At 69.1% G+C, this 113,968-nt stretch carries 100 protein-coding genes, 3 tRNA genes and 10 pseudogenes; 65 read left to right on the forward strand and 48 right to left on the reverse strand.

The window, feature by feature from the left end; all coding sequences use genetic code 11:
• A pseudogene (locus B118_RS32850) lies at positions 1-2,653 on the reverse strand (hypothetical protein); the annotation flags it as partial.
• 1,932 nt (positions 2,654-4,585) lie between these two features.
• Here B118_RS32850 and B118_RS32855 point away from each other — a divergent pair.
• Positions 4,586-5,341 carry a hypothetical protein gene (locus B118_RS32855; protein WP_238323915.1) on the forward strand — a complete coding sequence of 252 codons (756 nt, stop codon included), beginning with the start codon at positions 4,586-4,588 and terminating at the stop codon, positions 5,339-5,341.
• A gap of 125 nt (positions 5,342-5,466) precedes the next feature.
• On the opposite strand, the pseudogene B118_RS0113415 reads toward B118_RS32855, so the two are convergent.
• Positions 5,467-6,381: pseudogene (locus tag B118_RS0113415) on the reverse strand (hypothetical protein).
• Positions 6,378-6,794, reverse strand: coding sequence for a YbaB/EbfC family nucleoid-associated protein (locus B118_RS0113420; protein WP_018222144.1), 417 nt, complete (start codon positions 6,792-6,794; stop codon positions 6,378-6,380). Before B118_RS0113420 ends, B118_RS0113415 begins: the two are co-directional and overlap by 4 nt.
• A 258-nt stretch (positions 6,795-7,052) precedes the next feature.
• Between B118_RS0113420 and B118_RS0113425 the strand changes: the two genes are divergently transcribed.
• The 11 genes from B118_RS0113425 to B118_RS0113475 all read left to right on the forward strand — a co-directional run bounded on the left by B118_RS0113425 (position 7,053) and on the right by B118_RS0113475 (position 25,746).
• Positions 7,053-7,373, forward strand: a complete 321-nt coding sequence (locus B118_RS0113425; protein WP_012184806.1) for a WXG100 family type VII secretion target — start codon at positions 7,053-7,055, stop codon at positions 7,371-7,373.
• A gap of 113 nt (positions 7,374-7,486) precedes the next feature.
• Complete coding sequence (locus tag B118_RS0113430) at positions 7,487-7,789, forward strand: WXG100 family type VII secretion target (RefSeq protein ID WP_012184807.1); 303 nt, start codon at positions 7,487-7,489, stop codon at positions 7,787-7,789.
• A 141-nt stretch (positions 7,790-7,930) separates the two neighbouring features.
• Positions 7,931-8,749: a hypothetical protein gene (locus B118_RS0113435; protein WP_018812069.1), complete on the forward strand. Its 819-nt coding sequence runs from the start codon at positions 7,931-7,933 to the stop codon at positions 8,747-8,749.
• Positions 8,750-8,816: 67 nt separating this feature from the next.
• Positions 8,817-12,224 (forward strand): hypothetical protein, encoded by a 3,408-nt coding sequence (locus B118_RS32860; protein ID WP_238323916.1) that lies wholly within the window; start codon positions 8,817-8,819, stop codon positions 12,222-12,224.
• Entirely contained in the window at positions 12,217-12,585 is a 369-nt protein-coding gene (locus B118_RS0113445) for a hypothetical protein (protein WP_018812070.1), read from the forward strand. Before B118_RS32860 ends, B118_RS0113445 begins: the two co-directional genes overlap by 8 nt.
• Positions 12,549-16,544 carry a type VII secretion protein EccC gene (locus tag B118_RS0113450; RefSeq protein WP_028192891.1) on the forward strand — a complete coding sequence of 1,332 codons (3,996 nt, stop codon included), beginning with the start codon at positions 12,549-12,551 and terminating at the stop codon, positions 16,542-16,544. Before B118_RS0113445 ends, B118_RS0113450 begins: the two co-directional genes overlap by 37 nt.
• 28 nt (positions 16,545-16,572) lie before the next feature.
• A complete protein-coding gene (gene eccD / locus B118_RS0113455; RefSeq protein ID WP_028192892.1) occupies positions 16,573-17,979 on the forward strand; it encodes a type VII secretion integral membrane protein EccD in 1,407 nt (468 codons plus the stop codon).
• Positions 17,980-17,985: 6 nt separating this feature from the next.
• Positions 17,986-19,350 carry a type VII secretion protein EccB gene (eccB, locus tag B118_RS0113460; protein WP_028192893.1) on the forward strand — a complete coding sequence of 455 codons (1,365 nt, stop codon included), beginning with the start codon at positions 17,986-17,988 and terminating at the stop codon, positions 19,348-19,350.
• Positions 19,351-19,359: 9 nt separating this feature from the next.
• Positions 19,360-22,116 (forward strand): hypothetical protein, encoded by a 2,757-nt coding sequence (locus B118_RS0113465; protein ID WP_028192894.1) that lies wholly within the window; start codon positions 19,360-19,362, stop codon positions 22,114-22,116.
• Entirely contained in the window at positions 22,113-25,430 is a 3,318-nt protein-coding gene (locus B118_RS0113470) for a right-handed parallel beta-helix repeat-containing protein (RefSeq protein WP_028192895.1), read from the forward strand. The genes B118_RS0113465 and B118_RS0113470 overlap by 4 nt, the downstream gene beginning before the upstream one ends.
• 16 nt (positions 25,431-25,446) lie before the next feature.
• On the forward strand, positions 25,447-25,746 hold the full coding sequence (locus B118_RS0113475; protein WP_018222134.1) for a YbaB/EbfC family nucleoid-associated protein: 300 nt from the start codon (positions 25,447-25,449) through the stop codon (positions 25,744-25,746).
• Here B118_RS0113475 and B118_RS0113480 read toward each other — a convergent pair.
• The 11 genes from B118_RS0113480 to B118_RS0113530 all read right to left on the reverse strand — a co-directional run bounded on the left by B118_RS0113480 (position 25,733) and on the right by B118_RS0113530 (position 37,472).
• Positions 25,733-29,188: an ATP-binding protein gene (locus B118_RS0113480; protein ID WP_028192896.1), complete on the reverse strand. Its 3,456-nt coding sequence runs from the start codon at positions 29,186-29,188 to the stop codon at positions 25,733-25,735. The two genes, B118_RS0113475 and B118_RS0113480, sit on opposite strands and share 14 nt — an antisense overlap.
• 122 nt (positions 29,189-29,310) lie before the next feature.
• Entirely contained in the window at positions 29,311-30,936 is a 1,626-nt protein-coding gene (gene ptsP / locus B118_RS0113485; protein ID WP_018812076.1) for a phosphoenolpyruvate--protein phosphotransferase, read from the reverse strand.
• Positions 30,929-31,219, reverse strand: a complete 291-nt coding sequence (locus B118_RS0113490; protein WP_018732039.1) for an HPr family phosphocarrier protein — start codon at positions 31,217-31,219, stop codon at positions 30,929-30,931. Before B118_RS0113490 ends, ptsP begins: the two co-directional genes overlap by 8 nt.
• Positions 31,220-31,254: 35 nt before the next feature.
• Positions 31,255-32,295 (reverse strand): zinc-dependent dehydrogenase, encoded by a 1,041-nt coding sequence (locus B118_RS0113495; RefSeq protein ID WP_018812077.1) that lies wholly within the window; start codon positions 32,293-32,295, stop codon positions 31,255-31,257.
• Positions 32,296-32,322: 27 nt separating this feature from the next.
• Positions 32,323-32,763 (reverse strand): PTS mannitol transporter subunit IIA, encoded by a 441-nt coding sequence (locus B118_RS0113500; protein ID WP_018222129.1) that lies wholly within the window; start codon positions 32,761-32,763, stop codon positions 32,323-32,325.
• Positions 32,756-33,064, reverse strand: a complete 309-nt coding sequence (locus B118_RS0113505) for a PTS sugar transporter subunit IIBC family protein (RefSeq protein WP_018222128.1) — start codon at positions 33,062-33,064, stop codon at positions 32,756-32,758. The genes B118_RS0113500 and B118_RS0113505 overlap by 8 nt, the downstream gene beginning before the upstream one ends.
• Before the next feature lie 5 nt (positions 33,065-33,069).
• Entirely contained in the window at positions 33,070-34,287 is a 1,218-nt protein-coding gene (mtlA, locus tag B118_RS0113510; RefSeq protein ID WP_018812078.1) for a mannitol-specific PTS transporter subunit IIC, read from the reverse strand.
• Positions 34,288-34,335: 48 nt separating this feature from the next.
• Complete coding sequence (locus B118_RS0113515) at positions 34,336-35,346, reverse strand: 1-phosphofructokinase family hexose kinase (RefSeq protein WP_018222126.1); 1,011 nt, start codon at positions 35,344-35,346, stop codon at positions 34,336-34,338.
• A complete protein-coding gene (locus B118_RS0113520; RefSeq protein ID WP_018222125.1) occupies positions 35,343-36,104 on the reverse strand; it encodes a DeoR/GlpR family DNA-binding transcription regulator in 762 nt (253 codons plus the stop codon). The genes B118_RS0113515 and B118_RS0113520 overlap by 4 nt, the downstream gene beginning before the upstream one ends.
• 245 nt (positions 36,105-36,349) lie before the next feature.
• Complete coding sequence (locus tag B118_RS0113525) at positions 36,350-36,973, reverse strand: helix-turn-helix transcriptional regulator (protein WP_018222124.1); 624 nt, start codon at positions 36,971-36,973, stop codon at positions 36,350-36,352.
• A 121-nt stretch (positions 36,974-37,094) separates the two neighbouring features.
• Positions 37,095-37,472, reverse strand: a complete 378-nt coding sequence (locus B118_RS0113530; protein ID WP_018812079.1) for a hypothetical protein — start codon at positions 37,470-37,472, stop codon at positions 37,095-37,097.
• A gap of 290 nt (positions 37,473-37,762) precedes the next feature.
• Between B118_RS0113530 and B118_RS0113535 the strand changes: the two genes are divergently transcribed.
• On the forward strand, positions 37,763-40,108 hold the full coding sequence (locus B118_RS0113535; RefSeq protein ID WP_018812080.1) for an ATP-binding protein: 2,346 nt from the start codon (positions 37,763-37,765) through the stop codon (positions 40,106-40,108).
• Positions 40,109-40,352: 244 nt separating this feature from the next.
• On the opposite strand, the gene B118_RS0113540 is transcribed toward B118_RS0113535, so the two are convergent.
• A complete protein-coding gene (locus B118_RS0113540; protein ID WP_018812081.1) occupies positions 40,353-40,943 on the reverse strand; it encodes a superantigen-like protein SSL4 in 591 nt (196 codons plus the stop codon).
• 37 nt (positions 40,944-40,980) lie between these two features.
• Here B118_RS0113540 and B118_RS0113545 point away from each other — a divergent pair, with 37 nt between their 5' ends.
• The 4 genes from B118_RS0113545 (at position 40,981) to B118_RS0113560 (ending at position 44,588) form a co-directional block, all read left to right on the forward strand.
• Complete coding sequence (locus B118_RS0113545) at positions 40,981-41,670, forward strand: response regulator transcription factor (RefSeq protein ID WP_018222120.1); 690 nt, start codon at positions 40,981-40,983, stop codon at positions 41,668-41,670.
• A 30-nt stretch (positions 41,671-41,700) separates the two neighbouring features.
• Complete coding sequence (locus B118_RS0113550) at positions 41,701-43,026, forward strand: sensor histidine kinase (protein ID WP_018812082.1); 1,326 nt, start codon at positions 41,701-41,703, stop codon at positions 43,024-43,026.
• Positions 43,027-43,191: 165 nt separating this feature from the next.
• On the forward strand, positions 43,192-43,992 hold the full coding sequence (locus B118_RS0113555) for a lytic polysaccharide monooxygenase (protein ID WP_018812083.1): 801 nt from the start codon (positions 43,192-43,194) through the stop codon (positions 43,990-43,992).
• A 56-nt stretch (positions 43,993-44,048) separates the two neighbouring features.
• The gene (locus B118_RS0113560) at positions 44,049-44,588 is read left to right on the forward strand and encodes a DUF305 domain-containing protein (protein WP_018222117.1); all 540 of its coding nucleotides are present in this window, start codon (positions 44,049-44,051) and stop codon (positions 44,586-44,588) included.
• A 49-nt stretch (positions 44,589-44,637) separates the two neighbouring features.
• Here the strand turns inward: B118_RS0113560 and B118_RS31720 are convergent.
• From B118_RS31720 to B118_RS0113580, 5 genes and pseudogenes are all read right to left on the reverse strand, one after another.
• A pseudogene (locus B118_RS31720) lies at positions 44,638-44,739 on the reverse strand (CPBP family intramembrane glutamate endopeptidase); the annotation flags it as partial.
• Between the two features lie 268 nt (positions 44,740-45,007).
• On the reverse strand, positions 45,008-45,814 hold the full coding sequence (locus B118_RS0113565; RefSeq protein WP_027648423.1) for an inositol monophosphatase family protein: 807 nt from the start codon (positions 45,812-45,814) through the stop codon (positions 45,008-45,010).
• 256 nt (positions 45,815-46,070) lie between these two features.
• Positions 46,071-47,288, reverse strand: a complete 1,218-nt coding sequence (locus tag B118_RS0113570) for an MFS transporter (protein ID WP_027648424.1) — start codon at positions 47,286-47,288, stop codon at positions 46,071-46,073.
• 136 nt (positions 47,289-47,424) lie between these two features.
• Positions 47,425-47,727 (reverse strand): ArsR/SmtB family transcription factor, encoded by a 303-nt coding sequence (locus B118_RS0113575; protein ID WP_018222114.1) that lies wholly within the window; start codon positions 47,725-47,727, stop codon positions 47,425-47,427.
• 413 nt (positions 47,728-48,140) lie between these two features.
• Positions 48,141-48,971, reverse strand: coding sequence for an alpha/beta fold hydrolase (locus B118_RS0113580; protein ID WP_028192897.1), 831 nt, complete (start codon positions 48,969-48,971; stop codon positions 48,141-48,143).
• A 683-nt stretch (positions 48,972-49,654) separates the two neighbouring features.
• Here B118_RS0113580 and B118_RS30410 point away from each other — a divergent pair.
• Positions 49,655-49,813, forward strand: a pseudogene (locus tag B118_RS30410) (NUDIX hydrolase); the annotation flags it as partial.
• On the opposite strand, the pseudogene B118_RS31725 reads toward B118_RS30410, so the two are convergent.
• A pseudogene (locus B118_RS31725) lies at positions 49,807-49,938 on the reverse strand (XRE family transcriptional regulator); the annotation flags it as partial. The pseudogenes B118_RS30410 and B118_RS31725 overlap by 7 nt on opposite strands.
• Before the next feature lie 577 nt (positions 49,939-50,515).
• The gene (locus B118_RS32865) at positions 50,516-51,115 is read right to left on the reverse strand and encodes a hypothetical protein (protein ID WP_238323918.1); all 600 of its coding nucleotides are present in this window, start codon (positions 51,113-51,115) and stop codon (positions 50,516-50,518) included.
• Between the two features lie 216 nt (positions 51,116-51,331).
• On the opposite strand from B118_RS32865, the gene B118_RS0113590 reads away from it, so the two are divergent.
• On the forward strand, positions 51,332-51,538 hold the full coding sequence (locus tag B118_RS0113590) for a hypothetical protein (protein ID WP_018812089.1): 207 nt from the start codon (positions 51,332-51,334) through the stop codon (positions 51,536-51,538).
• A 59-nt stretch (positions 51,539-51,597) separates the two neighbouring features.
• On the opposite strand, the gene B118_RS0113595 is transcribed toward B118_RS0113590, so the two are convergent.
• Complete coding sequence (locus tag B118_RS0113595; RefSeq protein WP_018222111.1) at positions 51,598-52,074, reverse strand: peroxiredoxin family protein; 477 nt, start codon at positions 52,072-52,074, stop codon at positions 51,598-51,600.
• A 114-nt stretch (positions 52,075-52,188) separates the two neighbouring features.
• Between B118_RS0113595 and B118_RS0113600 the strand changes: the two genes are divergently transcribed.
• Positions 52,189-52,827 carry a TetR/AcrR family transcriptional regulator gene (locus B118_RS0113600; protein ID WP_028192898.1) on the forward strand — a complete coding sequence of 213 codons (639 nt, stop codon included), beginning with the start codon at positions 52,189-52,191 and terminating at the stop codon, positions 52,825-52,827.
• Between the two features lie 81 nt (positions 52,828-52,908).
• Here the strand turns inward: B118_RS0113600 and B118_RS0113605 are convergent, their stop codons facing one another.
• Positions 52,909-53,931, reverse strand: coding sequence for a phosphatidylinositol-specific phospholipase C domain-containing protein (locus B118_RS0113605; protein ID WP_050592807.1), 1,023 nt, complete (start codon positions 53,929-53,931; stop codon positions 52,909-52,911).
• Positions 53,932-54,155: 224 nt separating this feature from the next.
• Positions 54,156-54,923 carry a TetR/AcrR family transcriptional regulator C-terminal domain-containing protein gene (locus tag B118_RS0113610; RefSeq protein ID WP_028192900.1) on the reverse strand — a complete coding sequence of 256 codons (768 nt, stop codon included), beginning with the start codon at positions 54,921-54,923 and terminating at the stop codon, positions 54,156-54,158.
• Positions 54,924-55,079: 156 nt separating this feature from the next.
• Here B118_RS0113610 and B118_RS0113615 point away from each other — a divergent pair, with 156 nt between their 5' ends.
• From B118_RS0113615 to B118_RS0113630, 4 genes are all read left to right on the forward strand, one after another.
• The gene (locus tag B118_RS0113615; protein WP_028192901.1) at positions 55,080-56,078 is read left to right on the forward strand and encodes a daunorubicin resistance protein DrrA family ABC transporter ATP-binding protein; all 999 of its coding nucleotides are present in this window, start codon (positions 55,080-55,082) and stop codon (positions 56,076-56,078) included.
• The gene (locus B118_RS0113620; RefSeq protein WP_027646293.1) at positions 56,075-56,890 is read left to right on the forward strand and encodes an ABC transporter permease; all 816 of its coding nucleotides are present in this window, start codon (positions 56,075-56,077) and stop codon (positions 56,888-56,890) included. Before B118_RS0113615 ends, B118_RS0113620 begins: the two co-directional genes overlap by 4 nt.
• A gap of 378 nt (positions 56,891-57,268) precedes the next feature.
• Positions 57,269-57,565 carry a DUF1540 domain-containing protein gene (locus B118_RS0113625; RefSeq protein ID WP_018222105.1) on the forward strand — a complete coding sequence of 99 codons (297 nt, stop codon included), beginning with the start codon at positions 57,269-57,271 and terminating at the stop codon, positions 57,563-57,565.
• 318 nt (positions 57,566-57,883) lie between these two features.
• Positions 57,884-58,726 (forward strand): DUF2470 domain-containing protein, encoded by an 843-nt coding sequence (locus B118_RS0113630; RefSeq protein WP_018222104.1) that lies wholly within the window; start codon positions 57,884-57,886, stop codon positions 58,724-58,726.
• Positions 58,727-58,797: 71 nt separating this feature from the next.
• Here the strand turns inward: B118_RS0113630 and B118_RS0113635 are convergent, their stop codons facing one another.
• Positions 58,798-59,508, reverse strand: a complete 711-nt coding sequence (locus B118_RS0113635) for a DUF2470 domain-containing protein (protein WP_028192902.1) — start codon at positions 59,506-59,508, stop codon at positions 58,798-58,800.
• Positions 59,509-59,556: 48 nt separating this feature from the next.
• Here B118_RS0113635 and rpsD point away from each other — a divergent pair, with 48 nt between their 5' ends.
• Positions 59,557-60,165, forward strand: coding sequence for a 30S ribosomal protein S4 (gene rpsD, locus B118_RS0113640; protein WP_018222102.1), 609 nt, complete (start codon positions 59,557-59,559; stop codon positions 60,163-60,165).
• Between the two features lie 300 nt (positions 60,166-60,465).
• Here rpsD and B118_RS0113645 read toward each other — a convergent pair whose 3' ends face one another.
• Entirely contained in the window at positions 60,466-61,257 is a 792-nt protein-coding gene (locus B118_RS0113645) for a class I SAM-dependent methyltransferase (RefSeq protein ID WP_018812096.1), read from the reverse strand.
• A gap of 326 nt (positions 61,258-61,583) precedes the next feature.
• A pseudogene (locus B118_RS33655) lies at positions 61,584-61,861 on the reverse strand (hypothetical protein).
• 1 nt (position 61,862) lies between these two features.
• Between B118_RS33655 and B118_RS0113650 the strand changes: the two are divergent.
• The 4 genes and pseudogenes from B118_RS0113650 to B118_RS0113660 all read left to right on the forward strand — a co-directional run bounded on the left by B118_RS0113650 (position 61,863) and on the right by B118_RS0113660 (position 65,955).
• Positions 61,863-62,171, forward strand: coding sequence for a hypothetical protein (locus B118_RS0113650; RefSeq protein ID WP_027646295.1), 309 nt, complete (start codon positions 61,863-61,865; stop codon positions 62,169-62,171).
• A 359-nt stretch (positions 62,172-62,530) separates the two neighbouring features.
• Positions 62,531-62,790 (forward strand): annotated as a pseudogene (locus B118_RS32870) (DUF2975 domain-containing protein); the annotation flags it as partial.
• Positions 62,791-63,007: 217 nt separating this feature from the next.
• A complete protein-coding gene (gadC, locus tag B118_RS0113655) occupies positions 63,008-64,585 on the forward strand; it encodes a glutamine/gamma-aminobutyrate antiporter GadC (protein WP_337588121.1) in 1,578 nt (525 codons plus the stop codon).
• 314 nt (positions 64,586-64,899) lie between these two features.
• A complete protein-coding gene (locus B118_RS0113660) occupies positions 64,900-65,955 on the forward strand; it encodes a S1 family peptidase (protein WP_028192904.1) in 1,056 nt (351 codons plus the stop codon).
• A 45-nt stretch (positions 65,956-66,000) separates the two neighbouring features.
• Here the strand turns inward: B118_RS0113660 and B118_RS0113665 are convergent, their stop codons facing one another.
• The gene (locus B118_RS0113665; protein ID WP_028192905.1) at positions 66,001-66,696 is read right to left on the reverse strand and encodes a pentapeptide repeat-containing protein; all 696 of its coding nucleotides are present in this window, start codon (positions 66,694-66,696) and stop codon (positions 66,001-66,003) included.
• 102 nt (positions 66,697-66,798) lie between these two features.
• Here B118_RS0113665 and B118_RS30430 point away from each other — a divergent pair, with 102 nt between their 5' ends.
• Entirely contained in the window at positions 66,799-66,996 is a 198-nt protein-coding gene (locus B118_RS30430) for a hypothetical protein (RefSeq protein WP_028192906.1), read from the forward strand.
• A gap of 173 nt (positions 66,997-67,169) precedes the next feature.
• Here the strand turns inward: B118_RS30430 and B118_RS28290 are convergent.
• Positions 67,170-67,952, reverse strand: a pseudogene (locus tag B118_RS28290) (MBL fold metallo-hydrolase); the annotation flags it as partial.
• An 80-nt stretch (positions 67,953-68,032) separates the two neighbouring features.
• On the opposite strand from B118_RS28290, the gene B118_RS0113680 reads away from it, so the two are divergent.
• Both B118_RS0113680 and B118_RS0113685 read left to right on the forward strand, forming a co-directional pair.
• Positions 68,033-68,641: an ABATE domain-containing protein gene (locus B118_RS0113680; RefSeq protein ID WP_018221822.1), complete on the forward strand. Its 609-nt coding sequence runs from the start codon at positions 68,033-68,035 to the stop codon at positions 68,639-68,641.
• Positions 68,642-68,826: 185 nt separating this feature from the next.
• A complete protein-coding gene (locus B118_RS0113685) occupies positions 68,827-69,366 on the forward strand; it encodes an alpha/beta fold hydrolase (RefSeq protein ID WP_027648621.1) in 540 nt (179 codons plus the stop codon).
• 109 nt (positions 69,367-69,475) lie between these two features.
• Here the strand turns inward: B118_RS0113685 and B118_RS0113690 are convergent, their stop codons facing one another.
• The 3 genes and pseudogenes from B118_RS0113690 to B118_RS0113700 form a co-directional block, all read right to left on the reverse strand.
• Positions 69,476-69,865 (reverse strand): hypothetical protein, encoded by a 390-nt coding sequence (locus tag B118_RS0113690; RefSeq protein WP_018221820.1) that lies wholly within the window; start codon positions 69,863-69,865, stop codon positions 69,476-69,478.
• Positions 69,866-70,118: 253 nt separating this feature from the next.
• On the reverse strand, positions 70,119-70,982 hold the full coding sequence (locus tag B118_RS0113695; protein WP_027648619.1) for an alpha/beta fold hydrolase: 864 nt from the start codon (positions 70,980-70,982) through the stop codon (positions 70,119-70,121).
• A 232-nt stretch (positions 70,983-71,214) separates the two neighbouring features.
• Positions 71,215-71,550: pseudogene (locus tag B118_RS0113700) on the reverse strand (transposase); the annotation flags it as partial.
• A 313-nt stretch (positions 71,551-71,863) separates the two neighbouring features.
• On the opposite strand from B118_RS0113700, the gene B118_RS31730 reads away from it, so the two are divergent.
• Complete coding sequence (locus tag B118_RS31730; protein ID WP_155246561.1) at positions 71,864-72,274, forward strand: hypothetical protein; 411 nt, start codon at positions 71,864-71,866, stop codon at positions 72,272-72,274.
• 93 nt (positions 72,275-72,367) lie between these two features.
• Here the strand turns inward: B118_RS31730 and B118_RS0113705 are convergent, their stop codons facing one another.
• Positions 72,368-72,835 (reverse strand): hypothetical protein, encoded by a 468-nt coding sequence (locus B118_RS0113705; protein WP_018812757.1) that lies wholly within the window; start codon positions 72,833-72,835, stop codon positions 72,368-72,370.
• A gap of 500 nt (positions 72,836-73,335) precedes the next feature.
• Between B118_RS0113705 and B118_RS0113720 the strand changes: the two genes are divergently transcribed.
• The gene (locus B118_RS0113720; protein ID WP_018221815.1) at positions 73,336-73,746 is read left to right on the forward strand and encodes a VOC family protein; all 411 of its coding nucleotides are present in this window, start codon (positions 73,336-73,338) and stop codon (positions 73,744-73,746) included.
• Positions 73,747-73,850: 104 nt separating this feature from the next.
• Here B118_RS0113720 and B118_RS0113725 read toward each other — a convergent pair whose 3' ends face one another.
• Positions 73,851-74,807 carry a DUF4034 domain-containing protein gene (locus B118_RS0113725; RefSeq protein ID WP_018221814.1) on the reverse strand — a complete coding sequence of 319 codons (957 nt, stop codon included), beginning with the start codon at positions 74,805-74,807 and terminating at the stop codon, positions 73,851-73,853.
• A gap of 207 nt (positions 74,808-75,014) precedes the next feature.
• On the opposite strand from B118_RS0113725, the gene B118_RS0113730 reads away from it, so the two are divergent.
• Both B118_RS0113730 and B118_RS0113735 read left to right on the forward strand, forming a co-directional pair.
• A complete protein-coding gene (locus B118_RS0113730; RefSeq protein ID WP_026270971.1) occupies positions 75,015-75,494 on the forward strand; it encodes a GNAT family N-acetyltransferase in 480 nt (159 codons plus the stop codon).
• Positions 75,495-75,602: 108 nt separating this feature from the next.
• On the forward strand, positions 75,603-76,493 hold the full coding sequence (locus tag B118_RS0113735) for an LLM class flavin-dependent oxidoreductase (protein ID WP_018221812.1): 891 nt from the start codon (positions 75,603-75,605) through the stop codon (positions 76,491-76,493).
• A gap of 21 nt (positions 76,494-76,514) precedes the next feature.
• On the opposite strand, the gene B118_RS0113740 is transcribed toward B118_RS0113735, so the two are convergent.
• Positions 76,515-77,066 (reverse strand): phosphoribosyltransferase family protein, encoded by a 552-nt coding sequence (locus B118_RS0113740; protein ID WP_018812762.1) that lies wholly within the window; start codon positions 77,064-77,066, stop codon positions 76,515-76,517.
• Positions 77,067-77,241: 175 nt separating this feature from the next.
• Here B118_RS0113740 and B118_RS0113745 point away from each other — a divergent pair, with 175 nt between their 5' ends.
• The 4 genes from B118_RS0113745 to B118_RS0113760 all read left to right on the forward strand — a co-directional run bounded on the left by B118_RS0113745 (position 77,242) and on the right by B118_RS0113760 (position 81,517).
• Positions 77,242-77,898 (forward strand): septal ring lytic transglycosylase RlpA family protein, encoded by a 657-nt coding sequence (locus tag B118_RS0113745; protein WP_026185543.1) that lies wholly within the window; start codon positions 77,242-77,244, stop codon positions 77,896-77,898.
• A gap of 100 nt (positions 77,899-77,998) precedes the next feature.
• Complete coding sequence (locus tag B118_RS0113750; protein ID WP_018221808.1) at positions 77,999-79,126, forward strand: PP2C family protein-serine/threonine phosphatase; 1,128 nt, start codon at positions 77,999-78,001, stop codon at positions 79,124-79,126.
• An 82-nt stretch (positions 79,127-79,208) separates the two neighbouring features.
• The gene (locus tag B118_RS0113755; protein WP_018221807.1) at positions 79,209-81,062 is read left to right on the forward strand and encodes an acyl-CoA dehydrogenase; all 1,854 of its coding nucleotides are present in this window, start codon (positions 79,209-79,211) and stop codon (positions 81,060-81,062) included.
• Between the two features lie 185 nt (positions 81,063-81,247).
• Positions 81,248-81,517, forward strand: a complete 270-nt coding sequence (locus B118_RS0113760) for a DUF6458 family protein (RefSeq protein WP_018217865.1) — start codon at positions 81,248-81,250, stop codon at positions 81,515-81,517.
• Between the two features lie 118 nt (positions 81,518-81,635).
• Here the strand turns inward: B118_RS0113760 and B118_RS0113765 are convergent, their stop codons facing one another.
• Positions 81,636-82,172 carry a SixA phosphatase family protein gene (locus B118_RS0113765; RefSeq protein ID WP_018812764.1) on the reverse strand — a complete coding sequence of 179 codons (537 nt, stop codon included), beginning with the start codon at positions 82,170-82,172 and terminating at the stop codon, positions 81,636-81,638.
• A gap of 42 nt (positions 82,173-82,214) precedes the next feature.
• The gene (trhA, locus tag B118_RS0113770; RefSeq protein ID WP_026270973.1) at positions 82,215-82,892 is read right to left on the reverse strand and encodes a PAQR family membrane homeostasis protein TrhA; all 678 of its coding nucleotides are present in this window, start codon (positions 82,890-82,892) and stop codon (positions 82,215-82,217) included.
• 127 nt (positions 82,893-83,019) lie between these two features.
• Between trhA and B118_RS0113775 the strand changes: the two genes are divergently transcribed.
• From B118_RS0113775 to B118_RS0113785, 3 genes are read left to right on the forward strand one after another with little or no spacing between them, the layout of a single operon-like run.
• Positions 83,020-83,778 carry a 5-oxoprolinase subunit B family protein gene (locus tag B118_RS0113775; protein WP_026270974.1) on the forward strand — a complete coding sequence of 253 codons (759 nt, stop codon included), beginning with the start codon at positions 83,020-83,022 and terminating at the stop codon, positions 83,776-83,778.
• Positions 83,775-84,695, forward strand: a complete 921-nt coding sequence (locus tag B118_RS0113780; RefSeq protein ID WP_018812767.1) for a 5-oxoprolinase subunit C family protein — start codon at positions 83,775-83,777, stop codon at positions 84,693-84,695. Before B118_RS0113775 ends, B118_RS0113780 begins: the two co-directional genes overlap by 4 nt.
• Positions 84,670-85,437 carry a LamB/YcsF family protein gene (locus tag B118_RS0113785; protein WP_018812768.1) on the forward strand — a complete coding sequence of 256 codons (768 nt, stop codon included), beginning with the start codon at positions 84,670-84,672 and terminating at the stop codon, positions 85,435-85,437. The genes B118_RS0113780 and B118_RS0113785 overlap by 26 nt, the downstream gene beginning before the upstream one ends.
• 25 nt (positions 85,438-85,462) lie before the next feature.
• Here the strand turns inward: B118_RS0113785 and B118_RS0113790 are convergent, their stop codons facing one another.
• Together B118_RS0113790 and B118_RS32875 are read right to left on the reverse strand one after the other, a co-directional pair.
• Complete coding sequence (locus B118_RS0113790; RefSeq protein WP_018221801.1) at positions 85,463-87,325, reverse strand: NHL domain-containing thioredoxin family protein; 1,863 nt, start codon at positions 87,323-87,325, stop codon at positions 85,463-85,465.
• Positions 87,326-87,638: 313 nt separating this feature from the next.
• Positions 87,639-87,965, reverse strand: coding sequence for a hypothetical protein (locus tag B118_RS32875; protein ID WP_043541350.1), 327 nt, complete (start codon positions 87,963-87,965; stop codon positions 87,639-87,641).
• Between the two features lie 684 nt (positions 87,966-88,649).
• Here B118_RS32875 and B118_RS0113800 point away from each other — a divergent pair.
• Both B118_RS0113800 and B118_RS0113805 read left to right on the forward strand, forming a co-directional pair.
• Positions 88,650-89,447 carry a helix-turn-helix domain-containing protein gene (locus tag B118_RS0113800; RefSeq protein ID WP_028192909.1) on the forward strand — a complete coding sequence of 266 codons (798 nt, stop codon included), beginning with the start codon at positions 88,650-88,652 and terminating at the stop codon, positions 89,445-89,447.
• Entirely contained in the window at positions 89,434-89,625 is a 192-nt protein-coding gene (locus B118_RS0113805; protein ID WP_018735064.1) for a DUF397 domain-containing protein, read from the forward strand. The genes B118_RS0113800 and B118_RS0113805 overlap by 14 nt, the downstream gene beginning before the upstream one ends.
• A gap of 109 nt (positions 89,626-89,734) precedes the next feature.
• Here B118_RS0113805 and B118_RS0113810 read toward each other — a convergent pair whose 3' ends face one another.
• Positions 89,735-90,496 carry a prepilin peptidase gene (locus B118_RS0113810; RefSeq protein WP_028192910.1) on the reverse strand — a complete coding sequence of 254 codons (762 nt, stop codon included), beginning with the start codon at positions 90,494-90,496 and terminating at the stop codon, positions 89,735-89,737.
• 369 nt (positions 90,497-90,865) lie between these two features.
• Between B118_RS0113810 and B118_RS0113815 the strand changes: the two genes are divergently transcribed.
• From B118_RS0113815 to B118_RS0113870, 12 genes are read left to right on the forward strand one after another with little or no spacing between them, the layout of a single operon-like run.
• The gene (locus tag B118_RS0113815) at positions 90,866-91,408 is read left to right on the forward strand and encodes a hypothetical protein (RefSeq protein WP_018222016.1); all 543 of its coding nucleotides are present in this window, start codon (positions 90,866-90,868) and stop codon (positions 91,406-91,408) included.
• Positions 91,402-92,475, forward strand: coding sequence for a hypothetical protein (locus tag B118_RS0113820; protein WP_028192911.1), 1,074 nt, complete (start codon positions 91,402-91,404; stop codon positions 92,473-92,475). Before B118_RS0113815 ends, B118_RS0113820 begins: the two co-directional genes overlap by 7 nt.
• Entirely contained in the window at positions 92,472-93,131 is a 660-nt protein-coding gene (locus B118_RS0113825) for an SAF domain-containing protein (protein WP_018812101.1), read from the forward strand. The genes B118_RS0113820 and B118_RS0113825 overlap by 4 nt, the downstream gene beginning before the upstream one ends.
• 2 nt (positions 93,132-93,133) lie before the next feature.
• Positions 93,134-93,961 carry a CpaE/TadZ family protein gene (locus tag B118_RS0113830; protein WP_028192912.1) on the forward strand — a complete coding sequence of 276 codons (828 nt, stop codon included), beginning with the start codon at positions 93,134-93,136 and terminating at the stop codon, positions 93,959-93,961.
• On the forward strand, positions 93,951-95,477 hold the full coding sequence (locus tag B118_RS0113835) for a TadA family conjugal transfer-associated ATPase (protein ID WP_028192913.1): 1,527 nt from the start codon (positions 93,951-93,953) through the stop codon (positions 95,475-95,477). The genes B118_RS0113830 and B118_RS0113835 overlap by 11 nt, the downstream gene beginning before the upstream one ends.
• Positions 95,474-96,376, forward strand: a complete 903-nt coding sequence (locus tag B118_RS0113840) for a type II secretion system F family protein (protein WP_018812102.1) — start codon at positions 95,474-95,476, stop codon at positions 96,374-96,376. Before B118_RS0113835 ends, B118_RS0113840 begins: the two co-directional genes overlap by 4 nt.
• The gene (locus tag B118_RS0113845) at positions 96,373-97,242 is read left to right on the forward strand and encodes a type II secretion system F family protein (protein ID WP_028192914.1); all 870 of its coding nucleotides are present in this window, start codon (positions 96,373-96,375) and stop codon (positions 97,240-97,242) included. The genes B118_RS0113840 and B118_RS0113845 overlap by 4 nt, the downstream gene beginning before the upstream one ends.
• Before the next feature lie 24 nt (positions 97,243-97,266).
• Positions 97,267-97,461 (forward strand): hypothetical protein, encoded by a 195-nt coding sequence (locus B118_RS0113850; protein WP_018222023.1) that lies wholly within the window; start codon positions 97,267-97,269, stop codon positions 97,459-97,461.
• 4 nt (positions 97,462-97,465) lie between these two features.
• Positions 97,466-97,885 (forward strand): TadE family protein, encoded by a 420-nt coding sequence (locus tag B118_RS0113855; protein ID WP_018222024.1) that lies wholly within the window; start codon positions 97,466-97,468, stop codon positions 97,883-97,885.
• On the forward strand, positions 97,870-98,373 hold the full coding sequence (locus B118_RS0113860) for a TadE/TadG family type IV pilus assembly protein (protein WP_043541343.1): 504 nt from the start codon (positions 97,870-97,872) through the stop codon (positions 98,371-98,373). The genes B118_RS0113855 and B118_RS0113860 overlap by 16 nt, the downstream gene beginning before the upstream one ends.
• The gene (locus B118_RS0113865; RefSeq protein WP_033773705.1) at positions 98,370-98,849 is read left to right on the forward strand and encodes a pilus assembly protein TadG-related protein; all 480 of its coding nucleotides are present in this window, start codon (positions 98,370-98,372) and stop codon (positions 98,847-98,849) included. Before B118_RS0113860 ends, B118_RS0113865 begins: the two co-directional genes overlap by 4 nt.
• Before the next feature lie 14 nt (positions 98,850-98,863).
• Complete coding sequence (locus B118_RS0113870; protein ID WP_026270829.1) at positions 98,864-100,012, forward strand: LysM peptidoglycan-binding domain-containing protein; 1,149 nt, start codon at positions 98,864-98,866, stop codon at positions 100,010-100,012.
• A gap of 8 nt (positions 100,013-100,020) precedes the next feature.
• Here B118_RS0113870 and bluB read toward each other — a convergent pair whose 3' ends face one another.
• Positions 100,021-100,650 (reverse strand): 5,6-dimethylbenzimidazole synthase, encoded by a 630-nt coding sequence (gene bluB, locus B118_RS0113875; protein ID WP_018222028.1) that lies wholly within the window; start codon positions 100,648-100,650, stop codon positions 100,021-100,023.
• Between the two features lie 126 nt (positions 100,651-100,776).
• On the opposite strand from bluB, the gene B118_RS0113880 reads away from it, so the two are divergent.
• Positions 100,777-101,538, forward strand: coding sequence for a crotonase/enoyl-CoA hydratase family protein (locus tag B118_RS0113880; RefSeq protein ID WP_018222029.1), 762 nt, complete (start codon positions 100,777-100,779; stop codon positions 101,536-101,538).
• A gap of 5 nt (positions 101,539-101,543) precedes the next feature.
• Here B118_RS0113880 and B118_RS0113885 read toward each other — a convergent pair whose 3' ends face one another.
• Genes B118_RS0113885 through B118_RS0113895 form a run of 3 tightly spaced genes read right to left on the reverse strand, consistent with a single transcriptional unit; the run spans position 101,544 to position 105,330 of the window.
• Positions 101,544-102,962 carry an MmgE/PrpD family protein gene (locus B118_RS0113885; protein ID WP_018812106.1) on the reverse strand — a complete coding sequence of 473 codons (1,419 nt, stop codon included), beginning with the start codon at positions 102,960-102,962 and terminating at the stop codon, positions 101,544-101,546.
• A gap of 28 nt (positions 102,963-102,990) precedes the next feature.
• Positions 102,991-104,388, reverse strand: coding sequence for a dihydrolipoyl dehydrogenase family protein (locus tag B118_RS0113890; RefSeq protein WP_018812107.1), 1,398 nt, complete (start codon positions 104,386-104,388; stop codon positions 102,991-102,993).
• Positions 104,389-104,397: 9 nt separating this feature from the next.
• Positions 104,398-105,330 (reverse strand): phytoene/squalene synthase family protein, encoded by a 933-nt coding sequence (locus tag B118_RS0113895; protein ID WP_018812108.1) that lies wholly within the window; start codon positions 105,328-105,330, stop codon positions 104,398-104,400.
• 64 nt (positions 105,331-105,394) lie between these two features.
• Here B118_RS0113895 and B118_RS0113900 point away from each other — a divergent pair, with 64 nt between their 5' ends.
• The 7 genes from B118_RS0113900 to B118_RS0113930 all read left to right on the forward strand — a co-directional run bounded on the left by B118_RS0113900 (position 105,395) and on the right by B118_RS0113930 (position 110,153).
• Positions 105,395-106,546 carry a polyprenyl synthetase family protein gene (locus tag B118_RS0113900; RefSeq protein WP_026185585.1) on the forward strand — a complete coding sequence of 384 codons (1,152 nt, stop codon included), beginning with the start codon at positions 105,395-105,397 and terminating at the stop codon, positions 106,544-106,546.
• Positions 106,547-106,575: 29 nt separating this feature from the next.
• Entirely contained in the window at positions 106,576-108,054 is a 1,479-nt protein-coding gene (crtI, locus tag B118_RS0113905) for a phytoene desaturase family protein (protein WP_018812109.1), read from the forward strand.
• Positions 108,051-108,650: an isopentenyl-diphosphate Delta-isomerase gene (idi, locus tag B118_RS0113910; RefSeq protein WP_018812110.1), complete on the forward strand. Its 600-nt coding sequence runs from the start codon at positions 108,051-108,053 to the stop codon at positions 108,648-108,650. Before crtI ends, idi begins: the two co-directional genes overlap by 4 nt.
• Positions 108,640-109,584: a MerR family transcriptional regulator gene (locus tag B118_RS0113915; protein WP_018812111.1), complete on the forward strand. Its 945-nt coding sequence runs from the start codon at positions 108,640-108,642 to the stop codon at positions 109,582-109,584. Before idi ends, B118_RS0113915 begins: the two co-directional genes overlap by 11 nt.
• A gap of 220 nt (positions 109,585-109,804) precedes the next feature.
• A tRNA-Glu gene (locus B118_RS0113920) sits at positions 109,805-109,877 on the forward strand.
• Between the two features lie 26 nt (positions 109,878-109,903).
• Positions 109,904-109,977, forward strand: a tRNA-Asp gene (locus B118_RS0113925).
• Between the two features lie 102 nt (positions 109,978-110,079).
• Positions 110,080-110,153: transfer RNA gene (locus B118_RS0113930), tRNA-Phe, on the forward strand.
• Positions 110,154-110,353: 200 nt separating this feature from the next.
• Here the strand turns inward: B118_RS0113930 and B118_RS30450 are convergent.
• The 3 genes and pseudogenes from B118_RS30450 to B118_RS0113945 all read right to left on the reverse strand — a co-directional run bounded on the left by B118_RS30450 (position 110,354) and on the right by B118_RS0113945 (position 113,850).
• Positions 110,354-111,145, reverse strand: coding sequence for a hypothetical protein (locus B118_RS30450; RefSeq protein ID WP_238323919.1), 792 nt, complete (start codon positions 111,143-111,145; stop codon positions 110,354-110,356).
• Positions 111,146-111,801: 656 nt separating this feature from the next.
• A pseudogene (locus tag B118_RS28300) lies at positions 111,802-112,521 on the reverse strand (right-handed parallel beta-helix repeat-containing protein); the annotation flags it as partial.
• Between the two features lie 12 nt (positions 112,522-112,533).
• Complete coding sequence (locus tag B118_RS0113945; protein ID WP_018812113.1) at positions 112,534-113,850, reverse strand: ISL3 family transposase; 1,317 nt, start codon at positions 113,848-113,850, stop codon at positions 112,534-112,536.
• Positions 113,851-113,968: the final 118 nt, after the last annotated feature.

A 113,968-nucleotide genomic window follows, 5' to 3' on the forward strand; every position in this document is an offset into this window, starting at 1 on the left:
CGGGCTCGGGCTGCACCTCCGCCTTGGCATCAGCCTCGGGCCCAGGCTCCGCCTTTGACTCGGGCCCAGGCTCCGCCTTCGACTCAGGCTCGGGCCCGGGCTCGGGCTCCGCCTTTGACTCGGACCTGGACTCAGGCGCGGGCTCCGCCTTCGACTCAGGCTCGGGCCCGGGCTCGGGCTGCACCTCCGCCTTGGCATCAGCCTCGGGCCCAGGCTCCGCCTTTGACTCGGGCCCAGGCTGAGCCTCCGCCTTCGACTCGGGCCCAGGCTCCGCCTTCGACTCGGGCTCGGGCTGCACCTCCGCCTTTGACTCGGACCTGGACTCAGGCGCGGGCTCCGCCTTCGACTCGGGCCCGGGCTCGAGCTCCGCTTTGGCATCACGCTTTACCCTGCCATGATCATCCTCTGCTCTGGATCCGGCGTGGAGACTATCTTCCACCCTCGGATCAGGGTTGGAGTCAACCTTGAAATCGGCTTGGGGATCACTTTCTACCTTGAACTCTATTCGGAGGTCAGCCTGAGGGTTGGGGTAAACGAGTGGGAAAGCTTGTGCTGTGGCCGCTTCGGCTGGCCGAGCTGAGTGATGTGTTGTGGCTTTGTGTGGGATGGGTGTGGGCTGGGGGGCGGTGTCTTCGCTCCGGGTACCGTGTTTTTGCGAAGTCCCGTCGGGGTTGATCAGGCTACTGGTTTGACCCACGCCGCCGTTGTCCGTTGCGCTGGCACGCGCCGACTTACCACCCGGGCGCCGGTCATCCTGCACGAGGAAACCAGGCTCGGATGCGAAATTTTCCACGGGTGACGGCAAAGTATCGACGACGACGTGGGCCAGACCCTCCGTAGCCGCCACCGGGACTCGGGAGGACTCCCCACCGTCTCGGCTATCCACCGCAGCGGCTACCTGATCAGCCGGATCATCAGCACCCGTATAGCCCGGCTCCTCACCCGATGTCCTCGAGCCAGGCTGGGGCACTCGCCGCTCTTCCCAGTCACGGGAAACCGCGCTCGGGGCGAACAGGCCGGGAGGGTCGAGGTCCTGCTCGGTTTCTTCGGGAATTGTGGGAAGGCTCGGAGGCTGCGCGGCGCGGGCGATGTTCGATGGGGGGGCTGACTTGGGGCCGAGGCGTATGCCGTCGGGGGTGGATTGGGTGCTACGCCGGACAGTAACGATGCCGTCGTTGGAACGGTTGGATTGGCCAGTGGTCGAACCGGCCGCGGTGCCTGCACCGGGGTCGGTGGTGGGTTCTGGGTTGGCGTTGATGCCGAACAGGGGTGGTGTGCCGGTGGCGACGTCGTTGACGGCGTCCCAACCCTCGTCGTCCAGAGAATGAGGGGTGTAAAGCTGCCAAGATTCGCTATCGGTGGTGCGTAGTCCTCCTTCGACTCCGGTCGCTCCAATATTGATGACCGTTTTGGGGGCCAGAACGTCACCGTCATGGGCGTGGGCGAGCTGATGCGCGAAACCACCGGTGAGAGCACCGGTCTCGCAAGAGACCAGGACGATGGGTGCGCCGGGCCGGCCAATGACTTGGGCGAGGCCGTCCGGGCCCAGCGCGACGGTGGTGGTGGAGCCGTCCGGGTTGCGGACCGGGGCGTGCACGACGTCACCGACGCCGTGCACGATGACCGCGGTCGCGGGGTCTCCCTTGACATCCTGCGCGGCGGCATATGTATCCGGCGGCAGGAGAGTTCGGGTGCTGACCCTGTTCCAGTCACCGTCGTCAAGCAACGCGATACCAGGCCGGTCACCCGTCAACGGCCGGATGACCAGCGGCTTGCCAGACGCACGCAGAACCCCGTCCGCACCCCTGACAACCGTGGCGAGGGGCACGACCGACGAACTGTCGTGCCGGTGATCATCCGACGAGGTCGCCAGCGCAGTGGTGTCTGTCTGCGCCGCGACACTCGTGATGGCGGGAACATCGACAACGGTCGGAATCTGCGCGACAGGGACGCCATCCGCTTTCGGGTTTGGTTCAGTGCCGAGGCGTATGCCGCCGGTGGCGGGTTGGGTGTTCCGCAGGACGCTGACGATGTCGTCAATAGAACGGCCGCCTTGGAACAGTTGGTCCATGTCGGGAGCGATGACGGGTTGGAAGCCGTTGTCGAGCAGTAGTTTGGGGAGGATAACGTGGACGTTGAGGCGACGATTACCATCTTCGAAGGGGTGGGTGATATGCAGTTTACGAATGGTGCGGGCGATCGCGGCGAGGGTCTCGTCGGGGGTCGTCGCGTTCTGTCGTTCGTGACGGTATTGGTCGAAAATGGTGTTGACTAGGGCGGGTGCGTCGGTGCGGGAGTAGTTGGTAGTGATAGTACGGGGCATGGTGGTGGCGCTGATGCCACCGCGTCCCATGATGGTGCTGGTGAAGGTGACTGGTTTGGGGCCGCCACGTTGCCGGAGAGCTTCGTGGAAGTCTTTGATGAGAGGGCGTTCGCCGATACGTTCGGCGAGGACGTCGGAGCTGATATCCGGGTTACGAACAGGGAACGATGTGGGTTTAATGACTCCTTGTCGTGTGGTGCCGCCAGTCCAGTCGAACTGCCTATTGAGATGCCGAGTGACTGTTTCGTGTATTTGTTTGTAGGTATCAGCGTTAAGGGTATTGCTATTGATGCCAGGATTATTGAGGAACTGTTCGTAGGCTTCGGTCATACCTCTCTGAAAGCCCGGCGATTGATCGTTATCATAGTAGGAGCCGGGATCATCCGGGTACGCGGCCTGCGCTGCGGCATGGTGCCTTGGATCGAGATATAGCCGCCACCACTGATCACGAGGTACAACATCGGCAAGTAGGGCAGACGCTGACCCGGAAACCGCCCCCTGACTGCCCGTGCCGCCCAGCGCAAGACCATCGTAGCTTTCGGTCGTGGACTGACCCTGATCCGACTCATTGGCTGGCACCGGCGCGGATGGCGATGTCGGTGCCGCAGCCTCTGGGTTGGAGGTCGAAGCGGCAGCCGGTTCAGTGCGCAGCACAGCATCGGGAGCACCCTGCGGGGTGGGGATCGTGGGTCCGGCTTGCGGGGTGACCGGCGAGGGCTTCGTGTCATCGGCTGTCGGACCGATCGAAGCGGCTGTGGTCCTCGGGCCGTCTTCGGCGCCAGGATCGGTTGACGAACCCGATGGTATGTCGACGATATCGGTATGTCCGCGGCTGGTAGCTGATGCGACCTCAACGGTCGGTGACACAGTCACTACCGAATCGTGCTGACCGCTGGCCCTCCGTGGACCATCCGCCTGGGAACGTGAATCGCGATCCCCTGCGCCCTCAGTACGTGTCGTGGTGTCGCGCGTGGAGTCGCTACGAGGCGGGCCATCACTCGACAGTGGTGACTGCACGGTCCCGCTGGTGGGGGAGGGTTGGGTAGTGGTAGTCGTCATGGGTACGTGGTGCGGGTTGCTCGTCACCAGGTTCTGCTGCGTGTCAAGGGCCTGGCCCGCGACCCCACTCTCCGACGCCAACGCCTGCTCGACAGCAGGGCCAGGCACAGTCGAACCCTGCTCGATCGTGGCCGGTGCGGGAGCGAGCGGATTGGTGATTTGTGGGGGCGGAGACGCGGATGAGAGCGGCGTATTGTTTTCCTGGGCATTCGGTATTGACCCGCTGGATGTTTGTTGACCGGGCGACTGTGTGGTAAGCGGCTGAGGAGCCGGCGACTGGCCCGTTGGCGCCGGAACCACCGGGGACTCGGCGCCGGGGCCTCCGGTGCGAGGCACCTCGACGGCTGGAACCGCCGTCACTGGCGTCACAACCGTGGGCGCCTGTCCAGCCGGGTCTGCCGCAGGCGAAGCAGCAGCATCCGCTGCCCGGGTTGACGTGGGTGCCGTCGTTTCGAAGACGGCCGGGGCTGTTGGGTCGGTGGGGGTAGATGCCGCGGGGCTCGTGGATTCGAAGCCGGGTAGGCCACCGGCATTCGCGGGCAAGGTAGCGCTGGTGCCAGCAGGCGCCGCGATGGGTGCGACGTCCTCCGCCGGCGATGTGGCTGGAGGGGGCGCGGCGGGAGTCGCGGCAGGATGCGCGGCGACCGAGCCGGCTGAGCCTGTGGTTTGTGCGGGCCCCTGACCGCTTGCGGGTCCGAGCTGGTTTACGCCTGCGATACCGGGTCGGAGTGCGCCGGCCGATGCCGAGGCAGTGCCAGGAGCAGGCGCGACTGAACGGTTGGGAGCTGGGGCGTCGACGGTGCTGAGATCGGGTCGATTGGCGAATGCCGGAGCGGTGGCTGGGGTCAGGGCGCCATCGCGTTCGGCGTCCGAAGGTTGGGTGGTGTGACTACCGTTTGTGACGGGGTTGCCAGGAACCGGGGGGTTGCCAGGAACCGGGGAGCTGCCGACGGAGGGTGGTGCGCCCGTCGCGGCGTTGGAAGGGCCGGTGGCTTCGTTGTAGGGAGGGGGATCTCCCTGCGTCTCGCTGTGCCGTGGGGGACTACCGGCAGCCTGGTCGTACGTGGGAGGCCTGTCGCCAATGTCGTGGTACGCGGGTGGTGGAGGGCCCGCAACCGAAGTCGCGGGCGGACCACCCTTGTTTGAGCCCTTTTTGGAGTCGGGCGGTGGGCGGTTGGGCAGGTTGTTCGGGTCAACGTTGAATTGATTGCCGAAGTCGTGTGCGTATTGGTGTGCGAGGCCGCCGATGATCGACGAGGTCATCGTGGCAAATGGGTTGAAGCCGCCCCCGACCATCATGTTGAACAGGCCCTCGAAGAGGGTTTCCGCAAGCGCGGACAACGTCTCGCGGGTGTAGGTGTTCTTGTTGATCTTCGGGTAGAGCTTTCCGCCGATCGCATGCATGCCGGAGACGCCCATGCCGATGAAGAGTCCGCCCGCGAAAGCAAGGGCAAGGTCCTGGTAGTCGAAACCTTTACGGTTGCCCTCGGCCATTTGCGTGAGCTGGGCAGCCATGCCCTGCCAGAGCTCCTCGAGCCCTTCCTCGATACCTTCCCAGACCAGCCTCAGCAGCTGGTTCCGCAGCCGCATACGAAGAAAATCGATCAGGGTCTTTACGATCTCCTGCCCAATTTTTATCAGTGCGGGCACGGCCGCCGCGCCGAAACCAGAGGCGATGGCGAAGGCGATCTCAACCACCTGGGTGAACGCGGCGATGACGATATTGTATTGAGTGGATTCCGAATCCAGGGCAAACTCGTAAGCCGCGTTCCCGAGGGCCCACGAGATATTCCCGGCGGTCGGGACGTCGTTCGCGATGCCGCCCCGGAACTGGTTGAACGCGTCCGCGGCGGGTCCGTCCAGATATGCGGAGAGCCCGTTGCCCAGGTTGGACGTCGCCGCGGTCCCGTTCAGCAGGTTGTTGGTGAAGGCGTAGAGCTCATCCCCCATGGCACGTAGTGCCGTGGGATTAGCCTCGGGGAATTCGCCGCCGGTGGTGTAGAGGATGGCGTCATAGGCCCACTGCCACTCAGGGTCATTCGGAATATGAAAGTCAGGCATGACCAGCAGCCCGCGCTAACGATTCAACGATCCAGTGAGTACCCATTGTCCGGGTAGCTGAGAACCAACGGCTGGTAGTCGGGCTCCGTCGGATCGGCATCCGGGTCTTCCACAACGACAAAGAAACGCCCGCCCCCCGAATCCAGCACCTGTCCGTCTCCGTCAGTAATCAAGGCATCATCCACCGGCATGATCGAGTCGTAAAGGTTGACATCAACCCGCACATCGCCGTCCGGAAAGGGGCGAAACGCCACTAGCCGGGAGCCCTCCGGCAACGGCTCACCATCAACCAGGACCGACAGGCTGTCCGGCACCACCAGGTACGGCGAACTCGCCAGGGATACCGACGTATCCGGATTCGTGGCGCGGACAAAGACCGGTTGCAGCGGCGGTTCCGTGATCTCCTCCCCCGGACCNGGCACCCCCTCATCCGGACGCGTCGCACGAACAACCGACGGAAACAACGGCTTCGCGAACCCCTCCCCCGAACCCGCCACCCCCTCNTCCGNANNCGNCGCNCGAACAACCGACGGAAACAACGGCTTCGCGAACCCCTCCCCCGAACCCGCCACCCCCTCCTCCGCATACGCCAGGGAAAGGTGTGAATCGAAATCTTGCCTCATCGAATGGCTGGCTTCCTGCGCCTCGTCATCAACCACACCGTAGAGCCGCCCGTTTTCCCGCAACCCCTCCCCGGCGAACGCCAAACGACCCTTTACCCCGCCAATCACACCCTCGATGTTGTCCATGCCACCCAGAAACGCCTGGGAGAACTGGACGCCCATCTCGTCGTTGCCCCAACTGTTGGCGTATCGACTGCGCATCGCGTCGAGATCGTTTAGGTAATTCTGATACAACGCGGCGTGCTCGGCGTACCCGTCGCCGACCAGTACGACGCCTTCGGGGTCGACCCAGAGCCGGCCGGCGGGACTGTTCATTGGCGCTGCCGTCCCATGCCGAGGATCTCTCGAACGCTGGTCGTCATTCGCGGCTCGGGCGGTAGAAAGGCATCCGTGCCGGCGGTGCCACGCACCAGCGAGCGGGCGTCAACGCCGTCGGGCAGCATCGGCGCGAGCACCGCCTCAGCCTGCAGCATGACGCTCTCCTTGGCCTCAGCGTAGGTAGCCATGATCACTTCGGTGAGGTCAGCTGGGGTCAGCCGTTTGTACGCCGACGTCAGGAACCGGATATCAGTAACGACGCCGCTCTGGCCGACGGTGACGCTGACCTCACGTCGGGGTGAGGTAGCGGTGGCCGTGAGCTCACGCATCCTGTGCTGTAGTTCGGTAAGACTGTTGCGCTGCCGTTGGTACTCCTCGAAGAGGCCCTCGATCCGCTCGCTGATGTTCATCTCCGGCGCCTCCCTCCACATCACCACTCAGTACAGATCGTGGATCGCCGCCAGTGGAAGCCCGCACATGCCACTTGGTACGGACGTGCAACAGGTCTTCCCGATATACCCTGGATGGTCGTCCTCACATCCGGATCTGTGCGAAGCCGTGCAAGCATTCGAAGACATTCGGACATGCGTGTTGCCCGGGCGTGTCCTACGGCGGGTTCGGCCGCTAAGACTCATCCGTGCCAACGACTCGACGTGAGGAGTACGGCTGTGACGATGCCGAGAGTCAGTACGACCGAAGAGGGCATGCGACGTGCTGCCCAAGAATTCTCCGACAAGGCTACCGAGTTCACTGGTTCGCTGCAGGCCGTTAATGGACAGATGGCCATCCTGCAGGGATCCTGGACCGGGCAGGCCTCAGCCGGGTTCAACCAGGCGATGGACAGCTGGGAGGCCGCGTTTCAGCGGGTCATCAACGAACTGATCAAGATGCTCGACGTGATGGGCACAACCACCACGGGTTACCTCCAGGCGGAGGACACCGCGAGCAGCACGGCCAGCTCGTTCGGCGCGGCGCTTCCAGGCGTGTGAGCTCTTTGCCGCTGGTTGCGTCGAGCCCGTAGCCCCCAGGTCGTCCACGAACCGCCGGCATGGAGGTCGTAGCTACTCGCCTGCGTGGCGGCCATTTCTTAGGAAGGTCCACAATGTCCAACTATACGTTTGACTTCCGGCAGGCTGATGCCGTGCTGCACGACATGAACCAGATCAACGTGCGGATTCGGTCGGCGCTGGAGCAGATGGAGCAGACCGTGGAGGCCAGCCTCGCCCAGTGGACTGGTGCCGCTCAGGCCCAGTACCACGTGTCCAAGGCGGTCTGGAATCAGTCGGCCGGTCAGATGACCGCGTATCTGGAGCAGGCCCGCCGTACGCTGCTGCAGATCTCGGACAACTACGGCACGACCGAGCAACGTCATGCGCAGATCTGGAATGACGTCCGCGGAGGCTGACCCTCGTCCGCCGGCTGCCGCGTCTCTGTGCCGCGGTAGCCGGCTCCTGGTCGACCAGCAGCCCAGTGCGCTCGCCTGCCTCACGCGCCGCGCCTAGCCCACTCGGAGCGCGGGCGCGGCACCACGACACGACCGAACGGAATGGATCCGATGGGCATCGACTGGAGCTACCCGAACACGCAGGCGGTTGACGCGACCGGCGTGCTGGACGAATACGATGAGGAGAACAGCCACCCCCCTGGCTGGACCAGATCGGTAATTGAAAAGATCAAAACCGACATCAACACTTATACGCCGGTGGGTCGATTCGGGGGAAGAAACGGTTTCGACCGCGACGACTACACCGACGAGGAGTTGGCTGCCTGGGACTGGTACCAGGCAGAAGTGGTCGACAACTGGGACGAGGTGGCCGAGGAGCACAATTCCACTGTCACCGACACCGACAACGTCAGTCCAGATGAGTACGACCCGGATCATCAGTACGTCGAGCAGCCTCCGCCGGGATTCACACCACCGGAGACCGGTGAGTGGGCTGGTGGCGACAACCCGAACCAACAACTCAGCGTAAGCACCGAGGCGCTGGAATTCTTCGCGGACCAGATTGACCAGATCGCCGGAGACGGCACCGGAATCCTGTTCGACGCACGCACACTGCTCGGCGAGGTGCAGATGCGTCCCGGCGGATTCGCCAAGGCCGAGCTGATGCGGCAACTGATCGATGGCAGCAGCTCGGAGAGTCCGGGTCTACGCGGCGACACCATGAATCTGATGCTCTCTGTGCACCAGGCATTGTACGAGGTCAAAGCGGGCCTACGCCTGATGGTGCGGGGATACGACACCAGCGAGGAGTTCAACGAAATGACCGCCGACGAACTCGGGGAGGCGATGGGTGGCGCCTGGAGCAAGATCGGTGTCGTCGGCGACCACGGCCAGGACAGCGGTACCACCTCCGGCAGTTGATCGACGGGAGTAGGCCCGGTTCCGGTCGTCACGGCGTTCGTAGCACGTTCGGTAGAGAGGTCAGGGCATGCCGGAAGAGAAAGACGAGTGGTCGCATGTCGCCGAGGAGGAGGCGACGTTCGTCCCGCCCACCATCAACACGAGTGACCTCTACGACTACCGCACGTGGGCTCAGGAGGAGCGCGGGTGGCGCAAGCTACTCGCCGCGGTCAACGGTGGGGCGGCTATCGCCACAGCTGATGGAGAAGCGTTGGCCGCGCGCCTGGTCAGTCCTCAGTCGGTGATGGATGCCGGCGTAGCCTTCCAGCATGCCTACGACACCCTGAACTGGCTGGAACAGTTCGTGCGGAACCAGTCTCAGGCCATCGCCGGAGAGGATCGGGCGTGGCAGGGCGAGGCGGCCGATGCCTTCCTGGCAAAGATGAACTATTTTGCCGACTACATCGGCGCGCAGGCGGAGCGAATCGTCGGCGGCGACGGCACCGGTGGTGTCAACTCCGTCCCTAACCAGCTCTACAAGAGCGCGAACTACTTCGCCTGGGCACAGAGCACCATGAAGTACCTCGACCGATCCTGGGCGACAATCGCTGCGCAGAACGGTGTCGGCAGCAATGACCACGACATGGTGGCCATCAGCGGCACCAAGTTCGAGCAGCCGATGACCGAGCAGATGCTTCAGGTTGTTGACACGCTCGCGACCCAGTACGACTTCACCTACAGCTCGGTCATCCCGCCCGATGGCGACGGAGAACCGAAGCCCAACACGCCGGACGTGCCGCCCCCGCCGGAGATGCCGCCCCCGCCGGAGATGCCGCCGCCGCCGGAGATGCCGCCGCCGCCGGAGGTGCCGCCGCCGGGCGAAATCCCGCCACCCGAGCTGACCCCGCCGGGCGAAATCCCGTCACCCGAGGTGCCGCCGCCAGGCGAGATCCCGCCACCCGAGCTGACCCCGCCGGGCGAAATCCCGCCGCCCGGTGTGACGCCGCCAGGCGAAATCCCGCCACCCGAGCTGACGCCGCCAGGGGACGGCCCCTCCCTCTTCAACGGCGGTCCAGGCCTGGAGGACCCGACTCTTGGTGGCCTGCCCGGCCTGGACAGCCCGAGCGGTGGGGGCGCCGGTGACCAGGTGGTGCCGCCCATCGTCCCGCCTCTTCCCGGGCCAGGTAACGGCAGTGGAGGGCCCGGGGACACCGGCTCATCGAATCCGCAGGCACCGAGCGTGCCGGGCATCGACGCTGGCGAGGGTCTCGGCGTGCCACCCCCGCCGGGGACATTCGCCCCGGCCCCTGTCCCGGGCCCCGGCGGTGGCGGTGGCAGTGGCAGTGGCAGTGGCAGTGGCAGTGGCAGTGGCACGCCCAGCATCCCGCCACCGCCGAGCGCCGGTGATCTGGTCGACGGCGACCAAGACGATTGGACCGGTGGGGGTGCCGGAGATGTACCCCTGCCAAACCCACCAGGTGACACGACGATGCCCGGCGCCGACAGCGACGTCCCGCTACCGACCGCGCCACCATTGGGCGCCGACAGCGACGTCCCCCTTCCGACCGCGCCACCACTCGGCGCCGGCGGGACGGGCGACGCCCCCACCGCGCCGATGATGCCGGGCACGCCGATGATGCCGGGAGCGGGTGGGGTTCCAGGGGCCGGCGGTGCCGGTGGACCGGAGAAGCCCGACGCCAACGGACTGATCCAAGGCCCACCCGACGACTGGCAACCACCAGCCTTCACCGGCGTGGACCTACCAGGCTCACCCGACGGCACCTCACCAGGTGGCGCCGGCCTGAACGACACAACACCAGGCACCGGCCCAGACGACACGACACCGCCCGCAACCCCCGACGCCACCACACCCACCGTGCCCGGCACACCGATGATGCCCGGCATGCCAGGACCAGGCAGCACACCAGGCTCCGCCGGCGGCCCCGGCGGACCGGAGAGACCCGACGCCAACGGACTGATCCAAGGCCCACCCGACGACTGGCAACCACCAGCCTTCACCGGCGTGGACCTACCAGGCTCACCCGACGGCACCTCACCAGGTGGCGCCGGCCTGAACGACACAACACCAGGCACCGGCCCAGACGACACGACACCGCCCGCAACCCCCGACGCCACCACACCCACCGTGCCCGGCACACCGATGATGCCCGGCATGCCAGGACCAGGCGGCACACCAGGCTCCGCCGGCGGCCCCGGCGGACCGGAGAAGCCCGACGCCAACGGACTGATCGAAGGCGGTACGGACGCGTGGGAGCCCTCCGGCGTCGGCGATATCGGCGCGCTGGGAGCTCCGCACGGCACGGCAGCGGGTGGCGCGGGGCTCCACATCCCGCAGCAGAACGGAGGCTCTACCAACCCACTGTGGGACGTGGCGCCCGCCGGCGGAACGGCCACCAACACGCCGATTCTGCCGGGCATGCCCGGCAGCGTGGCCTCCCCCGGTGACACCAACACCCCTGATCATCCGGGTGCATCCATGCTGGTCGCGGCAGACGACATCAACTGGCAACCATCGACACCCGACGGTACGGGGCCGGATGCGCCGGACGGCGCGTCCGCCGGTGGCGTCGGCCTGACCCCAGCCGCTCCCCCGATCACCGAGGTGGCCGTGCCGCCGGTGAGCCAGGGTTCCCCCGAGCCACCGATACCGGTCCCCGGCGTGCTGCCGAGCCCGGGGCGAGCCCCGGCCGACGATGCCTCGAGGTATCCGGGGACCTCGCGGGCCACGCCGGTCGACGCGGCGCTGACGCCCCCGGAGGAAGGGCCAGAGTCCCCGGAACCCGTCGCGCCGCCAACGGCCGTGAACCTGCCGACGGGCTTCCCCGCGGCCGGCGTGCCGTTCCTCGAGGCCCCGGCCGCGGACGCCCTGGACAGGCCGGGGTCGCAGCAGGACATCTCGCTGGTGGCCGGCGTTCCGGACTCGCCCCACCAGCACCGCAGGGCTGCGGCACCCCCGGCGGACGCCGAACCCGACGGCGGTTCAGCTACCGCTGACGGAAGTACCGCCCCCACCGCGGCGGCTGCCGATGACGCGCCCCCGGGTCTCGTACCCGAGGCCACCGCCGATCGGGAACCGAGCACGCCGGTGGCAGTGGTCGGTGCGTCCGTCGGCACCGGGACCGCGGCGAACCGCCACGCCCGTCGGGTTGAGGCCGCCGGGCCGGATGTCGGGGCGTCGGGGACGGTGGCTGGCCCCCGGCCGTATCCCGGTGTACACCCCGCACGCCGGTCCGCGCCCACCGATGAACGGGAACCGATCGACCGACCCGACGCCGCCGATCTTCTGCGCGACGAGCACGACAGTTGGGGCGAGGACACGCCCGATACGCAGCTGCCACCCGGCGACGACTACGTACCCGTGATCCGGCCGGACAGCGGCGACGCGGACACGTCCGAGTGGGACGACCTCGACGACTCCGCGTGGCTGACCGAGGCGTACGCCGACGAGCAGGACGAGAGACTGACAGATGCCTGACATCGTGCCCGAAGAGGGCTCCTCCCGCCCGGTGTGGCGGCGGGCCGCCGCCACACCGACTGCTGCGGCCACGCCAACCGCCGGGTCGGACAGGCCGCTGCGGTGCGGCGGTCCGGAGCTCGACGTCCACGAGCGGTTCTACCTGATGCGGGAGAAACGGCGGTCGCAGTTGGCGGAGCAGGCGCGACTGCGGGAGGAGGAGGCCGAGGGGCGCGACGCCGCCGCCAAGGAGCGGGTCCCGGACGACGAGGACGAGGACCGGGCGGCCGAACGGTTCCGCAACGACCGGTACGCGGTCAAGCTCCTGCACCAGGACAACTCGGCGTGGGTCGGCGGTACGGACCCGGGGGCACTCGGGTGAGCACCGTCACCGTCAAACGCCCGCCGCGGGCCACCGGCCCCGAGGCACCGGACGGCCAGATCGAGCTCCAGGAGCCGCCGCTGATGGCCGAGGAGGCGCCGCTCGACTTCCGGTCATTCGCGATGATCGTTCCGATGGGCCTCGGCATGGGCGCCATGATGGCGATGTTCGGCCTCTTCAACAGGTCGCCCATCATGTATGTGATGGGCGGTGCGATGGCCTCGGGCATGCTGCTCATGGGCATCATGCAGATCGGCAGGGCCGCCTCCGACCGCAAACGCAAGATGCGCGGCGAGCGCCGCGACTTCCTGCGCTACATAGCCCAGTTACGCAGGCAGGCACGTACCGCGGCGGACCAGCAGCGACAGTTCGTGCTGTGGAACAACCCGCAGCCGGGCTGGCTGTGGTCGATCGCGATGAGCAGCCGCCTGTGGGAGCGGCGGCCCAGCCACGACGACTTCGGGCGGGTCCGGATCGGGCTCGGACGGCAGAACGCGATGCTGCAGCTCGCACCACCGTCGACCAAGCCGATCGAGGACCTGGAACCACTGGCCTCCATCTCACTACGGCGCTTCTCCGAGGCGTACCGCAGTGTGTCCGGCATTCCGATCTCGGTCGGTCTTCGTAGCTTCACCAGCGTCGAGTTCGAGGGCGCCGCCGACCCGGCCATCGATGTGGCCCGAGCCATCGTCGCCCAGCTGGTGACCTTCCACGCCCCGGACGAACTACGGATCGCGGTGCTCGCCACCGAGGTGCATCGTGGCGCCTGGGACTGGGCCAAGTGGCTGCCGCACAACGCGCACCCGACCGCTTTCGACGATGTGGGCCCGGTGCGTCTGTTCGCCGACACCCACGCCGACCTGATGGACCTGCTCGGTCCGGAGATCAGCGACCGGGGCGACCACGATCGCGAAGCCCGGCCGTCCTCCACCGAGCCGTTCGTGGTGGTCATCGCGCACCTGGTCGACCTGCCCGACAGCTCCCGGCTGCTCGGCGCCGGCATTCGCAACGTGGTGCTGCTCGACCTCACCGGCGACATGCCCGGCGGTCCCAAGGTCCTGCGCCTGACCATCGAGAACGACGTCATCACCTACCCGGCCGGGGAGACGGTCGGTTCCGCGACCCGCGACGGCCTCGACGCGACCCAGTGCGAGGCGCTGGCCCGGATCATCGCGCCGAAACGGACCAGCGGCACGTTCGACATCGTCGAGGAGCCCCTCGAGACGAGCTTCGAGCTGACCGCGCTGCTGGGCATCCGCGACGTCCACACCTTCGACGTGTCGACGCTGTGGCGTTCGCGGCAGCCGCAACGCAACCGCCTCACGGTGCCCATCGGCGTCACCGAGGAGGGTGAGGTCATCGAACTCGACCTCAAGGAGTCGGCCCAGGGTGGGATGGGCCCACACGGCCTACTGATCGGCGCCACCGGCTCGGGCAAGAGTGAGTTGCTGCGTACGCTCGTCTGCGCGCTCGCCGCGACGCACAGCTCGGAGATCCTCAACCTGGTGCTCGTCGACTTCAAGGGTGGGGCGACGTTCCTCGGCATGGACCGGCTGCCGCACACCTCCGCGGTGATCACCAACCTCGCCGACGAACTGCCGTTGGTCGACCGGATGCAGGACGCGTTGAACGGTGAGATGACCCGACGCCAGGAGATGCTGCGTGCCAGCGGGTACGCGTCGCTGTTCGACTACGAGAAGGCTAGGGCGGGTGGTGCCCCGTTGGTGCCGTTCCCGGTGCTGCTGATCGTCGTGGACGAGTTCAGCGAGCTGCTGTCGAGCAAGAGTGAGTTCATGGACCTCTTCGTGTCCATCGGTCGCCTGGGCCGCAGCCTCGGCGTGCATCTTCTGCTCGCCTCCCAGCGGCTGGACGAGGGACGGATCAATCGGGTCGAGGGACATCTGTCGTACCGGATCGCGCTGCGCACCTTCTCGTCGATGGAGTCGCGTTCGGTCATCGGTGTCGGCAGGGCGTACGAGCTGCCGCCAGAGCCGGGTAACGGCTACCTCAAGTTGGACACCACAAACCTGGTGCGGTTCAAGTCGGCGTACGTGTCCGGTCCGTACACCGGACCGAGCACGGCTGCCGAGGTGGAGGAGGGCGGGGAGGAGACCGCGCTCGATGTCGTCCCGTTCACCGCTGGCCAGGTCGCCGCCCGGCACGATCCTGGTCGGCTCCGCCCCGCCGAAGCGATCATCGAGGCCGAGGAGCAGGACGAGCGGGAGTCGCCCACTGGTCCAAGTCTGCTCGAGGTTCTGTTGGATCGCCTGGCCGGGTCCGGCCCACCGGCCCGTCAGGTGTGGCTGCCGCCGCTGTCGAACGCGCCCAGCTTGGACGCTCTGCTGCCGAGCGTGGTGCCGGATCCGGTACGCGGTATGACCGTCGGCGACGTCACCGCCCAGGGTCGGCTACGGGTTCCGGTTGGCATCGTGGACCGGCCGCAGGATCAATTGCGTGAACTGCTGATCGCGGACCTGGGTGGCGCCGACGGTCACGTGGGTATCGCCGGTGCTCCGCAGAGCGGCAAGTCAACACTGCTCCGCAGTCTGATCCTGGGGCTGGCCCTCACCAACACCCCCGGCGAGGTGCAGTTCTACGGCCTCGACTTCGGCGGCGGCGGGTTGTCCTCGATCGCTGGGCTCCCACATGTCGGATCGATCGCGACCCGAATGGAGCGCGACCGGGTGGTCCGCACGATCCAGGAGATCGGGCAGGTCATGGAGCGGCGCGAGGCCGAGTTCGCCGCCCGCGGCCTGGATTCGATGCAGGCGTATCTGGCGGTACGGGCGCGCGGCGACATCGACGACCCGTTCGGTCACGTGTTCCTGGTCATCGATGGTTGGTACACGATGAAGCAGGACTTCACCGATCTGGACACCAGGTTCCAGGAACTCGTCTCGCGGGGGTTGTCCTTCGGCATCCACGTGATAGTCACCGCGACCCGCTGGTCAGAGATGCGGACCTGGCTGCGTGACCTGCTCGGCACCCGGCTGGAGCTGCGCCTCGGCGACGCGATGGAATCCGAGGTCGGGTCCCGTAAAGCCGCGACCGTGCCGAACCAGCCCGGCCGTGGCCTCACCTCGGAGGGCCTGCACTTCCTCGGCGCGTTGCCCCGGGTGGACGGCAGCTCGGACGTCACCGACCTGGCCGAGGCGACCAAGGGTGTCACCGAGGAGATCCGCACGTTCTGGTCCGGGTCGCCGGCGCCCAGTGTCCGGATGCTGCCCACCCAGCTACCGGTGGAGCAGTTGCCCGAGCCCGAGCCCGAATTCAGGGTCTGCCTCGGTCAGGACGAGCAGCGCCTCGCCCCGGTCTGGCACGACTTCATGACGACGCCGCACCTGCTGGTCTTCGGCGACAACGAGACGGGCAAGTCGAACGTGCTGCGGCTGGTGCTGCGCGCGATTCAGCGGCGCTTCCGGCCGGATCAGGCAAAGGTGGTGCTCGGCGACTCACGGCGAGACCTGGACACCGCGATCACCCCCGACTACCAGGTCGGCTTCGGCTTCACCGGCGACAAGCTACACGAACTGGCCGGCCAGGCGTCGGTGTCGATGAACCGCCGGGTTCCCGGATCGGACATCTCGTCCGAACGGATGCGTCGGCGCGACTGGTGGGAGGGCCCGGAGCTGTTCGTGGTCGTGGACGACTACGACCTGATGACGAGGGGGACCGGCGTCGGCTCCTCGTTGGACCCGCTGTTGCCGTTGCTCGCCCAGGGCCCGTACATCGGGCTCCATCTCATCGTCGCCCGCAGCACCTCAGGCGCGATGCGGGCGATGATGGACCCGGTCATCCGGCGGCTGTGGGAGCTGGGCACACCAGCGACGCTGCTGTCGTACCCGAAGGAAGAGGGAAAGTTCCTCGGCGAGGCCAAGCCACGCCGGTTGCCCGCGGGGCGAGCGCAGCTCGTCACTCGTCGTGGTGTGACGTTGATGCAGACCGGACACGTGGCATGAGGTCCTGCCTCGGGAAAGGGGACCGTGGGTGAGCACCGTACTGGATGGACGGCTGTGCCGAGTCACAGTGGCCGGCCCGGATCGCCGGGTCGACTTGGCGGTGCCGGTGACGACTCCGGTGGCGACGCTGCTGCCGGTGTTGTTGGGGCACACCTCGGAGGGACACCGCCTCGAGGGCGACACACCCGAGGCCGCGTGGGTCCTGCAGCGTCTCGGCCAGGAGCCCTTCGAGCTGTCCGGCACTCCGGAGAGTCTCGACTGGCTGGAAGGCGAGGAGCTGTATCTGCGCCGGGCGGAGGACCCGCTGCCCGAGCTGGACTTCGACGACGTCGCGGAGGGCATCGCGACCGTCGTCAACCGACGTGTGGACCGGTGGCAGCCGGAGTACCGGCGGGTGCTGTTCCTCCTCCTGTCGGTCGTCGCAATGGGTGCGATCGCCGTGCTCCTGGCCGATTGGCGTCCGGTGCCACACCAGGTGGTGGCCGCCGGAACGGTTGGCGTGGCCTTCCTCGCCGCCGCGCTCCTCTTCGCGCACCGGCACAGCGACGGCGCCATCTCGCTTCTCTTCGGCGTTGGTGCGGCGGCGTTCGCGGCGCTGGCCACGTCCAGCGCGGTCGACGGGGATCCGCAGGGGATAGCGATCCACGGGTCGTCGGTGCTGGCAGCGGCGGTCGGCGCGGTCGGCGTCTCCGCGGTGCTGGTCGTGGCCCAACGCACGGTCAGTCCGTACCTGCCGGTCACTCCGATGCTGGTGGTCGGCGTGGCCGGTCTGATGGCGCTCGGGGTGCTGCTGCTTCAGTCCGGGTCCGGGATGTCGGTGCAGCGGACGGCGGCCGCGGCCGCCGCTGTGGTGTTCGCCGCTGTCGTGGTCGCGCCACGGGTGACGGTGAAGTTCGCCCGGCTGCGGGGCCCGCAGCTACCGAAGACCGGCGCCGACATGTCGTACGACATCGAGCCGGTGCCGTCCGAGACGGTCGGCGAGCGGACCGACGACGCCGACACCTACCTGAGCGTGCTGATGCTGGCATCGGCGCTGGTGCTGCCGTTTCTGTTCCATCTCACGCTCCAGGCACCGGGCTGGGCGGGCTGGACCTATGTGTTCGTGATCGCCAGTGCAATCTTTCTGCGCGCACGTACCTTTCTCGGTCTGTGGCAACGGGTTCCGCTCACTGCCGCCGGTACCGTCGGCTACCTCATGGTCATCATGCACCTCTCCCAGACGCTGTCCGTCGGCTGGCGGTGGGCTCTGCTGGGCGGTCTGGTGCTGGTGGTGATCCCACTGGTGCTGGCGGCCCTGCGTCCCTGGCCCCGCCGAATGTTGCCATTCTGGGAGTACACGGCGACGTTCTTCGACGTGGTGACCGGGGTGGCCGTCCTGCCGGTTCTCGCTCAGATCCTCGGGCTGTACGCGTGGGCCCGCGGGCTCTTCGGGTAGGCCGGTATGCAGACCCAACGCGACCACGTCCACGCCCACACCTTCATGATGGGCCGGCTGAGCTCCGCCCTGGTGTTGGGTGATCCGGCCGGGGCCGAGATTCCCGGCCGCCGCGCGCAGACCGGCCTGCTGATCGGGATCATCCTGGCGCTGCTGGTGTCCGGCGGCTTCGCCGTGTACGGGTGGATAGTCCCCGGAGGTAGCACCGCCTATCGGCAGCCCGGTGCGATCCTGGTGGAGAAGGAGACCGGCGACCGCTACGTCTACCTCAACGGGCTGCTGCACCCCACCCCGGACCTGACCTCGGCGATGCTGATCCAGGGCCCCTCCGCCGAGGTCACGTTGATCTCGAAGAACTCCCTCCGGGATGTGGCACGCGGTGCCCCGCTCGGGTTGGCCGGCGCGCCCCGGCAGCTACCGTCGACCGACGGATTCGTGCGGGGGCCGTGGCTCGCCTGCCTGCCCGGCTCGGTCGCCCCCGGTCGATCCGGGTCCGGGCTGGGCATCAACCTCGATCCCGAGGTAGCCGCCGACCCGTTGCCGGCGGACCGGTTCGTCGTCGTACGTGACCAGCGTGACGTGGCCTATCTGCTCGCCAACGGGGTGAAGTACCGAGTCGACGACGAGGCGGTGCTGGTGGTGTTGGGTGCCGCCACCGTCAGCCCGGCCCCGGCCCCGCAGCTGTGGCTGGATTGGCTGGACGACGGCCCCGCCCTGGCGCCCGCCCGGATCGAGGGCGCCGGTGCTCCCGGGCCGCAGGTGGGTGGGCGTGCCCACCCCGTCGGGACGCTCTTTCGGCAACGGGTGGAGTCCGGCTCCGAGCAGTTCTTCGTGCTGCGCCGGGATGGGCTCGCACCGATGAGCCGGACGGAGTTCCTGCTGGCCGACGCCGAGGACGAGGACGCCGCGGTCGAGCTGAACCCGGCGGCGATCGTCGACGCTCGGCGCTCCGCCGACCGCTCGCTGCTGGACCGGTTGCCCGACCTCACGCCGCTGCGGCTGCTGGACACCGCCGGACGTGCCGTGTGTGCACGGCAACGCCCGGTCTCGGCCGAGGAGTATGCCAGCGAGGTGGTGCTGGTACCGCGACCGGCAGCCGCCGTGAGCGCGGACGGCAAGCCGCTCGTGCTGACCCGTCCCGGGGCCGGGATGCACGTGGTGGCCGCCCCCGTGCCGGCGGCGACCGGCACCGCACGCACCTTCGTCATCTCCGACGATGGCATCGCCTACCGTCTCGCGGACCAGGCCACGAGGTCCGCGTTGAAGCTGGGCGCGGTCGCACCCATCCCGTTTCCGAAGGACCTGTTGGCGGCGATGCCGCAGGGACCCGTGCTGAGTCGTGAGGCTGTCACAAGCCTGCCGAGGGGGTAGATCGCCACAATGGCATCCGTGATCCGAGACCTGCTGTCCGGCAGGAAGGACGGCCCTGGTGACATCGTGCAGCACACCGTGGGTAACGCGTTGGTCCTGCACGCCGCGGAGACGATCAGCGCCGAAGCACAGTCGCTGGCCCTGTCGGTCGTCAAGGACGCCGACAACGACGTGGTCGTCCTCGATCTCAGCGACGGCGTACCGATCAGCTCCTGGGAGTCCATGGCCGGTGTACTGCCGCGTCGTCGACGCGGTATCCGGCTCATGGCGTGCGGTCCGCACGCGAACTCAGCGGCGATGGCCGGGCAGTGGCTGTCGGAGCGGTTACATCGCACGGTCATCGCCCCCGACGGTGACCTGGTCCGCGGCTCGGCCGGTGGCTTGTTCGTGCACTCGATACCGGGCAGCGGCTGGGTCCGGTTCCGGCCCGGCAGGCCGCCGACCTGGGATGCCAAGCGCTACCCGACTCCGCTGTGGGATCGGGCCGTCACCGACAACCGGGCGTCCAGCTCGACCGGGGAGATCGAGCCACTGCCCGGTGGGGTGTGGATCCGCGACGTGCGCGAGCCGGACGTCGTCGCGGAGCACCGCCGACGGCTCACAGCGGACGTGCCGTGCCACCCCGAGACGATGACCGTGTTGCTGGGTTGCCCCGGCACGGCCCCCCTCTGCCTCGATGACGTGGTCCGCTTCTGGCGGAACCTGGACGAGGACAGCCGAGCCCGCACCCGCTTCGTCCAGTACGGTGACCTGCGCCTACCGAAGGGTGAGACCTTCGGTCAGGCCCTCGCCGACCTGCTCGGAACCACGATCGTCTGCTACACCGGGGTTCCGGTCGGGGCACCGCGACGATTCGAGGTCCGTACCGTACGTTCCGACGGCGCGCTCGGTTGGCCGCCGTTCGCGCTGGAGCTGCGATACGCGCCCCGCGCGCACCCCAACTCGAAGGCACACCGGCCCGTCGTGCTGAGTCACCGCCCGCCCCTGGCTGAGGCCGAGGAGGTCGCGCCGCGGGTCTACTGGTACGCCCCGGACGCAGTGATCGAGGTGATCCAGTCCGGGCTGTGGGTCCGCAGCGCCGAGGAGCCGGTGAACGCGGAACGGGTCCGCGGTATGCCACTCGACCCCGAGGGCAGTGTGCTCGTCTACGACGACACCATCGGCGAGTCGGCTGAGCGCATGTGGGCACTCGCCGAGGATCTCGCGGCCCGGATCGACCCGAGTGTGGGTGCGGACAGCTCACTCTTCTCGGCATCCGCACTGGTCCCGGGCCAGTCCGCGGCGGGGCTCGCCCAGGCGTCCCTCGGGGAGGAGGATTCGCCGCGTCCGACGGCTACCGGGCAGCTGTCCACGTCACCGCCGCCGGCCACGGAGGACCTGCCCGCCCCCACCGCGGACACGATCGTGATCAGGCCCGTGGTCGAGCCGGTCGCGGAGGCCGTTCCCCCGGTGGCCACCGCGACGGCCGCGGCGTTGGTGCGTCCAGACGTCACGCCGGAGACGCACCCGGCCGGGGAACCGGCGTCACCGCCGGCCGAGACGCCCGCACCGCAACCGGCCGACAGACCAACACCACAGCCAGCCAAGGCACCCACACCACAGCGGGCTGCGGAACCGGCACCACAACCGGCTGATGAACCGGCGCCGCGGCAGGCTGACCCACCCGCGCCACGGCCAGCCGGGAGCCCGACACCGCCACCGGTCCTGGGCGGAGCGACGCCGGTCGCGGAGTCCTTCGTCAAGCCGGTCGCGGAGTCCTTCGTCAAGACCGTGCAGGACCCGATCGCCACCGTCGAACCGGTCGAGACCACCGTTGCCGAGCCGACGCGGCGGCACGCGGTCGCCGGCGACGAAGCGCCGGTCCAGGAGCAGCGACGGATCCCGCCGCCAACAGCGTCCGTACCGGTGACCGACACGAACGCGCCGGAGGTGCGAGTGCAGCCGGTGCCCCCGGCGTCGGCGTCGGCGCTGCTGCCGGGCCGCCCACTCGCAGAGGAGCGGGCCTGGCTGCGGCGCACGCTGAGCCGGGAGTTCGACAACATGGCCAGTTCGGTCGCCCGGATCATCTCCGAGCACCCTGGACTGCAGGCGTCCGGCGCGGTCGGTCGAGACGACGTCCTCGCCGACTCGGTCGCGGTCCGTCTCTACCTGTCACGGCGGGGCACGGGAGTCGACGTCGGGTTGCGATCTGGCAGCAACGGCCCGCACGTGCCGTTCGCCCGGTGCGCGGTCTCGGGCCTGTCCCGGCTACCGTCGTACCGCGGCGCCACGATCTACCGCACCTCGCCCACCGAGCAGGAATGGCAGCACTACCGCACCCGTAGACTGGTCACGAACTGGGCGTTCGTCAACACGCTGACCGGACCGTGCGAGAGTCAGGACGGCGACACCGACGTCCTGGTGTGGTCGATGACCGCGCGCCGGACGGCGCTGCTGGAATCCGACGGAGCCGAGCGGGTCGAGGACCGGGCGCTCTTCCTTCCCGGCACCCACTTCAAGATCTTGGAACTACAGGAGCCGTCGGACGGCGGCCGTGGCGCGATCCTCATGCGGGAGATCGGCGCGAAGGAAATCGACGGGGACGGCCGGGTGGATCCCGACCGGGCGCCCCTCGACGACCTGGCCATCGTGTCGCTACGTCGTAGCCTCGAACGCTGGTCGACCGCTGAACCCACCCGACGGGTCGGTGCGGGCTCGACGGGTCGGTTCGGCCTCCTACCGGGGCTGGACCGCCGCGCGGTCGGCGAGAAGGTGAGCGAACGGTGAGCCGGCAGGTCCTGGTGGTGGGCGGCGGCAAGCCCGGCGCCCACCCGACGATCGGGGCGGCGCTGGCGCGTGCGGAGGCCGGCGCGACCATCGCCGTTCACCCCGGCCGATACGCGGAGAAGCTCGTCGTCGGTACCCACGTCACGATCAGTGCCGCCGGAGACGGACCGGTCGAGGTGCACGTCGAGGAGGGCAGTGTCCTCGTCGTGCACGGCGGGGGCGTCCAGTTCCACGGCATCAACCTGTCCAGCGGGGATTCGACGCTCGCCGCGGTCGACGTGTACTCCGGCGAGGTCGCGCTCGACCGCTGCCGGATCACCGGTGGGTCCTGGACGACCCTGCTGGCCCGGTTGCAGGGCTCGTTGGCCCTGCGGGGATGTGAGGTGCGCAGTTTGGCTGGTGCCGGTGTGGTGGTCACCTCGCCGCGGCCGAGCACGGTCGAGGACACGCTGATCGCCGACGTGGCGACCTCAGGTGTCGTGGTCGCCGACGAGGGCGTGCTGACACTGCGCAGGTGTGTGATCGAGGGCGCCGGCGCCAACGGCATCTGTGTCAACGGTTCGGCCCGGCTGACCGTCGAGCAGGGCGAGGTCCTTCGGGCCGGCAAGCCGGCAGTCGTGGTGGAGCAACACGGCTGGGCACGGATGCGGCAGCTCACCGTCCGGGACAGCGGTAACGTCGACCTCTTCCTGCGCGGCGACATCGACGTGGTGGTGAGCGACTCCCGGTTTGGTGGCGCCGCGCTGCAGGCCGCGCACGTCGCCGATGGTGCCGCGCCCCGGTTCGAGCGCTGCACCTTCGAAGCGGTCGGGCAGACCGCCACGCACGTGACCGGCAAGGCCCGACCCACCTTCATCGACTGCGCCGTCGTGGGCGCGCCGGTGGGTGTCACCGTGAACGGCGCGAGCGCTCCCCGCTTCGAGGGTCTCACGGTGCGGGACACCACGGAGTCCCTCGCGGTTGTCGGTGGCTCCGGTTCGGTAGTCGTCCAGCGGCTACGGGCCTCGATCGACACCGGTTCGGGGATGGTGGTCACGGACGGTGCGACCCTGGACGGCACCGACTTCGCGATCGACGTGGGCCCGGCGGTCGCTCTCGAACTGCGCGGCGCCGCCCGCGCCACCGTTCGGGAGGCCCGGTTCACCGGCGCGGTGGCCCTCAGCGGCGGCTCCAGCCTGGAACTGCAGTCCGCCCTGCTCCGCGGAGCCGGGGTCATGGCCGGCGACGGCGACCTCCGCCTCCAGGACACCGAAATCCAGGACGCGACGGGCGACGGTGTGGAGGTCGGCACCGACGGTGTGGTCACCGCGACGCAGATCCGGGTGCGTCGGGCACGCCGCAACGGCATCGCACTGGCCCGCGGCGCTCGCGGCGGGTTCACCGACTGCGAGGTACTCGACAGCGGCGCGAACGGCTTCGACGTGGATACGCCGGATCCGGTGACGATCGCCCGGTGCACCGTGCGGGACAGCGGTGGCGTCGACGTGCGGGCGGCCACCGATGCGCAGCTCACCGTCGAGGAGCTGAGCACCGATCTTCCGCAGCGGACCACGTCCGGGTCCGCGATCCCGGCCGGCCCCGCCGCGACCGGTACCGCGACTGTCGAGGACGAGCCGGAGCAGCCTTCGGCCGAGCCGGCTGACGAGTTGAGCGGCCCGTTGCGCGAGCTCAACGGGCTGATCGGCCTACGCGGTGTCAAGCAGGAGGTCACCGCGCTAATCAATTTGATCAAGATGTCACAGATTCGGCAGGAGATGGGGCTACCGATGCCCCCGATGAGCCGGCATCTGGTCTTCGCGGGTCCACCCGGCACCGGTAAGACCACGGTTGCCCGCCTCTACGGCGCGGTCCTCGCTGAGCTGGGCATCCTGTCCGAGGGACATATGGTCGAGGCGGCCCGCGCTGATCTCGTCGGGCAGTACATCGGCTCCACCGCGATCAAGACCACCGAGCTGGTGACCAAGGCGCTGGGTGGGGTGCTGTTCATCGACGAGGCGTACACGCTGTCAGCCGGTTCCGGTGGGTCGGGTCCCGACTTCGGTCAGGAGGCGATCGACGCGCTGATGAAGATGATGGAGGACCACCGCGACGAGTTGGTGGTGATCGTGGCCGGCTACTCGGAGCTGATGGAGAAGTTCCTCGAATCGAACCCGGGTCTGGCGTCCCGGTTCACCAAGTCGATCGAGTTCCCGAACTACACCGTGGAGGAGCTCGTCACCATCACCTCCAACCTGTGCGGCAAGCACTACTACGAGCTGACGGACGACGCGGTGGACGGGTTGACCACCTACTTCACCCGGGTTCCGAAGACCGCGACGTTCGGCAACGGCCGAGTGGCCCGCAAGCTCTTCGAAGCGATGATCAACAATCAGGCGTCCCGCCTGGCCACCACGCCGCCGGCGAAGGACAGCGAGCTCAACCGGCTCACCGCGGAGGACCTAGCTCCCGAGTTCGCGCTGCTGGAGGAGCTGCCGGTGGAACAGACCGAGCAGCCCGACCCCAGCCTGAACCCAGCCGGGGCAATCAATGCCACGCGTAGCTGGCGCCGGGTCTGTGAACTGGTCGGGGCGACATCCGTGCGGGACGCCATCGGCGCGACCCTGCTCCAGGTGTGCGAGTTGCGCAGCCGGCGGCGTGCGTACGGTAGACACGCGAACGTCATCCTCAGCGGCCCGGCCGGCAGCGGTCGCGGTGAGTTCGCCCGGCACTACGCCGCCGGTCTGTCCGAGCTGGGTCTGGTGCCGGTCGGCCACCTGATCCGCGTCACCACCGGCAAGGAGCTGGCGCCACGATGGCCCGGGCAGGCCCGGAGCCTGGTCCAGGCGGCACTGCGGGACGCCGAAGGCGGCGTGCTGATGATCGACTATTCCGATGATGCCCTTGGTTCCGGCCCCGACATCATGGAGCAGTTGGTGGACCTGACTCGCCCGAAACTAGGTGATCCGGTGATCCTCCTCCTCGGTGCGGCACCGGAGCTACGGGAACTACGGGCCGCCGTCCCGGTGCTCGCCGAGGCTTTCGGACAGGAATGGACCATGCCCGACTACTCGATCCCGGAACTGGCCGACATCATCGTCCGGCACCTGGTCCGCCGTGGCCACGAGGTGCCCGACGACGTACGGGAAGCCCTTGTCGACCTGGCCGCCGGGCTACCCGAGGGCACCGTCCGCGCGGCGCACCTGCTCTCGATGCGGCTGACCGGGATGGCCGCGTCGCGGACCCTGACCCTCGCCGACCTGAACGGCCTCGCCGCCCGCACCACCGCAGGCAGGGTGAGCGCACAGCAGCACGACGGCCTGGCCGCTGTCGGTTGAACGGAGGAGAGATCTCATGCAGCCGGAAATCCACCAGTTTCTGGACCAGGCCCAGGCGTTCGAGCAGCAGATGCGCGACGCCCAGACCGACCTCGAAAAGGCGGTCGTGACCGGGCGCTCCCAGGACAGGACGGTGACGGTGCTGGCCGGCGGGCTCGGCAAGGTCTTTGCCGTCCGAGTCAACCCGAGCGTCTTCGACCATCGTGACGTGCAGGCCCTGCAGAACGCGATCACGGAGGCGATAGGGGCGGCGGCCGACAAGGCCAGCAAGCTCGCTGAGCAGAAGATGGGGCCGATCGAGGTCACCCTGCACTGAGGACAGCGACGGACCGCCGACCCAAGGACACCGCTTCGCGGGACCGATCCACCCCGAACTCAGCGAGCCGGCGGCGGATCCGGCGCAGATCCCATCGGGCGCCGAGCGCCGAATACAACGATACCGCCTCGCCGCACACCCGGATCGCCTCGTGCGGGCGACGATCGGCGGCGAGCAGCACCGCCGCGTCCTCGAGTGCCGCCGCCAGTTCCGGCGCCCGACCCACCCTGCGATAGCGTGCCGCCGCAGCCAGGGCTGGTTGCGGATCCCCCGTGATCAGCGCCCGACAGCGCTCGGCCGCGGCAGCTGCCCGAGCGGGCCGGACCTCCTTGTCCGCCTCACCCGCGCAGATCTCCACCGCCCATTCGACGACGTCGGTGCGGCGCTGGTCGAGCGCGAGCCGCACCACGCCCGGAAGCCACTGGTGACGCAGCATCATCGGCGCGTACGCCGGTGCCAGCAGGGGGGCGAGGATGTCGAGCGCCTCGTCGGCCCGGCCCTGCTGCTCGGCGACCAACGAGCGGGCGACCAGCAGGAAGTCGCTACTCGCCCGCTCGGCATCGGTGGCGGGCAGCGCGTGCACCGCCGCCAGGTGCTCGGCGACCAGGCCAGCGTCGTCGTGGTGTGCGGCGATCAGCGCGGCGACACCGTGCAGCAACATGGTGACGGCACCCGGTTCGCGGGCTCCCAGGAACGTGATGCCGGGATTGTCATCGGCGACCGCTCGGACCGCGCTGAGCGTTGTCAGGGCGTCGTCCCAGCGGCCGAGCCAGTAGTGCTGCACCGCCGTGGCCACCGGTAGGCCGTGTGGAAGCCGGTGTCGGATGGCGACGAGCGCCGCCTCACGCAGGGTCCGTTCGGCCTCGTCGAGCCGGTCGAGGTTCTGCAGGGTGAACGTCCGGTTGTCGAGCAGGTCAAGGTACATGCCCACGCACGCCCGACGGCCCCGAACGGTGTCCAACGCTCGGTCGACGTACTCCAGCGCACGTTCGTGGTCCCGCCGGATCGAGTTGGTCAGCCACACGGTCTGCAACGCGAACGCGGCGTCGCACGGCTGTCCCGCCGCGACCGCCTCGCTGTGGGTGCACCCGGCCGTTCGATCGGCACCGTCGAGATCGTCGAGGCTGCCCCGCCGGAAGTCGGCCAGCAGCACATGGTGGCTCGTCCGCCAGAGCTCGGGCGTTTCGGGATCGCGAAGCGATGCCTCGAGCAGGCTGGTCGCGGCCACGGCGTCGCCACGACGAAAGATCATGGTGGCGAGCAGGTGACGCATCTCCGCACGATCGGCCGGGTCCCGGGTCAGACCGGCGGCCTCGCACGCCTCGGCCATCGACCACCGCTGGTGCCGGAAGTCCAGTCTGACCAGGGCGATGAGCAGCACCGTGCGCTGTGTCGTGCTGGGTACATCCGTGTCGAGCACCCGCCGCAGCAGCTGGCCGGCGACCTGCGGCGCCCGCTTCGTCACCTCGGCGTGCCGCTCGACGAGCCAGGACACCATCCACTCGTCGACCGGGGGCTCCCCGGCGGCGAGTTGCTCGGCCACCCGGATCACCGAACCGCCGCCACGGTGCAGCACCTCGGCCGTGTGCCGGTGCAACGCCGCTCGCGCCGGCGCCGGGATGCCCTCGTAGAGCATTCGCCGCACGAGTGGGTGACGAAAGGCGAGCACGCTACCCGCTTCCACGACGATGTGGGCAGCGAGTGCCTCCTCCAGGTTTGCCACCAGGTCGACTGGTGATTGTCCGGTGACCGCGACAATGTCGTCGCCGCTGAACTCCGGGCCAAGTAGCGCCGCCGTTCGTAGGACCTCCTGGGTGGCGGGTGAGAGAAGGTCCACGATGGCCCGGATCACGACCAGCAGTGAGCGGGGAGCCTCCACCGGGACGGATGTGTCGATGTCGGCACACCCGTCACTGATCCGCACCGCCCCACGACGGACCAAGGCTGTGATCACCTCACGGGCACCGAGCGGGTTTCCGCCCAGCCGCGGCACGACCGCCGCCAGGTACGGCCCCACCGGAGCCCCGACCAACTGGGCCACCAACTGCTCGATCGCCGCTGGCGGCAGCGCACGCAGACGCAGTACGTGGCCCTCCCGGGCCTGGACGCTCCGGCGTAGCTGGGCTGGTGCGTGGCCGTACGACCCGAGTCGGGTCGCCGCGACAAGCAGCAGCGGCATACGTCGCGTGACGGCGATCAGCCGGTCCCAGAGCAGGCAGCTGACCTCGTCCACCCACTGAAAGTTGTCGACGACGAGCACAAGGGGCCCGGTCTCGCAGCTCGCCCGCACGTGTGCGAGCAGGCGTTCCGCGGCGGCCGCCGGGTTCGGAGGTCGATGCCACTCCGAGGTCGCCCGCACGCCCAACGCCCGCCAGATCACCTGTAGCGGGGCGTCCTGGTCCGGTTCGTCGGCGGCGCCCCACGCGATCTGGCAGCCCAGGCCGTCCGCGTCGGCGATGGCGGCGGTGAGTAGTTCCGTCTTGCCGATGCCCGGCTCGCCCTCGATCCACAGCGCGGTTCCGTGGCCCGCCGCGACCGCCCGAACCAGGACGCGCAGCATCTTCAGTTCGTCGTCGCGCCCCGCCAGTACCCGCGCCTGACCGTCGCACGCCGCGCTGCTGATCTCGGATGGCAGGATCGGTGGTGTGGGGCGGGTGGCGGGGGCAGCGGGGGCGGCGGGCTCGGCCAGCAGCCGTCGGTGCAACTCGGTCAGAGCCGGGCCGGGTCCGACACCGAGCTCGGCGAGAAGGGTGTGCCGAGCGGCCCGGAACACCTCGATCGCCGCGGTACGGCGGCCGATCCGGTGCAGGGCGAGCATCAGCAACTCGTACAGGGGCTCGTGCAGCGGGTGCTCGTGCACCAGGCCGGACAGTGTGGCCAGCAGGTCGTCGTCGCCGAGTTGCAGGCCCAGTCGTGCCCGCTGTTCGGTCGCGGTGAGGCGACGCTCGGCCAGCCGGGTACGTTCCGTCTCGATCCGGGGACCGGAGACTCCGGCGTACGCCTCCCCATGCCACAAGGCCAGTGCCTCGTCCCACCGGGTGGCCGCAGCCTGTGGGTCGGCCTCCCGCAGTTCCTGAGCCTGTTGGCAGAAAGCCAGAAAGCGTTCGCTGTCCAGGTCCTCGGGGGACAGCCGCAGGGCGTAGCCCGACGGGCCGGAGGTGAGTAGGTGGTGACTCGATCGGGGTGGGCCCGGCGTCGCCAGACTGCGCCGAAGCCCGGAGACGTAGGTGTAGACACTGCCGGCCGCGGTAGCCGGCGGCGAGGTGCCCCAGATTCCCTCGATCAGCTCGTCCCGGCCGACGGGACGGCCGGCAGCGGCTGCCAGCACCGCGAAGAGTGCCCGCTGCCGGGCCGGTCCGAGGGGCAGCTCGTGTTCACCGAGCCAGGCCCGCACGGAGCCCAGGACTGAGACCCGAAGCCGCTGATCCGGTGTCGGTGACACGTGCGCTCCGAATCCACGAGGTGCGGCGGACCGCAGCACCGGGACGACAGTCCCGGGTTGCGACGCTGCCGGCCGGCGGCGGGACACCCGACAGTGCTCGGGCGGCCCACCGCCGAGTCGGCTCAGGGGACGGTGAGCGGTGCCGCGCCGGCCGCCCACAACGCCTCGGCGGCGAGTCGCCGACAGTCGGCGAGGGTGTGGGCGGCGAGCGCCTCCCGCACCTCGGGCACTGCCCGTGGGGCCATGGAAAGGCTGGTCACGCCGAGGCCGACGAGCACCGGCGCGATCCTCGGGTCGGCCGCGGCCTCGCCACAGACACCGACCGGTTTGCCGGCGGCCGCGCCGGCGGCGGCACAGCCGGAGATGAGTTCGAGCAACGCGGGCTGTGCCGGGTCGAGCAGGTCGGCCAGGTCGCCACACTGCCGGTCGGCGGCGAAGGTGTACTGGCTCAGGTCGTTGGTGCCGATGCTGAGGAAGTCCACCACCGACAGCAACGAGCGGGCCCGCAGGGCTGCCGCCGGCACCTCGACCATCGCTCCCGCTGTGGGAAGGCCGGCGTCCCGGCAGGCGGCGGCAAACCAGGCGGCCTCCGCGACCGTCGCCACCATCGGTGCCATCACCCACACCTCGGCTGCCGTGTCCCGGGCCGCCTGTGCGATCGCCCCGAGCTGGAGATGGAGCACATCCGCCCGCCGCCGGGCCAACCGCAGGCCGCGTACGCCCAGTGCCGGGTTCGGTTCCACCCCGGCCGTGAGGAAGGGCAGGGGCTTGTCAGCGCCGGCGTCGAGGGTCCGCACGATGACTCTGCGCCCGGGGAGCGCGGTGAAGACCTCGGCGTAGGCGGCGACCTGCTCGTCGCGTCCGGGCGGATCGGTGCGATGCAGGTAGAGCAGTTCGGTCCGGAACAGACCGACGCCTTCCAGCTCACCGTCCACATCCTCAGCCGAGCCGATGTTGCCGTACAGGGCCACGGGGTGGCCGTCGGCGGTTTGGCCGGGCCCCCGGGTCGTGGCGAGTCGGCGCCGACGCCGCTGCTCGGAGACCCGGGTGGCGATGACGGTGTCGTGATTCACGCCCACCGCGACCTGCCCGGTCGAGCCGTCGACGGTGACCTCGACCCCGTCGGCAACAGCCATCGCACTGGGGCACCGGACCACAGCCGGTAGGCCAGCGGCTCGGGCCAGAATCGCGGTGTGGCTGGTCGGCCCACCATCCTCGGTGACCAGCGCCAGCACCTGCTCCGGATCCAGGCCGGCGGTGTCCGCCGGCGCGAGGTCACGGGCGATCAGCACAAACGGATGGCCCGGATCGGGGATACCGGGTGGCGGCAGCCCCAGGCAGGCGGCGACGACCCGGTCCCGAATATCGTTCAGATCGGTGACGCGCTCGGCGAGATAGCCCCCGGCGGCCAGGAACGCCTCCCGGTGCACGGCCAGCGCCCGGTCGACGGCGACCGGTGCGCTGGCCCCGGCCCGCACCTCCGCGACCACAGCGGCCGACAGCTCCGGATCCTGCGCCATCATCGCCTGTGCCCGCAGAACATCGGCCGCCGCCCGGGCTGCCACACCCTCGGCCCGGCGGGTCAGGTCCGCGGCCACGGTATTCAGCGCGGCCACCGCCCGCTCGACCTCGGCGTCCGGATCAACCACTACGGCCGGCTCGGGCGGCGGTGGTGGTGGGCTCATCCGATACGCCGGGCCGGCGGCGCTCCCCGGGCTGACGCCGATGCCACGCAGCAGCTCAGCCATGGTCCGGTGACTCGTCATCGGAGTCGAGGTCACGGGCGAGCAGCGTGGCGAGCGCGTCGAGGGCGGCGTCGGCCGTGGGACCGTCAGCTTCGAGGGTGACCTCGGCGCCGTGCTTGGCGCCCAGGGCCAGCACGGACAGCAGGCTACGGGCAGGAACGGGAGGCTTGTCGCTGGTCCGAATGGTCACCGGAACGGACTGAGCCGCCGCGGCAGCGACGAACAGGGCGGCGGGCCGGGCATGCAGGCCACTGGTAGCACCGACCGTAACGGAACGGGTGGGCATTACAGGCTCCCTTCTGGGGACGGCAGGCGCGCGGGTCAGGGCTCGATCGTCACCTTGATCGCCTCACCCGTGGCGACCAGTTCGAAGGCGTCGAGGGCGCCGTCCAGCGGCAACCGGTGGGTGATGAGGTCGGCGACCGGCACCTCACCGGAGGCGATGAGGCGCAGTGCCTCGGCGTTGTGGGCGGGGCTCGACCCGTTCGCGCCGACCAGCGTCAGCTCCCGGTAGTGCACCAGGTTGGCGTCCAGGCCGATGACTGGCCGGTCCTTCGGCAGCCCACCGAAGAGGCTGATCCGGCCCTGCCGGGCGGCCATCTGGACGGCCTGTTCCTGGGCCGCGCCGGAGGCGGCGGCGGTGATGATGACGTCGGCGCCGCGCCCGTTGGTGAACTTGAGCACGGCGTCGACCGGGTCGGTGTCGGCCGCGCAGATCGTCGCGTCCGGCGCGACCAGCGCAGCGGCCTGGCTGAGCCGATCCTGGTTGAGGTCGACCAGGACCACACTCCTGGCGCCCCGGGCCCGGGCCAGCCGTACGTGCAGACAGCCGATCGGGCCGGAGCCGATCACCACCACGTCGTCCCCAGCGCCGACCTGAGCGAGGTTCTGCCCGTTGAGGACGCACGCCAGCGGTTCGGCGACCGACGCTTCGGCGTAGCTAACCCCGTCCGGGATACGGTTGAGCCCGTCGACGGCGAGCACTTTGCTCGGCACCACGAGATACTCGGCGAACCCACCGTCGTAGTGGTAGCCCATCGACTCCTGGTTGGGGCAGACCGTCCGGCGACCCTGCTGGCACTCGCCGCACTGCCCGCAGGGAATGGCGGCGATGACCTGGACCCGGTCGCCGGGCGACCAGCCGTCCACCGCGGCGCCGACCTCCACCACCTCGCCGGCGATCTCGTGCCCCATCACACGGGGCGGCACGATGTGATGGTGGCCGAACCGGGAGATCTTCACATCGGTCCCGCAGGTGGAACAGTTACGGACGCGAAGCTTCACCTCTCCCCGCCCGGCAGTGGGCTCGGGGGCGTCCTCGATCCGGACGTCACCGGGAGCGTGGAAGCGTACGACCTTCATGGCGCGAGTTCCTCTCGAGTGTGCTGGTCAGTTGGGGGCGGAGGACAACAGCAGCCGCCGCACGTCATCGGGGTCGGCTGCCTCGTGGAGCGCACGGGCCCGCTCGGGGTCCAGGAGCAGCTCGGCGAGGTCGGCGAGGAGTTCGATGTGCCCGTCGCCCTGGGCGGCGATCGCCACGCAGGTGGTGACGTGGTTGCCGCCCCAGTCGACGCCGGCGGGGAACCGGACGACAGCGAGGGCGTCGCGGCGGATGGCCGCCTTGCCGGCGGTCGTGCCGTGCGGGATCGCCACCCCCGCGCCCACGTAGGTGGAGATCGACTGCTCCCGGTCCAGCATCGCCGTCACGTACGCCGGGTCAACGGCGCCGATCTCGACGAGCACGCCGCCGCAGCGACGGATCGCGTCGTCGCGGTTGGCGGCGTGTTCGTCGAGCCGGACGGCCTCTGGCGCCAGCAGGCGGTCATCCATCGAGGTCGCCGCCGGTCTGCACGGCCTTGACGACTCGGGTCACCGCCGGATCGCCGATGAAGACCTGGATCGGCACGATGATCGTGTCTGGGGCGCTGATCCGGGCCCGCTCGGCGAGGCCCTGGTGGCAGATCACCACGTCGGCGTCGGCGGGAATGGTGTCGACCGGTGTGTGCTCGACGGCCACCGAGTGTTTGCCGAGTTGGCGGCGTAGCTGGCCGGCGAGCATCGCGCTGCTGCCCATGCCGGCGTCGCAGGCGATGACAACCTTGCGGACGGCGGCGCCGTTGATGGTGGTCATGGTGGTCAGGACTCCTTTGCAGTCGCTTGTGGCGCGGTGTCGTCGCCGGATCCGCGGGAGGCCGGCGCCAGGTTCTTGTTGTCGGCCGAGCGACGCCGGGCGGCGGCCAGTTCCGCCTGCTCGCGGTCGGCCTGCTCCTCCGGGGTGACGGCCGCGTCGTCGGCTTCGTCTCCCGCCTTCCGCCCGAACCCGAGCAGCAGGGCCGCGACTGCGAAGGTCACCGCGGCGGCGATCACAATGCCGAGCACGACGCCGAACCAGCCGCCCTTCGGGGTGACCGCGAAGTAGGCGAAAACGCTGCCGGGTGAGGGGGTGGCGACCAGACCCGCTCCGGTGATCATGAAGGTGGAGACACCGGCGGCACCGCCCGCGATCATCGCCAGGATCAGGCGGGGCTTCATCAGCACGTACGGGAAGTACACCTCGTGAATGCCGCCGAAGAACTGAATGATCATCGCCGCCGGGGCGGTCGGACGCAGTGAGCGGGGCCCGAAGAAGAAGAACGCCAGCAGCAGACCGAGCCCGGGTCCTGGGTTCGTCTCGACCATGAACAGGATCGACTTGCCGGCCTCGGCCGCCTCGGTCACCCCGAGCGGGCTGAGCACGCCGTGGTTGATGGCGTTGTTGAGGAACAGCACCTTCGCCGGCTCGACGATGACCGACACCAGACCAAGCATGTGGTGGGAGACCAGCCAGTCCACGCCGCTGCCCGCGATGTCGGTCAGGCGGCCGACGATCGGGCCGATCCCCCACACGCCGAGTAGGGCCATGCCCGCGCCGACGATGCCGGCGGTGAAGTTGTCGACCAGCATCTCGAATCCGGGCCGGATCCGGTCCTGGATCAGCCCGTCTACGCGCTTGACCAGGTACGCGGCCGCCGGACCGATGATCATCGCGCCGAGGAACATCGGCACGTCGGCGCCGACGACGATACCGACGGTGGCGACCGCACCGACGACGGCGCCGCGCTGACCGTGCACGAGACGGCCGCCGGTGTAGCCGATGAGGACCGGCAGTAGCAGGGTGATCATCGGGCCGACCAGGGCGGCGAAGTCCTCGTTCGGGAGCCACCCGGTCGGGATGAACAAAGCGGTGATCAGGCCCCAGGCGATGAAGGCGCCGATGTTGGGCATCACCATGCCGGCGAGGAAGCCACCGATCCGCTGGATGGTGGCCTTGACGCCGGTGCCCTGAACTGTAGGTGTGTAGTTGCTTGTTGTCATGAGGGGTTACTCCTTCGACACCGGGGCGGGGGGTGGAGCCGGGGAGGGTCAGCTGGGGGAAAGTAGTGGCTGGACTTCGGTCAATCGGCTGTGCAGCCGAACTCGTTCACGACGAATGTCAGCGGGGCCGGGCATCTGGCTGCCGGGCAGACTCACGGCGGCGGCACCCCAGGCGACGGCCTCGGCCAGCGCGTTCCGCCGGTGGGGTGACTGCCCACCCGACTCGGGATCCTCGACCTGGCCGGACCGGGCAGCGGGGATGGAGACCCCGCCGCCGGCGGCGAGGAAGCCGGCCAGGAGGGCGTCGCCGGCCCCGACCGAACTGCGTGGACGTGCCACGGTCGCCGCGCCGGCGATGACCCCGTTGGCGTCGACCAGGACGGCTCCGTCCGCCCCGAGACTGGCCAGCACTGCGCCCGCTCCCCAGGAGCGGAGCTCCTGCGCGGCGTCGACCACGTCCGCGAAGGAGGCCAGCGGACGACCGACCACCTGGGCGAGTTCCTCCCGGTTGGGCTTGACCAGGCTGGCGCCCGCCTTCGCGGCAGCCTGGAGGGCAGGCCCGCTGGTGTCCACCACCAGGGGGTCACCGGCGGCGACGACCCGCTCACAGAGGCTGCGGAACTCCTGGGTGGGCAGGCCTGGCGGGATGCTTCCACAGATCACCACGCAGCCACCGGCACCGGCCTCGGTGAGCACCTGGTCGGTGATCGCGGAGAACTCCGTGGCACTGAGTTCCGGCCCCGGCTCGTTGATCTTCGTGACCGTGCCGTCCGGCTCGGCGAGGGTGATGTTCGACCGCGTACTCCCGGATATCGGCAGCGCGCACACGTCGACCCGCTCACTGCGCAGGAGGCGGATGAGCTGACCGCCCTCGTCCCCGCCGCAGGTGACCAGGGCCCGCGACGGTACGCCGTTGGCCAGCAGAGCACGGGACACGTTCACGCCCTTGCCGCCCGGCTCGATACTCCCCGACGTGGCCCGGATGACGTCACCACGAACGAGTTCCTCGATCTCGATGGTGCGGTCGAGGCTCGGGTTGAGGGTGAGAGTGACGATCATGCCTGCACCACCCGGACCCCGGCGCTCTCCAACTCGACCGCGAGACCGTCCTCGACTCCGGAGTCGGTGACGATCAGGTCCAGGTCGGTGAGAGACCCGAACCGCGCGAAGTGGTCGTTGCCGAGCTTCGTGTGGTCAGCGAGGAGCACGGCGCGGCGCGCTGCCGCGATCATCGCCCGCTTCACCGACGCCTCGGCCGGGTCGGGCGTGGTCAGGCCCCGCCTGACCGAGCATCCGTTGGTGCCGAGAAACGCGACGTCGACGTACAGGTCGGCGAGCGCGCGCAGGGCCCAGTCCTCCACCGTGGCCAGGGTGCGCGCCCGTAGTCGTCCGCCCAAAAGGAGCACGTTCAGATTCGGCCGGGAGCCGAGAAGGGTGGCGATGACCGGGGAGTTGACCACAACCGTCAGCTCTCGATCGGTGGGCAGCGCCTCGGCGAGGCGGGCGGTCGTGCTGCCCGCGTCGAGGATGATCGAGCCCTCCGACGGCACCTCGGCCAGCGCCGTTGCGGCGATCCGTTCCTTCTCGTGGATCAGGACCGAGTCCCGGGTGGCCAGGGCCGGCTCGAATCCCAGCCGTTCCGCGGGGATCGCTCCGCCGTGCACCCGGCGCAGTACGCCGGCACGCTCCAGCACGGTGAGGTCACGGCGGATCGTCTCCGTCGTCACCTGGAGAGTGCCGGCAAGCGTCGCCACGTCGACGCGGCCATGGGACCGGGCCAACCGGACGATCTCCTGCTGTCGCTCCTCGGCGTACATGTTGTTTCAACCCCGTTTCAAAGTTGAGATGGCTTTTTTTACGCCTGTTTCTGTGGGGTGTCAAGACGTCGCGCCTGTTCACGGACGCGTCACAGTGCCCGAAGAGGCGGAAATTGACATGTCAGGACCCAACATGAACAGGCACGCCACGCCCAGCGCGACACCGCGCTGGCGGACATGCCCAGGCAGGAGATCTCCCACCCCGACGCGGCCCTGCCCCGGGGGGAAGGACCGGATGACCGGGGTCAGATCATGCCGGTGCGCAGCGCATACGCGACGGCGTGCGCACGGTTGCGCAGCTTGAGCCGGTGGGTGACCCCGTAGATGACGTTCTTCACGGTTCGCTCGGAGTAGCAGAGTTCGTCGGCGATCTCGTGGGTGTCGAATCCGTTGGCCATCAGCCGCAACACGTCGATCTCACGGGAGGTGAGCCCGGCGGCGTTGAGTCCGTTCGGCGTCAGCACCTCACGGTGCAACCGCTCAACATGCTTGAGCAGCTCACCCACCAGGTTCGGGGGGAGGACACCGCCGCCGTTCGCCGCGGCCAGCACGCTGTGCGCCAACCGGTCAGCGGTCACGGCACCTCGCGGCAGAACCGCGACGACCCGGCACTCCACCGCGATGAGTAGCTCAGCTTCGGTGATCTCACTGACCACGAGTACGACCGGGACAGCGAGCTCCGCCGCGCTACGACGTAGCAGGGCCACCACGTCGGCCGTCAGCTGATCGCAGGAAACCACGAAAACCGTGGCCTCCGCCTGATCCGCCGGGTCCACCACCGTGAACTCCGACCGGGACTGGAGATAGCTGAGCAGCCCCTCGTAGCTGAGCGGATCCGAGGCCCGCAGCACCACCCGAACCTGTTCCACGACGTCCTCCGCATCGTTGTGTTTCTGGCGGCGCCAGTCTGCGGAGCAGATCTTCAGAGTTCCTCCATGCCACCTTCACGCCTCGACCGCGGTCGTGGAGGTTCGTGGCGCGCCCAGCCGATCACTGGGGTTCCGGGGTGTTCGACGCGGCGGCGCCGGGAGGCGGACCCGGTCGCCGCGCACACCGCACCGCCTCGATATACTTACGGAGTTCGATCTCTGCCTGTTCCAGGCGACCAGGGGAGAGCTGGTCCGCGAAGATCGCGTTCACTACGTCGCTGGCCAGGTCGTCAGGCAGATCGTCCATCCGCCAGGTGGGCCGACCCTGCCGCACGCGCAATACGTGCAGCCGGTTCTGGACGGCCGAAAGGGTACGCTGCAGGTCCGCTATTGCGGCATCAGCCCGCACCGCGTCGATGACCAGCCGCCCCTCCATGGCGAGCGTCAGGAACAGCTCGCCCGCGAAGGGATCCGAGACAGCATCACGGTCAGCCAGCACGGAACGAGTGCAGCAGCCCGCTCACCTCACGTGAAAGGACAACAGGGCTATCGTGCCCTGGCTGGCGGGACTTCTTGCCCGGAGCCGCCGTCCCCGTCAAGTGCCGCGCAGGTGACGGGCAGGTTTCGGTCACCTGTTGCCCGGGAGAGCATCAGCGAAGGACCAATCAGCGTACGGATCAGCACTGTCCACGATGGGCTATCATCGGGGTGCCCCTCCGGAGAAGCGATAACCTGTGCTCGCGGTGTGACACCCGGTGCGTCGATACAGGCAACGGAGGGAGCGGTCCGTTGACGACGACGATCACCAATCGCACGCTCCAACCGCTGGCCGTGCCGACCGAGCACGCCGGCATGAAGATTCGCTTACTGGGGCCACCACAGGCCTGGCAGGACGACACCGAACTCGTGCTCGGCTCCGGCAACCGGACCGCCGTCCTCAGCTTCCTCGCACTGCACGCAAACCACGCCGTGACCCGGGAACAGCTGATCGCAGCACTGTGGGGTGACGACCCGCCGGCCAGTGCGACCGGAAACCTCTACACGTACATCTCCTCGTTACGCAAGATCCTGGATCCGTGTCGACACCGGTGGTCAGCTGGTCAGGTGCTCACCTCCGGCGGCGGCACCTACCGCCTGCTGGTACGGAAGCAGGACGTCGACGCCTTCCGGTTCGAGGCACTGCGCGAGGAGAGCAAACGGCACCGGGCCATCGGCGACAGCAGTACGGAACTGGCCTCGCTCACCGCCGCACTGCGGATGTGGCAGGGGACAGCGCTCGCCGGCGTACCCGGCCCCTTCGCCGAGGCCCAGCGGCAACGCCTGGCGGAGCTCCGGTTGACCACCGCGGAACGGCACGCCACGCTGCTCGTCGAAACCGGCCGTCATGACGAGGCCATCTCGACGCTCCGCACGCTGATCGAGGCTCATCCAACTCGTGAGAACCTCGCTCCCCTGCTGACCGCGGCTCTCCACGCCGCGGGCCGGGCGGATGTGCCACGTCGTCCGCGCCCTCCCATACCGACGGAGCCCGCTGGTCACGTACCGGCGTCACCACCACGAACCGGCACCCGGTCGCCGGTACGAGCCGGCCCTGGATCACTGGCCGGCCGCGAGACAGAAATCCGCCGGCTACGTCGAGCCGTCGTCGAAGCGACCCGTGGCCAAGGGCGCAGCATCCGCGTCGAGGGCTTCACGGGAATGGGCAAGTCGGCACTACTCGCCGTGGCACTGCCGAGTACGGCACCGTCCACCTGCCGGATCGGTTGGGCCGTCGGCAGGGAGTTGTCCCGGCGCGTACCGCTTGGACTCCTGCTGGAGTGCATGGAGTCGGCGTTGGCGGGTGAGCCCAGCAGCGAGCTGGTCCGGCAGATCTCGCTGGCCACGAGCCCGCCCATGGGCAACTCGGCCACCGCGCCGGTTGCCCGGGTGGTCAGCCTGGTACGACAGGTCGCCCAGCAAGCTCCGCTGGTCCTCGTGGTGGACAACCTGCATTGGGCTGATGCACACACCGTGGCGGCCTGGAGGGCCCTACACGAGGTGACGACGCAACTGCCGCTCCTGCTCATCGCCACCAGTTGGCCCGACACCGCCGAGTTCGGCACCGCCGAGTTCGGCACCGCCGAGTTCGGCACCGCCGCCGACGAGGTCCACGAGCTGGCCCCCCTGACCCGGGCGGCCAGCAGCCACCTGGTACGTACGGCTGCTCCGGAACCGCCGGAATCCCCGGAGCTGGACCATCTCGTGGCGGCCGCCGGGGGTAACCCGTGCTACCTGTGGCACCTGGCCACAGCGGGTTCCGACCCCAACGGCCAGCTTCCCGCAAGCCTCATCCGTGTGGTCCACGCCCACCTCGCCCCATTCACCCAGCCGACCCGAGAGGTACTGCGCGCGGCGGCCTTCCTCGCTGCTGGACCTGCCGCGGACGTCGGCCCCGGCTGTTCGCTCAGCGAATTGGCCGTGGTGACCGAGCGTCCCACCGCCGAATTGGTCGAGCTGCTGACGCCGGCCGCACGGGCCGGCGTCGTCGCCAGCACCGGTGACGAGCTGACATTCCGCCACCCGGTCGTCGCACGGGTGCTGCACGAGGGCACGGCCAGCGCGCTACGAGTCCTGCTGCACCGCTCCTTCGCCGAACGGATAGCAGGCGCCGGCGGGCCACCCGAGCGGGTCGTCACCCAGTTACTCGCTGACGCGGTGCCGTTGGACATCACGCTGACCCGCTGGCTCACTACTCACGTCGAGCAGCTCACCACCCGCGCGCCCCGGATCACGGTGACCATCCTGCAACGTGCCCACACCCAGTGCACGATGCCGCCCGCCGACCGCATGACCCTCACCATCTGGCTGGCCCGGCTGCTCCTGCGGTTGGGCCGCAACTGCGCCGCCGAGGCCGGGTGGGTCGCCTCCCGCACCGATGACCCCGACGTGGAAGGTGAGATGAGGTGGATGGTCGCCCTGACCTATGAGAAGCGCGGCGAGCACCAGACCGCCGCGGACATCGCCCGATCGGTGCTGCACGATCGCCGGGTCCCGGTTCCGTGGCTCGACCGGTTTCGCCTCATGCAGGCTCGGCTGCGCCGACACCTGGCCGACCGGCACGACGACTGGCACCCCGAGCTCGGCGCGGGTACGTAAATACCCCTCATCCCGAGCTTCTTGCCGCCGATCTCGACAGGCTGGCCGATCGGCGCACGATGCGGGACGTCGAGATCGTCTGGGAAAGGTGTTCCCCGGCTGTCGACGGCGCTACGCCAGGGACAACGTGGGTAGCCGGCCCGAATTCCGGTCGCCGCGGTGACAGCGACCCTGTCTCGCGGCCGTTCCGGCTGGTGCGTGGGGCATGCTCGCTGGTGGACCCTCCGGGAGGGTACGGGCGACGTCAGTCGCCGATCTCGCTGACCTGGGCGAACGGTGCGTCGTCCCGCCACACCACGTGAATGATGAAGTGGTGGTGCGGCTCCAGGAAATAGACCGCCAGGTTGTCTGGGGTGTTCTGCACGGTCTTCGTCGAGAAACCGATGCTGGGGGTAGCGGTGACAGTGTGCACCCGTCCATCACTGGCGCGGATCACCACCTGACCGCCCTCCACCCGGAACGAGCGCAGGTATGTCGCCACGCCCGCGTCGTCTGTGGTGACGGTCCAGCCGTCCCGGGTGGTGGACTCTCGCGGCGCGACGGTGCTGGGGCTTGGCGTGTCGGCAGCGGACGGTGTCTCCGCGGACGGTGCCACGGAGGGTGGCGCCACGGACGGAGTGGCCGACGACGGGGTCGGCCGCGGCGACGCCGTGACGGCCACCGGAGGGTTGTCGTTGTGCCCCTCGCGGGACAGCTCACGAACCGAGGCGAGCGCCGCCTCGCCGGTCGGCGCGGTGCGCAGTACGGGAAGCAGGGCGACCGAGGTCAGTGCGATGCTGGCGGCAGTAGCCGCGAGCCATCCGAGCGTAGGCGCCCACCCGCGGAGTGTGCGCATGATGATCCCTTCTCCCAATTGCGCCTATGGTAACGAGATGGCGCTGATTCTGCTGGTCGAGGACGACAGCATCATTACGGCGGCGCTGTCCCGCGCGCTGACCGACGCGGGGCATGCCGTGCGGGCCGTCGGTCAGGCGGCCGAGGCGTTGCGCGTCCTGACCGGGGAGCCGCCGGATCTGGTGCTCCTCGACCTCGGGCTGCCTGACATCGACGGTACGGATACGCTTCGCATGATCCGGTCCATCTCCGAGGTACCGGTCGTCGTCATCACCGCCCGCCGGTCGGAGACCGACATCATCCACCTGCTCAACTCGGGCGCGGACGACTACGTCACCAAGCCGTTCTCCGGTGAGCACATCCTGGCCCGCATCTCGGCGGTGCTGCGGCGGTACCGGAGCGGCACCGACCAGGAGGGGCCCGGCACGATCACCGTCGGGCCACTGGTCATCGGGCGTAAAGAGCGGCGGGCCACGATGGACGGTAAGCCACTCAAGCTGACCCGGCGTGAGTACGACGTACTCACGTACCTGGCTGAGCGGGCCGGGCGGGTGGTGAGTCGGCGGGAGCTGATGACCGAGGTCTGGCGACAGGCCCGAATCGGTGAGGAACAGACGATCGACGTCCACATCTCCTGGCTGCGGCGCAAGCTCGGCGAGACGGCTGCCAGGCCGCGGCTGCTGCACACCGTCCGCGGCGTTGGCGTCATGATGGTCGATCAGAACTGACAGTCGGACCTGGGCGAGGCGGAGTTTGCAATGAGGTGGGCGCTCAACCGGCTGGCGCTGGCCATCACGTCGATGGTGGCCCTGGCCTTCCTCGTGCCGCTCGCGGTGGTGACCCGCCAACTCGCGTACGACCGGGCCATCGGTGATGCCCACCAGCAGGCTGCCGCTATGGTGGCGGCGCTCGCCGTGGACGAGGATCCGCGCCTGCTGACGCGCGCCGTGATGAGCACCACCGCCGGCGGCGAGGGACGGCTCGCCGTGCACCTGCCCGACGTGGCCCCGGTCGGGGTGGTGCACGCCGCTGCCGCCGACGTGACACTCGCCGCCGGATACCGGCGTCCGGTCACCGCGGACACGAGCGGCGGGCTGGCCTACCTGCTGCCGACTGTGATCAGCGACGGGCAGACCGCGGTGATCGAGGTACACGTACCCCGCGAGGATATGGAGCGTGGGGTATGGCGTTCCTGGCTGGCCCTCGCCGGCCTCGCCGTCATCCTCGTCGGTGGCTCCACACTCGTCGCCGATCGACTGGGTAGCCGGATCGTGCGATCCACCCGCCGGCTCGCCGGTGCCGCCCGGCAACTCGGCACCGGCGACCTGACCGCCCGGGTCGCCCCCGACGGCCCGGCGGAGCTGCACGACGCTGCACAGGCGTTCAACGGGCTTGCCCAGGACATGCGGCGGCTGATCGACGCCGAGCGGGAGATGGCCGCTGACCTGTCGCACCGGCTGCGTACGCCGCTGACGGCGCTGCGCCTCGACGTTGAGGCGATGCCGCCCGGCGCCGTCGGGGAGCGGATGCGGCAAGCCTGCGACCTCCTCGACGAGGAGTTGGAGGCCATCATCACGGGAGCCCGGAGCAGCGTGGGCGAGCGCGACACCGAGTGCACCGACCTCGTCGAGGTGCTGGCCGACCGGCTGGCGTTCTGGGCCGTCCTGGCCGAGGACCAGCAGCGGCCCTGGACGGTGGTCGGCGGCGATCGGCAGGTGCCACTGCCGGTGCCACGCGGTGATCTGATCCTGGCGGTGGACGCCCTGCTCGGCAACGTGTTCGCGCACACCCCGGAGGGGTCGGCGTTCCAGGTCACCGTCTCACCGGACGCGCTCGTCGTCGATGATGCCGGTCCCGGCATCGCCGACCCCGCCGCAGCCGTCCGACGCGGCACGAGCGGAGCCGGTTCGACCGGGCTTGGCCTGGACATCGTGCAGCGGATAGCCATCGCCGCTGGCGGTCGGCTGCACATCGGAACCGGGTCGTTGGGTGGCGCCCGGGTGGCACTGGTCCTGGCGGCGGGCACATCATCCGGCCCGCCGTCCGTGCCGGACGAACGTCGTTGGCACGCCGACCGCAGCTGAGCCGACGCGGTGCACGTACCGCTCCTGGGTAACAGCGGATCGTACTTTAAGAAGTGTTTTCGCGGTCTTTAAGGCTTTGTTATTGCACTCATGCCTAGCGTCCTCAGCCGTAACCCGAGGTATGCCGGAGGTTCCGGCAACCACCGACAGGACGGTTGACAAACGATGAACATTCGCAAGCTCATCGCCTACCCTCTGACAGCCGTCGCGGCCGCGGCCAGCTCGACACTGGCATTCGCGTCGCCCGCCTCGGCGCACGGGTACGTGGCCTCGCCGCCGAGCCGGCAGGCGCTGTGCGCGCAACGCGCCGTCCCGGACTGCGGCCCGATCAAGTACGAGCCGCAGAGTGTGGAGGGGCCGAAGGGCCTCAAACGCTGTGACGGCGGGCTTTCCCAGTTCGCCGTGCTGAACGACAACAACCGCGGCTGGCCGGCGCGGAAGGTGGGCGACACCGTCACCTTCAGCTGGACCCTGACAGCTCGGCATCGCACCAGCACGTGGGAGTACTTCATCGGCGACACCCGGATCGCCCAGTTCGACGGCGGCAACCGGCAGCCCGAGGCGGTCGTCACCCACCAGGTTGATCTGAGCGACTTCGCCGGGCCGCAGACGGTGCTGGCGATCTGGAACATCGGCGACACCCCGATGGCCTTCTACAACTGCATCGACCTCGACGTGCGGGGCGGAGGCACCACCCCACCGACCCAGTCGCCGACTCCCGAACCCACCAGCACGCCGACGCCGAAACCGACCGGCCAGCCCAGTTCGACTGCCCTGCCCACGAATCCGGGGACGCCAGGCCAGCCCGGTGGGCCGACCGCCGCAGCCTGGGCAGCGGGTACCGCCTACCGGGTCGGTGACGAGGTCACCTTCGGCGGAGAGCGCTACCGTTGCCGGCAGGCTCACACCGCGATTCGTAGCTGGGAGCCGTCGCTGTTCACGCTCGCCCTGTGGCTGCCGGTATGAGGCGCGCAACCAGGGCCGTCGCAGCCCTGTTGACAGCCGTCGGAGCGGCACTGTGGATGGCCGGCTGTGGCACCTCGTCCAGCACGTCGGAACCCCCGGCACCGACCCCCGAAGCCGTCCAGATCAGCACCGCCCACAACGCCGCCGACGTGATGTACCTACAGATGATGATCGCCCACCATGGGCAGGGCCTGGAGCTCGTCGGGCTGGCGGGGACGCGGGCGCAACAGGCGGAGATCAAGACACTGGCCGCTGCCGTCCAGGCCACCCAGGACGACGAGGTCACCGTGATGAGATCGTGGCTCGACACCTGGTCGAAACCGGCCGCGGTCGACCATGACCCGGCTGCGCATGCTGAGCACGGCGGTCTGCCGGCTACCGGGCCCGAGCAGATCGCCGCGCTGAGAGACGCGCCGGAGACCGACTTCGACCGGAGTTTCATCAACCTCTTCGTCGCCCATCAGCACAACGCGGTCGAGATGTCCCAGTGGGCGGAGGAAAAGGGAGAAAACCCGGAAGTCAGGGATTTCGCCCGTAGGGTCCGGGAGTCCCGAGCCGACCAGATCGCGCAGCTGCTGGCGTACCTCAACAACTGACGGACGCCCAGGTCGGGGTACTGGCGGATCCCCGGCCTGGGCGAACCATCAGGCCGATCAGCATTCCTCGACGAATAGTGGCACCGGCTCCGGTCAGGCTGCCGACGAGGGCGACCGCCGCGACGGCCCCAAGCTGCTTCAACAGCCGCATGACAACTCCTTCGTGGGAAACCGCTGCCATCGCGCCGCGGCTTGTGCTCCACGCTATGGAGTCGCCCGCCGGAAATCGTCACCACACGGAGGACACCTGCCGGTAGCTCGCACGGGGGACAACACCGACCCCACACCGACTCCACCGATCACGTACCGATAATGCGCCGGAAAGGATGCCGGCATCCGATAGGCGCAGCAGCCCGAGCCCGGCGGCCAAGCGACCCCCGTCGTCGTGACGACTCGGCACGAACTACCGGCTACCCGACTCAATATGTCCGATTCCGCTGATTCTGGACGGACCTCAACAGATTAGCGTGGGTCTGCTCGTCGGCTGCCACGACAAGTCCCCCCAGCCCGACGTCCGGCGGCTGACCGTCAATCCCGGTGATCACGCAGCCCGCAGCCGTGCACAGGGCGAGCCCGGCCGCGAAGTGAACGTTGTCGGATAGCTGGTTACCATCGGTGACGTAGCCGGCGCGGCGGCCGGCAGCGACCCACGCCACCGCCAGCGTGCTGGCGACCACACGTAGCTGGAACCGCGCGACAAAGTCCTCATCGGCGAGCATCCGCGCGGTCCGGAAGTCGACCTCGTTCGGAAATGGCGGATAAAGGTTGATGTCCACCAGCTTCGAGTCGGCCGACGGGACGAGTCGCTCGTCGGTGGCGCCGCGGCGCAGGTAGGCGGCGGCGCCGTCGGTCCAGAACACCTCGTCACTGAAGGGATCCGCCGAGGCAGCCACGGTGGGCTGCGTGCCGCTCCGCAGCGCCACGTTGACCGCGACCAGCATGGTCTGCGCGGCGAAGTTCAAGGTCCCGCACAACGGGTCTACCAGCCACATCCGCTCGCTGTCGCCGGTGCTCGTGCGCCCGCTCTCCTCACCCACCAGGACATCGTCTGGACGCGCCGCGCGCAGGGTGTCCAGGATCGCCTTCTCTGCCGCGATGTCCGCTGTGGTGGCGAAGTCGTCCGCGCCCTTCGAAAAGCGGGTCAGCGCTGATCCGTAGTGGGAACGGACGACCGCGGCACCCGCCTCCGCCGCCTCGATGGCCAACGCCTGATCTGTGATCGACATACCTGACACCATAGATACATATTGAGCCTCCCGCACAGCAGGTAGGCCGGTTCCGGATACGGCCGGCAGCGTCCGGCCGACTACCGGGAGGCCACCAGCCGGACCGCCTCGGTCCGGCTCGTCGTACGGGGTCCGGTGACGACCCCCACGCCAAGCGCGCGACGGGACCTAGCCGGTCGAGCGACTCGCACCAGGTAGGTCCCATCGTGCTGGGTCAACGCCAGCCTGATCGTGCCGTTCGCTCACCGCCCGGGGTTCACGCCCTACCCGCCGCGCCCGCGCGAGGCTGGTCCGACGGGACGGAGTCGACAGCCGAGGTGGCTCGGGTTCGTGCTGCCGAGCCGGCCTTTGCTCCTATGATCGTGATGGCGATCGCCACCGCGACCCCGGCCGCCCCGATCCACGAGACGGACTCAAGCGTCAGACCAGCGACGGCCAGTCCGCCCAGCCCTGCCCCGGCAGCCATGGCCAGTTGCATCATCGACTGGTTGAGTCCAAGCAGGATGCCAGATGCTTCCGGCTCGATGGTGGCGAGGTGAAACTGCTGTGTGGGCCCGGTGCTCCATGCTGCCACCGACCAGATCACGAGAACTGCCAGGACGAGGATCATCGATCCACTCACGAACGACAGCGCCACGAGCGCGGCCAGGTGCAGACCCATGCCGCCGAGCAGGGTCGGCAGCACGCCCCGACGGTCGGTGAGGAAGCCGCCGGCCTTCGAGCCGACCAGGCTGGCAATGCCGAACGCGAGCAACGCGCCGCTGATGAGCGTGGCGGGCACACCGGAGACCTCGATCAGGTACGGCGAGAGGTAGGTGTAGGCCACCGAGTAGCCGCCGAGCCAGAAGAAGGTGATCGACAGGCCACGCACGATGGCGGGGTTCTTGAGGAGTGCCAGCTGACGGCTGACCGGCACCGGCCGGTCGCCTCCGACCGGGGGCAGCGCGTACCGGAGCGTGCCAGCGGCGAGAAGGGTCGCGACGGCGATGCCGAGAAAGACGGTCTGCCAGCTGAACCACTCGGCGACCAGCCGCCCCGCGGGCACTCCGAGGATGAGGGAGGCGGTGAAGCCGGTTACCACGGTGGCGATCGCACGGCCGGCCCGCTCCGCCGGGGCGATCTTCATCGCCAGCGTGAGTGCGGTCACGACCGCGACGCCGGCGGCGAGTGCCATGAACACGCGTGCGACCACGAACGGCCAGAAGCCCTCCACCAGGAAGGAGGCCACATTACTGGCAACGAACAGGCCCAGTGCTCCGATCAGGAGCGTACGACGATCCGTCTTGGCGACAGCAACGAGCGCGATCGGCGTACCGACAGCGTAGGTGAGCGAGAACAGGGTGATGAGCTGGCCGGCAGTCGACACGGTAACGCCGAGATCAGCAGCGACCACATCGAGAAGGCCGGCAATCACATACTCCGAGGTGCCGACGAGGAAGCTCGTGAGTGCCAACAGGTAGACCTGCAAGGTCACTCTAGATGATGCGGTGGTCACGGATTGCTCCTTCAGTTCGACACTTTGCGAAATATCTGATTGTCTGAATACAGGCATGCGAACGACAGGCACTCGGTCCGCGGTCACGACGACCGGGACCGGACCGCCCGCCTGATTAGAGTTCGCGGTTCATCGCCTCGACGAACCGAGCGATCGCCGCCTCATTACGACGGTAGTAGGTGTACTTACCGATACGTTCCGTAATGAGAAGATCAGCCTGTAGCAGCATCGCCAGGTACTGCGATGCGGTTGACTGGGTCATCCCCAGCTTGTCCGCGACCTGCTTGACGCAGACACCCGTCGCGACCATGTCGATGTCGTCCTGTTGGGTGAAGTGCCGGGAGGGCTGCTTCATCCACTGCAGGATGTGCAGTCGAGGCTCGCTGGCCAGCGTCTTGAACACGTCGACAGTCGCCATGCCGCCATCATAACGAGAATTCGCGAAGTGTCCAACCATCGCCACTGCTGGCACCGCTCGCCGCTCGACCGCGCTGGCACACGTCGGCAAGCCCGGGTAGCGCCCGGCGAGCAGGCACAGGTGGACGACCCCACTCATGTCGGCGCGGTCGGGCCCGCTCCCGTCCGCGCGGTGCCGCACCGGACGAGGGCGACGCGACGGAGGCTTCCGGGGGTGTGGCAACGACGCGAGCTGGCCGAGGTACGGGGTCACCGTGGGCACAGACAGGCTTCGGTCAGTTCGCCAGCCCGCAGCTCGATCTCGGGGTCTTCCTCAGTGCCGTGGCGATCCGGGCGGCGGCCTCGATCACGTTCGCGTCATGCCTTCCGCCTGGGCAGTCAATGCCGCAAGCAAGCGAGGGCGTGCCAGCCGAGTCACTCCCAGACTGCGGCGATGGTGTCCGCGAGCGCGGCGGGTTTAGACAGGAAGGGCGAGTGAGAGGAATCGAGCGGGACCACGGTGGTTGGGGTGGCTGAGATTTCGTCGATCTCGCGAACGAAGCGATGTTGCAATGGTGGCCGGATCATACGGTCGTTACTGCACGTGACATAGGTATGGGGGAGGGCACCGAATCGTTCGGGGGTCACGGTGATGCTTTCGGCTGCGATACCCACCGGCGCGTCCGGATTGAGCAGGTCGAGCACCGCGTTGACAGTGCCGACCGAGACGTCGTCGTAGAGCGCCTCGCGGATAGCCTGGCGGCCGGATGCGTCGCCGGTGTCCAACCTGGAAGCACCGACAGCGAATGGGTCCGCTCGCAGCATCGCGGTGCCCAACTCGCCCTCGTTCTCATCGCTGGTCACGTAGGCGCCAGCAGGCAGGCCGGCGACCGGTACCAGGGCGGCGACGTAGACCACGTGGGAGACGAGCGCCGGCTCCAACTCTGCGGCCAGGGTCGCGACGACTCCGCCCATGCTGTGTGCTACGACCACGCTCGGATCGCCACCCCCTATCAGACGCAGGCGCTCGACCAGGGCTTTGGCCGCGGTGGTTGCCGTGACCGAAGCAACAGCGGACGGCTCAGTAGCAAAGGCGGCAGCATCGAACGGGCGGCTCCACCGAGCGCTGGGCGACGGGCCTTCGAGCCCTTGCCCCGTCATATCGACAGCGATCGAGGGGATCTGGCGCGCGGCCAGCTGTTCGGTGACCAGGCTCCAACACCAGGTGCCGTGCCAGAATCCAGGAACAAGGACGACGTTTCGCATAGTTGTGGATCTTAATTCGGACGGGCGAGGTAGCAGCCTCGACTGTGACCGAAAATCCCGTACTTTCCGTCACAGAGCCAACGATTCACCATCGCCGCCGGCGGGACGCCGTCACCGCGGCGGAGGCGACTCAGCTGCATTGTGGGTCACATCACCGGGAGAGGTCGCCAAGATGTCCGTGATCCCGCTGCCGACCGCCCCGCCCGGTGACGCTCGTGGCCGCCGTCGACGCGTTCCTCGACCGGCTGGCATGCCGTCGTCCCAGTTGCGACACGAGGGTCTCCAGTCGCCACGCAGGCTGGTGCCGTAGCAGTCCAGCCGCAGGGTCTTGTAGATCTGGTTGCCCTGGGTGAAGTTGTACGACGCGGTCATCCAGGGGTGCCGCCATCATCCTGGTGGTACCAGTCCTGGGGCATCCGGTACGTGCCCACGAGTTCGGTACCTGACGTTCTGCGCTGCGAGTCGCGGATAGCAGCGGCGACAGCAGACGTACCCCGCCACGGACAGCCGCCAGCGGCCAGGAACGGACGGTAGCCCGAGGTCGCGGACCTCCACGGACCAAGCCGAACGAAATGCCCCGAACTACAAGCGAGGCGTCGGGCGGCTTGGCAGAACCGGGATGGTGCGGCCAGTAGGTGCCGCCTGTTGCGCGGGGTGTGGGGTTCGGCGCGGATACTGGCCGGGTGGTGGAGAAGCAGGCGGCGGAGTTGACCCGGTGGGCCATCCACGGCGAGCGGGTGGTGGATGACACCCGGCGGGCGCGGTTGAGTATCGCCGAGGTGGAGTTGCCGGATGGGGTTCGGTTCGAGCAGTACGTGATCCGGGCTCCCCGGTCGTTGATGCGGCCGGTGAAGTGCCGCACGGCGGGAAGTCGCCGGTGTGGGGCGAGTTGGGTTTGCAGGTCGCGGAGGTAGCGGACGGCTCTGGCGGAGCGGAGTTGGGTGGTCAGGGTCAGGGCTTGCGCGCCGGCGCCGCCGATCGGCGGTATGTGGCGAGTAGGGAGCAGCGAGACGACGCCCGTGTACAAGGAGCTCCGGGTCAGCGAGCGGGCTCGAGGGGGGCGCACCGTACCGAAAGGATGCGGCCGGTCTGCGGATCGATGGCGTACTCGGCCCTCGTCGGAGTCACCGTGTTGTCTGCTTGAACCGTAGGAGGCTCACAAACCGAAGACGTATCAACCTCCAAGGGTCGATCCGCAGGCTCACCGGTGAGAACGCCAAGGGTGAGCATCACGCCGACGGCAATGACAAGCCGAGGGTACGGGCGTCGCAGCGGCGGCGAGCTGCGCGGTGGTGCATCGAGATCAATAGCCGGCATACGCTACGTTAACGCCTGGGTCAGGCAGGCCAAGGGCCGCCTTCCAACTCCGACCCGCCAGCGACGGCGCGTGCGATCCAGGTGTAATGGGCGACGATCATGGGCTTCGTCTTCCAGTTCGGGCAGCTGGTGCCGGAGCGCGGTGCAGTGTTCGTCGATACGGTGCCATCGCCCGGCAACAGAGGGCGAGGGCCGGCTTCGGCACCTCGCGGGGGACCGCGTACCCGCTACTTTTCGCCTGCCATCAGACCCAGAACCCGCTTCACGTAAGTGGTTAAAGCGTCCTTGATTGCTGATTCATCGGGCAACGGCGAGTCGCTGACCATAATCACCACCTGCACGGATACCGGCCCATCTAGCACAAAAACCAGGTCTCGGCGAACCTGCCCAGTCCCCAGGTCTGGCCTATCCAACATGAACCAGGCCACCTCTCCCACACCGTCGAGCGGTTCAGCCGACTTCGGGATTTCCGAATCCCCTGACTCCGAAGGCTCCAGCTCCGCCGGCTCCGAAGGCTTCAGAATTGTACTGACCTCGACCCTGACCGTCGTCGACTCATCCCGAGCTGCCGCAAGGACATGACATCGGCGGGCCTCCATATTGCCCGGCCGTGGCTCGAAATACCTGAATTGCGGAGAAGCTCCAGTAAGCTGGACCAACCAACTGTGGTCCAGCCGATCACAAATGTCATCCAATAGACGGTAGGTGACGGTCGGAGTGACCGGCACCGTCGGCGTAGTATCTCGCGAGGGCGAGGCCTCCACACATGCGGAAAGCGCCAGGACCAGTAGCGCCGCGGCACCACTGCGAATTACACCCGTAATCATGGGCGCAACTATTCCACACCTGACCAACGCCACAGCGGGCTACCACCGTCCAGTTCAGATAGCCACGAAACCGTGACCTTTGCCGCATCCTCCGCCGCTGACCAGCACCACGCTTCGAGGTCCGGTGTGGCGCCAAGGAATTGACCACGACAAGCCAGGTTCAAATTGGGGTAAACGGGGTAAAGCAGCCGCCGGCCGACATCGAGGGAGGCGATCATGGCGCGTCCGATACCGGAGTTGGACACGGAGGACCTGCGACAGATGGCGATGCGGGGTGGCATCGAGGGGGCGATCGACATGGACCGGGAGGAACTGCTGGATTCCCTGATCGCCCGCCCCGGCGAGGGGGCCTGGCAGGAGGACCCCAAGCCGGCGGCGGTCAACCCCAACACCTACCGCTACCAGGCTCCCGACGAACAGTAGGCTCCGCGCGGTACCACCATCGACGGGATGCGGCAGCTGAGTTGGATGCCGGTGGGCGGTCAGCTGTGTTCGTTGATGTAGCGGACCAGGCCGACGACATCGTCGGGGACCAGGCGACCGATCGCTCCGCTCGAGTAGACGGCCGTCACCACGGTGCCGTCGGGCGCGAGAACAAACCCGGTCGACTGCAGATGGTGCGGTTCGTCATTGACGTAGGCACCCGTCGCCTCGGCCACCGTGGCGATGTCGGCGCTGTGCCCGACGGGGAAGCTGAGCCGACGACTCGCCACGAGTTGGCGGGAGGTTTCCTCGTCGTCGGAGGAGAGCGCGACGACACGTACGCCGAGTTGCGCGAGGGTGTCGCTGGCCCGCTGGAATGCCGCGAGCTGTGCGTTGCAGTACGGGCACCATGATCCACGGTAGATCAACACGACACCGAACTGGCCGGCGAGGTCGTCGGGCAGGTTGAGCGTGCCACCACCGACCGCGGGGACCTGAAGGTTCGGAAAGCGTTGTCCGTTGTTGAGGCGAGCCACGTCGTTCTCCTTGTCGCGCCGGCGCTCCCAGGCGCCCTATTACTGGACTGACTGGTCCAGAGTAGGAGACAAAAACTGGACCATCAAGTCCAGTTTTCTTGCTAAGCTTCTGCCATGACAACCGCGCAGCACACCCCCAAGCTGACCGCCCGGGGAGCGGCGACCAGGACCCGCATCGTGGCGGCCACCGCCAACCTCGTACGCGAGCACGGGGCGGCGGGCACGAGCCTCGACGATGTGATGGCGGCAAGCAGGACCAGCAAGTCGCAGCTGTACCACTACTTCACGAACAAGGAAGATCTACTCCGAGCGGTCGCATGGCAGCAGACCGACCGGATCGTGGAGGCGCAGCGCCCCGAGCTGGACCAGCTGGATTCCCTGGCCGGCCTGCGCCGCTGGCGCGACAAGTTCGTCGCGGCGCGCGACGAGGCCCAAAATGTGGGTGGCTGCCCGCTCGGGTCGCTGGCCAGCGAACTCGCCGACGGGGATCCACAGACTCGTACCGTGCTGCAGAAGTGCTTCACTGCGTGGACATCCCCACTGCTCATGGGGCTGACCGCGATGCGCGACCAGGGACGACTGAGGCCGGATGCCGATCCGGACGCACTGGCCGAAGCCATCATGACTGCCCTGCAGGGTGGGCTGCTGTTGAGCAACACCTACCGGTCCAGCCGCCCACTCGCCCGCGCGCTGGACATGGCGATCGATCACGTGGCCAGCTTCGCCACTTCCCGGGAAGCCGCGGTGGCGTAAGCTCCGCCCGGTCTGCATCGTGCCGGCGGCAGGTATCGCCGCCGGCACGATGCGCATCGGAACGAACCAGAGCGAGGGCGGTTACGGAGTCTCGCCCTGCTCCCCGCGCGGCACAACCATCGACTGGACCTGCGGCAGCTGGGTCCAGTCACTGGTGATGACGCTGGCATTGGCGCCGGCCAGGAGCAACAGCCGATCCCGGGCCTCCGCTTCGGTGGGGCTGGTGCTGCTGATGGCGGGTGCGACCGAGTGCGCACTGGTCATCACCAGCACGTAGTTGTTCTCCGCGAACCAGGTGGTGTCACGGTTGAACCACCCGGAGGCCCCACTGTCGAAGAGGACAAACCAGGGGCGGATGTCGGCGTCGTACTGGTCCCGGGGGTCGCCGCTGGCGGCGCCCCTGGCGGCGGGGAAGATCTGCGCCTTCTCGATCTCTCCTGCTACCGCGAGATCACGGAGATGCCCGGCGTACTGCTCGTTGGTCGGCCACCAGTCGAATGGATTGTTGTTCTCCACGGTGCCGGGGATGACGTGGAGGAGCACCCGTCCCGCGAGTTCCTCCCGGGTGGGCCAGTTTCCCAGCCGGGCCGCCTCGTCGAGGGAGTCGTACCATCCGCCCTCGGGCTTGGCCAGCAGGTCTGCGGGGCGGAAGACACGGTCGCCGAGGCGGCTCCGGACCAGGCTGTCAACCTGGTCGACGCCCATTCCGAAGGCGGTGGCGAGGCCCATCTTCGGCTCGATCTTGAGCATCAGGGGGCCGCTGTCCGGGTGGGCTTCGAGCCAGACCCGGATGTTGTCCAGACAGTCACCGAGGTGCTTGTTCCGGCTACCGGCGTAGAGGTCGGCGAGGGTCGACCCGGTGGTGCAGTTGTTGTTGTTACTCAGTGGCTCGTCGTGGCTGACCTTCCACTTCCTGGTGAAGATATTCGGCCAGATGTCGATCTCGATCAGGCTGGTGCCGGTGTCCAGCGCCTCAGCCAGATAGTCGAAGGCCCCCTGCTCGTAGGTGTTGTGGATTCCGACAGTGGTCGCGGATGTGAAGGGCATGTCGTTGGTCGGAGCGGCCACGGCCTGCTGGACCGGCACCGCCAGGCCTGCGATCATGATGGCGACTACAGTCGCCGCGCGACGTGCTAGCACTCATCCTCCTCGATGCTCTGGGCCTGCCAAGGCTAGCAAAACATCGATACATATAAGTTTGCTAACGCGTCTCGCCTGGGTGCCGGCTGCCTGAACATCGGGCTACGGGGCGGGAACGACGCGGACCCCGATTGGGGCGCGGGAGAGCCGGTGCAGGCCGGGGCTTCCGCCCACCTCCGCCCACCGCCTCAACTCCTGGTGCGGGCGGCGACGTGGGCCTCGATGCCCTTGATCAGCTGCCCCAGGCCGAAACTCAGGTCGGGTTCGGTGCTGGTGGCCCCGCCGACGGCGCTGGCGGGGAGGTCGAAGGTGCCGGCCGACAGCAGGGCGCGGAGGGTGGGAAAGCGGTCTGGGCGGACCACCGCGGCCAGCGCCTCCCCGTAGGAGATCAGGTCGTCCTCGCCGGCCGCCCGGGCCAGGTCGGTGGAGATCCTGGCCAGACCCTGGGTGGCGCCGGTGAGGAAGAGGGCGAGCGACACCATCTCCTCGTACGTCAGGCCAATGTCTTTGATGACGGTCAGCAACGCCTCGAACCAGGCCAGCTGGTTGGGGCCGATCGGTTGGCTGACCTGGGCCCGCAGCATCCACGGGTGGGCCTGGTAGCGGCCCCACAGCGCCGTGACCCAGGCCTCGACCCGCACCTGCCATCCGCCGGGCACCACGTCGAGGCCGGGCGGCGCGCCGGATGCCTCGTCGAACATGGCCTCGACCAGGTGCTTCTTGCTCGGCACGTAGCGGTAGAGGGACATCGGGGTCACCTCGAGCCGCTTGGCGACCTGCTGCATGGAGACGGCGTCGATGCCGTCGGCGTCGGCGATCGCGATGGCGGCCACGACCACCTGGGTGACGCTGAGCCCGGGCCTCGGCCCGGGGCTACTGCGCGGGCGGTCGCCCTCGCGCCAGAGGAACTCGAAGGTGCTTGACCCACCACCCGGCGGAGCCTTCTCGGAACCCATCGTGCCGCCCTTTCGTTGACACCCCACGCTAACCGTGTATAGCGTATAGCCATCAGTATAGGCCATATATGGTCGCCACCGGAAGTCGGTCCCGGCCCATTGGCGGCACTGGCACCGCCGCCACCGGGAAGCAGCGACAGGAGAGGCGGGAGGAAAATGGAGAACGAATACGCGATTCAGGTTCGGGGCCTCCGAAAGGACTACGGGAGGGTCGAGGCGCTCAGGGGGGTGGATCTAGACGTTCGCCGGGGCACCCTGCTGGCCCTGCTCGGCCCCAACGGCTCCGGCAAGACCACCGTGGTGAAGACGCTGAGCACGCTCACCCGGCCCTCGCGCGGGTCCGTCGTCGTCAACGGCTACGACGTAACGCGGCGACGCAACGGAGTGCGGAGCTCAATCGGGATGGTCAGCCAGTTCGTCGCACTCGACCGGCTGCACAGCGGCCGGGAAAACCTGGTGCTGCTGGGCCGACTCCAGAAGCTCAGCAAGACCAATGCCACCCGTCGGGCAGCGCAGCTACTGGAACGATTCGAGTTGACCGAGGCCGCCGACCGGCCGGTCAAGACGTACTCCGGGGGCATGAAGCGCCGGTTGGACCTGGCCGTCAGCCTAATCGTCACCCCACCCGTGCTGTTGCTGGACGAGCCCACGACCGGCCTCGACCCGCGCAGTCGGGCGGTGCTGTGGGAGGCGATCAGGCAGCTACTCGGCGAGGGCATCACCATCCTGCTCACCACGCAGTACCTGGAGGAGGCCGACCGGCTGGCCGACCAGATCGCCGTCCTCAACGACGGCCGGATCATCGCCCTGGGCACCGCCGCCCAGCTCAAACAAGGCGTGGGCCGGGAGCGGGTGGCAGTCGTGCTGAGCGGCCCCGAGGACTTCCGCCGGGCCGGCGACCTGCTCGTCGGGCCGGGCCTCACCCGCGACCCGGAGACCCGAACGATCAGTTTGGCGATCGACGGGCCGTCGCGGGTCAAGCACCTGCTCGACGTTCTGGCCGAGCACCGCCTGGCGATCGACTCGCTGTCGCTGACCAAGCCCACCCTGGACGACGTCTTCTTCGCCCTCACCCAGCGGGCGAGCGACCCTCCGGACGCCGACTCGATGCCCGCCCGCCGCGAGCCCAACGACGAGCTGGGAGCCCTCCGATGACCAGCCAGACCCAGACCGGCGAGGGCCTCGCCCGGCCGGATACCCGAACGAAGCTGTACTGGGCGATCAACGACAACCTCGTCCTGATCGGCCGACATCTGGGGCACCTGACCCGTAGCCCCGACCAGCTCTTCACCGCGCTCATGTTGCCGGCGACCCTGCTGCTGCTGTTTCGTTTCATGTTCGGTGGGGCGATCGACGTCGGAAACACCGCCTACGTCAACTACCTCGTCCCCGGCATTCTGGTCATCGGCGTCACGATGGTCGCTGTTTCCACCAGTGCGGCCGTCCAATCCGACATGCAGGAGGGCGTGGTCGACCGGTACCGCACGATCGCCATGGCGGATTCTGCGGTAATCGTCGGTCACGTCGTCGCCGCCGTCGTCCGCGCGACGATCTCGCTGGTCGCCATGGTCGGCCTCGGAATCGCCGTGGGATTCCGCCCGGCCGGCTCCGCTCTCGATTGGGTGCTGGTCGCCGGGACGCTCCTCCTCTTCGCCTTCTCACTGGCCTGGGTCGCCGCCGCGCTCGGCCTGCTCGCCAGGTCGGCGGACGGCGCCAGCGGGCTCGGCCTGATCCTCATGTTCAGCCCCTACGCCAGCAGCGCCTTCGTCCAGCCGGAGACGCTCCCCGACGGTCTGCGCGGCTTCGTCGAGCACCAACCGGTGACCCTGGTTGTCGACACCGTTCGTGCGCTCCTGCTCGGGCTGCCGGCCGGCAACACCGGCTGGTACGCGGTGATCTGGTGGGTCGTGATCCTCGGCGTGGCGGCTCCGGTGGCCACTCGGCTCTACCACCGCCGGTACGCGTGAGGGCCGAAACCCGTACCGACTGCCGTCCGCACGTCAGTGGGTGGCCATCACTCAAACGGGTCGGATTTCAGCCGACATCCTGCCTAAAATCGCGGAAGTAAAACGCCGAAACAAGGGCTACAACTAGGTTTAGCCAGCAGGCAAAGCAAGACTTGCCTAACCTAGGTAAGGCTTACTTACGTCACTCAGGCGCAGCAAACAACGAAACATGATTATTCCTTACTGGGCGAGGTTTACTGCTACAGTGACGTCGTCGGAAACCGCAGTACACACGGGCTCCACGTTTACGTCTCGCCACTGCGGCAATGCTGACTGACACCTTGTTACGCCGCGCTGGCTCGTTCCGGCCTGCCGGCCCGCACGGCCTTGGAGGCATCAATGAAAACTCTGCTGCAGTCGCCCCCGGTACGCGAATGCGCCGCCACAGCGTGCAGTTTCAACGACGGTGGCTGCCACGCTCCCGCGATCACCGTGGCCTCGGCGGGTGACGCCGCCTCCTGCGCGACGTTCGTGGAGTCCACCGTCTCCGGCGGGGTCGCCGAGGTGACCGGCGCGGTGGGCGCCTGCGCCCGCTCCGAGTGCACCTTCAACACCAACCTCGCCTGCACCGCCGAGTCCATCACCGTCGGCCCCGGCGCCACCGTCAGCGACTGCCTCACCTACCGGCCCGCCTGACGCCGGCGCACCGGTCCACCCAAAGCCCTCGGCACAGCAGCCGGGGGCTTTGGTGTGCGCTCGGTCAGCCCGCCGCCACCCTCGGCGGTCGCCCGGGCCCCACCCTCGGCGGTCGCCCGGCCCCGACCGGCCCACGGTGAACTGCCTCACCCGCGACATCGGCAGCCGAGCACCGCGCTTGGCAAGGTTAGGCTTACCTATTAGAGTCGAAGTCCGAGGCCGAGCTCACTTCACTTCCATGGCCGAGGGGACTACATGGCGTTCCATCCAGGCGACTGGCCAGCGAGTCTGACCAGTTCAGGGCCCGCTCGTGGGGCGATGTCGGAGACGGCGCTCGCGGGTACCCGCGTCCTGCCGACCGACCACCACGCGGTGGTGTCGCGCTCCGCCCTCTCCACCGCCACGTCCCTGCGGCTGTGTCTCGGCGACACCGCCATTGACCTGATCCAGTCGCACGCCGTGCTGCCCGACGGCACGGTGATCCTGGCGGTCGATGCGATGAGCCCGACCGGCGGTCTGCTGGTGGCGGCCCGTGGGCGACGCGGCGAGGTGCAACTCGACGTGACCCAGCTCGTCCCGGTCGCCGTCCGCTCCCGGGTGCGGGCCAGAGTGCGAGTAACGGGCACCGCGCACCGATTCGACCCGGCGAACCTGGAGTCCTGCGACGCCGACACGGTGATGTCCCTGCTCAACCTGCCCCCCGTCGCGCTCTGGACGGTCGAACCGGTCGAGGTCACCGTCAGCAGCGGCGACGATGAAGCCCTGGTGGGCGCCAGCACCTACCGGGCGACCTGCCCGGATCCGCTCGCCACTGTCGAAGCCACCCAGCTGCAGCATCTGATCCGGCACCATCGGGACGCGGTGGACCAGCTCACGACGCTGGTAAACCCGGAGCTGACGGCGAAGGCGACGCGAGTCGTGCCGGTTGCGGTTGACGCCGACGGCGTGGTGCTCCGCGCCGAGGCGCCAGACGGCGACCTCGATGTCCGGCTGCCGTTCACCCGCCGGGTCACCTCCAGCGCCGACCTCACGGCGGGGCTGCGGGACCTGCTGGCCAAGGCCGCACCGCACCGGTCCGGCGCCTCGCCCCACGGCACGGCCGCCGCGACTGCCAGCCCCTGCGGCCTGCCAGCGCCGGAGTGCGGGATTCCATCCGTCTGATCGTCAACTCAGCCTGGCCCGCCTGATCGCCAGCTCAGCAGCTTGGCGGGTGAGGTGACGGTGGCTGCCGATCACCAGGTCCGGGAACGCCGGCTGCAGGCGGCACCTCGCTCCACCAGCGTGGCCATCCGCTCGCGGAGCTCGCCCGGGTGGCGCAACGCCGGGGTGAACCCGAGCCGGACGTCGCGGTGGCCGCTCATCCGCTCCAGCCGGAGCACCAGTCCGTGCCGGTCCAGGCGAAGCGGAACGACCCGCCGTACGCCGTGCCGGTGCCGTGGTGCGACCAGCCGGCAGAGCGATTCGACCGTACGCGGGTGGTGGCGGTCGAGGTGGCAGAGGAGTTCCGCCTCTTCGGCGGCGAGCGGGTCCGGCTCGGCGGCGGCGAAGTCGGCCGGGTCCACCGCCGTGGTGGCGCCGTCGACGCTGAGCTCGACGGCGGCGAGGTCGAACTCGACGGTCAGGTCCTCATGGTCGCCGGTGGCGCCGGGGGTGACCGGGGTGAGCCAACCACTGAAGGTGCCACGGCCGCGGACGCGCTCCCGGACCGGCGTCGGGGCCACATCGGTGATCTCAACGACCGCCGTGACCTCGCGCTGGCGGGTGATGTCGGTGGCCAACCGGCTGTTGACCGGGAGGTCCAACCGGATCCGGCCGCTCGAATCGAGCGTGTGCCGGTTGACCAGGTCGGCCCGATGCCCGGGTGTCCGCAGTTCCAGCGAGGTGGCCGCAGCGACGATCGTCCGCAGCCGCTGCGCGGAAGCCTCGGGGTCGGTGTTGCTCAACCTGGCACCTCCTATTAGGTTAGGCTTACCTTACTAGAGAGGTGCAGAATGAACCAGTCCCGCCCCAAGGTCAAGCGCTCCCGCGCCCTCGGCATCCCGCTGACCCCGAAGTGCGTGCGCTACTTCGAGCGCCGTCCCTTCCCGCCCGGCCAGCACGGCCGAGCTCGCCGGAGCACCAGCGACTACAAGATCCGACTCCTGGAGAAGCAGCGGCTGAAGGCGCAGTACCACGTCAACGAAGGGCAGCTACGGCAGGCATTCACCCGGGCCGCCCGGCTCGAAAGCAAGACCGGCGAGGCCCTCATCGTCGACCTGGAGACCAGACTGGACGCACTGGTCCTGCGGTCCGGGCTGGCGCGGACGATCTACCAGGCCCGACAGGCGGTCACCCACCGGCACATCACGGTGAACGGACGCCGGGTCGACCGCCCGTCGGCCCGGCTGCGCCCGGGTGACGTCATCGCGGTCGCGGCCGGCAGCCGCACCAAGACACCCTTCGTCGTCGCGGCGGCCGGGGCGCACGCTACGGAAGAGTCCGCGCCCTACCTGGCGGCCAACCTCGCCGACCTGACCGTACGACTACTCCGGCTGCCGCTACGGTCCGAGGTGCCGGTGACCTGCCAGGAACAACTCGTCGTCGAGTACTACTCACGCTGAGCCTCCATACCGGCGCATTGCCGCGGAGGCGAGCCGGGCGTCACCCGCCACGGAAGAACTAACTTGATCTTTAGCCTGCGCGGCCTGGCCTCGGGTTAGTCGAGGTCTTCGTTTTCTTCGTGCTGCCTTTCGGTCTTGTGCTGGTGGTGGCGGTGACGATGTGGACGTCGTGGCGGGTTGCTGGGTGGCGGTTGGGTAGTCCGGGCGGGCGTCCAACGGAGCGGTCCACGAGGTGCGCCCGGCCTGCAGGGCGGTTCCGAACGAGTACGGCCAGCCCGTCCGCCACGCCACATCGGAGCTTCAGGAACGGCAGACAATCTCGCCATGCAGAACGGCGAACCAGGCATCCGCTGCCGCAGCCCACTCCCGCCACCCGTCAGCGATACGGCGCAGGTCCCCAGCCGTGGCGGTGCCCGAGGTCAGCAGCTGTCGGGCCAGATCCGAACTCCGGATCCGCTCGGCCCACATCTCACCCCACCATCGCGTGTCCGCCGGCGTGGCGAAACACCACGTGCTCGCCGACGCTCGGACGTCAGTGAACCCGGCGGCGTGGGCCCAGGAAAGGAGGCGTCGGCCGGCGTCCGGCTCGCCCGCGTTGGCGCGGGCGGCCTGCTGGTACAGGCCAAGCCACTCATCCAGCGCAGGAACACGAGGAAACCAGGTGAACGCCGCATAGTCACTGTCCCGCACGGCGACGATTCCGCCGGGACGGGAAACCCGGCGCATCTCACGCAGCGCCCGGATCGGATCAGCGACATGCTGAAGCACCTGGTGGGCGTGGACGACGTCGAACGCGCTGTCGGGGAAATCGAGTGCGTGGACGTCGGACACCGCGAAGTCGATGTTGCGTTGACCCCGTGAGTCGGCCTCCGCGCGGGCGAGTTGGAGTGCAGCACCGCTGATCTCCACAGCGGTGACGTGTCCGGGTGCGACGCGGGTCGCCAGGTCGGCGGTGATGGTGCCCGGCCCGCAGCCGATGTCGAGCACCGACATACCCGGCACGAGATGCGGAAGTAGGTAGGCCGCCGAATTCTCGGCAGTACGCCACCGGTGCGAGCGCAGCACCGACTCGTGATGCCCGTGGGTGTACACGTTCGGTGCTGCTGGCATGCGCGAATCTCCTCGACCGGGTGCGCCCACCATAGCTACGCGGTCCCTCGGTCCGACGGCGAATCTTGCCATTCGAGCGGTTGTGGTGGGGACATGAATTCGCCACCAGCAGCACTGTGGCTATGCAGCCGCCTACGGTAGCCAACGACACGATCCCGGGGCACAGCCGAATGTCGGCAGTACCCCGGAGATCCTGTTTTTGGACGTGCAGTGCAGGGCCAACACGTCGTCGGCAACGGTGGTGGCCGCGCCGTAAGGGCCGGGTTACGGCGCGCTGGGGAGGGAGTCACTGTCGGCGGTCAGGACGGCTAGGGGCATGTCACCGATTTCGTCTCTATCGTCAGCTCATCGCGCCCGATGAGGCTGCTCCACATGGTCGTGAATTTGCCACAGGCGGTCGTCCAGGACGAGTTACCTGCCCGGAGATGGTCCAAGTGAACGAGTTCGTCGGTCGGCTCGCCGCCATCACCCTCGACGCCTGTGCTGTAAACCCACGTTCCGGTCAGGGCACGGGGCGAGTAGACGGACGTTTCAGCTTGAACGGCCCCGACCCGATGATGCGCGAGCACAGCTTGACTTCTTGCACGGTGCTGCACTTCTGGGTCGAGCCGGCGCTGGGCTTGGCCGGCGATGACGGTGCCGACACGGTTCGGGTCGGCGCACTGGAGGGGGCGGGCGCATCGGTCGCGGCCACCCCTGCCGGCGCTTGGGGCGGGGATGCGGATTCGGACGGGGACGAGGAGGGGGACGGCACGAGTGCGGCGGTGGTCGGCGCGGATTCGGTGCCGGGGGGCGTAACGCCGGTAGGCGAAGGCTCCACCGCTGCGTCCGGTAGCACGCTAAAAGCGACCGCGGACAACGTGACCGCCAAGGAAACCACAACGACCAGGTGTTGACGCCGCAGTCGGGTCGGGAGTAACTGGATGGCGTGCTCACGCCACCCGGTGTGACGCTGGACCCGTACCGCGTGGACCGCCTGCCGGCCCCCGTCGCTTTCCGATGGCAACGAGGGGGCGCTGGCAGCGAGCCCCTCCGCAGCAGGGTCGCCGGACTTGGGCGAATCAGTCATGGGGCTCCGATCCCGGGTGTCGAATGATCGCTGGCGGGCGACGCGAGATCGATTGTGGGTCGAAGGTGAGATCCGGTCAATTCGCCACTGTTCGCTGCTTTACGGGTTAACAGGCCATTGCCGAGCCGCTGTCGTGACAGAGCCCTGGAGGCTGGACCAGGGGAGCGGGAGGTTACGGGGAACGCGATGACGACGGCGAGGTACGCGCCTGCTGACCGGTCTACTCGGCGTGGCCGCCGCGGCCGTGCTGGCGTTGGGCAGGTGGCCGACCGCGGTCGGCCCGTCCGGCCTGGACCTGGGCTACATCTTGTCGTGGGTGGCTGGGCCGCAGCCGGTGCTGTCAGTGGAGGTACAGCCGGGAGCTGGGTTCCCTGGCCGGGCCACGGCTCGCCGCCCAGGGGCTGGCCTTGTGGGTGCTCTGGCTGCTGTGGCGCGTCGTGCGAACAAGGGGTGCGGCTACGAGCGGACCCCGACGCATTGGCGTCGAGGTCCGGGTAGCGGCGCGCGCTGTTGCCGAGCGCGGCAATCCTCGGCTACAGAGCTCACAGTTGGCGTTGCGGCGGCGGACGTGCCGCGACCGCGGCTTCGGCGAAACCTCGGTGTCGAATTACGGGAACCACGTAGGGTGATCCGGACGGAGCTTGGTTACCGCCGGGGGTCGTGATGGCTTCCTCACATGTAATGCCATCGGCCAAAAGCCCGGCGAAAATCACTGTGGTCGGGCTGGCGATGCTCAACATCGTCGCGGTACTCAGCCTGGACGGCCCGCCGACCGAGGCCGAGTATGGACTCAGCGCAGCTTTCTTCTACTTTTTTGCGGCAGCCTTCTTCCTCATTCCGGTCTCGCTCGTCGCCGCCGAACTCACCACCGGATGGCCCGAGAAGGGCGGCGTGTTCAGGTGGGCCGGAGAGGCGTTCGGGGCCCGCTGGGGGTTCCTGGCCATATTCCTGCTTATCGCGCAGGTGACGATCTGGTTCCCTCTGGTCCTCACCTTTGCCGCGATCTCTCTGGCCTACACCGGCCCACAGGCCACCGTGGACGCGAAGCTCTCCGGCAACCAGCTCTACGTCCTACTCTCCGTGCTTGCGGTCTACTGGCTGGCGACCGCCATCGCCGCCCGCGGGGTAGCCGCCTTCACCCGTATCGCGAAGTGGGGTGGAATTGTCGGAACGATCATCCCCGCCGCTGCCCTCGTCACCCTCGGCGTCGCCTACCTGATCTCCGGCGGTACGCCACAGATCCAACTGGACTGGGGTGCTGCGATTCCCGACCTGAGCAGCCTCAACAACCTGGCGCTCGCCGCGAGCATTTTCCTCTTCTACTCCGGCATGGAAATGAATGCGGTCCACGTCCAAGATGTGAAAAATCCCGATCGAGGCTACCCGGTGGCGATACTGATCGCGGCGGTGGGAACCGCGTCCATTCTCATCCTGGGAACACTCACGATTGCATTCGTCGTACCAAGAAGTGAGACCGGCAGCACCCAGTCCCTGCTCATCACATTTATCAACGCGTTCCACTGGCTGGACTTGTCCTGGGCGACGCCGATTCTCGCGCTCGCACTCGCGATCGGCGTCCTGGCCGGCATCGTCACCTGGGTCGCCGGGCCATCCACCGCCCTACAGGCGGTGGCGAAAGCCGGCTACCTTCCCCCCTTCTATCAGTCCACCAACAAAAACGGGATGCCCATCCGAATCATGCTGGTTCAGGCAGCGGCGGTCAGCTCCGTGGCGGTGGTGTTCGTCTTCATGCCATCGGTGGAGGCGGCCTTTCAGATCCTCAGCCAACTCGCCGGGCTCCTCTACCTGGTCGTCTACCTGATCATGTTCGCCTCGGCGATCTATCTCCGCTATCGCCAACCCGACCGACCACGGCCGTACCGGGTGCCGGGCGGACTGGTCGGCATGTGGATCATCGGGGGAGCCGGCTTCGTCGCCTCGGCACTCGCCCTCGCCTCCAGCCTCGTGCCGCCGAGCCAGATCGGCATCGGCAGCCCCACCCTCTACCTGGGTCTGCTGATCGGGCTGGCCGTCCTGATCATCACAACCCCACTGCTGCTGTACGCGCGTCGAAAGCCGCACTGGCGCGACCCAGCCAGCGAAGTCGCACCGTTTGCCGGTGCGCCCCGCGACGACCGCCCCAGCGGAACTCCCACGCGGAGGCTTCGCCCCACCGCCACAGAAGCAGCAGCCGACGCCGACGCAGAAGCAGCCGACGCCGACGCCGACGCCGACGAGTGACCATGTCACGCAGCAGGTTCATGAGTCCCAGCACTGCGCCGACGAAACACGCGTGACCTGAAAACGGTTCTGAAGCGACGCCTCATTCACGTTCAATGAACGCGATCAACACCCGGGAAAGTCGGAATCTCCAGGCGCATCACACTCAAAGGCGTCCGTTGCCAGCCACCGAGATCGACCTTACTCGCCCCAATATCGACATTGTCAAGCATCGAAATCGCTGATAAATTAGATTAACTAATCATTCAGGCCGGATAAGCCTCATGGGCCAGAGCTCGTGCGGATAACGGCCGCCGTCCCTCCGGGGAGGTTCAATGAAATCCACCCTGCCCTCGCTCCGTCGGGTTGGTGCTGTCGCCGTGGCCGGCACACTGGTCGCCAGCGGTCTTCTGGGAGCACCCACCCAAGCCACACCCTCCGCCTCCGCCTCCCCCGAAGCCGCCACCAGCCTCGCCGAACGCCTCGGCGACCGCACCGCCGGCGTCTACGCCGACCACAACGGCACCATGATCATCACAGTCACCGACGAAACCACCGCCCGCCAGGTACGCACCGAAGGCGCCACCCCCAAACTCGTCACCCGCAGCGCCGCCCAACTCCGCGCCGCCACCGCCGAACTAGAACAGTCCGCAAAAGTCCCCGGCACCGCCTGGTGGACCGACCCCGCCACCAACCAGGTCGTCCTCTCCATCGACAGCACCATCACCGGCGACAAACTCACCCAGGTCCAGAAAGCAGCCGCCCGCACCAACGGCGCCGTTCGCATCGAAGCCCGCGCCGGAGCTCTCAGCACCGACGTCATCGGCGGCGAAGGTATCTGGAACCACAGGTACCGTTGCAGCCTGGGCTTCAATGTGAAGACCTCCCCCAACAGCTACTACTTTCTCACCGCCGGGCACTGCATCACCGGGACCGAAAGCTGGTACGGGAACTCCAGCAGGACAGAACTGATCGGGCCCGCGCTCCACAAGAGCTTCCCGGGCGACGACTACGGCATCGTCTACTCCCAGAACGGAAAGCAGGACTACGGCCACGTCAAGGTCGGCAACAGCTGGCGGGACATCACCGCCAGCGGTGATGCCTACGTCGGTCAGGACGTCACCCGCACCGGCTCCACCACCGGCACGCAGAGCGGCACGGTGGTCGCCATCAACGCCACGGCCAACTACGCGGTGGGGCCGGTCTACGGGCTGGTCGTCACCACCATCTGCTCCGCCGGCGGTGACAGTGGCGGCCCGATCTTCGCCGGCAACACCGCACTCGCCATCCACTCCGGCAGCCAGGGCGGCGGCTGCCCCAATGACAACGCCCGCGGCTTCCACCAACCAGTCGGGGAAGCCCTGGCCGCGTACGGCGTCTACGCCTACTGACCGACAGCGCGACAGCGGGCTGCCACCGCTGCCGGCGGCCCGCCGTCAGCCCTCAACGCGGATCCCGGCCGCCTGGGCGAGGCCGTACGAGAGACTGATCAGATCCTCGTGGTCCACCACCGCGCCGCGCCAACTGGAGAAGTCACCGACACCAGCCAGGGTGCAGCCCCGAAACCGGGTGCCCTCCATCGACGCGTGGTGGAACACCGCCCCGGTCAGGTCGCAGCTCCGAAACGTCGCACCCCGCAGGTCCGCATTGGTGAAGTCGGCGCCCTGAAGGTTGCAGTCCTCGAACCACACCGCGTCGAAGGTCGTCATCCGCCACGCCGACAGGTCCACGCGGCACCCCGCCAGGGTGACATCCCGCAGTACGCCGTCCGCCACCGTCACGCCTGTCATCCTGCACTGCTCCAGCCGCACCCGGGCCAGCTCTCCGCCGTCGGCGCGCAGATTGGCCCAGCTGGAATCCGTCACCAGGCAGTCGGTCAACACCACCTGATCCAGCCGGCACTCGGAGAGGTCCGCCCCACGGAACCGGCACTGCCGGAAGGTCACCGTGGCGGCATCCTGGCCGGCCAACCGCACCCGGTAGAGCGCCTGGCGTTCCAGCGTTGACTCCGGCTCCAGCGCCGTCGCCTCGCAGAGGCTGACCTCGGTCGGCGGGACCGGGCTACGGGGTTCTCGCCGCTTCCGGGTGCCGGTGGCACGTCGCGGCGCAGAGGATCGGGCAGGCACACCCACACCCTAGGACCTGGCTGTGACCGTACGGCCGACGTGTCGCGCACCGGCGCGGGGCGCCGGCGCGACTAAACTCGGCGATCGAACAAACGTGCCAACCCGGGGGTGCAGGTGTCGAACAATCCCGTAAACCTGAACTGGGTCTTCCGGCCCGATCGCGCCGACCAGGACCGGATCGCCGAGCATGACGGTAAGCCGATTCACGCCGTGCAGCGGCGCGCCGACGATGGGAGCCGAGTGGAGGTCGTCCTCATCGACGGCGCCCGGGTACAGGCGTACCGACATGAGGTCGTGCTCGGCTGACCCACGATCAGGGCTCGCGGTCTGGCACCGCGGGCCTCACCCCGGGGCCGTTCCGGCCGACCGCCGGAACGGCCCCCAGGCGACGAAGCGTTCGAATAGGTCGCGGGGGTGTGGTGCGTCGTGGGGGTTGAGGTGGTAGAGGTCGTGCATGGCTTCGTAGCAGAGTCCGGCNGGCCGAGGTCCAGGCGATCAACCAGCCCAGCGGCGGTGAAGGCGGTGACCAGTTCGTCACGGCCCTCGGTGAAGTGGGCCCAACTGTCGTAGTGGACGGGGACCACCCGGCGAGTGCCGAGGATCTTGGCAGCCTCGGCGGCCTGGACGCTGTCGAGGACGATAGGCGCGCCGTCGAAGAGGACGCCGGGGAAGCGCGGAGCGCCGGCGAAGAGAATGGCAGTGTCCACCGGCTCGAAGCGCTCCGCGATCTCCTTCACGGCGTCGAGCGAGGCGTTGTCGCCGCTGACATAGACCGTGGGCAGTCCCTCCCCGGTCAAGACGAATCCGACGACCTGACCGGTGATCGGTTCGACATCCTCGCGAGCGCCGGGGCCATGGATGGCGGGTACGCCCGTCACGGTGATCCTGCCGCCGCCGGGGCGGTCCAGCTCGATCGACTCCCAGTCCGCCAGCCCCTTGGCCCTATTCCCCAAGCGGCGCCCACCCCCGGGCGTGGTGAGGGTCAGTGGAACGTCGGCGAGCAGGACCCGGCCGGAGTTGTCGAGGTTGTCAGGGTGCTCGTCGTGGGAGAGCAGGACTACGTCGATGCGGCCGAGGTCTGTGGAACTGCCGGAGGGGGGCGCGGTCTTGGTCAGGATTCTCTGGCCTGATTCGTAATAGTCGCCAGGAGCGTCGAAGGTTGGGTCGGTGAGGAGCCTCAGCCCGCCGTATTCAAAGAGGGCGGTCGGGCCGCCGAAGACGCGGACGGGGAACTGCTCAGTGGTGGTGTCGGCAGAAGCCATGGGGAACTCCTCACGGATGCGGGCTATGCTATCCGTGAAGTGACGGTAGTAGCTCCTCACGGATGAACGCAAGTCGTACCATGAGAGCCATGACAGAGAGCTGGTTTGTCGAGCCTGTGCTGCCGTCCGCGCCAGGGGCGGAGCAGTACCTCGCTCTAGACTTCGTCAACAGCGCCATCGCGCTACCCGGTGGGCAGTTAATCGATCTCCTCGGCACCCCCGAGGCGACGAATCACTGGCTCACAGAACGCGGCCTCGCTCCGGCCGGTGCCGGAGTGCAGGAGATGTGCGCGACCCAGCTACGCTCGCTGCGCGAACACGTCAGGGCATTGTTCGCCGCCCACGTCGCCGGGTTTCCCCCCCTGCCCGCAGCTCTATCCGCCGTAAACGATGCACTGAGCAAGGCTCCCACGGCCGCTTTGCTGCTTTGGAACGACAAAGAAGGCCCCTACCGAGCGGCACCGTGCCCCACCAACGAGGTTCTCGAGCACGCCCTAGCGGCCCTCGCGGCCAGTACGGCCGACCTTCTCACCGGCCCCCACTCCGGCTGCCTGACCGCCTGCGACTCCACTCCCTGCAATCGCTACCTGCTGCGCCGGGGCCGCCGCCACTGGTGCTCTACCCGCTGCGGCGACCGCGCCCGCGCGGCCCGCGCCTACGCCCGACGCACCCAGTCGAAGGCCGACTGACGATGGCCGGCCGCACCACCCCGCTTGGCTGACGCTTCCGGCCCGCCGGTGCGTGGGCAGCGTGCCCGATCTGTGCCCGATGCGGAGGTGCAGGCCGGACGTCCGTCCAGGGGCGACAGACGGGCAGTCACCGTGCGTAGGGTGCAGTAGGCCTGCTGGCGGATCGAAGCCGCTATCATCTATCGATGATCGCTGGAGTCATCGTCCCGGGGATCGGTTACGGCCCCCAAGCCCCGTTGCTCAACCTCGCCGGCGAGGCGCTCACTGACCTCGACGCCCCAATAGAGACCATCACGTGGACCGTGCCAAAGGGACTGCTGGACATCGGCCCCGAGCCCTTCGTCAGGGCGCACGTCGCTGCGGCACTGCACCGGCTCACCAATGCGACACCAGACATGCAGCCCGTGATCATCGCCAAGTCGCTCGGGACATACGCCGCCGGTCTGGCGGCGGAGCGGCAACTACCGGCGATCTGGCTGACGCCACTCCTGAACGACAATGCGGTGGCCGAGGCGATCACCCGCAACCCAGCGCCGGCCCTGCTCGTCGGGGGGACACACGATCGAACCTGGGTTCCTGACGCTGCAGTACGGACAGGCAAGAAGGTCCTGACCATCGAAGGTGCTAACCATGCCCTGCGACCGCATGGGCCACTCAGTGCCTACACCGACGCGCTGGCCGCTGTCGGCATGGAAATGGAGGGGTTCTTGTCTCAACTGATCTGACCGCACCAGGCCGATGATCCGGCGCACGCGCTACCAGGACGGCTCACAACCGGTGCGAAGGCTGAGCCCGTCGGAGATGCGCTGGTCACGCTCCTGCACCGTGGGCGAATCAGAATTCCCGCCACTCTGGCCACTGAGGCGGGGTATCTGAGGTCAGCGCCTCGAGCATGACGTGCTCAACCTCGGCTGGGGTGAGCTGGGGACGCTTCTGCGGGATCTTGCTTCCCGCGCGGGCCGCGTACCACATCCGGCCGTCATCTTCGGTCATCATGATGTCGGTCGGGGCCCGTCCTTCGCCGACCACGCAAACCGACCCCCATGACCGATGGATGATCACCGTTTGGTCACGCTCCTGATGGAGTTCGCGCAGCCACCGTACGACCGTATCCCGGCTATCGAGGCTCACGGTGTCGCCGGTTACCACCTTCCGGAACAACCCTTGCCGCCTGGTCGTCAGACGCTCGGCGACATCCCTCGGTGCGGAATTATCTTCGCCCATGTGCGTTCCTCACGTTTGCTTGCCGCAAAGCGAGTCTCCTGGTCGTGGTGGCCATGGCGCAAGTGACGGTCCGTCCCGCCCGACCGGCTGGCGCGGCCACTGACGGCGCAAGTCAGTCCGCCCCCCGAGCTGACCGTGCGGGTTCGGTTCCGTCACCTGCTCCACGCACGGAAGCCCTGTTCCGTACATGTCTCGCCAGGGCTTCCGTGGTCTAGTCGGCTGAAACAGGTGGTGGGGCCATGGTCGGCGACGACTAGGTGCCGGCCCTGGTCAACAGGGTGCTGAGGATCGGCTCGGCATGTGTCCACAGCACGGCTCCGCCGATCGCGGGTACGAGGTGATGCTGTGCGCCGGGTATCCGGGCGGCGAGCAGCGATCCGTTGTCTGGCGAGTGGCTCTGGTCCAGTTCGCCGTACCAGACGTCGACCGGCACGGAGATTTTGCCGAGGTCGATGGGCCAGGGGCTCATTGCCAGCACCGTGTCCCGCGCGTACCCAGCTGCCCCCGGCGCGAACGCCTCGTGCACGGCACGGCGATAGGCGTCCGCGAACCCGGGCTCGCGGTACACCGCGAGGTCACACTCCGGGCTGCCGTCCAGTACAAAGTCAAGTAGCCGGTCGGCGCTGTATCCGGCGAAGAAGCGCTCCGCCTCGGCCGCGTCCCGTACGGCCCAGTCGACGAGCTTGCGTAGCTCGGCGGGCAGTGCGGAGGCGAATTCCGGCGCGGCCACCTCGTCTGCGCCGGAGACGATGGCGAGGGCAGCGGTGACACCTCCCTCGGCGCAGGCCAGCGCGAAGGGCGCGCCCTGTGAGTTGCCGACCATCGCGGGCCGACCCAATCCGCGCATCGTGGTGAACTGTCGGAGGTCGGTGACGAAATCGGCGAACGTCCGACCGGGCAGCGGCGTCGAGGCGCCGAGCCCTGGACGGTCCACCGAAACGAGTCGTACGCCGAGCCGGTCGATGACTTCGGCGCCGAACCCGAGCCAACGGCTGGTGGCGGCACCAGGCGAGAACAGCACGGGTGTCCCATCCGGTGGTCCCCATTCTGCCCAACCCAGCAGCCGCCCATCAGGGAGCTGGACTTCACCAACGCGGTCAGGAGCTGTGACGTACATGGGAGTAATCAAATCAAGTGGGATCGGCCATGTGCCAACACCCCCTGAGCCTCGATCCACCGACGCGGTTCGTCCTGAGCTCGGTTGAGTAGCTTCGGTGTTGGGAGATTTCGGGGCGTGGCGAGATCGCCGATTACGTGATCGCCTTGCTCCGGGCGTGGTCGTTCGGCGGTTGGGACGGAGGGTTCGTGGCCTGTGGTCGGGCCGCTTGGTCGTGGTCGGTGTGCCGTGGTCAACCGGGTGCCGGGTGGACGGTGGCGAACAGGTTGTCGAACGCTGCCTGCCAGGGCCAGTGCTGGGGTAGGTGCAGTTGGATGGTGCGGGCCCGGTGCGCGAGGCGGGCGGCGACGGTGATGATCCGGGTGCGGATGGTCGTGGTCCGGGCGGTGGTCCAGGTGCCGGCGGCGAGGTGCCCGGCGGCGCGGGTGAGGTTGTGGGCGATGCCGGCGCAGGTCAGCCAGGTGTCGTTGGCGGAGAACCGGCCGGATGGCGGGTGCGCCAGAGGGCCGGCGATCAGATCCGCGTTGATCTCTTCGATGATCGCGTGTTGGCGGTGCTGGGCTTCGGCCTGGATCAGCGTGTAAGGGCTGTGCAGTTGGAATTGCCGAGCGGCGCAAGGCACTGCCGACAGCATCGAGTCACCTACACCAAATCGCTACCGACACGGCCTCGTCTGGCACAGCCCTACTGGTCATGATTCAGCGAATAGCGGAAGAGCTGGGAACCTAATCGTCGCCGATATTGCAAAGTTTGCCCGGGCGACATTGCCTCGCTCGAATCCGGACAATTCACGCCGCCGATTCCGTTGGATTGATGGCGATTCCTCCGGCCCTCTAGCGGTAGCGGTAGTCTGCGGAACCAGTTTGTGTGATAGTGGCACAATGTCAGCAAACGATCCTCAGACATCCCTAACCTTGAAGGAGAACAGGTTCTCGGCATGGCAGGTTGCGGTCGCGTTCATGGCTGCCGCACTCGCATCATTTGTGGCATCTCTGGAGGAAATTCGTCAAGTTGGACAGGTTTGGCTCGACTGCGAGATGGACTCGGCCGGAATGGGTGGCTATTTCATGATGTTCCACCTGCCGGTGCTATTTTTCGGGCAAACCGCCCTGCTAGGGGCAGTGGCAACGGTGGCGATGTCGGTGATTCGTCCACGATATGCTGCTGTATTGACAGCAGTCACAGCCGGAATGGTTCTACTCGTTTTGTGTGCTTTCGTGTACTTCAACTTCAACGACTTCCCGGTCACTAATCAGTTTTGCCGCACACCGCAACCCACGTGGTGGCCATGAGGGCGGGCGATGTCTGACCCCAGTGGGAGTAGGTTCAGAAGAACGCACATCTCGCGGTGACCTGGGCTCAGCTGAGGCTGGCCGCCCACAGGGTTACCCACGACGCGGGCCTGCTTGGGCGACTTCCCCACCGTCCGTCCATTTCGGTTGCAGGTACCCGAGTATCATTTGAGCCTCGTCGCGTATTCCAGCGTCTTCGTCCATAGTTAGCTCCCGAAGGTGCTTGATCAGGCGGTTTGTGCCCTCGGTCGTCATCCAAGCAGGGTTGCCGTCCAGAGCGGCTTGGATCTCGTCGGCGGTGGCTTCGTTGGCGGCATAGCTACGGGCTAGCAGCACCAGGCGCAGGCCCAGGACATCTCGGCGTTCTAGCAGCGCCTCGGCCGTCCTCCAGGTAACCCAAGTGTCGTCAGGATCTAGGAGAAGGCGGTGGATGACGTCCACGACCTCGTCAATTTCGGCTAGCAGCGCGAGATGCCGCCCGGCTTCGGCGCGAGTTGACCAGGCAGGCGAGCCGGCGTTCCTGATTGCGGTGCTCAACCCATGATCTTCGGAGAGCTGCATGCCCCCAGTGTGCCGTCAGCTCCCGTCAGACGGGAAGCCGCGTTCGCGAGGTCGACCCGCGATGAGGCCGTCCACCTGGTCTGGTAGATCATGTGGCTACGTCACTGACTTCCTGGTCATCGCAGACCAGGCGGCAGAAGCTTAGGAAGTGTCGGACTTCTGCCGGCCGATTGCACCGGTGACCTCGGGATCAGTCGTGCGGCCGAGGTGGAAACTGTCGGCCAGGGTCGACAGACCGCCCGGCATGAGTTACGACTTGGCGGTCTGGGAGGGCGAGCAGCCGGCCGCCGACGCCACTGCGGGCGGGGCCCACGAGCAGTGTTACGCCGCCGCGTACGCGGAGGGTGAGGAGCAACCGCCGACCCCGCGTATCCGTGCCTCTGCGCTCGCGTTGCTGGAGCGGTGGGCCGATCTATCCGACGGCGAGGACGGCGTGCCGATGGCGTGTCTTTGGGCTGTTGCCTGCCGTCTTTGTCATACCAGCGAGTCAGGATAGACCCATGCGTGGGCGGATCACCGACGACAGTGCTACCCCGAGAGCAGAGCGGCGGGACTACTGGGGCGTCGTGCTGGACGCGCCGGAAGCGGCGATGCTCGCCCGGTTCTACACCGAGCTGCTTGGTTGGCAGGTCTACCAAGAGGAGCCGGATTTCGTCAGCATCGCCGCGCCGGATGGTGTGGCCTACCTGGCGGTGCAGACCGCCGCCGGCTACCAGCGTCCCACGTGGCCGACCACCTCAGATGCTCCGCAGATGATGCTGCACCTGGATTTTGAGGTGTCGGACCTGGGCGCGGCGGTGGCGCACGCAGTGGAGCTCGGTGCGACGGTCGCCGACCACCAACCACAGCAGCGGGTACGGGTGCTGTTCGATCCCGCTGGGCACCCTTTCTGCCTTTACCTGGGCCGCTAGTGCTGTGACATGAAGCGTTCACCGGCCAACACCCGCCCGGAGAAGCTGGGGCGACCGTTTACCTGGTGGAGCGTTCCGCAAACTCGCCCGTCTGCCTCGGTCTGCTAGCTCCGGTTCGCGGTGACATACTCGAGGGAGTTGTTGAAGACCTCGACCGGTTCGCCGACAATGCCCCACGGCCAGGGGGTGACCACATTCTCCAAGAGGGCGAAGGCGTGCGCAGCTGCGTCGAACTCGTCGGCCAGTTCGAAGGCCAACGCGAACACGGCTACCCGAGGTGCCCAGCCCGGGCCAGCCGGGATGTAATCCGGATGGAAGATTGAGTTTTCCGCCGCGGTAAGGAGTTCGGCGCAGACCTCCTCCGACCTGATGTACTCGTTGCCCGTTTCCCGGTCCGAGTTGTCCCACTTCTCAACGTGGGCGACGGCCACCAGTTCATGCAGGAGGCTGTTCGGCCCGGCGTTCACTGCGGCGCTGCGGGCGAAGTCGAACATCTCTTCGTCGCTACCGGCCCATTTGGCACACAGATATTGCAACCGCTGTTCGTGGGCGACCAAGTGGCCCGGGTGTAGGCGAGTCACTGCCTCGAAACGTTGCCGGGCTTCGACCGGTTCGAGCTCCAGCCCCCGAGAACTGGTGACCAGCCAGGTCCATGCGGTTACATTGTCGGGGTCGAGAGTGAGCACTCTTCGCAGTAAGGATTCAGCGTAGTGTAGCCGCTTGTGGAACTCCCTGAATTGGGCGGCGGCGGTGTACTTCGCTCGCTTACCACCCCGGGCCTCCCACGCCCAGTACACTGCGTGGCAGCCCGCGACCAACACAGGCAAAGGCGATTCGGGCTCGGCGTCGACCCATTCGCCGATCCACTCCTGGATCCCGTCGACGCTTCCGGCTGCCTCCATCAGGAAGGCCATCTCATCCGGGTCGGCTGCCATGTTGAACAGCTCCCGGGCGAACTTCCACCGGCGCCGCTGTAGCGCCCGGATCAGGGCCTTCCGGTGCGGGTCGCCGTAGGTCGGGTCCAGGCTCGGTGTCTTCAGTCGTCTCCTGAACGGCCACATGCCACCACCCCACCCGGTACGCCGTACTGGCCGCCGAATACTAGATGATCGACTTTTGGTACGACAGCGGCGCCGGGTCCATCGCCGGTGGGAGGGCCAGCTCGTCGGGCCGGTGGTGTTCGGCCTTACCTGGCTGGCCAGTTGGCCGGCGTGCCCCAAGCGGACTGTCGTGGCCGGCCCGGCTCGTGCCCCGAGTAGCCTTCGACCATGGGTCAGGTCGTAAAACTGCGGGACATGCGCCAGGACGAGTACGACGTCTACTCGGATCAGCAGCTCCGCGAATATGTGGAGTCCCAGACCGGGTTGGTCTCGACCGAAGCCGCCCGGCGGAAGGCACTTCGGGATCGGGAGCAGTTCCTGCCCCACGGGCTGGCCACCGAGCGCCATCGGCTGTTGGTGGCGGAGAACAGCAGCGGGGAGGCGGTCGGAGTCCTCTGGCTGGGCTTGGACGACCCGCGCAGCAAGTCGGCCGAGATGGCCTGGATCTTCGATATCCGGGTCGATTCCGCCCACCGACGGCTGGGCTACGGCGCTGCCATCCTGTCGGCTGCCGAGGAGTTGGCCCGGGAGGCGGGGGCGCTGCGCCTGGGGCTCAACGTCTTCGGCCACAACAAGCCGGCGATCGCCCTGTACGAGCAGAGTGGGTACGAGGTAACCGCTCAGCAGATGGCGAAGCCGCTGCGCTGACGGGCAGCGCCTCGCTGCGTGTGGCGATCAACAGGTGGGTGAATCCGCCGCGTACCGCCGAGTCTTCTCCGTGGCCTCCGGGTGCCGTGCGGGGAAGGGGATAGGCTGGTGATCATGCGGATCGGCATTGTGATCCTTCCAGACCAGCGCTGGGCGGAGTCGGAGCGGCGTTGGCGGCAGGCGGACGAGTGGGGCTTCGACCACGCCTGGACCTATGACCATCTGGGCTGGCGGGACCTGGTGGACGGGCCCTGGTTCGACTCGATGACCACCCTGACCGCCGCCGCGGCCGTGACCCGCCAGATCCGGCTGGGCACGCTGGTCGCGTCGCCGAACTTCCGGCACCCGGCTGCCTTCGCCCGCCAGGTCACCGCCCTCGACGATGTGTCCGGCGGCCGGGCCCTGCTCGGTCTGGGCGCGGGCGGCATCGGGTTCGACGCCGCGGTGTTCGGCGGCGAGACCCTTCCGCCGCGGCAGCGGGTGGACCGGTTCAGCGAGTTCGTCGAGCTGCTCGACCTGGTGTTGCGCGAGGATGGGACGACGTGGCGGGGTGACTGGTTCACCGCGGTGGACGCGCGGAACAACCCGGGCTGCGTCCAGACGCCGCGGGTGCCGTTCGTCGTCGCCGCCAACGGACCTCGTTCGATGCGGCTCGCGGTCCGGTACGGCCAGGGCTGGGTCACCACCGGCCCCACCACCGACGACTTGGAGGCGTGGTGGGACGGGGTGGCGGATCTGGCCGCTCGGCTGGACAAGTCGCTGGCGTCGGTCGGCCGCGAGCCCGGTTCCCTCGACCGGCACCTGTTGGTGGACTCCGCGCCCGTCTTCTCGCTCCGTAGCGCGGAGTTCTTCGCCGAGCAGGTGGGGCGGGCCGCGGCACTCGGTTTCACCGACGTGATCACGCACTGGCCCCGGCCCAGTAGCTGGTACGCGGGAGAGGAGGCGGTCCTGGTGGAGGTCGCCTCCCAGCTGCCGCAGCTGCGCCGGCTGACGGGCTGACCGAGCTGCCCCGGCTGCGGCTCAGGGGGTGAGGTCGGCGCCGGTGAGCAGGCTCTGGATTCGGAGCTCGGCAGCGACTTCCGGGGAACAGTCGGCCACCACCGTGGCGGTGCCGAGCGGGGTGGCGCCCCGGGCCGCGCAGATGTCGTAGAGGGCGCGCACCTGGGCTCCGGTGGAGACCCAGTCGTCCACCACCAGCACCCGGTCTCCGGCTTTCAGGTTCTGGTCTCGTACGGCGAGGTCGAGTCGCCGCCCGCGATAATCCGGTGGGCCCTGCGCCCAGGTGAGCGTGCCCGGGGGGAGGCGACCGTCGCCGGGCTTGTGGGCCGCGACGAAGCCGATGCCGAGCGCGGTCGCGGCGAGTGGTCCGAGCAGGTAGCCGGTGACCGCCGGGGAAATCACTACCGTCGGCTGGGACTGCTGGAAGGGGTTGACCAGGGCCGGGCCGAGGCGGGCCAGTACCACCGGGTCCCGCCACCAGCCGGAGATGTCACTGACCAGATGGCTGGCGCCCGGTCCCGGGTCGATCCAACGGATCAGCTCGGCGAGACGTCCACTCAGCTCGGGGCGCATAGCGCCATTGTGGTCCACTGCTCGTTGATCGGCTGGCCGGACTAATGCCGATCGGATGATCGGCTATTCGTTTCGTCATAAATCGGGCAATACTTCCATGATCACGTTGACTTCGGATGTGCTTCGCTCGTTACGGTCCGACCCGCTTTGTTCAGTTGGCGGAAGGATCGGGCTGGTGGCCGGCAGGCATGCGCGTACCCGAAGGGTCTCCCCGGCCGGCGTCGCGGCAACCGCGGCGGTCGGTGTCGTGCTCGTGATCGGTGGGACCGTGGGCGCCGTCCGACTGACCTCCGCCAACGAGTCCGACCGGTCCGTCGCGGTCACGCCGACCACGGTTGACTCTCCGGCCGCCACGCCCGCCCCGCTCTCCGCCTCGCCGAGTGGTTCGCCGAGCGTCGGCGCCTCGTCCACCCCAGCCGCGAGCCCCACACCCACCCGGAAGACCGAGGCGCCGTCCCGGAGCAAGTCGAGATCCAGCACGCCCCAGCCGACCGCGCCGACGTCAACCAGCACCGCCCCGGCGTCGACCAGCGCCGCCCCGACTGTGGTGGAGACCGGGTCCTGCGGCGCCTCCTACTACTCGGAGGGGCAGCTGACGGCGAGCGGGGAGGTCTTTGACCCGTCGGCGATGACCGCCGCCCACCAGACCCTGCCGTTTGACACGATGGTGCGGGTCACCAACCCGGTCACCAGTACGTCGGTCACCGTGCGGATCAATGACCGGGGCCCGTTCGTCACGGGGCGCTGCATCGACCTGTCCCAGGCGGCCTTCGCGGTGATCGCGCCACTGAGTGCGGGGCACGTCGAGGTTCGATACGACGTGTTGGGGTGAGCCCGCCGTCAACCGCGAACGGCTTTCTGGGGTGACCCGCCCAGTCAGAACCGCCTCGGATGTCAGGTCAGGTTTATTCAACGGTCACTCTCCATCAGGCATGCTGTCCCTCGTACATACACAGCTTTCCCGGTTGGGCCGCGGCCCACTGGGCCCCGGATCCCGCGCCGGCCTCGGCGCGGCCCTCGCCCTGCTCGTAATCGTCTCGGTGCTGGAGGGCGCCGACGGCCGGGGGGCCAACTACATCGCCCTGTTGATCGCTGCCCCGTTCCTGGCCGCCGCCCTGGCCTCCTGGCAGGTGGTGCTGGGGGTGGGGGTCGTAGCCGTCTTCCTCGGCGTCGGCTTTGCGTTGGCCGAGGGGGTCGGGTCACTGCCGGCCGCGGTCGCGGTGGCTGGCATCGCCCTGGGCGCCGCGTTGGCTGCCACCATGGCGTCGATCCGGCAGCGGCAGGCCGAGCGGATCGAGGAGTTGTCGAGGCTCGCCACTGTTGCTCAGCAGGCGGTACTCCGTCCGCTCGGTCCACAGGTCGGCTCCTTGGCCGTCGCCGCCCGGTACATCTCCTCCACGGCCACCGCGGAGATCGGCGGCGACCTGTACGAGGCCCTGGACACGCCGTACGGCGTACGCATGATCATTGGGGATGTTCGGGGTAAGGGCCTGGACGCGGTCCGGTTGGCCAGCATCGTGCTGGGCTCCTACCGGCATGTGGCGTACGAGCGGGCGGACCTGCGGGCGGTCGTCGCGGACCTGGACCGGGCGGTGGCCCGGAGCGGGGGTGACGAGGACTTCGTGACCGCGGCTCTGGTCGAGGAGCGGGGTGGCACCCTGACCATCGTGAACTGTGGACATCCGGCGCCGCTGTTGTTGCGCCGGGGGGTGGTGATCGCGTTGGAGCCGCCGGCGCCGGCTCCGCCGCTGGGGTTCATGCCGGCGGTCCGAGCCCGGGTGGAGCGGTTGGAGCCGGGCGACCGGCTGCTGTTGTTCACCGACGGTCTCGGCGAGGCCCGGCGGGACGGTGAGTTCTTTCCGACCGCTGGTCGAGCCTGGCGGTTGCTCGGGCATGGCACCGTCGCCGACGGGCTGGCCTCTCTGGAAGCAGCGCTGGTCGAGTGGGTGTATGACCGGCTCGACGACGACATCGCACTGGTCCTGATGGAGTACACCGGTACTCGGCCCGGGGGTTCGGCCGTCGTGCCGAGTTGGGAGGTTGGCACGCCGGAGGGGTGAAGGGCTTGTCGTTGCCTACCCGCGAGTAATACAGTCGGGGTTACTGATCGGTAACACGCGTCCGGAAGCGGGGCCAGCGACCATGACCCACTACAAGAGCAACCTTCGGGACCTTGAGTTCAACCTGTTCGAGGTGTTCGGGGCAGACCGGGCGTTCAGCCAGGCCCCCTACACGGAGCTGGATGTCGACACCGCCCGGAGCTTCCTCGCCGAGGTCGACCGGCTAGCCCGGGAAGACCTGGCAGCCAGCTACACGGACAGCGACCGCAACCCGCCGGTCTTTGATCCGGCGACACACACCGCTCCGCTGACGGAGTCGTTCAAGAAGTCGTACCGCCGGTTCATCGACGCCGAGTTCTGGCGGCTGGACCTGCCCGAGGCGCTCGGCGGTAGCAACGCACCCCGCGCCCTCTGGTGGTCGCTGGCCGAGCTGGTGTTGGGCTCCAACGCCGCGGTCTGGATGTACGCCTCCGGCCCCTCGTTCGCGCACGTCCTGCACGTTGAGGGCACCGAGCGGCAGCGGAGGTGGGCAAAGCTCTTCATCGACCAGGGCTGGGGCTCCACGATGGTGCTGACCGAGGCGGACGCCGGCTCGGATGTCGGCGCCGGCCGCGCCCGTGCCATCCCGCAGCCGGACGGCTCGTGGCACATCGAGGGCGTCAAGCGCTTCATCACCTCCGGCGAGCACGACCTCAGCGACAACATCGTCCACTATGTGCTGGCCCGGCCGGTCGGGGTCGAGGGTGTGGGCGGCCCGGGCACCAAGGGCCTCTCCCTCTTCGTGGTGCCGAAATACCACTTCAACGAGGAGACCGGCGAGCTGGGCGAGCGCAACGGCGTCTTCGCCACCAACGTCGAGCACAAGATGGGCCTCAAGGTCTCGAACACCTGCGAGCTGACCTTCGGCGAGCACGGCGTGCCGGCCCAGGGCTGGCTCCTGGGTGAGAAGCACGACGGCATCCGGCAGATGTTCATGATCATCGAGTACGCCCGGATGATGGTCGGCACGAAGGCGATCGCCACCCTCTCCACCGGCTACCTGAACGCGCTTGAGTACGCCAAGAGCCGGGTGCAGGGCGCCGACCTGACCCAGATGACCGACAAGAGCGCTCCCCGGGTCACGATCACCCACCACCCGGACGTACGCCGCTCGCTGCTGCTCCAGAAGTCGTACGCCGAGGGGCTGCGGGCCCTCGTCTGCTACACCGCCACCTGGCAGGACAAGGTCGCCATCGCTGAGGCGGCCGGCGACGAGAAGACCGTCAAGCTCGCCAAGCGGGTCAACGACCTGCTGCTGCCACTGGTCAAGGGCGTCGGCTCGGAGCGGGCGTACGAACTGCTCGGCCACGAGTCCCTCCAGACCTTTGGTGGCTCCGGCTTCCTCCAGGACTACCCGCTGGAGCAGTACGTCCGGGACGCCAAGATCGACACTCTGTACGAGGGCACCACGGCGATCCAGAGCCTCGACCTGATCTTCCGCAAGGTCGTCCGGGACAACGGCAAGGCCCTGATGGCGGTCGCCGGCGAGATCCAGGAGTTCATCTCCGCCGAGGCTGGTAACGGGCAGCTCAAGGAGGAGCGGCAGGCGCTCGGCCGCGCCCTCGGCGAGATTCAGAGCATCCTCGGCACGCTGACCGGCTGGCTGGGTGCGGCGCAGGGCGGCGAGACCCGGGCGCTGTACAAGGTCGGCCTGGGCAGCCGCCGGTTCCTGCTCGCCGTTGGGGACCTGGTGGTGGGCTGGCTGCTCCAGCGGCAGGCCGACGTGGCGCTGACGGCGCTCGCTGGCGACGCCGGCACCGACCGGGACTTCTACACCGGCAAGGTGGCGGCGGCCCGGTTCTTCGCCCGCGAGGTGCTGCCGCGCATCGGCGCCGATCGGCGCATCATCGAGAACGTCGACCTGAGCGTCATGGACCTCCCGGAGGAGGCGTTCTGACCAGTTTCGAAGGGCAGGGCTGATCCGGGGACAGACCCGGCAGAACCGACGGCCGGCGGGGTGACCCGCCGGCCGTCGTGTTGGTTGCCCGGCCCGGACAGGGGTAGCACCCGGCGGCGGCGGGTAACCGGCATCAGGTCAGGCAGAGAACGCCCAGAGCCATCGCACGGGGGAGTGCAGCGCACATGGGCATTGGTAGCGGTATTTTCCTGATCGCCCTCGGGGCGATCCTCACCTTCGCGGTCCGGGCCAACGTTTGGTGGGTGGACCTGCGTGCGGTCGGTTGGGTCTTCATTCTGGCCGGGCTGGCCGTCCTCCTCACCACGGTGTGGTTCTGGCAGGACCGGCGCAAGCGGGCGCGGACGCTGATCGTGGAGGAGAACCGGCTGTCGCATCCGACCGCGATGATGCCACCGCCGCCGGATCCACCGCCGCCGACAGCGCCGCCGTCCTGAGCGGCGGGGTAAGCCGTCGCGACTGGCGCCGGCTTAACCCGGCGGCCCCGCGCGGCGGCGCCGCCCGGCAGCAGCTCAACCCCAGCAGCTCAACCCCAGCGGCTCCGCCCGTCGCGGCTCAGCCGCGGGCGGTGTGCTCGGTGGTGATGACGGTGTCCCGGCGGCCGAGGTGGGCCCACTCCGCCGTCGTGCGATGCACCACGGCCTGGCTGGTCCGTTGTGGGTCCCGGTCCGCCTGCTCGGAGTCGAGCAGTATCGACAGCTGCGACACGCCGGGGTTGTGGGCGATCAGTAACACCGTCCGGGCGGTCGGTTCGACCCGGCGCACCAGGGCCAGCAGATCCGCCGGATGCGCCTCGTACGCGTCGTCGGCGTAGTGCACGTCGGGTGCCGGGCCCGCGGAGCCGCCCTCCGATGGCGCCCCGGTCATCCCCATCGCCACGCCGTGCCAGGTTTCCCGGGTGCGGCGGGCCGAGGAGCAGATCACCACGTCCGGGAGGAGCCGGTGGTGGGCCAGCCACGCGCCGGCGGCCGCCGCGTCCGCCCGCCCGCGCGCCGTCAGCGGCCGGTCCACGTCCGGTCGGTCACCGGGGGGCTCTGCCTTCGCGTGTCGGAGCAACACCAGCGTGCGGTTTTGGGCGTGCGCGTCCGTCATACCCCCAGCTTGCCCGATTGGTGTTCCCGACCGGCCGGAGGGCTAGGCGAAGAGGGCGAAGTAGATCGCGATGTGGTGACAGATCGCGGCGACCAGGGTGCAGGCGTGGAAGAACTCGTGGTGACCGAAGACCGTGGGCCACGGGTTGGGCCGGCGCAGGGCGTAGCTCACCGCGCCGATGCTGTAGATCGCACCGCCAACGATCAGTAGGACCAGGGCGGTCACCCCGCCCGCGTGGAGGATGTCCGGCAGCATCGCCACCGCGACCCAGCCGAGCGCCAGGTAGAGCGGCGCGGAGACCCAGCGTGGGGCGTGCGGCCAGACGAGCTTGAGGGCCACGCCCCCGAGTGCGCCACCCCACACCAGCGCGAGCATGATCGTCGCTGGTCGGGGCTCCAGCAGCAGGACGCAGAATGGCGTGTACGTACCGGCGATGAAGATAAAGATCATCGAGTGGTCCATCCGCCGCATGACCTGGAAGCCGCGCTCTGACCACACCCGCCGGTGGTAGAGCCCGCTGGTGCCGAAGAGCCCGCAGACGGTCAGGCTGTAGATCAGGGTGCTGACCAGCGGCGACCAGCCGGACCGGGCGGCAGCGATGGAGCAGAGGACGATCCCGCAGACGACGGCGACGAAGAACGCGTACGCGTGCAGCCAGCCGCGCATCCGAGGTTTGCCGAGGTCGGTCGGCTTGAGGCGGGTTGGTGCGGAGGAGGTCACGCCAACAGGTTACGACGCCGTAGGTTACCTGGTGGTAGTGCCGATGGTCACGTAACCGGTGGCCGAGCGGGTGGGCGTCCGGCTGCCGGCTCGTTCCGGAACCTGGCTGGTCCGGGAAGATGGCGGGATGCGGATCCGGCCGGTCGGGGCGCACGCCCTGTTGCTCGACTGTTCCGACGCCGACCAGGTGGAGGCGTGGCGAGCCGAGCTGTGGCGACGCCGGGAACGGGGCGACCTGGACGCGATCGAGATCATTCCGGCGGCCCGCACCGTGCTGCTCGACGGCCTCCCCGATCCGACCCACACCGCCGCACTCCTCGGCACCTGGAACCTGCCCCCCAGCATCGCTGCCACCGGCACCGCCGCCCTGAGCGCCGGCACCGCCGGCACGGGCACCGGCAGTGGAGGCACCGGCCGCGCCGGCACCGATACTGCCGGCACGGGCACGGGCACGGGCACGGGCACGGACACGGACACCGGCACCGCCGGCACCGGAAGTGGAGGCACCGGCGTCTGCGAGGTTCCGGTGCGTTACGACGGGGCCGACCTGCCGACCGTCGCCGGCTACTGGGACGTCGCCGTGCCGACCGTCGTACGCCGGCTCATCGGCACCGAGTTCCGGGTGGCCTTCTGCGGTTTCGCGCCCGGCTTCGCGTACCTGACCGGGTTGCCCGCCGGGTTGGCCGTGCCCCGGCTGCCGACCCCCCGCCCCCGGGTCCCGGCCGGCTCCGTCGCGCTGGCCGGTCCGTACGCCGGGATCTATCCGACCGCCTCGCCCGGCGGCTGGCTGCTCGTCGGCCACACCGACCTGCCCCTGTTCGACGTGCACGCCGACCCACCGGCCCGGCTCACGCCCGGCACCCGGGTACGGCTGGTCCCGGCATGACCGGCACCCGGCCCACCGGGCCGACGTTAACCAGCGCGGTCGAAGCCGGCAGGGGTGACGTGGTCGAGGTATTGCGGGCCGGCATGCTCACCACCGTGCAGGATCTCGGCCGGCCCGGCTGGGCGCACCTCGGCGTACCGCGCTCCGGCGCTCTCGACCCGGGTGCGCTTCGGCTGGCCAACCGGCTGGTCGGCAACCCGGAGGGCGCCGCCGGTCTGGAGATCACCCTGACTGGGTGTGAGCTGCGGTTCCGTCGCGCCACCACGGTCGCGGTCACCGGGGCGGACGCTCCCGTTCACGTCGGCGAGCGTCCCGGCGACGTGGGGCGGCCGCTCGCGATCCCGGCAGGTGCGGTGGTGCGGGTCGGTCCGCCGCGCACCGGGCTGCGGTCCTGGCTCGCCGTCGCCGGCGGGCTCGCCGTCGAACCGGTGCTCGGCAGCCGGGCCACCGACACCCTCTCCGGGCTCGGCCCGCCCCCACTGCACGACGGCGACCGGCTCCCCGTGGGCGCGCCGGCCGGGCCGCCCGCCCCGGTGGATGTCACCGCGACCGTGCCGGCCCCGGCCGAGGTACGGCTGGCGCTGCGCCTCGGTCCACGCGCCGACTGGTTCACCGCACCCGCACTCGACCGGCTGTTCGGTACGGCCTACACCCTGACCCCGGTCAGCAACCGGGTCGGCGCTCGCCTGTCCGGGGCGCCGCTGCCCCGAGCGGTGTCGGGGGAGCTGCCCAGCGAGGGGCTCGTACTCGGGGCGGTGCAGGTGCCGGCGGACGGCCAACCCCTGGTCTTCCTCGCCGACCATCCGACCACCGGGGGGTACCCGGTGGTCGGGGTGGTGGTTGACGTGACCCCGCTCGCGCAGGCCCGGCCAGGGACTACGGTGAGGTTCTATGGACCTCAACGCGGATCTCGGTGAGGGCCTCGGCGTCTGGCGGCTCGGCGACGATGCCGCGCTGCTGGACCTGGTCACCTCCGCCAACGTCGCCTGCGGCTTCCACGCGGGCGACGCCGTCACCATGCGTCGGGTCTGCGCCGGGGCCGCCGAGCGGGGAGTCATGGTGGGCGCCCAGGTCAGCTACCGGGACCTGGTTGGCTTCGGCCGCCGGCACATCGCGTACGAGTTCGCCGAACTACGCGACGAGGTCATCTACCAGCTCGGTGCGCTCGACGGCTTCTGCCGGGTCGCCGGGACGCGGGTCCGCTACCTCAAGCCGCACGGCGCGCTCTACCACGCCGTCACCCACGACGAATCGCAGGCGGCGGCGGTGGTCGCTGCGGTCGCCGAGTACGACGACCAGCTCTCCCTGCTCTGCCCGTCCGGCTCGGTGCTCGCCCAACTCGCGAATGGTGCGGGGCTGCGGGCGGTCAGCGAGGGCTTCGCCGACCGGGGCTACCAGCCCAACGGCAGGCTGGTGCCCCGGGGCACCCCGGACGCGCTGGTCACCGACGCGGAGCAGATGGCCCAGCAGGCTCTCCGGATGGCTACCGAGCAGGCGGTGGTGGCGGTCGACGGCACCGTGATTCCCTGCCCGGTCCAGTCGATCTGCCTACACGGCGACACCCCCGGTGCGGTGCGCTGCGCCGAGCTGATCCGCGCCGTGTTGGTTGACGCGGGGGTCCCGCTCGCCCCGTTCACCGGAGGTGCGGGGCGGGCCTAACAGCGTTACGGGACCCCCGTGCCGGTCAGGTGCCGGGGTCCGCGCCGGCCCCCGGGTCCATGCCGCGTAGCACCAGCGGGAGGCGGTCGGCTGCGTCGTCAACCACCCAGATCGGTACGCCCCAGTCCTGTCGGGTCAGGTGACACGCGGCGTGCGCCGCATCGGCGTCGCAGGTCGCCGCCTGGGCGGTCACCTGGAGCACCCCCTCGGGTACCGAGTCGTTGAGCACCAGCTGGCGGGTCAGCTCGGTGCCGGTGCCCGCGCCGGCCAGCAGCAGCTCCGGCGGGGACGCCGTGACCACCAGGCGGGTGGACGGTCCATAGCTGTCGTCGAGCTTTTGACCGGGCGCCGGGGTGAAGATGACCTCCAGGGTCACCTCGCCGGCGCGTAGCTCGGTCGGTCTCCGCTCGGTCCGGTGCCGCGGGCCGTCGACCGTGCTGGCCCCGGCGGCGGTGAGCGCGCCCGGCGCGAGTCGGGTCAGTCGGTGGGCGGTGGACTCCACGACCAGCACTCCGCCGTCCGGGGTGAGCAGCAGGTCGCTCGGCTCGGCGAGCCCGTCGGCGACCGTGCCGACCGAGTCCGACTCCGGGTCGTAGCGGCGGACCGCCCCGTTGTACGTGTCGGCGATCAGCACCGACCCGTCGGGCAGCGCGCAGACCCCCAGCGGATGCTGGAGCAGCGCCTGCGCGGCCGGCCCGTCGACGTGCCCGAACTCGAAGAGCCCCTGCCCGACCGCGGTGTGCAGGGCGCCGTTCTCGACGTAGCGGACCGCGCTGGTCTCGCTGTCGGCCACCCAGAGCCGGCTGCCGTCGGCGGAGACCGACAGGCCGGAGGGCTGGGCCAGCCACGCCTCGGCCAGCGGGCCGTCCTTGCGCGCCTCGACGGTGCTGCCCGCGTACATGCCGGCGGTGCGTTTCACCGGGTCGAACCACCAGAGCTGGTGGATGCCGGCCATGGCGATCACCAGGCGGTCGTCGTACCAGGCCAGGTCCCAGGGGGAGGAGAGGTCGACCGAGCGGGCGTCGTGGGCGTGGTCATCCACGGTGGAACGCCACTGCCGGCCGGTGCCGGCCACGGTGACCACCTCGCCGGTGTCGAGGCGTACGCCGCGCAGCAGATGGTTGACGGTGTCCGCGACGACCAGGTCGTAACCGACCAGCCGGGAGACGTGGGCCGGGAGGAGGCAGAGCCCCTGCGGCTCGGCGAAGGTGGCCGCCGTGGCCGGCCCGTCGGCCCGACCGCGCGCGCCGGTGCCGATCCGGCGGAGCAGCGTCTCGCCGTCCGGAGCCAGCTCGGCGAGGGAGTGCCGGGCGGAGTCCGACACCAGTAGGTTCTCGTTGTCGAGTACGACACCCTTGCCCGGGAAGCGCAGCGTGGTCTCCGGCTCGGCGGGGGGCACGTACGGGCCGTCGCCCCGGTGCAGAGTGCCCTTGGCCTCGTGGGTGGCGATCAGGTCGTCCACGAGCCGGACCAGGCCTTCGGCGTGTCCCTCGCCGGCCATCGTGGCCACCACGTATCCCTCGGGGTCGATCACGGCCAGGGTCGGCCAGGCCCGGGCGGCGTACTGCTGCCACATGTTCAGTTCGGGGTCGTCGAGCACCGCGTGATGCACGCCGTACCGTTCGACGGCGTCGGCCAGGGCGTCCGGGTCCTTCTCGTGTTCGAACTTGGGTGAGTGGACGCCGATGACCACGAGTACGTCGGCGTACTTCTGCTCGATGGGCCGTAGCTCGTCGAGTACGTGTAGGCAGTTGATGCAGCAGAAGGTCCAGAAGTCGAGGACGGTTATCCGGCCTCGAAGGTCGGCCAGGGTCAGGTCTCGTCCGCCGGTGTTCAGCCAGCGACGGCCCTTCAGCTCGGGTGCTCGGACGCGAGGCGCGGTTGCCATGGGGCAACCCTCCCACGGCAACGACGCAGGTGCCCCCGTGGATGAGCCAACGTGATGAGGAAAACGACGCGGGCGCTCTCCAGGGGTTGTGTTGGTCGGGGGCGTCGGTCGAGGTGGCTTCCTGGCTGTCGGCCAGCAGCCTGATGGGTACGGTGATGTCAACGATGCGGACCGGCACCGTCGCCCCCGCCTCCTGGATCAGTTGGGCGAGGGGCGTGCTCGGCTCGGTGGGGCGGCAGAGTCTTTACGAACCGCATTGCGTTCCTTGGCTAGAAACTGAAATCCCCGATTGATGCAAGCCGAATAGCGGTGCTCAGCAGCCCGACCGCCGGAACGGCCCCCAGGCGACGAAGCGTTCGAATAGGTCGCGGGGGTGTGGTGCGTCGTGGGGGTTGAGGTGGTAGAGGTCGTGCATGGCTTCGTAGCAGAGTCCGGCGAGGTAGATCGANAGGNTTGNNTGTCGGGTGTNGTATTGGGNGGTGAGGAGGAGGCGGGCTTCGGCGCAGGGCCAGGGGTGGCCGCAGGCGCGGCAGGTCCAGGTGGGTCGTAGGGGTGTGTGGGGTGGTTGGTTTNTGGTGTGGTGGTGTGGGTGTTGGGGGTGGGGGCCGAGTCGTGGTTGGGGGAGGTGGTGGGGGTTCACCAGCGGCCTCCGTTGGCGCGCCATTGTTGGGCGGGGGTGAGCCGGCCGACGCGTCCGGGTTGGGGTTCGGCGAGGGTGGGTTGGGTCATCCACGCCGGCAGGTTCGCTGGGCGGCCAGGCCCGCTTCCCCGGTGTGGCCCGCTTGCCCGGTACGGCGCATTGCTGCGCGGTGATCTGCCTGCTCGGTGTGCTCCGCCTGCTCGGTGTGCCCCGCCTTGCGCGGTACGGCGCATTCGTGCCGTGCGGGCGGGGCGGTGCGGCGTTCCTCCGACGCCAACCAAACCAGCGGATTCGCATTTGGACCTCCTTGATGTTGGTGGAGGACCGCCCCCACTGACAGCGCGGGGGGTGGGGGCGGTCCGACAGGCGCGTCCGGCGGGAAAGTCCTCCACCGGCTCACGCCGTCTCAATTCACTCTGGGTGTTAACCACCTGGCGGCGGAAGGGCTTCATGCTGATCCTGGCGAGGGTCTGGCGATCGTGCTCTTTTCCTGGCGAAGCTTGGCGATCTTGCTGGTAGGGCTGGCGACGTCTGGCGATCTTGCTCGTTTTCTGGCGGCGCTTGGCGATCTTGGCAAATCGGCTGGCGACGTCTGGCGATCTTGGTGGTTGGCTGGCGGCGCTTGGCGATCTTGCTTGATGGGCTGGCGTGGTGTGGCGATCTAGAAGAATCTCTGGAGGGCCGATGGAATCTGAACGTGCCGCTGATCTCATCCGGGTGCAGCTCCGTCGACAGCGGGCGCTCGCCGGCATGAGTCAGGAGGAGTTCGGGCGTCGAACGAACTACTCGGCATCGACCGTGTCGGCGGTGGAGACCGGCACCCGAATGACTGACCTGCCGTACGCGTGTCGGGCGGACGAGATCCTGGAGACCGGCGGCCTCTTCGAGTCGCTGCTGCGGTTGGCGCACCGGGACGAGCAGCCGGCCTGGTTCAAGCCCTGGCTGGAGGCCGAGGCGGTCGCGCGGCAACTCCGCTACTTTCACCCGAATCTGATTCCGGGCCTGCTCCAGACCGAGAACTATGCGCGCACGGTCCTGCGGTTCGACGACACCCGGCCCGAGTTCGAGGTGGAGCAGCAGGTCTCGGCTCGGCTGGAGCGGCAGAAGATCCTGACGCGCGACCGACCGCCGCAGGTCGTGGCCGTCATCAACGAGGGAGCGCTGCGGCTCGGGGACACCATCATGGCCGAGCAGCTCGCGCATCTGCTCCGGATGGCGGAGCTGCCGTACCTCCACATTCACGTGATTCCTACGGCCGCGGGCCTGCACGCCGGGCTCTCCGGTCCGCTCGCCCTGGCAATGCTCCCGGATGGAGGTTGGGTCGTACACCTGGAGGACCAGCTTGCCGGCGAGGTCGTCACCGCCGAGGAAGGGGTGGCGACCCTTCAGACCAGGTGGGAGACTGTGCGGGGCGTTGCCCTCCCGCAAGCCTCATCGGTCGCGCTGATCAAAGAAGCGGAGTGCCTGCATGAACCTCAGTAACGCTCGCTGGAAGAAGTCCACTCGCAGCGGCACGAGCGGCGGCGACTGCGTCGAGGTCGCCGGCAACCTTCCGGGCATCGTCGGGGTGCGGGATTCCAAGGACCCGACCGGGCCGGCGCTGGTGTTCGGGCCGGGGGCGTGGCGGGCGTTCGTCGCCCAGTTGCCCGGCCGCGACTGACCACCGCGGCACCAGCGAGGTCATCCCGATTCGGGTGTCGACCCGACCTGCGCCCGTCCCCCATCTGGCAGATTTTCCGGGGACGGGCGCTTCGTCGTCTACTCTCCCGTCACCCGGTGAGCAGGAGCGTGGTCGGGGTGGCGAGCAGGAGGAACGGGCCGAAGGGCAGGTGGCTGGACCAGCGGGCCCGCCCGGTGGCGAGCAGCGTCAGGGCGGTCACAGCGGCGAGGGTGAAGGCGAGTAGCAGCCCGAGCACCAGAAAGGGCCAGCCGTGCCAGCCCAGGAGCAGACCCACCCCGACCGCGAGCTTCGCGTCGCCGAGCCCGAAGCCCCGCCGGCCGAGCAGGAGGGTGCTGGTGGCGAAGAGCAGGCCAAGGCCGAGCCCGGCGGCGGTGGCGCGCAGCCAGGGGGCGTACCCGGTGTCGAGGGTCGCGGCCAGTCCGAGCAGCAGCCAGGTGCCGAGCGTGGCGGGGCCGGTGAGTCGGTCCGGCAGCCGGTGCACCGCGGCGTCAACGAAGGCGAGCGGCACCGCCCAGCCGAGCCACCAGGCCATGGCGGCCAGCTCGATGATGGGCCCGCCGGCCAGCAGCAGCATCAGGCCGGCGGCGAGCGCGGCGACCTCCACCGTGCCAGGTGGGGGGCCGACCCGCGCGCCGCACCCGCCGCACCGGGCGCGCGGCCCGATCGCCGGCCCCGGTTGGGTCAGGCTGATCGGGGCGCCGCAGGCGTCGCAGCCGAGCCGGGCCGGCACCCCCACCGGTACGGAGTGCCGTACGGCGGCGAGCCGGAGCACCGGGGTGATCGTGAGCGTGGCCAGCAGTGAGCGGGGTGCCGCTTGGCGGGAACCGGTCACCGTCACGGCGAACTCCATCGGCTGAATACGGACAGTAATTGCTGGGCGGCTCTTCGGTCTCGACTGACCTGACCCGAGAGCTCCACGCCCCACCACCTCTCATTACTGAGCGTGTTCACCTGAATTGCCCCTGTTGCATCGGCTGTCGTCAGCCTATGCTCGCCCATTGAGTGCAATGTGACCCTGCAACCATTCGATCAAGAAACTGCGGGCGGGGTGGGAGTCATCTTTCTTACAAGTCGGTAACGGTAAATGCGGATGCCTTGTATGGGGCCCGGATGGCAGCATCCGGCCGCGCTTCCGCATGTCCGGATTCACCGGGTAGCGACCGCCCGGTGGAGGTCGACGAGGAGGGTCGGGACAGTGCGAGGAAGGCAGCGCAGGGGCGTGTCGGCGTACCTGGTGGTGGGCGCGGTGTTGGCTGCTGTGGCCGGCTGCGGAGCCGGCCGGGAAGCACCGGTCGAGACGGTGGGCGTGGTTGATCAACCTGCCCCGGCGTCGGGGGAAGTGGACGAGCGAAATGCTCGGAGAGCCGCGCTCGCCGCCTATTCCGGATATCTCGCGGTGGCCCAGGAAGCGAGTGGCGACAGCGACCCACACCACCCGGAACTCACCACTTACCTGGCCGACCCGTTGTTGACCCGAGTTCGGTTCACCATCCGCACCGCCAAAGAGCACGGCGCCATCCGCATCGGCACCCTCCGTTCGGACCCCGTCGTGACCGCAGTGGACCTCGTGAGTGTCCCGGCCATCGTCGAGATCCAGGACTGCCTCGACGCAACCGGCTGGCGGCTGGTCTACGCGGAAGACGAGCGGGTCGTCCCCGGTGGCCAGAGCACCCGACATCTGGCCACCGTGACCGTGGCCCGATACCCGGATGGCCGCTGGCTGGTCAACACCGGGGCCGCCCATGAGGACCAGCCATGCTGACCTGGGCCACCCGATCGCGCCGCACCCCGCTGCCGGCGCTGGTCACCGGGGGGCTGGCAGCGTTGATCACCACCGGCCTGGCCGCTGCCGCCGCACCAGTCGCCGCCGCGCCGGCTGTTGTCGCCGCCGCACCAGTCGCCGCCGCGCCACCCGTTCTCGCCGCACCGGCCGCCGCACCGGCCGCCGCCGCGCCGGCTGTTGTCGCTATGCCGCCCGTCGCCGCCGCGTCGGCTGCTGATCCGCCGGATGTGATCTGCCCACCCTCGCAGACCACCTGCGAGGTCTGGGACGACGAGCCCGGGCACGACGGTGGCCCGGGAGATGGTGGCCCCGGTGACGGCGGTGGCGGTGGCGGTGCGACGTGCCAGTGGGACGGCGAGGTCGTCCCCTGCTACGACGAGGTGCTCGGCTGGTTTCACAACGGTGACGGCTGCTACTACAAGCTGATCGAGCCCCGGCCCGAGGGCACCCCGGAGGGCTTCGACTGGTATGTGCTGACCTGCAACGGGGGCGACCTCGGCTCGCAGCGGACGGAGCTGCTCGACGCCCCGCCGCCCGGCTTCGGCACCCCGCCCGACCCGGCGGAACTGGCCCGGGCGGCGCTCGCCTCGATCGACCTGCTCCCACCGCGGGTGGCCGTCGCCCCCCGCCGGCGCATCGGCTCCGGGTTGGTCGGCCTGCCGGTGTGGATGTGGGCCAGCACGGCCGGTTCCGGCCAGCCCCGCCACTACTTCGGCCCGCAGCAGGCCTCCGCCAGCGACCGGGGGTTGACCGTTCAGATCGCGGCGGAAGTCACCCGGGTGCGCTGGGACATGGGCAACGGCACCAAGGTGACCTGCTCCGGCCCCGGAACGGCGTACGAGTCGGATAGCCCACTGGCCGGAAAGCGCTCCCCGGACTGCGGCTACCACAGCGGCTACCCGGAGCCCGGCACGTACCAGATCCAGGCGACCACGCACTGGACGGTGAGCTGGAGCGGCGGCGGCGAGAGCGGAAGCTTCGAGGTCACCCGGACCAGCGGCACCGTGACGATCGAGATCGATGAGCTTCAGGTGGTAACCCAGTGAGCCTCGCGACCAGCAACGCAGCGGCGACAGCCGACGCCCCGATCACCCCGCCGAAGGTGCTCCGGCAGCGCCGGATGCGCCCCGGCCTGCTCGGCCTCGCCGTCCTCCTGATCGCCCTCGGCGGGCTCGGTTCGGCCTTCGCCGTCAACGCGGTCCGCGCCACCGGCAGCTACCTGGCGGTGGCCCGACCGGTCGAGGTCGGCCGGGTGGTCAGCGCCGACGACCTGGTGACCGTGCAGGTCGCCGGTGGGGCGGGGCTCTCCCCGGTGCCGGCCGGGCAGCAGGGCGACGTGGTCGGGAAACGGGCGAAGGTGTCGCTCGTCCCCGGAACGCTGCTCACCATGGAGCAGCTCACCGACAAACCGCTGCTCACCCCCGGCCAGCAGCAGCTCTCGGTGGGCCTGGACCTGGCCCAGGCGCCGGCCCGCCAACTGCACCCCGGGGACAAGGTGTCCCTGGTCAGCACCCCGGCCGGCAACGACGACCGGCCGGTCACCACGGCGACCCGATTCGAGGCCACCGTGATCGACGCCAACATCGTCGGAAACGACGACGAGATGGTGGTCTACCTGGCGCTCGCCGTACGGGACGTGCCGGCGGTGGCGGCGCTGGTGGCCCAGGACCGGATCGCCATCGTGCTCACCGAGGCGGCCTGAGCATGGCGATCATCGCGCTGGTCGCCGCGAAGGGCTCGCCGGGAGTCACCACCTCGGCGCTCGCCTGCGCCCTGACCTGGCACCGGCGGCTGGTGCTCGCCGAGTGCGACCCGGCGGGCGGATCCCTGCTCGCCGGCTACCTCGGTGGCACGCTCGACGGGCCCCGGGGCATCGGCGAGTTGGCCGTCGGGGAGCTGCGGGACGGCAACCTGGAGGCGGCGTTCTGGTCGCAGCTGGTCGACCTGGACGCGCCGAAACGGGAACGGCTGCTGCTGCCCGGCGTGGTCGACCCCGCCCAGGCCGGCAGCGTCACCCCGCTCTGGCAGCGGTTCGCCGACTTCTTCACCGAACTAGACCACGGTGACCCGCCGTACGACGTCCTCGTCGACTGCGGCCGCCTGCACGTACCCGGCCCGCCCTGGCCGCTGCTGCGCGCCGCCTCCGTGGTGCTGGTGGTCACCCGGGCGCGGCTGCCCGAGGTCTCGGCCACCCGCGCGCTGGTCCGGGCGATCCAGCGGGACTTCACCGAGCACCGAGTCGCCCCGGGCACGCTGCGGCTGCTGCTGGTCGGCGACGGGCACGGGCGCGGCGAGATCAGCAAGGCGTTGCAGGTGCCGGTCGTCGCGCGGCTGCCGCACGACCCGCGTACCGCCGAGGTGTTGACGCTCGGGGGGACCGTGCGGATCGGTCGGCCGTTGCTGCGCGCCGCCAGCGAGCTGGAGGTGCCGATCGGGGCGCTGCTGGACCGCAGGCGGGCCCGCCTGGCCTGGCCGGCGGCGGGCCACGAGGGCGCCGGCGCTGCGCCGCAGGAGGCGTCGAATGCGATTTGAACCCGTCTCCGCCGACCCCCGGCGGCACCCCCCGACCGTCGCCCCGGCCGCCACCTCGACCGCGCCGCCGCTGGCCCCGCCGAACGGCCGGCAGCCGGGGCCCGCCGCTGCCCGGCCGGAGCCACCGCCCCGCCCCCGGGTCGACTTCCAGGTCGTCCGCGAGCTGCGCCGAGAGCTCAGCGAACGGCTCACCCACTGGCAGCGCGGCCGCGAGTTCGACCCCGACGCCGAAGACACCGAGCGTGCCCGGCTGGCGGTCGCGGTCGTCTCCGCGTACGCCGACGCGGTCCGTCGGGCCGGCACCCCGCTCACCGCCGAGGAGGAACGGCTCCTGCTCGACCAGGTGACCGCCGAGCTGGCCGGGCTCGGCCGGCTCCAGACACTCCTGGTGGACGAGAGCATCGAAGAGGTGCACATTCTCGGCTGCGACCAGGTGCGGGTCACCCGGCGCGGCGGCGGGGTCGACTGGATCGAGCCGATCGCCGACAGCGACGAGGAGTTGGTGGAGATCCTGCAGGCGGCGGCCCGGCGGGCGGGCGCCACCGAACGCTCGCTCTCCACCTCCAAGCCCACCCTCGACCTGCAACTGCCCGACGGCAGCCGGCTCGCCGCGGTGTTCCTGGTCAGCCACCGCCCCTACGCGGTGATCCGCAAGCACAACACGCTCGATGTGGGGCTGGACGACCTCGCCGGCGGCCGGAACGACCTGGACGAGATGCTCGACCCGCTGCTGCGCGACTTCCTCCGCGCCGCCCTGCGCGCCGGCCTGAACATCATGGTCGCCGGCCTGGCCGGGGCGGGTAAGACGACCGTCATCCGGGCCCTGATGAACGAGATCCCGGCTGATGAGCCGTATGTGCTGCTGGAGGAGAGCCGGGAGCTGCTACCGGCCCGCCGCGGCGACCGGCACCGGGCGGTGATGAGCTTCGAAGCCCGCGAGGGGCACGGTGAACGCGGGCCGGACGGCCGCCCGGCCGGTGAGGTCAGCATCGCCGACCTCATCCCGGTGTCGCTGCGGATGGGCGTCCTGCGGATCATCGTCGGCGAGGTCCGCTCCCGGGAGATCGTGCCGATGCTCCAAGCGATGACCACCAGCCGCGGCTCGATGTGCACGATCCACGCCCGTACCCCGGCCGGCGTCGGCGATCGGATCATCGAGCTGGCCCTGGCGCACGGCCGGGAGGTGACCGTGGACCAGGCCCGCCGGATGGCCGGAAACGCCCTCGACCTGATCGTCTACGTCACCATCGAGGACGAGACCGCGATCGGCGGCCGCAAGCACCGCTTCGTCTCCCACGTCGAGGAGGTGATCGGCGTCGGCGACAGCGATCGGATCACCACCACCACGGTCTTCGGGCCCGGCCCGGACGGGCGGGCGGTGCCCCGGCACCTACCGGAGCGGATCCGCACGCAGCTCCTGCGGGTCGGCTACGACACCCGACTGCTGAGCCGGTGGATCGAGGCGGGCAGCGGCGCCTGGCGACGCCCCCGACAGACGCGGCTGGCCCAACGATGAACGCCGCGGTCGACATCGAACTCGTCGCGGTGCTCTCCGGCGCCGCCTGCGTGGCCGGGCTGCTGTTGGCCATCGTCGCGATCGTCGGCACCCGCCGCCCACCCGGGCCGGGCCCCGGAGCCCGGCGCGGGCTCAGCCGGCTCGGCTTCGGCACCACGGCGCGGGAACGCCGCTTCCACCAACTGCTCCTCGTCGGCGCGGTGTTCGCCGGCGCGTTCGGCTTCCTGCTGACCGGGCTCCCGGTGGTCGGCCTGCTGGTCGCCGTCGCGGTCCCCGGCACGCCCTGGCTCTTCTCGGTGGGCCGGGCCGAGCAACAGGCCATCGCCCGGATCGAGGCGGTCGGTGAGTGGACCCGACGACTCAAGGACATCTCGGCCACCGGGCAGGGCCTGCAGGCCGCGATCACCGGCACCGTCGCCACCGCGCCGGAGGAGATCCAGGAGGAGGTACGGCTGCTCGCCGCCCGCCTCCAGGCCGGCTGGCTGGCCCGTCCGGCCCTGCTGGCCTTCGCCGACGAGATCGCCGACCCGGTGTGCGACCAGGTGGTGGCGGCGTTGATTCTGCACCTGACCGATCGGGGGGAGCGCCTGGGCGACGTACTCGGCTCGATCGCCGCAGCCGCCAGCGCCGAGGTCGCCACCCGGCGGGAGATCGAGGCCAAACGTACCCAGCCCCGGTTCGCGGTCCGCTTCCTCACCGGCATGACCCTGGCGGTGCTCGCGTACGGGCTGCTGAACACCGACTACATCCGTCCGTACGGCACCCCGACCGGGCAGCTCGTGATGGCGGTACTCGGGGTGTCCTTCATCGTCCTGCTGGCCTGGGTTCGCGCGATGAGCCAGCCGCAGCGGCCGGCCCGTTTCCTGCCCGCGCCGGAGCCGCAGGAGGTGCTGACGTGACGAACTGGCTGTTGACCGTCGCGGTGACCGCCGGGGCGCTGGTCGGGCTCGGGGTCTTCCTGGTGGTTCAGGAGCTCCTGCCGGCGACCCCCGCGCTCGGCCCCGCGCTGCGGCGGCTGCACCAGCCGCCGGGAGCGGCCCACCCGACTGGGGCCGCCGGCCAGCGGCTGGAGTGGCTGACCGGGCTCACCCGGTGGCTGCGTCCCCCGCACCAACAGCTCGCCCTGCTCGGCCGTACCCCCGAGCAGTACGCCCTGTCGCTGCTGCTCTCCGCGTTGATCGGACTCGCCTCGCCGACCCTGCTCAGCGTCACCTTCGCCGCCACGGGCGTCGGGCTGCCGGTGGCCGTACCGGTGCTGGGCAGTCTCGGCCTGGCGCTGATCTGCGCGTGGCTCGCGCACCGCGCGGTGCTGACCAAGGCGGAGGCGGCCCGCGGCGAGTTCCGGGCCGCCGTCTGCACCTACCTGGATCTGGTGGCGTTGCAGCTCTCCGCCGCGCACGGGCCGGTGCAGTCGCTGGAGCGGGCGGCGGAGGTCTGCGACGGCTGGGTCTTCGACCGGATCCGGGAGTCGCTGCGGCTCGCCCAGCTCCAGATGCACTCACCCTGGGACGAACTGCGGGACCTCGCCGACCGGATCGGTATTCCCGAGCTCGGGGACGTGGGCGCGATCATGCGCTCCTCGGGCAGCGAGGGCGCGCAGGTGCACGAGACCCTGCGCAGCCGGGCCGACTCGCTGCGCGACCAGATCCGCACCGACAACCTGGCGCGGGCGGAGGGGATTACCGGCCGGTTGGACATCCCGGGTGCCCTGCTCGTCTTCGTACTGCTTGGTTTCGCCACCTACCCGTTCCTCGCCCGTCTCTGACGACCGTCCGACAAGGAGTCCGCCATGTCCCTCTTCGTTCGCCTCCAGGTCGCGCTGGCCGCGCGCCTGGCCGAGCTGCGTTCCGACCGCGAGCGGGGGGACAGTCCCGTCCCCACCGCTGTGATCATCTTTGGTCTGGTGGCTGCCGCGATCACCGTCACGGCGCTCGTCGCCAGCCGGGCGGAGGACTGGATGAACGCCATTCCGACCGCGCCCTGATCCGATGCGCGTGCGACGGGCCTGCCTCGCGCTGCGCCGACGGCTCGGCGGCACGGACCGGGGCGCGAACCCGGTGGAGCTGGCGGTGGTGATGCCGGTGATCTTCGTGCTGCTCTTCGGGGCGATCCAGGTGGCCGCCGTGTTCATCGCCCGGTCCACGGCGATGCACGCGGCGCAGAGCGGGGTCAACGCGCAGCGGGTGCTCAACGCCCCGCCGGACGCGGGCGCGGACCGGGCGCGACGCTTCCTCACCGCGGCCGGCGGCTGGCTGGTCGACTGGGACTCCCCGGGGCCGGGCTGCCAGACCGACACGGCCGAGGTGACCTGTACCGTCCGGGGCCGTTCGCTCTCCGTCGTACCCGGCGTCGACTTCCCGATCAGCGAGAGCGCACACGGGACGGTGGAACGGTGGACGGAGCCGTGATCCGCGACGGTGGCCGACGCGGCGACCCGCAGCGCGACAATGGTTCGGTCTCCGTCGAGGCGGCGATCCTCGCGCCGGCCTTCATCGCGCTGATGGTCCTCGCCGGAGTCGCCGGGCGTACCGCGGTCGCGGCCGAGGCCGTGGAGGCGGCGGCGCACGACGCCGCCCGCGCCGCCTCCATCTCCCGCGACGCGGACACCGCCGGTGAGCGGGCCCGGGCGGCGGCCGTCCGGCAGCTCGACTGGCGCGGTCTCAACTGCACGAGTACGCCGACGGTTGACCTCAGCGGCACCGTCAACGGCCAGGCGACCAGCTTCGCCGCCGCGTTCCGGAGCCCGATCGGCCAGCCGGCCGCGGTGACCGTTCGCCTCTCCTGCACCGTCGACCTGTCCGACCTGCGGCTGGACACCATCCCGGGGGTGCCGGGCAGCCGTCGGGTGTCGGCCAGCTTCACCTCGCCGCTGGACCGTTACCGGAGCAGAGGATGACCGCCGAGCCGATCCGCCGCACCGAGTTGAGTCGTACCGGCCTGGGCCGCAGCGCCTCGGGCCGGGACGATTCAGGCCGGGTCAGTGTCTTCTTGGCCATCGCCGCCCTGGGCATTCTCACCGTTGTGGCGCTCGCCTTCGATGGGGCCGGGCAGCTACGCGCGCTGCAGCGAGCTGACAACCTCGCCAGCGAAGCCGCCCGCGCCGGGGGGCAGTCGATCGATCTGGCCACCGCGATCGAGGGTGGGCCGAAGCGGATCGACGAGCCGCAGGCGCGGCGGGCGGTGGCCGAGTATCTCGCCGCCGCTGGTGCCAGCGCACACACCGTCAGCTTTCCGGAAGTTGACGGGGAGACCGTGGTTCGGGTGCGGGTCACCGTCACCTACGGGAGGTCGCTGCTCGGCCTCGTCGGCTTCGACGACACCGTCAACGTCACCGGGGAGGCGACCGCACGGGCGCTGACCGGTGGACTGTAGGAAGGAAGGCTGCCATGTCCACATCGGCTCGTCTCCTTGGCCGGGTGCTCATCGGGTTCGGTGCCCTCGCCCTGCTCGGTGTGCTGCTGTTCGGCGCTCCGGTGGCGCTACTCGCGTTCGCCGGTAACCCCCTGCCGGCGCAGATGCCGACCCTCGGTGAGATCGGCACGGTGCTGACCAGCCGCGACGACGGCCAGCTCTTCATCCGGGTGCTGGCGGTGGCCGGCTGGTTGGGCTGGGCCACGTTCGCCTTCTCGGTGCTGGTCGAGCTGGGAGCCCTCGCCGTCCGTCGCCCCGCCCCCCGGTTGCCGGGGATGGGCCGGCAGCAGCGGGCCGCCGCCGCACTGGTCGGTTCAGTCGCATTGATTTTGGTGGCGAGTCCCGTGGCGGCCAGCGCAGCGGCGGTGGCGGCGGCCCCGACAGCGTCCACGGCGGTGGCGACGGTGGGCCCGACAGCATCCACGGTGGTGGCGGGCCCGACAGCGTCCACGGCGGTGGCGGGCCCGGCAGTACCCCTGGCAGCCGCCGCGGCAACCCCCGCGCCGGAGCGGGCACCGGTCTATCGGGTGGCCCGGGGCGACTACCTCGGATCGATCGCCGCGCGGTACCTGGACGGGTTCGAGGATTACCAGAGTCTGGCCACGCTGAACCGGCTGGCCGACCCGGACCGGATCCACCCGGGTCAGCTCTTGCGGCTGCCCGCCGAGGCCCACGACCGTGGCCCCGGCCCGCACGCCACCGGACGGCTGGTCGCCCGACCGACCCCACCCCGGCCACCCGCGCCGGCGCCGGCGTCGGCCGAGCAGTCAACGCCGCCATCACCGGTGGAGTCGGCTGGTTCGGACTCGGCGGTTTCGGGGACGGCGGTTTCGGACGCGTCCTCGACGGATACGGCAGCTCCGGACCAGACCGCTTCGGATCCGGCGGCGGAGGTGCCGGTCGTGGCCGTCGGTGCGGCTGGTCCCGGCGATCCGAACCGGGTGAACCGGCCGCTCGCCGTCTCGGCGGTCCTCGCCGTGTCGAGTATCGTCGGCGCGCAGATCGGCGCGGCGCTCGGCCTGCGCCGACGCCCGGCGACCGCTCGCACCGGGACCGGCCGTCGCGCGCTGCCTAACGGTCAACGGCAGTGGGAACTGCCGGCTGGCCGGCACCGGCGGGACTGATCCTGTCCCTACGCCGGCGGGTCGCCCCAGCCGTCGGTGTGCACGGCCTCGGCCAGCGGGCGCTTGCTCCGCCAGCCGTGCCGGGCCAGGTCGGGTACCGCCTCGAAGTGGGTGACCGGGCCGAGGCAGAGCCAGGCCACCGGACGGATCCCGGCCGGGATCCGGAGTAGCTCGGCGAGCCACTGCTCCCGGTAGAACGACACCCAGCCGACGCCGAGCTGCTCGGCGGTCGCGGCGAGCCAGAGGTTCTGGATGGCCAGGCAGGCTGAGTAGAGCCCGGTGTCGGCGATGGCGTGCCGGCCGAGGACCGCCGGTCCGCCCCGGGCCGGGTCGTAGGTGACGACGATCGACAGGCTGGACTCCAACACCCCGTCGATCTTGATGCGGGCGAACCTCTCAGCCGCCTCCCCGGTCAGGGCCGCGGCGAAGACCTCCCGCTCGGCGCTGACGTGCTCGTGAAAGGCGCGGCGCAGCTCCGGGTCGCGGACCAGGATGAAGTCCCACGGCTGCGAGTATCCGACGCTCGGGGCCGCGTGGGCGGCGGCGAGCACCCGGTCCAGGGTCTCGGTGGGCACCGGCGCCCCGGTGAACTGCGCTCGCACGTCCCGGCGGCGGTGGATGACGTCGTACAGATCCATCGGGCACCTCACATGATCACATCGCCGAGCAATCTAATCCGATCTCCAGGGACGGCGCCAGCCCAGCACGCCGAGATCGGGCTCCGGCTCTGGCGCGCCGGACACCGCCGGGGTCATGCTGTCCCAATGGGCGTACGCGTCGAACGGTCCGCGATGGTGACCACAGTGATCCTGGATCGGCCGCCGGCGCGGAACGCCGTGGACGGCCCGACCGCGCGGGCGCTGGCCGATGCCTTCCGCGCCTTCGAGGCTGACCCGGACGCGGCGGTGGCGGTGCTCTGCGGTGCGGGCGGAACGTTCTGCTCCGGTGCCGACCTGAAGGCGATCGACACCCCGACCGGCAACCGGGTCGCACCGGATGGGGACGGCCCGATGGGTCCGACCCGGATGACGCTGTCCAAGCCGGTGATCGCGGCGATCTCCGGGTACGCGGTGGCGGGCGGGCTGGAGCTGGCGCTCTGGTGCGACCTACGGGTTGCCGAGGACGACGCGGTGCTCGGCGTCTTCTGCCGGCGTTGGGGCGTACCGCTGATCGACGGTGGGACGTTTCGGCTGTCCCGGCTGATCGGCGAGAGCCGGGCGATGGACCTGATCCTCACCGGCCGTCCGGTGCCGGCGTCCGAGGCGTACGCGATGGGTCTGGTGAACCGGCTGGTCGCTCCCGGTACGGCTCGGACCGCAGCCGAGCAGCTGGCCGCGGAGCTCGCCGGGCATCCGCAGACCTGCCTGCGCAACGATCGAGCCGCGATGCTGGCCACGGCGGCGCTGTCCGAGCCGGCGGCGCTGGCGACCGAGCTGACCTACGGGATGGAGTCGTTGGCCGCCGACGCGGTGGCCGGGGCGGCCCGGTTCGCCGCGGGTGCCGGTCGGCACGGCGCCGGGGCCTGAACGGGTCAGTCCAGCGCGCCGCCGACCTCCGGGGCGAGCAGCGCGAGGAGCGCCGCCGGGGCGTCCCGGCGCTCGTCCAGGTGCAGCACCAGGTCCTCGATCGCCTGCTGGCGGTGCCGATCCAGGACGCGCCCGGTCAGATCCCGATACTTGTCCACGATGTCGGCGTTACCGAGTGGACGCTGCACCGAGCCGAGCGGCGTTTCGATGCGCCGCTCGTGGGTCTGACCAGCATCGGTGGTCAGGCGCACCCGCCCCGCAGTGGCCGGTCCGGACCCCCGGGTCACGGTCATCCGGTCGATCAGCCGCCACACGTCGTCCTGGTCCAGCCGGTCCGGTCGGAACTGCTCCACCGAGACCGCGCCGTCGAGGAGCGCCGCCGCCGACGCGTAGCAGACGGACATCTGCGCGGCGACGCTCTCGATCGGCCGGTGGAGCGGGAAGACCGCGTGGTCGAAGACGGGCTCGGCGACCTCGATTTCGATCCGTTCGATGGTGGCGGGGTCGAAACCGTCCGTCGCCCGCAGCGCCAGCGCGGCGTCGATCGACGGGTGGGTGTACGCCATCGCCGCGTACGGTTTGATCGTCTGTTCCGGCAGGTACCAGTGTTCGCCCAGCGCGTCGCCGATCGCCGACGGATCGGTGTCGTGCCGCGCGGTGAAGGCCGCCAGGTACCCGCCGTAGCCGCGTTCGAAGACCCGCTTGATCCCGATGTAGTCGCCGGCCGCCAGGGTCGCCGCGACCAGGCCGTTGCGGGCCGCGAAGCCGTGCTGCATGCGCTTGACCATCGATTCGTACTGCGCGGCCATCAACCCGCCCGACTGAGTCGCGGCGATGCCCAGCGCGTCTTCGAACCGGGCGGGGCTCAGGTCGTACAGCACCCCGCCGGCCGCTGCTGCCCCCAGCCCGCCGAAGACCGCGCCGGAGTGCCAGCCTCGGGTAAGTAGCTCCGGTCCGCCCAGCGCGCGGCCGACCCGGACGCCGGTCTCGAAGCCCAACACCTCGGCTCGGAGGAGGTCGGTCCCGGTGACCGTCGCCCGCCGGCCGGCCACGGCCAGCAGCACCGGCAGCAACACCGCGTTGGCGTGCCAGGGAATCCGGTACGACACGTCGTCGAGCTCGAAGCCCTGGATGAAGCTGCTGTTCAGCAGCGCCGCCGTGGACGCGTCGGTGGTGCGGCCCCACCCGGCGACCACGCTGGAGCCGGGCTCGACGGTCAGGCTCCGCACGGCGATCTGGGACCAGGGCAGTCGGGCGCCGACCAGGAGGCAGCCGACGCCGTCCAGGATCAGGTGCCGGGCCCGGGTGGTGACGTCGGCGGGGATGGCGTCGATTGAGGTCTCCGCCAGCCAGGTGACGAGCCGACCCGTCGGCCCGTCCGGGTCGGTCGGCCCGGCCGGGCCGGTCGGGGTCGCACCGGCCATTCTCGCCTCCGTTCCTGGACCCGCCGGATCAGCCCAGGTCCCGCAGGGCGTCGGAGATGGCCCGGTAGAAGGTCGGGTACGCGTAGATCATGCTGCGAAGTTCGGCCAGCGGTACCGCCGCGTGCACGGCGACCGCCAGCCCGGAGAGCACCTCGCCGCCGGCTGGCCCGACGGACGTTCCACCGACCAGCACTCCCCGGTCGGCGTCGGCGACGAGTTTGATCAGGCCGTCAGCGCGGTGGATCCACCCGCGGGCCGAGGAGCCCAGCGACACGGAGCCGACCTGGACGTTGATTCCCCGCTGACGGGCCTGGGACTCGGTGAGCCCGACCGCCCCGACCTCCGGGTCGGTGAAGGTGACCCGGGGCAACGCTTGGTAGTCGGCTCGGGGGACGACTGTGCCGTTCGGGTCCGCCCCTGCCCCCGCGTCGGATCGACGGACGCGGTCGAGTAGGTCGGCGACGACAATGCCCGCCTGGTAGGTCGCGACGTGGGTGAAGGCGCCGGCACCGGTCACGTCGCCGACCGCCCAGATTCCGTCGGTGACGCGCAGTCGGTCGTCAACCGGTAGGAAGCGCTGGTCGGCGCGGATGCCGACAGTGTCCAAGCCCAGTTCGTCCAGGTGTGCCTGGCGGCCGGTCACCACCAGCAGCCGTTCGGCGGTGTACCGCGCGTCGTTCGCCCGTAGGGTGAATTTCTGCCCGTCGTGGTCGACCCGGTCCGCCAACACTCCGGTGTGGATATTGACGCCGTCGGCACGGAGTGCGGCGGTGACCACCTCGGACGACTCCGGCTCCTCGGTCGCCAGCACCCGGTCCAACGCCTCGACCACGGTGACCTGGACGCCGAATCGCGCGAAGACCTGCGTCAGCTCCAGCCCGATCGCGCCGCCGCCGAGTACCAGTAGCGATTCCGGTAGCCGAGCCACCTCGATCGCCTGGTGGTTCGTCCAGTACGGCGTCTCGGCCAGCCCGTCGATGGGCGGTGCGGAGGGGCGGGTGCCGGTGCTCAGCACGATTCCGTGTCGGGCCTGGAAGACCTGGTCGTTGACGCGGACCCGACCCGGTCCTTCGAGTCGTCCGCTGCCCCGGATGAAGCGCCCGCCCTGGTTGCTGAACCGTTCCACCGCGACCCGGTCGTCCCAGTTGTCGGTGGCCTCCGCGCGGATCCGTTCCGCTACGGGTGCCCAGTCGGGCGACACCCGCGTCGACCCGGCGAATTCGTGCACCCGGTGTGCCTCGGCGAGGGTGTTCGCCGCTCGGATCATCATTTTGCTTGGCACGCACCCCCAGTACGGGCACTCGCCACCGACCAGGTCCCGCTCGATGCCGACGACGCTGAGCCCGGCCTCGGCGAGCCGGCCGGCCACCTCCTCGCCGCCGACTCCGAGCCCGACAACGACCACATCCACCAGTTCTGGCTCCATCCTGTCAGCCTAGGGAAGGGGCCGGGTGAGTGCCGTCAAGGGTGGGCCGGGCACCCGGACGGGCGTGCCGGTTCGGGTGAAAAGGGCACGGGCGGTCTCCGTCAACCGGTGGTGCTGCGGCACCCGAGCCCGTCGGGCGAAGACATCGAAGTCCTGCGCCGCGACCTCGTCGAGGATGCCCCCGTAGAGCGTGTACGCGGTGCGGATGCAGGCCTGCGAGGCGGGGTCGAGCAGGGTGACCCCGGGTGCGGCGGCAGCGTAGTGCGCCTGGGCCCGGGCCACCTCGTAGCGGATCAGTTCCCGAATCGGTTCGCTGGTCCGGCCGGCGGCGCGGGCGGCCAGGAGGTCGTCGCGGGTGACGCTGAAGCGGGCCAGGTCCGCGTCCGGTAGGTACGTCCGGCCACGGTCGAGGTCTTCGGCAACATCCCGGATGAAGTTCGTCAGTTGGAATGCGAAGCCGAGTTGGCGGGCGGGCTCGCGGGCGGCGACCGGGTCGGCGCTGCCGAGGATCGGCAGCATCATCGTGCCGATGACGGCGGCGGAGCCCTCCATGTAGAGGAGCAGGTCGGTATAGGTGGGGTAGGAGCTGACGGTCAGGTCCATCGCCATGCTGCGCAGAAACGACGCGAAGTCGTCTCGGTTCAGGTCGAAGACGGCGATGGTGTGTAGCACGGCGGGGAGCAGTGGGTCGGTGACCGACCCACCGTGCAGGCCGGCGAGGAACCTTTGGGCCCAGTCGTCCAGTTGGGCGGCCCGCTGCGCCGCGGGCAACTCCTCGGTTCGGTCAACAATCTCATCCGCATAGCGGGTGAAACCGTATAGAGCATGTACATGTCGCCGTTTCCAGGCGGGAAGCAGCCGGGTGGCGAGATAGTAGGTGCGGCCGTGGTGACGGTGTAGCTCACGGCATCGGTCGTAGGCGGCGGTGAGATCCGTGTCCACCGACCCTCCCTCAAATCGACGCATGAATCGACGCAACTCGTAACCCTAGGATATGCTCGCGCGCATGGCCAACGACGCAGTTGTGGGTAAAGCCCCCCGGGTCATCCCGGTCCGCCGTGGTGGCGACACCGACCCGGTGCGCGCCCGCTTGGCCGCCTACACCGAGGAGGTCGTCGCCGCGGTTGACGACACCCTCGTCGCCTTCCTCGACACCGAGACCGATGCGCTGGCCGCGATCGACCCGAGTGCCGGTGAGTTCGCCACCATCGCCCGCGACAGCGTGTTGGCCGGCGGAAAGCGGCTCCGCCCGACCTTCGCGTACTGGGGGTGGCGGGGCGTGGTCGGCGGCGCGGAGCCGCTGCCCCCCGTGCTGCCGGCGCTCGCCGCACTGGAGGTGCTGCACGCCTTCGCCCTCACCCACGACGACGTGATGGACTCCTCCGCCACCCGGCGTGGCCGGCCCACCGCACACGTCGCGGTCGCCGCCCAGCACGTCGCGGCCGGGTGGCGCGGCGACTCCGGCAAGTTCGGCGAGAACGTCGCCATCCTCGTCGGCGACCTCTGCCTGGTCTGGGCCGACCGGCTCCTCGCGCAGGCCGTCCTGCCGCCGGCCCGGCTGCTGGCGGTCCGGCGCTGCTACGACCAGATGCGGGTGGAGACCGTCGCCGGGCAATACCTCGACGTCCTCGGCGAGAGCGACCCGACGAACTGGTCGGTGGAGCGGGCCCTGCAGGTCGCCCGCTACAAGACCGCCAGCTACACGGTGCGGTGGCCGCTGCTCTTCGGCGCCGGACTGGCCGGCGTCGGCGCCGACTCCCCGCTGATCGCGGCGTACACCCGCTACGGCCAGGCCGTCGGCGAGGCGTTCCAACTCTGCGACGACCTGCTCGGCGTCTACGGCGACCCGGCCACCACCGGTAAACCCGCCGGTGATCTGCGTACCGGCAAGCCGACCGCGCTGCTCATGCTGGCCCGCAGCCGGGCCGACCACACCCAGCGCCGGGCCCTCGACCAGATCGGCGCAGGCGCGGACGACCGGGAGGTCACCCGACTGGCGGAGGTGGTCGCGGAGACCGGTGCCGTCGCCCAGGTCGAGCAGATGATCTCCGACCGGGTCGCCGAGGCGCTCGACGCCCTCACTGCTCCAGCCATCGATGACACCGCGCGGACCGCGCTCGCCGGTCTCGCGACCGTCGCCACCCACCGGCGAGCATGATGGGCGCGTCTTCCCGAGGAGGTGGTCAGGTGCGCACGGTACGCGGTCGTACGGACCGGGTGGTGATCGTCGGCGCCGGGCTCGGCGGGCTGGCCTGCGCGCTGCACCTGGCGGGCAGCGGTCGCCAGGTGACAGTGCTGGAACGCGAGCCGGTGCCGGGTGGTCGGGCCGGTCGACTCAGCGTCGACGGGTACGACTTCGACACCGGTCCCACAGTGCTCACCATGCCGGATCTGATCGCCGAGGCGCTGCACGCCGTCGGCGAGGAGCTCGACGACTGGCTCGAACTGACCCCACTCGACCCCGCCTACCGGGCGTACTATCCGGACGGCTCCACCCTGGACGTGATCACCGACACGCCCCGGATGGCCGCCGAGATCGCCAGGGTCTGCGGTCCCCGGGAGGCCGACGGCTACCTCCGCTTCGTCGACTACGCCCGTGAGCTGTGGCGCCTCGAGCGGGCTGACTTCATCGAACGCAACCTGGACGCCCCCACCGACCTGCTCACCGGGAACCTGCTGAAGCTACTCGCCGGCGGTGCCTTCCGGCGGCTTCAGACGAAGATCAACCAGTTCTTCCGAGACCCGCGTACCCAGCGCGTCTTCTCCTTCCAGGCGATGTACGCCGGGCTCGCGCCGCACGACGCACTCGCCATCTACGCGGTTATCGCGTACCTCGACTCCGTCGCCGGGGTGCACTTTCCGCGCGGCGGCATCCACGCCGTCTCGCGGGCCATGGCCGGCGCCGCCGAGAAACACGGGGTGCAGCTTCGGTACGACACCACCGTGACCCAGGTGGAGACGGCCGCCGACCGGGCGACCGGTGTCCGGACCGCCAGCGGGGAGTTCGTCCCCGCCGACGTGGTGGTGCTCAACCCGGACCTGCCGGTGGCGCACCGGGAACTGCTCCAGACCCGGCACCGCCGGTTGACCTACTCCCCCTCCTGCGTGGTCCTGCACGTCGGGTCGACACAGGGCTATGCGAAGATCGCTCACCACAACATCCACTTCGGGCGGGCGTGGCGCGGCACCTTTGACGAGGTCATCCGTCGGGGCGAGTTGATGAGCGACCCGTCGCTGCTGGTCACCAACCCGAGTCGGACCGACCCGTCGGTAGCCCCCGCCGACCGGCACGCCTACTACGTGCTGGCGCCGGTGCCGAACCTCGACCGGGCCCCGTTCGACTGGCGGGGCGGCTTGGCCGACCGCTACGCCGACCGGCTGGTGCGAACGCTGGAGGAGCGGGGCTACGTGGGCTTCGGAGACGGCATCGAGGTGCTGCGGACGGTCACCCCCGCCGAGTGGGCGGAGCAGGGCATGGCCGCCGGCACGCCGTTCGCCTCCGCGCACAGCCTCTTCCAGACCGGGCCGTTTCGACCGCCCACCCTGCACCGCGGACTCGCGAACGTGGTCTTCGTCGGCTCGGGCACCCAGCCCGGAGTTGGGGTGCCGATGGTGCTGATCTCCGGCAAGCTCGCCGCCGCGCGGGTGACGGGGGTCGCTTCGTGACCGGTCGAGAAACCCACCAGGTCGAGCTGGTGGATGAGGCCGGCGTGGTGACTGGGCAGACCACCGTGCGCGCCGCGCACCAGCCGCCGGGGCGGCTACACCGTGCCTTCTCGGTACTGCTCGTCGACCCCGACGGTCGGGTCCTGCTCCAGCGCCGGGCCGCGGTGAAGACCCGCTTCCCGCTGCGCTGGGCCAACGCCTGCTGCGGCCACCCGTTGCCCGGCGAGCCGCTGACGATGGCCGCCAACCGCCGGCTCGGCGAGGAGCTGGGCGCCGCCCCGGTCGAGCTGACCGAGGTCGGCGTCTACGTCTACCGGGCCGAGGACCCGACCACCGGCAGGGTCGAGTTCGAGTACGACCACGTCCTCCGGGGCGACCTGCCGGCCCACGCCCCGCTGCGCCCGGATCCGGAGGAGGTCGCCGAACTGCGCTGGGTGCCCCCGGCCGTGCTGGCAGCGGAGCTCGACGCCGACCCACCCGCGTACGCCCCGTGGTTGGGCGGGGTGCTCAACCGGTTGCTACACCCGGGCGAGCCGACCCTGCGTCAGCCCATGCTGGCGGCCGAGGACGCTCCGGAGCGGCCAGGTGGCGGATGAGGCACTGAGCGCTGGCGCCGTCGCCCGCCGGCTGGGGGTCGCGGTGACGACCCTGCGCACCTGGCATCAGCGCTACGGGCTCGGGCCCAGCGAGCACCTCCCCGGGCATCACCGCCGCTACACCCCGGCCGACCTTGCCCGCCTGGAGACCATGCGGCGGCTCACCGCCAACGGGGTCGCCCCGGCCGAGGCCGCCCGTTGGGCAGTTCAGGCCCCCGACGCCGCGCTTCCCGGCCCCACCCCCCGGACCGAGAGACGGGGGGTGCGCGACGGCGGTGGCGCGACAATCCCGGTGGGCCGGTCCGGCCCGACCGCTCGGGGTCTGGCCCGGGCCGCCATGCGACTTGACTCCAACGCCATCAACGAGGTGATCGACCGGGCCATCCGCATCGACGGCGTGGTCACGACCTGGGACACGCTGCTGCGACCAGTGCTCGCCGGGATCGGTGAACGGCACGTCGCGACCGCGGCGCTGATCGAGGTCGAGCACCTGGTGTCCCGCTGCGTGTCGGAGGCGTTCGCCGCGGTGGTCCGCGCTCACGCGCCCAATGGGCCACCTCGCATCCTGCTCTCCTGCGCCGACGAGGAGCAGCACAGTCTGCCGCTGGAGGCGCTCGGGGCGGCGCTGGCCGAAGTCGGGATCGCCCACCGGCTGCTCGGGGCCCGAGTGCCGGTGCGGGCGCTGCTGGAGGCGGTCAACCGTACCGGGCCGGCTGCGGTCGTGCTGTGGTCGCAGACCCGGAGCACCGCCGATCCCACCCAGCTCACCGCCCTGCTCACGGGCCCCCATCGGCCGCTGCTGGTGTTCGCGGCCGGCCCGGGCTGGCGGGCAGACAGCCTCCCCGCCGGGGTGGTGCGCCCGGTGGACCTCGCCGAGGCGCTCTCGCTCGCGGCAGCCGTACGCGACTCGTTGGACCAGTCAGCCGCGGGGTAGGGGCTGCCCGCGAGCCTGGGCCCGGTTGCGGGGCCGAGTTGTCCGCGAGGGCCGACCCTGGCCGGATTCCGGGCTTCACCTGCGGGTTCCGCTCTGGTGGGGAACACTCGGGGTCGGTTTGGCTGAGCGGCGTGCCATCACGTATGCTTTCGAAGCCTCCGGCGGGGCCGGATGGGAGCAAGACCGTCAGAACTTGTGAGTGTGCAATGATGGCGGGGCCGCCCTCATCGTCTAGCGGCCCAGGACGCCGCCCTTTCAAGGCGGTAGCACGGGTTCGAATCCCGTTGGGGGCACGGTCCGACCTCGGTCGGATGAGCTAGGTCCTGTGGAGCAGTTGGAGTGCTCGCCGCCCTGTCAAGGCGGAGGTCGCGGGTTCAAGTCCCGTCAGGACCGCAAACGTTGAAGGCCGCGCTAGCACGCGCGGCCTTCAACATATCGGGTAGGTGACCCGGCCCGTCGGCGACCTCGGCGGGCAGGTAGCATGACCCGAAGCACGGCCAGGTAGCTCAGTTGGTACGAGCGTCCGACTGAAAATCGGAAGGTCGGCGGTTCGACCCCGCCCCTGGCCACATAGCCTTTCGCCGGGCTATACGGTCCCCACCAGCGGCAACGTAGGTGGGGATCTTTTGTATCCGGCGTTGCCTGGGAGCTCTGAGGATGGCCGTGGTTGAGGCCACCTGCCGCCGTGTCCGCTCCGGGTCGAAGTCGATCACAAACTCGACGGTAGGTGAGTCCGTAGGCACCTAGGTTTGTACGTACTAACCTAGTCTCACCTGAGAGCTCGCCAATTGGGGCAGCCGAAGGTAACATCCGCGTTCCCGCCGTCTTCGCGTATCCACTGGTGGATGCCTTCCACCGTGGTTAGGGACACGGTGGCCGCGGTACCTGGCCCAAAGTTCTTGATAAACGGCGCGGGCCAGAAGCTAATCACCTGCCTACCTCCGGACTGTTCCGGATGGCCTTCTCGTGCTGCTGGTGCCTCTACCCGTCTGCCGGTTGCCAGCACGACATGATCCAGGCCGGAGAACATGACGACGTCACCCCTGACGGGGCGAGACAGTAGAGGCCCTGCGCCGTTGTAGACGTGCCTTTCCATTGCCAGGTGGTGAACGAGTGTTGGTGTGAAATTTCTCGGTTCGCCGTTGGTGTAGAGGTGCCTCAGCGTATCGGTATTCACGATGTCTCCGTTCAGTATTGCTGCGACGATTACCGCTTCCCAGCAGTTCATTTCGGCGCTTCTGTTGGAGAAATTCACCTCACCCTCGCCGGTGATGAGGTTGACGAAGCTGTTGTTCGTAGGTGATTCACCCACGGGCCCTGATGGAACCCACCTCATCATCGCACGATCCACTAAACTTTGCTCGGCGGTATCGGCGACTTCCCTCTGCAGTTCCGCCTGCACGATAGCGTCATTGAGTGATTCGAAGTCACCGCGAAGGAAGAGAATACAAGCTGTGAGGACACGGTCTGGGTCATTGCGTTGGCACATTACCGTGTAGTCGTCCGTTTCCCGGATCTGCCTCTCGGTCAAAGCATTTCTGTCGAGGTCGACGAGTCTCATCGTTTACCCATCCTCTCCCCACGAGTTACTGCCAAATATTCGGCGATTTCGAAATTGACGGCATCGACAATTTCAAGCCACCGCCAGCACTGGATACCGTACTCCTGAGGCTCAATATTCGGAGGCTGTCGCCGCTGTCGTGAATTCGACAGAAATGTATGTATCAGAATGGCGTGTAGTGTCTCGGCGTGCGGCGGTGGTTCTCACTGGGTGTTTTGATCATATTTGTTCTTGTTTGACTGGCAGTCACGGTTTTTGAATCGGCGAAGTTGGTAGGCATCAGCGTCTGATCCGCTGTGACCCAGCCAAGGGGGAACTAAAGGTCGTCATACCAGGACGTATCACGCAAGTCGTGTGAAGCGTTTGTGGATCTGACGGGCGGCCTTGCCCGGACTGACACTTCCAGCATCGAGCAAAAGATCCACATTCATGAGCGAGGTCGGCGGTTCGACCCGCCCCTGGCCGTGTAGCCTTTCGTCGGGCTATACGGTCCCCGCCAGCGGAGACGTAGGTGAGGATCTTGCTGGATGGCCTCCGCGCGTCGATGGCCACCCGGCCGGGCCAAGGGCCCGGGTCGGTTGTCTCCGCCCTGGCCCGCGCGCAGGGAGGCCGCCACCCGTTGGCCCCGCAGCCTCCCTTGCGAACCGCACGGATCGCTAACCGGCGCAACCAGGCACGCCGGAGCAGTTGTTCGGTCGATTCTTGACCACGATGGTGCCGGTGGCGGTGTTCAACTCGACCGTTCCATTGAACACGTTGAAGATACCCCCGCCATCGGTGGCGGCGATATTCTCTACCACCTTCGTGTCGAAGAGACGGGCGGCGCCCCCGAATGTGTTGTGTATGCCGCCGCCCTCGTCACCTGCCTGGTTTCCGGTGACCTTTGTTCGCCGCAACACCAGCGAGCCGGTGTTGTAGATGCCGCCAGCATCGGTGTCCGCCGTATTGTTTTTGATGGTGCTGTTCTCGACGACGACGACGGAGGAGCCCGGGTTCATGCCCAGTCCACCAACGAGGCTTGCGGTGGCGACATTTTCGGCCACGGTGACGGATTTGAGGGTGAGTTGTGTGTCGAGGTTTGCGAGGATGCCGCCGACCTCCATCGCGGTGTTGTTCGTGATGGCGGTATCCGTTACGGTGCCGATTCCGATAAACATGATAAGGCCGCCGGTGCCGAATGAGGCGTGATTGGCGTTGATGGTACTGCTGTCGATCTGGACCTCGCCCGCGCCGAAGACCCCAGCCCCGACGAAGCCGGTGGTGTTGGTACGCACGTTGGTCTTGCGGATCTTGAGTACGCCAAAGCTGAGGACGCCGCCACCAAAAACGGCAGCGCTATTGTCATCAACGGACGAGTGGTTTATGTGGGTAATGCCGGCTCTTCGAAGTTAGGCGAGGTTGAGGTGTCCGCGGTGGCGTCGGGTGGTCGCGGTGCGGGTGCGTAGGCGCTGGTTTTCGGGGTTTCGGAAGCCGTAGGCGTCGCGGGCGACGGTCTTGATGACCCGGTTGGTTCCTTCTGAGCCGGCGTTGGTGATGCCGGTGGTCAGGAACGCGTGGATCTGCGGCCACCAGGTCTCGATGGTGGTGGCGAGTCGGTGTAGTTCGGGCAGGTCAGTGGCAGCGCAGCGGGTGTAGAAGCGGCGTAGCAGCCGGTGGACGTGTTCGCGGTCGGGCTGGGTGCGGGCGGTCGCGAGCAGGTCGAGCAGGTCTTCCTTGGCGTTCCACGCGGCGAGGATCGGGGTGCCGATCTTGGCGGGTAGGGCGTCGAGGGTGTCGGTCAGGCGGTCGACGTGTTTGCCGGGCATGCGAGCCGCCGAGCGGGTCAGCCGGTTGCGCATCCGCCACTCCGGGTCGTTACCGCGGCCACGACGCCCGCGTTGGGTGAGCGTGACCCGGCGGCGGACCTCGGTCACGGCCCGGTTGGCCAGCTGCACGACGTGGAAGTGGTCGGCGACCAGCACCGCGTGCGGCAGCACTTGCCGGATCGCGGCCTTGAACACGGTGCACATGTCGATCGCGACCGCGCGGATCTGCTCGCGCCAGGCCGGTGGGCGAGCGGCCAGCCAGCCGGTGACAGCGGCGGTGGTGCGGCCTTCGACCTGCGCGAGGAGCCCTTGGCCGCCGGACAAGTCGCAGAAGCCGACGTGCCACCGGTCCGCGGTCGTGGTCCACGAGGCGGCCTGCTCGTCCCAGATCCAGTGCGGTTTGCCCCGGCGGACCTCGTCGATGCCAAGCACCGCGACCGGCTCGGGCTCGGCCGGCAACACCGCAGTGGCGTGGGTGGTGAACGCGGCCGCGACGATCGGCCACGAGACACCGTGGTCGCGGGCGGCCTGCACGATCGTGCGCCCGCCGTCGGCGACCGCCGCCCCAGCCGCCTGCCGCAACCGGATGGTCAGCCTTGAACGGGCCGGCACCTGGGCGACCTGCTCGGTGAACGACCTGCGCGGACAGGCCGGCGTCGGGCAGTACCAGCGTCGTTTACGCCAGCGCAGCCTCACCGGCCGCCCAGCGACCGGCAGGTCCCGCGGCCGCGTCGTGGTCCACTGCTTCACCCGCGCTGCTCGCTGCCCGCACTGCGGGCAGCATCGTGCCTGTTCACAACTGGTGGACAGGTTCACCACGGGGACGCCGGCGGCGTCCAGCTCGACTCGCTCGGCCACCAGGCCGTCCAGACCCAGCAGCCGGGTCGTATCGTTGACCATGCTCGCAGCTCTTCACTTGTGACATCCGAACTAGACACTCAGATGATCACCGATGAGCTGCGAGCCCTTCACATCCGGGTCACCGCCAGCCACGAACCCCGCTCAACTTCGAAGAGCC

It is taken from the genome of Salinispora pacifica CNR114 (genome assembly GCF_000514775.1).
Classification (GTDB): Bacteria; Actinomycetota; Actinomycetes; order Mycobacteriales; family Micromonosporaceae; genus Micromonospora; species Micromonospora pacifica.

Excerpts from the sequence above, each read along its gene's own strand:
- B118_RS0113420 (WP_018222144.1), bottom strand. The coding sequence starts at position 6,794 with ATGAACATCAGCGAGCGGATCGAGGGCCTCTTCGAGGAGTACCAACGG.
- B118_RS0113430 (WP_012184807.1), top strand. The coding sequence starts at position 7,487 with ATGTCCAACTATACGTTTGACTTCCGGCAGGCTGATGCCGTGCTGCAC.
- B118_RS0113435 (WP_018812069.1), top strand. The coding sequence starts at position 7,931 with ATGGATCCGATGGGCATCGACTGGAGCTACCCGAACACGCAGGCGGTT.
- B118_RS32860 (WP_238323916.1), top strand. The coding sequence starts at position 8,817 with ATGCCGGAAGAGAAAGACGAGTGGTCGCATGTCGCCGAGGAGGAGGCG.
- B118_RS0113445 (WP_018812070.1), top strand. The coding sequence starts at position 12,217 with ATGCCTGACATCGTGCCCGAAGAGGGCTCCTCCCGCCCGGTGTGGCGG.
- eccB (WP_028192893.1), top strand. The coding sequence starts at position 17,986 with ATGCAGACCCAACGCGACCACGTCCACGCCCACACCTTCATGATGGGC.
- B118_RS0113465 (WP_028192894.1), top strand. The coding sequence starts at position 19,360 with ATGGCATCCGTGATCCGAGACCTGCTGTCCGGCAGGAAGGACGGCCCT.
- B118_RS0113475 (WP_018222134.1), top strand. The coding sequence starts at position 25,447 with ATGCAGCCGGAAATCCACCAGTTTCTGGACCAGGCCCAGGCGTTCGAG.
- ptsP (WP_018812076.1), bottom strand. The coding sequence starts at position 30,936 with ATGGCTGAGCTGCTGCGTGGCATCGGCGTCAGCCCGGGGAGCGCCGCC.
- B118_RS0113490 (WP_018732039.1), bottom strand. The coding sequence starts at position 31,219 with ATGCCCACCCGTTCCGTTACGGTCGGTGCTACCAGTGGCCTGCATGCC.
- B118_RS0113495 (WP_018812077.1), bottom strand. The coding sequence starts at position 32,295 with ATGAAGGTCGTACGCTTCCACGCTCCCGGTGACGTCCGGATCGAGGAC.
- B118_RS0113500 (WP_018222129.1), bottom strand. The coding sequence starts at position 32,763 with ATGGATGACCGCCTGCTGGCGCCAGAGGCCGTCCGGCTCGACGAACAC.
- B118_RS0113505 (WP_018222128.1), bottom strand. The coding sequence starts at position 33,064 with ATGACCACCATCAACGGCGCCGCCGTCCGCAAGGTTGTCATCGCCTGC.
- mtlA (WP_018812078.1), bottom strand. The coding sequence starts at position 34,287 with ATGACAACAAGCAACTACACACCTACAGTTCAGGGCACCGGCGTCAAG.
- B118_RS0113515 (WP_018222126.1), bottom strand. The coding sequence starts at position 35,346 with ATGATCGTCACTCTCACCCTCAACCCGAGCCTCGACCGCACCATCGAG.
- B118_RS0113520 (WP_018222125.1), bottom strand. The coding sequence starts at position 36,104 with ATGTACGCCGAGGAGCGACAGCAGGAGATCGTCCGGTTGGCCCGGTCC.
- B118_RS0113540 (WP_018812081.1), bottom strand. The coding sequence starts at position 40,943 with ATGCGCACACTCCGCGGGTGGGCGCCTACGCTCGGATGGCTCGCGGCT.
- B118_RS0113545 (WP_018222120.1), top strand. The coding sequence starts at position 40,981 with ATGGCGCTGATTCTGCTGGTCGAGGACGACAGCATCATTACGGCGGCG.
- B118_RS0113550 (WP_018812082.1), top strand. The coding sequence starts at position 41,701 with ATGAGGTGGGCGCTCAACCGGCTGGCGCTGGCCATCACGTCGATGGTG.
- B118_RS0113555 (WP_018812083.1), top strand. The coding sequence starts at position 43,192 with ATGAACATTCGCAAGCTCATCGCCTACCCTCTGACAGCCGTCGCGGCC.
- B118_RS0113560 (WP_018222117.1), top strand. The coding sequence starts at position 44,049 with ATGGCCGGCTGTGGCACCTCGTCCAGCACGTCGGAACCCCCGGCACCG.
- B118_RS0113565 (WP_027648423.1), bottom strand. The coding sequence starts at position 45,814 with ATGTCGATCACAGATCAGGCGTTGGCCATCGAGGCGGCGGAGGCGGGT.
- B118_RS0113575 (WP_018222114.1), bottom strand. The coding sequence starts at position 47,727 with ATGGCGACTGTCGACGTGTTCAAGACGCTGGCCAGCGAGCCTCGACTG.
- B118_RS0113580 (WP_028192897.1), bottom strand. The coding sequence starts at position 48,971 with ATGCGAAACGTCGTCCTTGTTCCTGGATTCTGGCACGGCACCTGGTGT.
- B118_RS32865 (WP_238323918.1), bottom strand. The coding sequence starts at position 51,115 with ATGATTACGGGTGTAATTCGCAGTGGTGCCGCGGCGCTACTGGTCCTG.
- B118_RS0113590 (WP_018812089.1), top strand. The coding sequence starts at position 51,332 with ATGGCGCGTCCGATACCGGAGTTGGACACGGAGGACCTGCGACAGATG.
- B118_RS0113600 (WP_028192898.1), top strand. The coding sequence starts at position 52,189 with ATGACAACCGCGCAGCACACCCCCAAGCTGACCGCCCGGGGAGCGGCG.
- B118_RS0113605 (WP_050592807.1), bottom strand. The coding sequence starts at position 53,931 with ATGATCGCAGGCCTGGCGGTGCCGGTCCAGCAGGCCGTGGCCGCTCCG.
- B118_RS0113610 (WP_028192900.1), bottom strand. The coding sequence starts at position 54,923 with ATGGGTTCCGAGAAGGCTCCGCCGGGTGGTGGGTCAAGCACCTTCGAG.
- B118_RS0113615 (WP_028192901.1), top strand. The coding sequence starts at position 55,080 with ATGGAGAACGAATACGCGATTCAGGTTCGGGGCCTCCGAAAGGACTAC.
- B118_RS0113620 (WP_027646293.1), top strand. The coding sequence starts at position 56,075 with ATGACCAGCCAGACCCAGACCGGCGAGGGCCTCGCCCGGCCGGATACC.
- B118_RS0113625 (WP_018222105.1), top strand. The coding sequence starts at position 57,269 with ATGAAAACTCTGCTGCAGTCGCCCCCGGTACGCGAATGCGCCGCCACA.
- B118_RS0113630 (WP_018222104.1), top strand. The coding sequence starts at position 57,884 with ATGTCGGAGACGGCGCTCGCGGGTACCCGCGTCCTGCCGACCGACCAC.
- rpsD (WP_018222102.1), top strand. The coding sequence starts at position 59,557 with ATGAACCAGTCCCGCCCCAAGGTCAAGCGCTCCCGCGCCCTCGGCATC.
- gadC (WP_337588121.1), top strand. The coding sequence starts at position 63,008 with ATGGCTTCCTCACATGTAATGCCATCGGCCAAAAGCCCGGCGAAAATC.
- B118_RS0113660 (WP_028192904.1), top strand. The coding sequence starts at position 64,900 with ATGAAATCCACCCTGCCCTCGCTCCGTCGGGTTGGTGCTGTCGCCGTG.
- B118_RS0113680 (WP_018221822.1), top strand. The coding sequence starts at position 68,033 with ATGAGAGCCATGACAGAGAGCTGGTTTGTCGAGCCTGTGCTGCCGTCC.
- B118_RS0113685 (WP_027648621.1), top strand. The coding sequence starts at position 68,827 with ATGATCGCTGGAGTCATCGTCCCGGGGATCGGTTACGGCCCCCAAGCC.
- B118_RS0113690 (WP_018221820.1), bottom strand. The coding sequence starts at position 69,865 with ATGGGCGAAGATAATTCCGCACCGAGGGATGTCGCCGAGCGTCTGACG.
- B118_RS0113695 (WP_027648619.1), bottom strand. The coding sequence starts at position 70,982 with ATGTACGTCACAGCTCCTGACCGCGTTGGTGAAGTCCAGCTCCCTGAT.
- B118_RS31730 (WP_155246561.1), top strand. The coding sequence starts at position 71,864 with ATGTCAGCAAACGATCCTCAGACATCCCTAACCTTGAAGGAGAACAGG.
- B118_RS0113705 (WP_018812757.1), bottom strand. The coding sequence starts at position 72,835 with ATGCAGCTCTCCGAAGATCATGGGTTGAGCACCGCAATCAGGAACGCC.
- B118_RS0113720 (WP_018221815.1), top strand. The coding sequence starts at position 73,336 with ATGCGTGGGCGGATCACCGACGACAGTGCTACCCCGAGAGCAGAGCGG.
- B118_RS0113725 (WP_018221814.1), bottom strand. The coding sequence starts at position 74,807 with ATGTGGCCGTTCAGGAGACGACTGAAGACACCGAGCCTGGACCCGACC.
- B118_RS0113730 (WP_026270971.1), top strand. The coding sequence starts at position 75,015 with ATGGGTCAGGTCGTAAAACTGCGGGACATGCGCCAGGACGAGTACGAC.
- B118_RS0113740 (WP_018812762.1), bottom strand. The coding sequence starts at position 77,066 with ATGCGCCCCGAGCTGAGTGGACGTCTCGCCGAGCTGATCCGTTGGATC.
- B118_RS0113750 (WP_018221808.1), top strand. The coding sequence starts at position 77,999 with ATGCTGTCCCTCGTACATACACAGCTTTCCCGGTTGGGCCGCGGCCCA.
- B118_RS0113755 (WP_018221807.1), top strand. The coding sequence starts at position 79,209 with ATGACCCACTACAAGAGCAACCTTCGGGACCTTGAGTTCAACCTGTTC.
- B118_RS0113760 (WP_018217865.1), top strand. The coding sequence starts at position 81,248 with ATGGGCATTGGTAGCGGTATTTTCCTGATCGCCCTCGGGGCGATCCTC.
- B118_RS0113765 (WP_018812764.1), bottom strand. The coding sequence starts at position 82,172 with ATGACGGACGCGCACGCCCAAAACCGCACGCTGGTGTTGCTCCGACAC.
- B118_RS0113775 (WP_026270974.1), top strand. The coding sequence starts at position 83,020 with ATGCGGATCCGGCCGGTCGGGGCGCACGCCCTGTTGCTCGACTGTTCC.
- B118_RS0113780 (WP_018812767.1), top strand. The coding sequence starts at position 83,775 with ATGACCGGCACCCGGCCCACCGGGCCGACGTTAACCAGCGCGGTCGAA.
- B118_RS0113785 (WP_018812768.1), top strand. The coding sequence starts at position 84,670 with ATGGACCTCAACGCGGATCTCGGTGAGGGCCTCGGCGTCTGGCGGCTC.
- B118_RS0113790 (WP_018221801.1), bottom strand. The coding sequence starts at position 87,325 with ATGGCAACCGCGCCTCGCGTCCGAGCACCCGAGCTGAAGGGCCGTCGC.
- B118_RS0113800 (WP_028192909.1), top strand. The coding sequence starts at position 88,650 with ATGGAATCTGAACGTGCCGCTGATCTCATCCGGGTGCAGCTCCGTCGA.
- B118_RS0113805 (WP_018735064.1), top strand. The coding sequence starts at position 89,434 with ATGAACCTCAGTAACGCTCGCTGGAAGAAGTCCACTCGCAGCGGCACG.
- B118_RS0113810 (WP_028192910.1), bottom strand. The coding sequence starts at position 90,496 with ATGGAGTTCGCCGTGACGGTGACCGGTTCCCGCCAAGCGGCACCCCGC.
- B118_RS0113820 (WP_028192911.1), top strand. The coding sequence starts at position 91,402 with ATGCTGACCTGGGCCACCCGATCGCGCCGCACCCCGCTGCCGGCGCTG.
- B118_RS0113830 (WP_028192912.1), top strand. The coding sequence starts at position 93,134 with ATGGCGATCATCGCGCTGGTCGCCGCGAAGGGCTCGCCGGGAGTCACC.
- B118_RS0113835 (WP_028192913.1), top strand. The coding sequence starts at position 93,951 with ATGCGATTTGAACCCGTCTCCGCCGACCCCCGGCGGCACCCCCCGACC.
- B118_RS0113840 (WP_018812102.1), top strand. The coding sequence starts at position 95,474 with ATGAACGCCGCGGTCGACATCGAACTCGTCGCGGTGCTCTCCGGCGCC.
- B118_RS0113850 (WP_018222023.1), top strand. The coding sequence starts at position 97,267 with ATGTCCCTCTTCGTTCGCCTCCAGGTCGCGCTGGCCGCGCGCCTGGCC.
- B118_RS0113855 (WP_018222024.1), top strand. The coding sequence starts at position 97,466 with ATGCGCGTGCGACGGGCCTGCCTCGCGCTGCGCCGACGGCTCGGCGGC.
- B118_RS0113865 (WP_033773705.1), top strand. The coding sequence starts at position 98,370 with ATGACCGCCGAGCCGATCCGCCGCACCGAGTTGAGTCGTACCGGCCTG.
- B118_RS0113870 (WP_026270829.1), top strand. The coding sequence starts at position 98,864 with ATGTCCACATCGGCTCGTCTCCTTGGCCGGGTGCTCATCGGGTTCGGT.
- bluB (WP_018222028.1), bottom strand. The coding sequence starts at position 100,650 with ATGGATCTGTACGACGTCATCCACCGCCGCCGGGACGTGCGAGCGCAG.
- B118_RS0113880 (WP_018222029.1), top strand. The coding sequence starts at position 100,777 with ATGGGCGTACGCGTCGAACGGTCCGCGATGGTGACCACAGTGATCCTG.
- B118_RS0113885 (WP_018812106.1), bottom strand. The coding sequence starts at position 102,962 with ATGGCCGGTGCGACCCCGACCGGCCCGGCCGGGCCGACCGACCCGGAC.
- B118_RS0113890 (WP_018812107.1), bottom strand. The coding sequence starts at position 104,388 with ATGGAGCCAGAACTGGTGGATGTGGTCGTTGTCGGGCTCGGAGTCGGC.
- B118_RS0113900 (WP_026185585.1), top strand. The coding sequence starts at position 105,395 with ATGGCCAACGACGCAGTTGTGGGTAAAGCCCCCCGGGTCATCCCGGTC.
- B118_RS30450 (WP_238323919.1), bottom strand. The coding sequence starts at position 111,145 with ATGAGACTCGTCGACCTCGACAGAAATGCTTTGACCGAGAGGCAGATC.
- B118_RS0113945 (WP_018812113.1), bottom strand. The coding sequence starts at position 113,850 with ATGGTCAACGATACGACCCGGCTGCTGGGTCTGGACGGCCTGGTGGCC.